This is a genomic window from Roseomonas genomospecies 6 (genome assembly GCF_008365375.1).
Classification (GTDB): Bacteria; Pseudomonadota; Alphaproteobacteria; order Azospirillales; family Azospirillaceae; genus Azospirillum.
Genome location: NZ_QOKW01000008.1, coordinates 115,344 through 227,062, shown reverse-complemented (window position 1 = coordinate 227,062; position 111,719 = coordinate 115,344). Strand labels below are relative to the sequence as shown.

General features: G+C 68.3%; 105 protein-coding genes and 1 pseudogene (2 of these 106 cut by a window edge). 46 read left to right on the top strand and 60 right to left on the bottom strand.

Features of this window, described 5'->3' with window-relative positions:
- The 3 genes in view from cheB to DS843_RS13120 are tightly spaced (at most 47 nt apart) and all read right to left on the bottom strand, a layout consistent with a single transcriptional unit that may run on beyond the window.
- Positions 1 to 1,049 carry the 5' portion of a chemotaxis-specific protein-glutamate methyltransferase CheB gene (gene cheB, locus DS843_RS13130; RefSeq protein WP_149469334.1) on the bottom strand. It extends 43 nt beyond the left edge of the window, so the window shows 1,049 of its 1,092 coding nt (coding positions 1-1,049); it begins with the start codon at positions 1,047 to 1,049; its stop codon lies off the left edge, out of view.
- Between the two features lie 47 nt (positions 1,050 to 1,096).
- Entirely contained in the window at positions 1,097 to 2,638 is a 1,542-nt protein-coding gene (locus DS843_RS13125) for a chemotaxis protein CheW (protein WP_149469333.1), read from the bottom strand.
- Between the two features lie 43 nt (positions 2,639 to 2,681).
- Entirely contained in the window at positions 2,682 to 4,610 is a 1,929-nt protein-coding gene (locus tag DS843_RS13120) for a methyl-accepting chemotaxis protein (protein ID WP_149469332.1), read from the bottom strand.
- Positions 4,611 to 4,877: 267 nt separating this feature from the next.
- Between DS843_RS13120 and DS843_RS13115 the strand changes: the two genes are divergently transcribed.
- Positions 4,878 to 5,309 carry a bacteriohemerythrin gene (locus DS843_RS13115; protein WP_167525296.1) on the top strand — a complete coding sequence of 144 codons (432 nt, stop codon included), beginning with the start codon at positions 4,878 to 4,880 and terminating at the stop codon, positions 5,307 to 5,309.
- 88 nt (positions 5,310 to 5,397) lie between these two features.
- Here DS843_RS13115 and DS843_RS13110 read toward each other — a convergent pair whose 3' ends face one another.
- From DS843_RS13110 to DS843_RS13035, 17 genes and pseudogenes are all read right to left on the bottom strand, one after another.
- The gene (locus DS843_RS13110) at positions 5,398 to 7,296 is read right to left on the bottom strand and encodes a hybrid sensor histidine kinase/response regulator (protein ID WP_167525295.1); all 1,899 of its coding nucleotides are present in this window, start codon (positions 7,294 to 7,296) and stop codon (positions 5,398 to 5,400) included.
- Between the two features lie 19 nt (positions 7,297 to 7,315).
- Positions 7,316 to 7,951, bottom strand: coding sequence for a chemotaxis protein CheX (locus DS843_RS31185; protein WP_167525294.1), 636 nt, complete (start codon positions 7,949 to 7,951; stop codon positions 7,316 to 7,318).
- Positions 7,951 to 8,346: a response regulator gene (locus tag DS843_RS13105; RefSeq protein ID WP_149469329.1), complete on the bottom strand. Its 396-nt coding sequence runs from the start codon at positions 8,344 to 8,346 to the stop codon at positions 7,951 to 7,953. The genes DS843_RS31185 and DS843_RS13105 overlap by 1 nt, the downstream gene beginning before the upstream one ends.
- A gap of 48 nt (positions 8,347 to 8,394) precedes the next feature.
- Positions 8,395 to 9,429, bottom strand: coding sequence for an ATP-binding protein (locus tag DS843_RS13100; RefSeq protein WP_149469328.1), 1,035 nt, complete (start codon positions 9,427 to 9,429; stop codon positions 8,395 to 8,397).
- Positions 9,429 to 9,845 (bottom strand): anti-sigma regulatory factor, encoded by a 417-nt coding sequence (locus DS843_RS13095; RefSeq protein ID WP_208852232.1) that lies wholly within the window; start codon positions 9,843 to 9,845, stop codon positions 9,429 to 9,431. The genes DS843_RS13100 and DS843_RS13095 overlap by 1 nt, the downstream gene beginning before the upstream one ends.
- Entirely contained in the window at positions 9,842 to 10,222 is a 381-nt protein-coding gene (locus tag DS843_RS13090; RefSeq protein WP_149469327.1) for an STAS domain-containing protein, read from the bottom strand. Before DS843_RS13090 ends, DS843_RS13095 begins: the two co-directional genes overlap by 4 nt.
- Positions 10,223 to 10,226: 4 nt before the next feature.
- On the bottom strand, positions 10,227 to 11,039 hold the full coding sequence (locus DS843_RS13085) for an STAS domain-containing protein (protein ID WP_167525293.1): 813 nt from the start codon (positions 11,037 to 11,039) through the stop codon (positions 10,227 to 10,229).
- A gap of 59 nt (positions 11,040 to 11,098) precedes the next feature.
- Positions 11,099 to 11,509 (bottom strand): response regulator transcription factor, encoded by a 411-nt coding sequence (locus tag DS843_RS13080; RefSeq protein WP_149469325.1) that lies wholly within the window; start codon positions 11,507 to 11,509, stop codon positions 11,099 to 11,101.
- 12 nt (positions 11,510 to 11,521) lie between these two features.
- Complete coding sequence (locus DS843_RS13075) at positions 11,522 to 13,012, bottom strand: ATP-binding protein (protein WP_167525292.1); 1,491 nt, start codon at positions 13,010 to 13,012, stop codon at positions 11,522 to 11,524.
- Complete coding sequence (locus DS843_RS13070) at positions 13,002 to 13,376, bottom strand: hypothetical protein (RefSeq protein ID WP_149469323.1); 375 nt, start codon at positions 13,374 to 13,376, stop codon at positions 13,002 to 13,004. Before DS843_RS13070 ends, DS843_RS13075 begins: the two co-directional genes overlap by 11 nt.
- Positions 13,377 to 13,393: 17 nt before the next feature.
- The gene (locus tag DS843_RS13065; protein ID WP_149469322.1) at positions 13,394 to 13,765 is read right to left on the bottom strand and encodes a response regulator; all 372 of its coding nucleotides are present in this window, start codon (positions 13,763 to 13,765) and stop codon (positions 13,394 to 13,396) included.
- Positions 13,765 to 14,928 carry a methyl-accepting chemotaxis protein gene (locus DS843_RS13060; protein WP_167525291.1) on the bottom strand — a complete coding sequence of 388 codons (1,164 nt, stop codon included), beginning with the start codon at positions 14,926 to 14,928 and terminating at the stop codon, positions 13,765 to 13,767. The genes DS843_RS13065 and DS843_RS13060 overlap by 1 nt, the downstream gene beginning before the upstream one ends.
- A 187-nt stretch (positions 14,929 to 15,115) precedes the next feature.
- On the bottom strand, positions 15,116 to 15,772 hold the full coding sequence (locus DS843_RS13055; protein WP_286192078.1) for a response regulator transcription factor: 657 nt from the start codon (positions 15,770 to 15,772) through the stop codon (positions 15,116 to 15,118).
- 279 nt (positions 15,773 to 16,051) lie between these two features.
- Positions 16,052 to 16,336 (bottom strand): annotated as a pseudogene (locus tag DS843_RS13050) (transposase); the annotation flags it as partial.
- Between the two features lie 182 nt (positions 16,337 to 16,518).
- A complete protein-coding gene (locus tag DS843_RS13045) occupies positions 16,519 to 17,307 on the bottom strand; it encodes a pseudouridine synthase (RefSeq protein WP_208852231.1) in 789 nt (262 codons plus the stop codon).
- Between the two features lie 149 nt (positions 17,308 to 17,456).
- Positions 17,457 to 17,894: a nucleoside diphosphate kinase regulator gene (gene rnk, locus DS843_RS13040; protein ID WP_149469318.1), complete on the bottom strand. Its 438-nt coding sequence runs from the start codon at positions 17,892 to 17,894 to the stop codon at positions 17,457 to 17,459.
- 33 nt (positions 17,895 to 17,927) lie between these two features.
- Positions 17,928 to 18,320 (bottom strand): GreA/GreB family elongation factor, encoded by a 393-nt coding sequence (locus DS843_RS13035; RefSeq protein WP_149469317.1) that lies wholly within the window; start codon positions 18,318 to 18,320, stop codon positions 17,928 to 17,930.
- Positions 18,321 to 18,616: 296 nt separating this feature from the next.
- On the opposite strand from DS843_RS13035, the gene DS843_RS13030 reads away from it, so the two are divergent.
- From DS843_RS13030 to DS843_RS13020, 3 genes are all read left to right on the top strand, one after another.
- Positions 18,617 to 19,876 (top strand): Glu/Leu/Phe/Val family dehydrogenase, encoded by a 1,260-nt coding sequence (locus DS843_RS13030; RefSeq protein WP_149469316.1) that lies wholly within the window; start codon positions 18,617 to 18,619, stop codon positions 19,874 to 19,876.
- A gap of 183 nt (positions 19,877 to 20,059) precedes the next feature.
- Positions 20,060 to 21,658: an ATP-binding protein gene (locus DS843_RS13025; protein ID WP_149469315.1), complete on the top strand. Its 1,599-nt coding sequence runs from the start codon at positions 20,060 to 20,062 to the stop codon at positions 21,656 to 21,658.
- Positions 21,642 to 22,268, top strand: coding sequence for a response regulator transcription factor (locus DS843_RS13020; protein WP_149469314.1), 627 nt, complete (start codon positions 21,642 to 21,644; stop codon positions 22,266 to 22,268). Before DS843_RS13025 ends, DS843_RS13020 begins: the two co-directional genes overlap by 17 nt.
- 84 nt (positions 22,269 to 22,352) lie before the next feature.
- Here the strand turns inward: DS843_RS13020 and DS843_RS13015 are convergent, their stop codons facing one another.
- The 4 genes from DS843_RS13015 to DS843_RS13000 form a co-directional block, all read right to left on the bottom strand.
- A complete protein-coding gene (locus DS843_RS13015) occupies positions 22,353 to 22,958 on the bottom strand; it encodes a K(+)-transporting ATPase subunit C (protein ID WP_149469313.1) in 606 nt (201 codons plus the stop codon).
- Between the two features lie 71 nt (positions 22,959 to 23,029).
- Positions 23,030 to 25,150 (bottom strand): potassium-transporting ATPase subunit KdpB, encoded by a 2,121-nt coding sequence (gene kdpB / locus DS843_RS13010; RefSeq protein ID WP_149469312.1) that lies wholly within the window; start codon positions 25,148 to 25,150, stop codon positions 23,030 to 23,032.
- A 14-nt stretch (positions 25,151 to 25,164) separates the two neighbouring features.
- A complete protein-coding gene (gene kdpA, locus DS843_RS13005; protein WP_149469311.1) occupies positions 25,165 to 26,874 on the bottom strand; it encodes a potassium-transporting ATPase subunit KdpA in 1,710 nt (569 codons plus the stop codon).
- A gap of 10 nt (positions 26,875 to 26,884) precedes the next feature.
- Positions 26,885 to 26,974 carry a K(+)-transporting ATPase subunit F gene (locus tag DS843_RS13000; protein ID WP_149469310.1) on the bottom strand — a complete coding sequence of 30 codons (90 nt, stop codon included), beginning with the start codon at positions 26,972 to 26,974 and terminating at the stop codon, positions 26,885 to 26,887.
- Positions 26,975 to 27,561: 587 nt separating this feature from the next.
- Between DS843_RS13000 and DS843_RS12995 the strand changes: the two genes are divergently transcribed.
- The 3 genes from DS843_RS12995 to DS843_RS12985 are packed head-to-tail and all read left to right on the top strand — an operon-like array spanning position 27,562 to position 30,771.
- A complete protein-coding gene (locus DS843_RS12995) occupies positions 27,562 to 28,842 on the top strand; it encodes an efflux RND transporter periplasmic adaptor subunit (RefSeq protein ID WP_149469309.1) in 1,281 nt (426 codons plus the stop codon).
- A gap of 10 nt (positions 28,843 to 28,852) precedes the next feature.
- Entirely contained in the window at positions 28,853 to 29,566 is a 714-nt protein-coding gene (locus tag DS843_RS12990; protein ID WP_149469308.1) for an ABC transporter ATP-binding protein, read from the top strand.
- A complete protein-coding gene (locus DS843_RS12985; RefSeq protein WP_149469307.1) occupies positions 29,566 to 30,771 on the top strand; it encodes an ABC transporter permease in 1,206 nt (401 codons plus the stop codon). The genes DS843_RS12990 and DS843_RS12985 overlap by 1 nt, the downstream gene beginning before the upstream one ends.
- Before the next feature lie 116 nt (positions 30,772 to 30,887).
- On the opposite strand, the gene DS843_RS12980 is transcribed toward DS843_RS12985, so the two are convergent.
- The 3 genes from DS843_RS12980 to DS843_RS12970 are packed head-to-tail and all read right to left on the bottom strand — an operon-like array spanning position 30,888 to position 33,556.
- Positions 30,888 to 31,910 (bottom strand): ABC transporter substrate-binding protein, encoded by a 1,023-nt coding sequence (locus DS843_RS12980; RefSeq protein WP_149469306.1) that lies wholly within the window; start codon positions 31,908 to 31,910, stop codon positions 30,888 to 30,890.
- Between the two features lie 26 nt (positions 31,911 to 31,936).
- The gene (locus DS843_RS12975) at positions 31,937 to 32,710 is read right to left on the bottom strand and encodes an ABC transporter permease (protein WP_149469305.1); all 774 of its coding nucleotides are present in this window, start codon (positions 32,708 to 32,710) and stop codon (positions 31,937 to 31,939) included.
- A gap of 3 nt (positions 32,711 to 32,713) precedes the next feature.
- Positions 32,714 to 33,556 carry an ABC transporter ATP-binding protein gene (locus tag DS843_RS12970; protein ID WP_149469304.1) on the bottom strand — a complete coding sequence of 281 codons (843 nt, stop codon included), beginning with the start codon at positions 33,554 to 33,556 and terminating at the stop codon, positions 32,714 to 32,716.
- A 233-nt stretch (positions 33,557 to 33,789) separates the two neighbouring features.
- On the opposite strand from DS843_RS12970, the gene DS843_RS12965 reads away from it, so the two are divergent.
- Positions 33,790 to 34,494 carry a GntR family transcriptional regulator gene (locus DS843_RS12965; RefSeq protein ID WP_149469303.1) on the top strand — a complete coding sequence of 235 codons (705 nt, stop codon included), beginning with the start codon at positions 33,790 to 33,792 and terminating at the stop codon, positions 34,492 to 34,494.
- An 18-nt stretch (positions 34,495 to 34,512) separates the two neighbouring features.
- Here the strand turns inward: DS843_RS12965 and DS843_RS12960 are convergent, their stop codons facing one another.
- Entirely contained in the window at positions 34,513 to 34,911 is a 399-nt protein-coding gene (locus DS843_RS12960; protein ID WP_149469302.1) for a nuclear transport factor 2-like protein, read from the bottom strand.
- Positions 34,912 to 34,990: 79 nt separating this feature from the next.
- Here DS843_RS12960 and DS843_RS12955 point away from each other — a divergent pair, with 79 nt between their 5' ends.
- Entirely contained in the window at positions 34,991 to 36,226 is a 1,236-nt protein-coding gene (locus tag DS843_RS12955) for an amidohydrolase family protein (protein ID WP_149469301.1), read from the top strand.
- An 84-nt stretch (positions 36,227 to 36,310) separates the two neighbouring features.
- On the opposite strand, the gene DS843_RS12950 is transcribed toward DS843_RS12955, so the two are convergent.
- Positions 36,311 to 38,293 (bottom strand): calcium-binding protein, encoded by a 1,983-nt coding sequence (locus DS843_RS12950; protein ID WP_149469300.1) that lies wholly within the window; start codon positions 38,291 to 38,293, stop codon positions 36,311 to 36,313.
- A 113-nt stretch (positions 38,294 to 38,406) separates the two neighbouring features.
- Here DS843_RS12950 and DS843_RS12945 point away from each other — a divergent pair, with 113 nt between their 5' ends.
- Positions 38,407 to 38,826 carry a hypothetical protein gene (locus DS843_RS12945; protein WP_149469299.1) on the top strand — a complete coding sequence of 140 codons (420 nt, stop codon included), beginning with the start codon at positions 38,407 to 38,409 and terminating at the stop codon, positions 38,824 to 38,826.
- Here DS843_RS12945 and DS843_RS12940 read toward each other — a convergent pair.
- The 6 genes from DS843_RS12940 to DS843_RS12915 form a co-directional block, all read right to left on the bottom strand.
- The gene (locus DS843_RS12940) at positions 38,815 to 39,894 is read right to left on the bottom strand and encodes a hemerythrin domain-containing protein (protein WP_149469298.1); all 1,080 of its coding nucleotides are present in this window, start codon (positions 39,892 to 39,894) and stop codon (positions 38,815 to 38,817) included. The genes DS843_RS12945 and DS843_RS12940 overlap by 12 nt on opposite strands.
- Positions 39,895 to 40,187: 293 nt before the next feature.
- Positions 40,188 to 42,566, bottom strand: a complete 2,379-nt coding sequence (locus DS843_RS12935; RefSeq protein ID WP_149469297.1) for a glycoside hydrolase family 31 protein — start codon at positions 42,564 to 42,566, stop codon at positions 40,188 to 40,190.
- Positions 42,567 to 42,618: 52 nt separating this feature from the next.
- Entirely contained in the window at positions 42,619 to 43,920 is a 1,302-nt protein-coding gene (locus tag DS843_RS12930; protein ID WP_149469296.1) for a TRAP transporter large permease, read from the bottom strand.
- A gap of 31 nt (positions 43,921 to 43,951) precedes the next feature.
- Positions 43,952 to 44,461, bottom strand: a complete 510-nt coding sequence (locus tag DS843_RS12925; protein ID WP_149469295.1) for a TRAP transporter small permease — start codon at positions 44,459 to 44,461, stop codon at positions 43,952 to 43,954.
- 54 nt (positions 44,462 to 44,515) lie between these two features.
- The gene (locus tag DS843_RS12920) at positions 44,516 to 45,508 is read right to left on the bottom strand and encodes a TRAP transporter substrate-binding protein (RefSeq protein WP_149469294.1); all 993 of its coding nucleotides are present in this window, start codon (positions 45,506 to 45,508) and stop codon (positions 44,516 to 44,518) included.
- A gap of 14 nt (positions 45,509 to 45,522) precedes the next feature.
- Entirely contained in the window at positions 45,523 to 47,385 is a 1,863-nt protein-coding gene (locus DS843_RS12915; RefSeq protein ID WP_149469293.1) for a glycoside hydrolase family 2 protein, read from the bottom strand.
- Between the two features lie 194 nt (positions 47,386 to 47,579).
- Here DS843_RS12915 and DS843_RS12910 point away from each other — a divergent pair, with 194 nt between their 5' ends.
- Positions 47,580 to 48,671 carry a LacI family DNA-binding transcriptional regulator gene (locus DS843_RS12910; protein WP_149469292.1) on the top strand — a complete coding sequence of 364 codons (1,092 nt, stop codon included), beginning with the start codon at positions 47,580 to 47,582 and terminating at the stop codon, positions 48,669 to 48,671.
- Positions 48,672 to 48,676: 5 nt separating this feature from the next.
- Here DS843_RS12910 and DS843_RS31180 read toward each other — a convergent pair whose 3' ends face one another.
- Together DS843_RS31180 and DS843_RS12905 are read right to left on the bottom strand one after the other, a co-directional pair.
- Positions 48,677 to 48,820, bottom strand: a complete 144-nt coding sequence (locus tag DS843_RS31180) for a hypothetical protein (protein WP_167525289.1) — start codon at positions 48,818 to 48,820, stop codon at positions 48,677 to 48,679.
- Positions 48,821 to 48,866: 46 nt separating this feature from the next.
- A complete protein-coding gene (locus DS843_RS12905; protein WP_149469291.1) occupies positions 48,867 to 49,379 on the bottom strand; it encodes a ferritin-like domain-containing protein in 513 nt (170 codons plus the stop codon).
- A gap of 189 nt (positions 49,380 to 49,568) precedes the next feature.
- Between DS843_RS12905 and DS843_RS31175 the strand changes: the two genes are divergently transcribed.
- Positions 49,569 to 49,739, top strand: coding sequence for a hypothetical protein (locus DS843_RS31175; protein ID WP_167525288.1), 171 nt, complete (start codon positions 49,569 to 49,571; stop codon positions 49,737 to 49,739).
- A gap of 61 nt (positions 49,740 to 49,800) precedes the next feature.
- Here the strand turns inward: DS843_RS31175 and nirK are convergent, their stop codons facing one another.
- Positions 49,801 to 50,877, bottom strand: a complete 1,077-nt coding sequence (gene nirK / locus DS843_RS12900; protein ID WP_149469290.1) for a copper-containing nitrite reductase — start codon at positions 50,875 to 50,877, stop codon at positions 49,801 to 49,803.
- Between the two features lie 264 nt (positions 50,878 to 51,141).
- On the opposite strand from nirK, the gene DS843_RS12895 reads away from it, so the two are divergent.
- From DS843_RS12895 to DS843_RS12870, 6 genes are all read left to right on the top strand, one after another.
- On the top strand, positions 51,142 to 51,750 hold the full coding sequence (locus DS843_RS12895) for a cytochrome c oxidase subunit 3 family protein (RefSeq protein ID WP_149469289.1): 609 nt from the start codon (positions 51,142 to 51,144) through the stop codon (positions 51,748 to 51,750).
- Between the two features lie 3 nt (positions 51,751 to 51,753).
- The gene (locus tag DS843_RS12890; protein WP_149469288.1) at positions 51,754 to 52,029 is read left to right on the top strand and encodes a cytochrome C oxidase subunit IV family protein; all 276 of its coding nucleotides are present in this window, start codon (positions 51,754 to 51,756) and stop codon (positions 52,027 to 52,029) included.
- Positions 52,030 to 52,157: 128 nt separating this feature from the next.
- Positions 52,158 to 52,610 (top strand): c-type cytochrome, encoded by a 453-nt coding sequence (locus DS843_RS12885; protein ID WP_149469287.1) that lies wholly within the window; start codon positions 52,158 to 52,160, stop codon positions 52,608 to 52,610.
- A 16-nt stretch (positions 52,611 to 52,626) separates the two neighbouring features.
- Complete coding sequence (locus DS843_RS12880; protein ID WP_149469286.1) at positions 52,627 to 53,985, top strand: cbb3-type cytochrome c oxidase subunit I; 1,359 nt, start codon at positions 52,627 to 52,629, stop codon at positions 53,983 to 53,985.
- A 76-nt stretch (positions 53,986 to 54,061) separates the two neighbouring features.
- Positions 54,062 to 54,874, top strand: coding sequence for a CbbQ/NirQ/NorQ/GpvN family protein (locus tag DS843_RS12875; RefSeq protein WP_149469285.1), 813 nt, complete (start codon positions 54,062 to 54,064; stop codon positions 54,872 to 54,874).
- An 11-nt stretch (positions 54,875 to 54,885) separates the two neighbouring features.
- Positions 54,886 to 56,796: a nitric oxide reductase activation protein NorD gene (locus DS843_RS12870; RefSeq protein WP_149469284.1), complete on the top strand. Its 1,911-nt coding sequence runs from the start codon at positions 54,886 to 54,888 to the stop codon at positions 56,794 to 56,796.
- Between the two features lie 4 nt (positions 56,797 to 56,800).
- On the opposite strand, the gene DS843_RS12865 is transcribed toward DS843_RS12870, so the two are convergent.
- On the bottom strand, positions 56,801 to 57,703 hold the full coding sequence (locus DS843_RS12865; RefSeq protein WP_149469283.1) for a ferritin family protein: 903 nt from the start codon (positions 57,701 to 57,703) through the stop codon (positions 56,801 to 56,803).
- Positions 57,704 to 57,915: 212 nt separating this feature from the next.
- Here DS843_RS12865 and DS843_RS12860 point away from each other — a divergent pair, with 212 nt between their 5' ends.
- The 10 genes from DS843_RS12860 to DS843_RS12815 all read left to right on the top strand — a co-directional run bounded on the left by DS843_RS12860 (position 57,916) and on the right by DS843_RS12815 (position 69,002).
- A complete protein-coding gene (locus tag DS843_RS12860) occupies positions 57,916 to 60,177 on the top strand; it encodes a NosR/NirI family protein (RefSeq protein WP_149469282.1) in 2,262 nt (753 codons plus the stop codon).
- Positions 60,178 to 60,229: 52 nt separating this feature from the next.
- A complete protein-coding gene (gene nosZ, locus DS843_RS12855) occupies positions 60,230 to 62,158 on the top strand; it encodes a TAT-dependent nitrous-oxide reductase (protein WP_149469281.1) in 1,929 nt (642 codons plus the stop codon).
- A 136-nt stretch (positions 62,159 to 62,294) separates the two neighbouring features.
- A complete protein-coding gene (locus tag DS843_RS12850; RefSeq protein ID WP_149469280.1) occupies positions 62,295 to 63,662 on the top strand; it encodes a nitrous oxide reductase family maturation protein NosD in 1,368 nt (455 codons plus the stop codon).
- A complete protein-coding gene (locus tag DS843_RS12845) occupies positions 63,659 to 64,528 on the top strand; it encodes an ABC transporter ATP-binding protein (protein ID WP_149469279.1) in 870 nt (289 codons plus the stop codon). The genes DS843_RS12850 and DS843_RS12845 overlap by 4 nt, the downstream gene beginning before the upstream one ends.
- The gene (locus DS843_RS12840; RefSeq protein WP_149469278.1) at positions 64,525 to 65,355 is read left to right on the top strand and encodes an ABC transporter permease; all 831 of its coding nucleotides are present in this window, start codon (positions 64,525 to 64,527) and stop codon (positions 65,353 to 65,355) included. The genes DS843_RS12845 and DS843_RS12840 overlap by 4 nt, the downstream gene beginning before the upstream one ends.
- Positions 65,355 to 65,966 (top strand): nitrous oxide reductase accessory protein NosL, encoded by a 612-nt coding sequence (locus DS843_RS12835; RefSeq protein ID WP_149469277.1) that lies wholly within the window; start codon positions 65,355 to 65,357, stop codon positions 65,964 to 65,966. Before DS843_RS12840 ends, DS843_RS12835 begins: the two co-directional genes overlap by 1 nt.
- On the top strand, positions 65,963 to 66,949 hold the full coding sequence (locus tag DS843_RS12830; RefSeq protein ID WP_149469276.1) for an FAD:protein FMN transferase: 987 nt from the start codon (positions 65,963 to 65,965) through the stop codon (positions 66,947 to 66,949). The genes DS843_RS12835 and DS843_RS12830 overlap by 4 nt, the downstream gene beginning before the upstream one ends.
- Positions 66,950 to 66,976: 27 nt before the next feature.
- Positions 66,977 to 67,174 (top strand): twin-arginine translocase TatA/TatE family subunit, encoded by a 198-nt coding sequence (locus DS843_RS12825; RefSeq protein ID WP_149469275.1) that lies wholly within the window; start codon positions 66,977 to 66,979, stop codon positions 67,172 to 67,174.
- A gap of 22 nt (positions 67,175 to 67,196) precedes the next feature.
- On the top strand, positions 67,197 to 67,907 hold the full coding sequence (locus tag DS843_RS12820) for a cyclic nucleotide-binding domain-containing protein (RefSeq protein ID WP_149469274.1): 711 nt from the start codon (positions 67,197 to 67,199) through the stop codon (positions 67,905 to 67,907).
- An 18-nt stretch (positions 67,908 to 67,925) separates the two neighbouring features.
- Positions 67,926 to 69,002 (top strand): NnrS family protein, encoded by a 1,077-nt coding sequence (locus DS843_RS12815; protein WP_149469273.1) that lies wholly within the window; start codon positions 67,926 to 67,928, stop codon positions 69,000 to 69,002.
- Between the two features lie 146 nt (positions 69,003 to 69,148).
- Here the strand turns inward: DS843_RS12815 and DS843_RS12810 are convergent, their stop codons facing one another.
- The 5 genes from DS843_RS12810 to DS843_RS12790 all read right to left on the bottom strand — a co-directional run bounded on the left by DS843_RS12810 (position 69,149) and on the right by DS843_RS12790 (position 72,817).
- A complete protein-coding gene (locus DS843_RS12810; protein WP_149469272.1) occupies positions 69,149 to 69,517 on the bottom strand; it encodes a c-type cytochrome in 369 nt (122 codons plus the stop codon).
- 84 nt (positions 69,518 to 69,601) lie between these two features.
- Positions 69,602 to 70,510, bottom strand: a complete 909-nt coding sequence (gene ubiV, locus DS843_RS12805; RefSeq protein ID WP_149469271.1) for a ubiquinone anaerobic biosynthesis protein UbiV — start codon at positions 70,508 to 70,510, stop codon at positions 69,602 to 69,604.
- Between the two features lie 12 nt (positions 70,511 to 70,522).
- Positions 70,523 to 71,521: a ubiquinone anaerobic biosynthesis protein UbiU gene (gene ubiU / locus DS843_RS12800; RefSeq protein WP_149469270.1), complete on the bottom strand. Its 999-nt coding sequence runs from the start codon at positions 71,519 to 71,521 to the stop codon at positions 70,523 to 70,525.
- 4 nt (positions 71,522 to 71,525) lie between these two features.
- Positions 71,526 to 72,173 carry a ubiquinone anaerobic biosynthesis accessory factor UbiT gene (gene ubiT / locus DS843_RS12795; protein ID WP_149469269.1) on the bottom strand — a complete coding sequence of 216 codons (648 nt, stop codon included), beginning with the start codon at positions 72,171 to 72,173 and terminating at the stop codon, positions 71,526 to 71,528.
- Between the two features lie 131 nt (positions 72,174 to 72,304).
- On the bottom strand, positions 72,305 to 72,817 hold the full coding sequence (locus tag DS843_RS12790; protein WP_149469268.1) for a DUF2249 domain-containing protein: 513 nt from the start codon (positions 72,815 to 72,817) through the stop codon (positions 72,305 to 72,307).
- A gap of 203 nt (positions 72,818 to 73,020) precedes the next feature.
- On the opposite strand from DS843_RS12790, the gene DS843_RS12785 reads away from it, so the two are divergent.
- The 9 genes from DS843_RS12785 (at position 73,021) to eutC (ending at position 82,657) form a co-directional block, all read left to right on the top strand.
- Complete coding sequence (locus DS843_RS12785; protein ID WP_149469267.1) at positions 73,021 to 73,746, top strand: Crp/Fnr family transcriptional regulator; 726 nt, start codon at positions 73,021 to 73,023, stop codon at positions 73,744 to 73,746.
- 74 nt (positions 73,747 to 73,820) lie between these two features.
- Positions 73,821 to 74,057, top strand: coding sequence for a DUF1858 domain-containing protein (locus DS843_RS12780; RefSeq protein WP_149469266.1), 237 nt, complete (start codon positions 73,821 to 73,823; stop codon positions 74,055 to 74,057).
- A 361-nt stretch (positions 74,058 to 74,418) separates the two neighbouring features.
- Positions 74,419 to 74,811: a hypothetical protein gene (locus DS843_RS12775; protein WP_149469265.1), complete on the top strand. Its 393-nt coding sequence runs from the start codon at positions 74,419 to 74,421 to the stop codon at positions 74,809 to 74,811.
- 579 nt (positions 74,812 to 75,390) lie between these two features.
- The gene (locus DS843_RS31755; protein ID WP_286192076.1) at positions 75,391 to 75,939 is read left to right on the top strand and encodes a DUF4212 domain-containing protein; all 549 of its coding nucleotides are present in this window, start codon (positions 75,391 to 75,393) and stop codon (positions 75,937 to 75,939) included.
- 17 nt (positions 75,940 to 75,956) lie between these two features.
- Positions 75,957 to 77,720, top strand: a complete 1,764-nt coding sequence (locus DS843_RS12765) for a sodium:solute symporter family protein (protein ID WP_149469263.1) — start codon at positions 75,957 to 75,959, stop codon at positions 77,718 to 77,720.
- Positions 77,721 to 77,933: 213 nt separating this feature from the next.
- A complete protein-coding gene (locus tag DS843_RS12760; protein ID WP_149469262.1) occupies positions 77,934 to 79,793 on the top strand; it encodes a DUF294 nucleotidyltransferase-like domain-containing protein in 1,860 nt (619 codons plus the stop codon).
- Positions 79,794 to 79,837: 44 nt separating this feature from the next.
- On the top strand, positions 79,838 to 80,365 hold the full coding sequence (locus DS843_RS12755) for a hypothetical protein (protein WP_149469261.1): 528 nt from the start codon (positions 79,838 to 79,840) through the stop codon (positions 80,363 to 80,365).
- A 76-nt stretch (positions 80,366 to 80,441) separates the two neighbouring features.
- Positions 80,442 to 81,863: an ethanolamine ammonia-lyase subunit EutB gene (locus DS843_RS12750; RefSeq protein ID WP_149469260.1), complete on the top strand. Its 1,422-nt coding sequence runs from the start codon at positions 80,442 to 80,444 to the stop codon at positions 81,861 to 81,863.
- Positions 81,860 to 82,657, top strand: a complete 798-nt coding sequence (eutC, locus tag DS843_RS12745) for an ethanolamine ammonia-lyase subunit EutC (RefSeq protein ID WP_149469259.1) — start codon at positions 81,860 to 81,862, stop codon at positions 82,655 to 82,657. Before DS843_RS12750 ends, eutC begins: the two co-directional genes overlap by 4 nt.
- Before the next feature lie 803 nt (positions 82,658 to 83,460).
- Here eutC and DS843_RS12740 read toward each other — a convergent pair.
- The 5 genes from DS843_RS12740 to DS843_RS12720 all read right to left on the bottom strand — a co-directional run bounded on the left by DS843_RS12740 (position 83,461) and on the right by DS843_RS12720 (position 88,418).
- Complete coding sequence (locus DS843_RS12740) at positions 83,461 to 84,474, bottom strand: proline racemase family protein (protein ID WP_149469258.1); 1,014 nt, start codon at positions 84,472 to 84,474, stop codon at positions 83,461 to 83,463.
- A 71-nt stretch (positions 84,475 to 84,545) separates the two neighbouring features.
- Positions 84,546 to 85,334, bottom strand: a complete 789-nt coding sequence (locus DS843_RS12735) for an ABC transporter permease (RefSeq protein ID WP_149469257.1) — start codon at positions 85,332 to 85,334, stop codon at positions 84,546 to 84,548.
- Positions 85,331 to 86,188, bottom strand: coding sequence for an ABC transporter permease (locus DS843_RS12730; protein ID WP_286192075.1), 858 nt, complete (start codon positions 86,186 to 86,188; stop codon positions 85,331 to 85,333). The genes DS843_RS12735 and DS843_RS12730 overlap by 4 nt, the downstream gene beginning before the upstream one ends.
- A 2-nt stretch (positions 86,189 to 86,190) precedes the next feature.
- Positions 86,191 to 87,273 (bottom strand): ABC transporter ATP-binding protein, encoded by a 1,083-nt coding sequence (locus tag DS843_RS12725; RefSeq protein WP_149469255.1) that lies wholly within the window; start codon positions 87,271 to 87,273, stop codon positions 86,191 to 86,193.
- Between the two features lie 50 nt (positions 87,274 to 87,323).
- Entirely contained in the window at positions 87,324 to 88,418 is a 1,095-nt protein-coding gene (locus DS843_RS12720) for an ABC transporter substrate-binding protein (protein ID WP_149469254.1), read from the bottom strand.
- A 119-nt stretch (positions 88,419 to 88,537) separates the two neighbouring features.
- Here DS843_RS12720 and DS843_RS12715 point away from each other — a divergent pair, with 119 nt between their 5' ends.
- Positions 88,538 to 89,569 (top strand): GlxA family transcriptional regulator, encoded by a 1,032-nt coding sequence (locus DS843_RS12715; RefSeq protein WP_149469253.1) that lies wholly within the window; start codon positions 88,538 to 88,540, stop codon positions 89,567 to 89,569.
- Positions 89,570 to 89,574: 5 nt separating this feature from the next.
- Here DS843_RS12715 and DS843_RS12710 read toward each other — a convergent pair whose 3' ends face one another.
- Genes DS843_RS12710 through DS843_RS12695 form a run of 4 tightly spaced genes read right to left on the bottom strand, consistent with a single transcriptional unit; the run spans position 89,575 to position 93,051 of the window.
- Entirely contained in the window at positions 89,575 to 90,504 is a 930-nt protein-coding gene (locus DS843_RS12710; RefSeq protein ID WP_149469252.1) for a beta-xylosidase, read from the bottom strand.
- A complete protein-coding gene (locus tag DS843_RS12705; protein WP_149469251.1) occupies positions 90,501 to 91,331 on the bottom strand; it encodes a TIGR04290 family methyltransferase in 831 nt (276 codons plus the stop codon). Before DS843_RS12705 ends, DS843_RS12710 begins: the two co-directional genes overlap by 4 nt.
- Positions 91,328 to 91,924 (bottom strand): histidine phosphatase family protein, encoded by a 597-nt coding sequence (locus DS843_RS12700; protein WP_286192074.1) that lies wholly within the window; start codon positions 91,922 to 91,924, stop codon positions 91,328 to 91,330. Before DS843_RS12700 ends, DS843_RS12705 begins: the two co-directional genes overlap by 4 nt.
- 8 nt (positions 91,925 to 91,932) lie before the next feature.
- The gene (locus DS843_RS12695) at positions 91,933 to 93,051 is read right to left on the bottom strand and encodes an inositol-3-phosphate synthase (RefSeq protein WP_149469249.1); all 1,119 of its coding nucleotides are present in this window, start codon (positions 93,049 to 93,051) and stop codon (positions 91,933 to 91,935) included.
- A 266-nt stretch (positions 93,052 to 93,317) separates the two neighbouring features.
- On the opposite strand from DS843_RS12695, the gene DS843_RS12690 reads away from it, so the two are divergent.
- The 6 genes from DS843_RS12690 to DS843_RS12665 are packed head-to-tail and all read left to right on the top strand — an operon-like array spanning position 93,318 to position 100,193.
- Complete coding sequence (locus DS843_RS12690; protein WP_149469248.1) at positions 93,318 to 94,430, top strand: NAD-dependent epimerase/dehydratase family protein; 1,113 nt, start codon at positions 93,318 to 93,320, stop codon at positions 94,428 to 94,430.
- Positions 94,381 to 95,775, top strand: a complete 1,395-nt coding sequence (locus tag DS843_RS12685; RefSeq protein WP_286192073.1) for a TIGR04295 family B12-binding domain-containing radical SAM protein — start codon at positions 94,381 to 94,383, stop codon at positions 95,773 to 95,775. The genes DS843_RS12690 and DS843_RS12685 overlap by 50 nt, the downstream gene beginning before the upstream one ends.
- The gene (locus DS843_RS12680; RefSeq protein ID WP_149469247.1) at positions 95,760 to 96,899 is read left to right on the top strand and encodes a glycosyltransferase family 4 protein; all 1,140 of its coding nucleotides are present in this window, start codon (positions 95,760 to 95,762) and stop codon (positions 96,897 to 96,899) included. The genes DS843_RS12685 and DS843_RS12680 overlap by 16 nt, the downstream gene beginning before the upstream one ends.
- Complete coding sequence (locus DS843_RS12675) at positions 96,896 to 98,020, top strand: CgeB family protein (RefSeq protein WP_149469246.1); 1,125 nt, start codon at positions 96,896 to 96,898, stop codon at positions 98,018 to 98,020. The genes DS843_RS12680 and DS843_RS12675 overlap by 4 nt, the downstream gene beginning before the upstream one ends.
- A complete protein-coding gene (locus DS843_RS12670) occupies positions 98,017 to 99,111 on the top strand; it encodes a CgeB family protein (RefSeq protein WP_149469245.1) in 1,095 nt (364 codons plus the stop codon). The genes DS843_RS12675 and DS843_RS12670 overlap by 4 nt, the downstream gene beginning before the upstream one ends.
- On the top strand, positions 99,108 to 100,193 hold the full coding sequence (locus DS843_RS12665) for a CgeB family protein (protein WP_149469244.1): 1,086 nt from the start codon (positions 99,108 to 99,110) through the stop codon (positions 100,191 to 100,193). Before DS843_RS12670 ends, DS843_RS12665 begins: the two co-directional genes overlap by 4 nt.
- Here DS843_RS12665 and DS843_RS12660 read toward each other — a convergent pair.
- From DS843_RS12660 to DS843_RS12640, 5 genes are all read right to left on the bottom strand, one after another.
- On the bottom strand, positions 100,127 to 100,702 hold the full coding sequence (locus tag DS843_RS12660; RefSeq protein WP_149469243.1) for a histidine phosphatase family protein: 576 nt from the start codon (positions 100,700 to 100,702) through the stop codon (positions 100,127 to 100,129). The genes DS843_RS12665 and DS843_RS12660 overlap by 67 nt on opposite strands.
- Positions 100,696 to 101,391: a phosphoglycolate phosphatase gene (gene gph, locus DS843_RS12655; protein ID WP_149469242.1), complete on the bottom strand. Its 696-nt coding sequence runs from the start codon at positions 101,389 to 101,391 to the stop codon at positions 100,696 to 100,698. Before gph ends, DS843_RS12660 begins: the two co-directional genes overlap by 7 nt.
- 13 nt (positions 101,392 to 101,404) lie before the next feature.
- Positions 101,405 to 102,523, bottom strand: coding sequence for an ABC transporter ATP-binding protein (locus tag DS843_RS12650; RefSeq protein ID WP_286192072.1), 1,119 nt, complete (start codon positions 102,521 to 102,523; stop codon positions 101,405 to 101,407).
- 14 nt (positions 102,524 to 102,537) lie between these two features.
- The gene (locus DS843_RS12645; protein ID WP_149469240.1) at positions 102,538 to 104,250 is read right to left on the bottom strand and encodes an ABC transporter permease; all 1,713 of its coding nucleotides are present in this window, start codon (positions 104,248 to 104,250) and stop codon (positions 102,538 to 102,540) included.
- Between the two features lie 75 nt (positions 104,251 to 104,325).
- On the bottom strand, positions 104,326 to 105,672 hold the full coding sequence (locus tag DS843_RS12640) for an ABC transporter substrate-binding protein (RefSeq protein WP_149469239.1): 1,347 nt from the start codon (positions 105,670 to 105,672) through the stop codon (positions 104,326 to 104,328).
- 481 nt (positions 105,673 to 106,153) lie between these two features.
- On the opposite strand from DS843_RS12640, the gene aspT reads away from it, so the two are divergent.
- Positions 106,154 to 107,842 carry an aspartate-alanine antiporter gene (gene aspT / locus DS843_RS12635; protein WP_149469238.1) on the top strand — a complete coding sequence of 563 codons (1,689 nt, stop codon included), beginning with the start codon at positions 106,154 to 106,156 and terminating at the stop codon, positions 107,840 to 107,842.
- Positions 107,843 to 107,879: 37 nt separating this feature from the next.
- Positions 107,880 to 109,511 (top strand): bifunctional aspartate transaminase/aspartate 4-decarboxylase, encoded by a 1,632-nt coding sequence (locus DS843_RS12630; RefSeq protein ID WP_149469237.1) that lies wholly within the window; start codon positions 107,880 to 107,882, stop codon positions 109,509 to 109,511.
- A gap of 12 nt (positions 109,512 to 109,523) precedes the next feature.
- On the opposite strand, the gene DS843_RS12625 is transcribed toward DS843_RS12630, so the two are convergent.
- Together DS843_RS12625 and DS843_RS12620 are read right to left on the bottom strand one after the other, a co-directional pair.
- Entirely contained in the window at positions 109,524 to 110,879 is a 1,356-nt protein-coding gene (locus DS843_RS12625; RefSeq protein WP_149469236.1) for a sigma-54-dependent transcriptional regulator, read from the bottom strand.
- A 10-nt stretch (positions 110,880 to 110,889) separates the two neighbouring features.
- Positions 110,890 to 111,719, bottom strand: partial view of an ATP-binding protein gene (locus tag DS843_RS12620; RefSeq protein ID WP_149469235.1) — the final stretch only. It continues 1,579 nt past the right edge of the window; the window shows 830 of its 2,409 coding nt (coding positions 1,580-2,409); its start codon lies beyond the right edge, outside the window; the stop codon is at positions 110,890 to 110,892.

Genomic DNA, 111,719 nt, shown 5'->3' with positions numbered 1-111,719 from the left:
GGCAGGACCACGTCGGCCCCGCCCCGGCGGATCAGATCCTGGGGCATCCCCCAGACGACGGCGGTTTCTTCCGATTCGGCGATGGTGCGGCCCCGCCGCTCGCGCAGGGTGGCCATCGCCGCCGCCCCGTCGTTGCCCATGCCGGTCAGCAGCACGCCGATCAGCCGGGCGGGCTCCACCACCTCCAGCGCGCTTTCGACCATGCGGTCGACGCTGGGGTGCCAGATGTGGGTGGGCGACGCCGGGGCCGGCAGTGCCGTCAGGCCGTTGGGCCGGCGGGCGATCAGCAGGTCGGCGTCGCCGCGCGCGATGTAGGCGGTGCCGGGGCGCAGCAGCGTGGGGCTGTCCACCTCCCGCACCTCGATCGCGCTGGCGTTGTCCAGACGGCGGGCGAGAACCCCGGTGAAGTTGGCCGGCATGTGCTGGCAGACGACCACCGGCCAGCGGAAATCGGCGGGCAGCAGCGGCAGGATGCAGTCCAGGGCTCCCGGTCCGCCGGTCGAAACCCCGATCAGCACCAGTCCGCGCCCCGCCATCGCGTCGGCGGCGCCGGCCGCGGTTCTCGCGGCGGGCTTTGGGGCGGCCGCGCGGGGCGGCGGAGCGGTCAGCCCGGCGTGCTGGCGGCGGATGCGCTGCGCCAGGTTGCGGGTGCGCAGCCGCGCCTTGGCCGCCGCCCGCACCTTCGCCACCAGCTCCCGCTCGATGGTGTCGATGGTCAGCGACACCGTGCCGTCGGGCTTGGGGATGAAGTCCACGGCCCCCAGCTCCAGCGCCTCCAGGGTCGCCATCGCCCCCTTCGAGGTCAGCGACGACACCATCACCACCGGCCGCGGACTCTCGGTCATGATGTGGCTGAGGCAGGTCAGCCCGTCCATCTCCGGCATGTTGACGTCGAGCGTCACCACATCGGGCTGCTGTTCGCGCACCGCAGCCAGGGCTTCCGCGCCGTTGCGGGCGAAGGTGATCTCGAAGTCCCCTTGCTCTCCGAAGATCCGCCCCATATGGCGCCGCATCAGGGCGGAATCGTCAACGATCAGCAGCTTTATCATGACCGGCAATCTGGCTGGTGGTTCAGGCGGCGTGTGATCGCCCCGGTTCAGGCGGCTTCCCCCGCATACTCCCCGACCGCCGCGACCTCGGCGGTGTCGAGAAGGTTGTCCACGTCGAGCAGCAGGATCATCCGCTTGCTTTTCTCCAGGTTGGCGACGCGCCCGATCAGGCGGGTCTGCTCCTCGGACATGGACGGGGTGGGGCCTATGGCGGAGCGGGGGATCTTCAGGACCTCCGACACGCTGTCGACGATGAAGCCGGTGCGCTTGCCGGCGATGGTGAAGACCATGATCCGCTGGCGGTCGTTGCGCTCCACATCCGGCAGGTCGAAGCGGCGGCGCTGGTCGATCACCGGCAGGACCGAGCCGCGCAGATTCACCACCCCTTCGATGAAGGCCGCGGTCTTCGGCACGCGGGTCAGCTCCTCCGGAACGCGGACGATCTCGTTCACGCTGGCGATCGGCGCGCCATACTCCTCGTTGCCCAGGCGGAAGACGACGAACTGCTCCTCCTCGTCCGCCAGGACGCTGCGGGTGAACGTGTCATCGGCCATCTCGGTGCCCTCCTGATCCCGAACGGCGGCGAGGGCCGAACGCACGGCGTCGTGGTGGAAAAGCTGCTCGGCGGACAGGATCGACACCAGCCGGCGCCCGTTGTTCAGGCGGCAGATCGATTGGATCTCGCCCCGTCCGTCGCCCAGCATGGCCGGCAGCGGGTCCACCACGTCCTTGCGCACGCGAAGGACCTCGCGCACCGTGTCCATCACCACGCCGACCGAGTTGCGTTCGTCCAGCGGAACGACGACGATCTTGCTGCGCTCGTCCAGCGGCGTTTCCGGCAACCGGAACATCGCCCGCAGGCTGACCAGCGGCAGCAGCCGGTTGCGCAGGGTCATCACCCCCAGCACATAGGCGTCGGTGCGGGGGATGCGGCTGATGAGGTCGGGCACCTGCACGATCTCCTGCACGCTTTCGATGCCCAGCGCGTATTCCTGCCGCGCCACCTCGAAGCTGACCAACTGGAGTTCGTCGCTGACCGCGCCGTCGGCCTGGGCGCGCCCCAGGTCGCCCGCCGCGGTCACCCGCGCCGCGCGGGAGCGGACGGCGTTCTCCCCGCCGTTCTCGCGCTGGATCAGCCGCTGCGGGTCGATGATCATGATCATGGCGTGGCCGTTGACGCCTTTGATCATGCCGCGCAGCAGGTCGGTCTCCACCGTCGCCTGGATCGTCTCGGCGGGTTCGATCTGGCCGGGGTCCACCGTCACCACGGCGGCCATGCGGTCCACCACGAAGCCCACCGGAACGCCCTGGTTCAGCACCACGACGCGGGTGGAGTCGTCGTGGGGGCGGTCCTCGAACTGGAAGATCCGGCGCAGGCTGGTCACCGACATGACCGTGCCGCGCAGGTTGGCGAGCCCTTCCAGGCTGGCCGGACTTTTCGGCACGCCGACCACGGGCGGCATGCGGATGATTTCCTGGACCTCGGCCAGCGGCACCGCGAACATCTCGTCCTTGACGTAGAAGGTCACGTATTGCCGCGTGTCACCGGCGGGGCCCGTATCGGCGGTTGCCGCAGTGTTGATGGTCATGGGTCAACCCTTCCTCGCGGATTTGGCGCTTGCGGGTCGCCCCTCAATCGGCGGAATTCTGGAGTTCGTCGGCGAGGCTGGCGATCTCCTCGACGGCGGCGGCCAGTTCCTCGGCCCCGCGGGCCTGCTGCTTGGCGGCGGCGGAGGCTTCCTGGGCGGCGCGGGAGGCTTCCTCGGCGGCGGCGGCGATCTGCTGCACGCCCTTCTTGGCCTCCTCCAGGGCGGCCAGGATTTCCTCGGCCCCGCTGCGGATGCTGCTGTTGCCGTTCAGCACGACTCCCATGTCCCGCGCGGCGTTGGTCAGGTTCAGGGTGATCGCCTTGTTCTTTTCCACTTCCGCCAGGGCGGAGGTCGCGATCTGCTCCAGATCGCTGCGGACGGCGACGATCTGGTCCTGGGTCGCCTTCACCACGTCCTTGATGCGGTCGGCGTTCTCGGCGCTGTCGCGGGCGAGGTTGCGGATGTCGGTGGACACCACGGCGAAGCCCTTGCCGAACTCGCCGGCCCGCGCCGCCTCGATGGAGCCGTTGACGGCCAGCATGTTGGTCTGCACCGCCACCGTGGAGATGGCGTCCACGATCTTGTCGATGCGGCGGCTGACCTGCTCCAGGTTGTTCATGAGCTGGTTGGATTTGCGGGTCTCGTCCAGTGCCTGGATCACGCCCTCGATCAGCCCTTCGATGGCCGTGTTGCTGTCGTTCAGCAGCTTGGTCAGGAGCTGGGCGCGCTCCAGCGAATCCCCGGCGTTGTCCTGGAACAGCTTGGCGCTGCGCTCGATCTGGTTGATCGCGGCGGAGGATTGCTGCGTGGCGGCGGAGGACTGCTGCGCGCCCTTGGAGATCTGCTCGATGGCGGCCATGATCTGGGTGGCGGCGCTGGAGATCTCCTGGACCGCGGCGGACAGCTCCTCGGCGGCGGAGGCGACCTCCTCGGCGCTCTTGGTGATGTCGGTGGAGTTGCGCAGATCCTCCGCAATCGTCTGAAGTTCTCCCGACGCGGTCTGCGACTGGCTCAGCGCGGCGGTCTGCTGATCGACGGTGCGCAGGGCCTCGTCGCAGGCGGCGGACTGTTCCTCGGCGGCGGCGGCGATGCTCTCCGACCCCTTCTGCGCCTCGCGGGCGGCGCGCTCGGCCTCGATGGCGGAGGCGGCGATGTCGCCGGCACCCTTCCCCAGGATCTGGATGTCGGTGCGCATCTGCTCAAGCTGCCCGGTGACGGTGCGGCCCTTTTCCACCTCGCCCTTGGCGGCTTCGGCGGCGGTGTTGATGCCCTGGGCGATGACCGTCACCTCGCTCTGGATCTGGCCGACCAGCTCCTGGATGTCGCGGGCGCTCTTCTCGGAGGTCTCGGCCAGCGTCCGCACCTCGTCGGCGACGACGGCGAAGCCCTTGCCGTGCTGGCCGGCGCGGGCGGCCTCGATGGCGGCGTTCAGGGCCAGGAGGTTGGTCTGGTCGGCGATGCGGGCCACGGCCTTGACGATCTCGCCGATGTTGGCGGCCTGCTTCTCCAGTTCCACCACCATGTCCACCGACGCAAGCTGGCGTTCGGCGTTGGCGCCGATGCTGGTCACCGACGCGGCGATCTGGGCGCTGACCTCGGCCAGCAGGAGCTGGAGCTGAGTGGACTTCTGCCGGCTGACCTCGGCCTGGTCCTTGGATTCCAGGATGGCCTTGGCGATGTTGGTGACGGCGGTCATCGATTCCTGGGCGGCGCCCGAAGCTTCCTGGGCACCGGCCGCGATCTGCTCCATCGATTTGCGGAGCTGTTCGGACGCGGACGCGGATTCGGAAATGCCGCTGGCCATCTGCGATGTGGCGGAAGCCACCCGTTCGGCCACCTTCTGCTGGCGGGCGAAGGTGCGCGCGCGCTTGCGCTGGGCGTCGGCGGTGGCGCTGCCCCGCCCGTTGCCGGAGATCGTGCCCGTCCCAGCGGTTCCCGGTTGGCCAACGTCCGCCTTCTTCACCAGTGCCATCGTTCCACTCCAAGTCGATCAATTCGCCCTGCCGAAGGGCGCGCGGCACTGTGGCACCGCCCCGGTGGCGGCGGCAGATGGGGGCGACCCTATTGGGGTGCGCCCTATCAGGGTTGACCCCAGGAGGGCCGGGCACCGAGCGTGACAGGGCCGGGATGGGTGGAAACAACGGGAGGAAAGCAATTGGGTGTAGACTCGACGAGAATGTTTTGACAGGATTTCCCGCAGGTGAATAAATACCGCGGAGAGGACGCATTCATGGGACTCATGGCGCTGTCCTGGACAACCGAGATGTCGGTCGGTGATGAACTCGTCGATCGGCAGCATCGCGAGATACTCGCTTTGACTGCAAAAATGGCGGACTGTGCCAAGCGTCCCGGCGGGCGGGAGGAGGCGTTTCCCGTCCTGACCTCTCTTCTGGCGTCACTGGATGAACATTTCGCCGATGAGGAGCGGCAGATGCTCGACACCCGCTACGCCGGGGCCGACGCGCACCGGAGGGAGCACGAAGCCATGGCGCGAACCCTGCGGACCTTGCGGGCGTCGGTGCGCTTCCCGGCGGAGCTGATCCGCTCCACCATCACCATCCTGCCCCGGTGGATTGCCGCTCATCAGGCCAACCAGGACAGCGGCCTGTCCCGCCACGCCGCGCTGCTCGTGGGCGTCACGTCCTGCCTTCCGGTGGCGAGCCGCTTCTGAAATCGCCACCGTCCGGTGTCATGGCCCTTTCAATCAATGCCAACGCATTGATTTGTCAGTCTTCACGGTTGGAAAATGACGGAAGCGATCATTTTCCAACCGTATCAGGGCGGTTGCGTGATTCCGAACCGGGCCGCTGCCGAAGGGCGGAAGCGATGGCCCGTTCCAGGTCGGCGCGGCCGAAGGGCTTGCGCAGGACCGCCGCGGGTCCGACGGCGTCCAGAAGAGCCGTGTCGAACCCGTGATACCCCGACATCAGCACCACGGCGAGCTGCGGAAACATCCGCCGCGCCTCGCAGGCCAGCGCGATCCCGTTCATGCCGCGGGGAAGCATGACGTCGGTCACCAGCATGTCGAAATCCTCCTCCGCCATACGGTCCAGGGCGTCCGGCCCGTTGGCGGCGGCGGCCACCCGGTGACCGCCCCGGGAGAGCATGGCGAGGACTCCGGCGCGCACCTGCGGGTCGTCCTCGGTCAACAGCAACCGCAGATGGGGCAGGGTGGGCGGCGGGCCTTCCTCCGCGTCCTCCGCGTCGCTCCCGGCGGTGGCGGACGCATCCTCAGGCGCAGCACAGCGCAGCCGGATGGTGGCGGTGGTCCCGGCCCCCGGGCGGCTGGACAGCAGAAGGTCGCCGCCCGACTGGCGGGCGAAGCCGGCGACCATGCTCAACCCCAGCCCGGTGCCCTTCCCCTGGTCCTTGGTGGTGAAGAAGGGCTCGCAGGCCTTTTCGAGAACCGCCGGAGTCATTCCCGTTCCGGTGTCCGCCACGGCGATGTGGCAATGACCGGGTTCCGGGCCGGGACCGGCGGAGATGGTGATCCGCCCGCCGTCGGGCATGGCGTCCCGCGCGTTGATGAGCAGGTTCAGAAGCGCGTTCTGAAGCTGGGTGCGGTCGGCCATCACCGCGGACCCGGCCAGGATGGGGGCGACGGCGATCTCCACCGACACGCCCAACAGCGGAGCGGCCAGCCGCAGGATGTCCTCCACCGCGGCGTCCAGCGTCACCCGGACGGGGTTCAGCGGCTGGCGTCGGGCGAAGGACAGCAATCCGTCGGTCAGGACGCGGCCCCGGTCGGCGGCCTGCACGATCTCTGCGGCGTGGGCCGCGGCCTCGCCGCCGGCGAGTGCCAGCACCAGCTCGGCGTTGGCCCGGATGACCATCAGCAGGTTGTTGAATTCGTGGGCGACGCCGCCGGTCAGCGCGCCAAGCGCCTGGATGTGCTCGGTCCGGCGCAGGTTTTCCGCCGTCAGATTGCGCTCGGTCACGTCGCGGATGAACAGGGTGAAATGGCGCACCCCGTTGTTCATCCAGGAGCCCATGGAGATCTCGGCGTCGAACGTCTTTCCCCCCGCCCCCACGGCGCGGACCGGCATCAGCGGGTCCCCCAGCAACGGAAGTTCCTGAAGCTGCGGCAGAAGGCGGGTGATCGGCTGGCCCCGCATCGCCGCGGCGGAACAGCCGAACCGCTCCTCCGTGGCAGGGTTCATGCCCCAGATGGCGCCGTCCTCATCCACGGTGATGAAACAGTCGCGGGCGGCGTCGACGATGGCATGGTAGCGCGCGTTGCGCTGGGCGCGCAGCTTGCGCTCGCGCTCCACTGCGGCGGTCTGGTCGTAGATCTGGATCAGGCCTCCCATGCCCCGGCCCGTGCGGGTGGGGCGCACGACGATGGACTGGGCCACCCGTTCGTCGGTCAGGCCGTCGCCGCGCAGCAGCGGGAACAGGTCGTGGTTGACGTGGTGCGAGATCACCGCCGGAAGCCCGGTGTCCAGAGCGTCCCGCACCGCGAGATCGACCCTCCCGCCGGCCATGGCGGGAATCAGGGTGAACAGTTCCGTCCCGATGGCCGCCCGGCGCGAGATGCCGGAATGGCGGACCATCCAGGTGTTCCAGACGACGATCCGCCGGGCGTCGTCGACGATGACCACCCCCATGTCCAGCTCGTCCAGAACGGAGGGAGTTGCGGAGGGGCAAGGGTCGGTCATCGCGGCGGATCGGTTCGGGTCATGAGGAAGTCGGGCCGCCCAGTGACCGGCACAACCCGTCCACGTAGCGGGCGATGGCGCTGCGCAGGTTCGACATGGCGTTGAGGTCCAGCAGGAGGATGATGAACCCGCCGATGTCCCGCTCCCGGATGGAGAAGTCGATGGACATGAACAGGACCACGCCGTCGTCGTCATCGCGGATGGTCCGCCGGAAGATCTGCTCCACCCCGCCTTGGAAGCAATGGGGCAGGGTGGCTTCGATCCGGCAGCCCAGCATGTTGGCGATGCTGGCCAAGCAACTGTTGAGGATGACGTTGCCGACCTCGGTCATGGCGTCCTCCTCCAGATCGGCGATCTCCTCCAGCGACATCTGCTCCCCGACGATGGCCTGTACGAGATGAAGACTGCGCGCCTCGGGGAAGACCAGCAGGGCGCGACCGGAGAAGGGGCCGCTGAACTGCTCGCCCACGGCGATCAGCGACGTGTCGCGGTTGCGGGAGATGGCGTCCAGCGCCTCCGCCCGCGACAAGGCGCGCACGTCGGGCACCGACATCGCTACGGGCTTGCCCACCATGCGGCTGAGCGCTGCCGCCGAGCGGCTGACCGCCACGTTCAGCAGTTCGGTGACGGCGTCCTGTTCCAGCGCGTCGAACATCACGGTCGGTCCATCGACTCCGCAGCGCCGGGGCCGGCATCGGCGACGAAGCGCAGGATGTCCTCCCGCCGCACCGGCTTGCCCAGGAAACCCAGCCGCAGCCGCTCCGCATTGGCCAGGATGTCGTCCTGCGCGTTGGCGGTGACGAGCGCGATGGCCATGTTGGGCTGGCGGGCGCGGATGACCGCGGCGGCGGACAGGCCGTCCAGGCCCGGCATGTTGTAGTCCATGAACACCATGTCAAAGGCGATGCGCTCGGTCAACTCCAGCGCCGCTTCGGCGTCCGCCGCCTCGATCACATCGGTCTCCATGCCCAGATCGTTCAGCAGGGCGCGCAGCGCCATGCGGGCCAGCTTGCTGTCGTCCACCAGGAGAATGCGTTTGCAGGGATGCATGGGTCGTCGCTTTCCGCCAGAGCCGTCGTCGTTCGAAGAGGCGTTCGTTCAAAGGGTCGCGGGATGGCGCAGCACCATCACCATCTGGTCGTCCACGCGCGGGCAGCCGTCGCGCATCAGCACGGCGGCGGCCAGGGCGGGGTGGGTGTGGAGAAGCCGCCGGTCCAGGAACAGGCTGGCCAGCCGGGAACAGCCGTCGCTGTGCAGGACCACATGGTCGCCGGCTTGCCAGGGAATCCAGACGGTGGGCGGCGGGGTGGCGTTGTAGCCCACCACGCCCCAGCGGCCGGAAAGGGCTGTGCCGGCGCCCTGCCGGATCAGGGTGGCCGCGATGTTGCCGACCCCGGCGTAGCCGATGCGCTCCCCCTCCAGCCGAAGCACCGTGGCGACCGCTCCACGGGTGTCGCGCAGCGCGTGGTGGAGCGCCGTCAGGACCGCGCCCGGATCGGCGTCCGGCGGTGCGGCCTTCGTCTCTGCCTCGGCCCGCCGGGCGGCGGCGGCGGCGGCCTCGCCATGCCCCAGCCCGTCCACCGCCAGCACCAGCCCGTCGCGTCGCATCAGCCACCCGTCGCCGCACCAGTCGCTGCCGGCCATTGCCAGCATCGTCGCGCCGCCGAAGGGCGCCGGGGCGCCGTCCTCCTCCTCCGGAACGCGGGCCAGGACGCGGGCCAGGACGGCGGTGCCCACCCCCGGCAGCGTGTGGATGTCGAAGCGGTCGGCCAACCGCCGCACCGCCCCCAGCCCGTAGCCGAGCCCCCCGGCGGGTGCGCTCCCCGGCGGGCGGGCCGGTCCGGCGATGGCCCGGCCCAGGTCGGCGATGCCCGGCCCATGGTCCAGCGCCAAGCACTCCACCCCCGCCCTGCCGCCGTCCCAGGCCGTCAGCGGGCGCAGCAGCAAGCTTCCCCCGTCCGGCGTGTGGTTCAGCAGGTTGCTGCCCAACTCGCTCACCACCAGCGCCAGCCGGGCGGCGGCGTCCTCTCCCAGCGCCTGGGCGGCGGCAAGATCGGCGGCCACCCCACGGGCGAGCGTCAGGGCGGATGGGGCGTCGATCCTCAGCCGGCGATGGCAATGCAGGGGCAGCATCAGCGCTTCCACAGGACGATGATGACGCGGGTGCCCATTCCGGCGGCGGAGTCGATGGAGAATTCATGGACCAGCCGCCGGGCTCCGGGCAGGCCCAGCCCCATGCCCTTTCCGGTGCTGTAGCCGTCCTGCATGGCGCGGCCCACGTCGGGGATTCCCGGCCCCTCGTCGGTGAAGGTCAGGCGCAGCCCGCTCTGGCCGCCGCGGACCATCTCTTCAACCTCCATCTGGCCGGTGCCGGCGTAGAGCACGATGTTGCGCACCAGTTCGCTGGCGGCGGTGATGAGCTTGGTCTGGTCTACCAGCCCATAGCCCAGGACCTGCCCCGCCTCGTCCACCGCCCGGTGGGCGGCGGCCAGCGATTCCTCGCCGTGGACGGTGACGGTCGCGCGGATCGGGCGCGCGGCGGGCTTCACTCCGACCTGCCCGCGCGGGCGCGGAGGTCCGCGAGGCCGTGCCTGACCGACAGGGCGGCGGGAATGCCGCCCAGATCCATACCCAGTTCCACCATCGTCATCGCGACCTCCGGACGGAGGCCGGCCACCATGGTCTCGGCGCCCAGCAGGCGGATCATGGTGGCCATCGCGTTCAACACCCGCCCCATGTGCGAATCGATCATGCGCATTTGCGCCATGTCGATCAGCGCGGCGTGCGCCTGCTCCGCCACCAGCCGTTCACCCACCTGCTCGGCCAGATGTTCGGCGTCGCTGTCGCCCAGCAGCGGCGGCAGCGTGACGACCAGGATACCGTCCAGCGGCGTGATGTGGGCTTGGGAGGGGGCGGAGGCGGGCATCCGGTCAGTCTCCCCGGACCACGGTGTAGTTCAGCTTGCCGAAGCAGTAGCGCAGCCCCTCGGCCAGCGAGAAGCGCGTCTCGATGGTCGCCAGGTCGATGCCCAGCGACACCATGACCTGGGCGATGGCCGGACGGATGCCGGTGATGACGCATTCCGCCCCCATCAGCCGCGCCGCCGCCACCGTCTTCGCCAGATGCTGGGCGGTCTGGGTATCGACCATCGGCACGCCGCTGATGTCGAGAATGGCGTAGCGCGACCCGCTGCGGGCAACTTCGAACAGCAGCTTTTCCGTGATCGCCTGAGCGCGGCTGGAATCCAGCGTGCCGATGATGGGCAAGGACAGAACCCCCTCCCACAGCGGCACCACGGGAACCGACAGGTCCACCAGCTCCTGGTTCTGGCGGCGGATGATCTGCTCGCGCCGGCCGATGAAGGCGTCCATGGAATAGAGGCCCATGGCGTCGATCAACTTGTGGATGTCCTCCATCGCTCCCGAGCCGCCGGAAAAGACCTCGTTCAGCACATGCTTCAGGCTGAAGACGAAGGTGGCCGTCTGCGACGGGGTCAGCCCCCGCTCGGCGAACTCCACCGACAGGGCCGACAGCAGCTCCCGCAATCCCTCGGTCATCACCGGCGGGGCCTTGCCCAGCGCCTCGGCGAAGGCGTCGAACAGGCCCTCGCACAGATCCTCCACGATGCGGCGGTCGATCTGCGGCATGGGCAGATAGTCCCCCAGATAGGTCCGCCAGACGGTCAGCAGGCGCTGCCGTTCGCTCTGCATGGACGCGGGCGAGAGATCGTGGAGGAAGGTCATGGCCGTGGCTTTCATGGGGGGCGCGTGGGTGGGGAGGTGGAGCGGAACGTGGACGGGCGTCAGGAACGGGCGGTCAGGGCGTCGATGGCACCGATCAGTTCCTGCCGCTCGAAGGGTTTGAACAGGATGCGGTCCGCCCCGAAATCTTCCTGCCGCAGATGGTCGATACCGACGGAGCCGCCTGGGGAGCCATCCGGGGACCCGCCGGGAGAGCTGTTGGGCGAGCCGCCGGTGATGGCGAGGAAGCGCGTCCCCGGAGCCGCCGCCCTCCCTTCGCGGATCACGGTGGCGCCGTCCTTGCCCGGCATCCAGATGTCCGTCACCACCACGTCGAACCCTTCGCGGCGCAGGCGGTCCAGCCCCTCGGCCCCGTCGACGGCGGTGGCGACCTTGTGGCCCTGTCCCTCCAGCACCATGCGCAGGGAAAACATCACCGACGGAACGTCTTCGATGACCAGAATGCGTGCCATGGCTGTTTCTCCTCAGGCGGCGGGGGGAACGAATTCGGGCAGGAACACGGTCGCCACCGTGCCCACCCCGGGGGTGCTGGCCAGCGTGATGTCGCCGCCCATATCCTTCACCAAGCCATAGACGACCGACAGGCCCAGCCCGGTGCCCTGGCCCACGGGCTTGGTGGTGAAGAAGGGTTCGAAGGCCCGTTCCAGAATCGCGGGTCCCATGCCGCAGCCGGCGTCGGCCACGGTGATGCGGGCGCGCCGCGGCTCCGTCCCGTCGGCGGGCTCCAGGTCGAGCGTCACGTCGATGGTGCCGGTCCCTCCCACGGCGGCGGCGGCGTTGCCCGCCAGATTCAGCAGCACCTGGGCGAAGGCTGTGCGGTCGGCCCGCAAGGTCAGCGCGGCCCCCGCGGTGGCGATGCGTTCGCTCAGCACCACCCCCGGACCGACGGCCTTGCACACCAGCGGCAGGGTGGCGGCCATCAGCTCGCCCGCCGTCACCGGGTCCGTGGCGCGTTTGGCGGGGCGCGAGAAGGCCAGAAGGTCGCCGATGATCCGCCGCGCCTTGCGCGCGCAATCCAGCACCATGTCCAGATAGGGGCCGTCGGCGTCGCCCGCGTGCCGGTCCGACAGTTCCTCGGTCAGAAGGGTGATGGGCTGGAGCAGGTTGTTGATCTCATGGGCGACGCCGCCCATCATGCGGCCCATCACCTCCATCCGCTGGCGCTGGCGTTCGGCCTCCTCCCGCCGGGCCTCCTCGGTCACGTCGCTCTGGAAGCCGATGTAGGCGGTGACCGTGCCGTCGCTGTCGCGGATGGGCGCCAGCATCAGGGCGTTGACGAAAGGCGTGCCGTCCTTGCGGTAGTTCAGGATTCGGGTGTCGATCCGGTCGCCCTGGGCGACCGCGCGGCGGATGGCGGCCACCGTGCCGGGATCGCTGCCCGGCCCTTGCAGGAAGCGGCAGTTCCGGCCCAGGATGTCCGCCGGCTCATAGCCCGTCAGGCTCTGGAACCGGCGGTTGACGTAGACCAGCGGGGCGTCCGGCAGCCGGGCGTCGGCGACCGAGATGCTGATGGGGGAGGCGTCGATGATGGCCAGCAGCGTCTGCTTGGAGCGCAGGGTGTCGTTCAGCGTCTCCTCGAACCGGCGCCGTTCGCTGATGTCCTGGACGGTGCCGGTGATCCGCAGCGGGCGTTCGCCGCCACCGGCCTCCACCATGGCGTCGCAGGACAGATGGATGTCGCGCCCCGCCCCCTTCAGGCGGAATTCGCCGCCCCGCACGGCGCCGCCGCCGGGGGCGAACAGGCCCAGCAGGCTGCCGCGGTCGCTGTCGGTCACCGCGTCGAGCAGGGCGGCCAACCCGCGGCCATCCATCCCGTCCACGCCGTAGCGGCAGCCGATCCATTGCAGGCTCCCGGCGATTCCGCTCGGATCGCCGGCCCAGTCGGGTTCGTGGCGGAAGACCGCAAGGCGGGCGCCGTCGAGCGCAACCTCCAGCGTGTCGGGGTCAGTCCGCATCACCCCGCTCCAGCGCCGCCCGATGCACGTTCCGCTGGGCATCGGAGATGTAGAGCCCGACGAGCCGGTCGGGGTCGATGTGGTCGGGCAGAAGGCTGAGGGCGTGGGCGATCACTCCCATCATCTGGCGGATGATGTCATGCTCCTGCGCCTGCGCGAAGAGAAGCCCGTCCAGCGCGTCCTGCATGGCGGCGGTCTCGCGGGCCTGGGCGGAATTCCGATCGGAGTCGGCGGTCAGCAGCCCATCAAGCCGGTCCAAGGTGGCAACCAGTTCCTGGCTGGAGGATTCCAGACGGGCCTGCACCTCCGCCACTTGGGCGGCCAGGACGCGGCAGACACGGGAGCAGTCTTCCTTCGAGCCCACGGGGATTCCCCTTCCGGTCAGGATGGCAGAAGCTGCTTGAGGGTGGCGAGCAGCTCGTCGGGCGGCGTCGGCTTGGTCAGCCAGCCGGACGCGCCGGCGGACCGCGCCTCGTCGCGCTTGCCGGGCATGGATTCGGTGGTCAGCACCACGATGGGCGTGAAGCGGGTGGAGGAATTCTTCCGCGCTTCCTTGATGAAGGTGATGCCGTCCATCACCGGCATGTTCAGGTCGGTCAGGATCAGGTTGGGCCGGGTGCCGGTCTTCAGCTTTTCCAGCCCGTCCTTGCCGTTGGCGGCGGTGACGACGGCATAGCCGGATTTTTGCAGAATCCGCGACAGGCTCATGACCATGGTGGGTGAATCGTCGAGGATGAGGATCGTGCTGCTCATCAAGTGCGGCTTTCATGAGTGGCGCGGCCGTCGCCGTCGCCATAGGAGGGGGGAGAGGAAGGAGTGGCGGCGTCCATCGGCTGGATCGCCATGCCGCTGCCCACCTGCGTCAGCCGGTCGCGCAACTGATGCATGTGGGTGTCCACCTCGTTCGCGGTGTCCAGCACCAGTTCCGACAGCATGCCGCTGTTGGCGGCGATCTGCGCGGCCTCGCGGATTTCCCGCGACAGGCTGAACACGGCGTCGTGCATCTGGCTCAAGCTGCCGTTCACCTCGCGCGCCAGCCCTTCCTGCTGGTGCACGGCGGAAGCGATGCGCTGGCTGGCGGCGTCCACCTGGGCGATGGTGTCCACCAGCTCGCGCAGTGCGTCCACCGACGCCGCGGTGGTGTCGCGCATGGAGGCGATGCGGGCGGTGATGGTGTCGGTCGCGGTCGCGGTCTGATGGGCGAGCGCCTTCACCTCGCCGGCGACCACGGCGAATCCCTTGCCGGCCTCGCCCGCGCGGGCCGCCTCGATGGTGGCGTTCAGCGCCAGCATGCGGGTCTGGCGGGCGATGTCGCCGATCAGCCCGACCGTGTCGCTGACGTCCTGGGCCAGTCCGGCCATGGTGTCCACGCATTGGCGGGTGGTGTCGGCCCGTTCGGTGGCGTTGCCGACCACCCGCATGGTCTCGTTCATTTCGCCGACGATGATGCCGATGGAGTCGGTCAGTCCCTCGCCCACGCTGCCCAGCCGCTCGATGCAATTCTCCGCGGCGCTGGCGCCGGCCATGGATTTGCCGAACTGCTCGTTGGCCTGCACCGCGGCGGTGGCCATCTCCTGGGCCATTTCGCGCATCTGGCTGTTTTCCTGCACCACCGCCGCGACCGAGGTTTCCACCTGATCGACGATGACGGAGCTGAACAGGCTCATGGCCGTCTTCAGGTCGCGCGGGGTGCCGGTTTCGGGTGTGGCCAGAACCGTCGCGCGGCTGGAGTTCGTTTCCGGGACCGCCACCGGCGACGGATCGGGGAGGGTGCCGGCGGCGGCCTCGCCGCTCCGGGTGCCGCGGACCAGCGCGAAGCCCGCGGCGGCGGTGGCCAGAAGCGTCAGGACGCGAGACGGCCAGGGAACGTCCGGCACCGCCGCGGCGCAGAGAGAGAGCGCGACGGCGATTCCCAAGGGCACCGCCAGGCCGGACGGCCGCCGGGAACGTCTGTGTGCCGGCATTGGGAGATCGGCGGCGAGCGCCATCAGTGGCCCCTTGTTTCATTGGTCGGCAAGCATGGTCCGCCCCGGTGCGGCGCACCAGTTAGGGCTAACCCTGATATATGACTTTCGGCCTATGGTCGAGCGTGAAAAGAGCGGCTCAGGCCCCGAGGGCGAGCGAAAGCGGCATGGCGGCGTCTTCATCCGCGGCACCCATGCCGGCGATTTCCCACATGCGGGCCAGATCGACGATGGTCGCGGCCCCGGTCTTTTCCATGATGTGGGCGCGGTGAACTTCGACCGTCTTGATGCTGATGCCCAGATCCCAGGCGATGCACTTGTTCTGCTTGCCGCCGATGACCAGACGCAGCACTTGCGATTCCCGGCCGGACAGGGAAGACAGGCGTTCGGCAGCGTTGCGGCGGCGGGTGTGGATACGGGCTCGCGCCCGTTCGATGGCCAAGCAGTTTCCAACCTTCTCAAGGAAGGTGTCATTGCTGAACGGCTTGGCCAGGAAATCGACGGCTCCGGCCTTCATTGCCCGGACAGCCAGATCAATGTCGGCGTATCCGGTCACGACCAGTATCGGAAGGTCGAAATTCTGTTTGCGCAACGTTTCGACGAGACAGATTCCATCCATGTCGGGCAGGCGCACATCCATGATGACGCAACCGCCGATATGCGGTCCCGATTCAAGAAACTCCGCCGCGGTCCCATACGCGTGGCTCTTTATTTTCACACTGGATAACGTGTTGGCGAGCACTCGGCGAATGCTTGAGTCGTCGTCAATTATGTGCACGTCTTCGCTAGCATTCATCGTGTCACCTAACAACGTGCGAACGGATTTCAGCACTGGTATTATGCAGATTGGGTGATTGCGTCTAACGATAGATAGAATCCGTTTCGCAAAAGTTAACACCTATTTTTTCATTTATTAAGTGATCGAACATTCTCTTCGATGTGAGATGCCTTAAATACGAACGATACCTACTCGGATTGCCGAACATTCTGCCAAAGAATGGAGAATTATGTTGCTGGTGCGTGGGCTTTTCCGAAGAATTCCGTCGGCCATGCCGCCTAGGGTCTGTTGGCGCATGAGCCAATCGAGAGCGGCCGCCAGGTTGAGAACTCCCATGAAGGGGACGGCGGTTTTCTCGCAGCGGGTGGCGATGGCGCGCCATTCCTTCTGTCGAGCCCACAGGCGCTCGGCGAGGTTGCGGTTGTTGCCGATCCAGGTCGGGCAGGCGGCCGGCGCCTCGTTGCTCCTGGCTGGGACAGCCGGGCGGGCGCCGAGGTCGCACACCTGACGGCGGAAGGCATCGGAGGCGTAGCCGCGGTCGATGACGATCCAGGCGGGGACGGCGGGCAGGGCCTCCAGCAGGTCCGGGGCGGTTCAATTCCAGGAAGCGGCTGTCTCACCCGACGTCGGCACAGAGGGTCCGGGCTGTCGGCGTTTCGGGTCCGCCTCGGCGCACGCCTTCAGGATCGCCACCGGATCGCCACCGGATCGCCATGAAGCTGTACCAACGTCCGGGTCTGTCCTTCCTGATGGGCGAACCAAGCCTATTCGACTGCCCTGGAAACTGAGACCGCCTCATTCACACATGCCGGAACAGTCCGGATTGGAACATCGAGCATCGCCTTTTCCGTCGGCGTGAGATGCCGGACCGCACCTTTTGCGAGATCGCCCAACCGCACTCCGCCCACATCGATGCGCACGAGGCGGAGCACGTCTGCCCCGACCGCACCGAGCAGGCGCCGGATCTGGCGGTTCTTGCCTTCACTGAGGACAACTTCGAGCCATGCATTGCGTGTGCCGGCACGGAGCAGGCTTGCCGACTTCGCGACAAGGCGTTCGCCATCGAGCACCATGCCCGCCTGCACGCGTTCCAGCATGCCCTCGTCCGGCAGGCGGTCGATCTGGACGTGATAGGTCTTTTCGACGTCCGATGCGGGATTCAACACGCGTTGCGCCCAGCGGGTGTCGTTGGTCAGGAGCAGAAGGCCCTCGCTCGCCTTGTCGAGGCGTCCCACCGGCGCGACGAAGGGGAGATCGAGCCCCTGGAGGCAATCGTAGACCGTCGCCCGCTCCTGCGGATCATCCCGGGTCGTGACGAGGCCCCGCGGCTTGTTGAGCGCCAGGTAGACCTTGCGCTCGGCCACGACCAGCGCGTCATCGACGGCGATGCGGGCGCGACCGGGATCGACGCGGGCCGTCGCGCTGCGGACAACCCGACCATCGACGCGCACGCGCCCCTCGGCTATCAGAGCCTCGGCTTGCGTGCGGGAACAGAATCCGAGCTTTGACAGGGCGCGCGGCAGGCTGACGATGGCGCCATCCGGACGCTTCACTCCACCCGCTCCCCGCGATGGGGGCCGCGATGGGGCCCGCGATGGGGGTGGCCTTTTCATGATGGTGTCGTCCTTGCCTCGATCATGACGAACAGCGCGATGCCGTAGGCTCCGGCAAGCCGGCGCCAAGCCGCGGATGATCGGCGGGATCAGAGAACCTGATTTCCGGCGGCCACTGCCTCGTCGAGCTGGGAAACCGCCTCGACCTTGAGGCGACGCCATGTCCCCATGCGGTTCTTCCAACCGATGCTTTGGCCGGCGCGAAGCCCGATCAGAGCCGCACCCACCGGCGTCATGACGGACAGCCGATGGTGCGAGGAATCCTCCCCCATAGGCCACACCAGCGTGACGCTGCGCCGTTGCTCGGTATCGCAATCCACGAACGTGACGTGCGAGCCGATGGTGACGGTCGACGGCGGCAGGGCATCGTCGGACACCACGCGGGCGCGATCCAATTCGCGTTCCAGATAGTCCGCCACCTCCGGCATCCGGTTCCCAGCGGCAAAGGCAAGCTCGGACAGCCGCTCGTGAACGCTGTTGGTCAAAGTGATGGTCGGCAGCCGGCTGGGCCGCGGCGGTGTGGTCATAATTCGATCCTGCAAGGGGAAGGAGGAAGCGGCTCAGGCCGGCAGAACGCGCTCGACCGACAGCCAGCGCATGGTTGCGTCCGCATCGCTGTAGGGCATGCGGGCTCCCTCCCGGAGGCCGAGCAAGGCCACTCCCAAACGTGATGCAAGGCTGATCTGGCCTTCCGTGGCCGACTGGTCCGGGTACACCAGTTTGCCCCATTCGCACGGCATGTCGTCGTCGCGGCGAAACAGCACCCGGCTGCCCATGCGCACGATCATCCGGGGCAGATCGCCTTCCCGACGGACGATCGCGCGATCCAGTTCCCGGGATAGGAACGCCGATACATCCGGGGCCTGTACGGACAGCCGATCCATTGCCCACAGCAGACGGCCATAGTCCGTACGTCCGATCCAGATCAGCGGTCGGTCAGCTCCCTCGGTCATCGGTGCGTCCTCGAATGAACGGCGACTGCGACGCAGTCCGGAACGAATTCTCTCCCACGCACATCGCCGGCCGCCATCCGTAACATTACGGAACGCATTCCGCGGTCAATTTTCCAAAAAATTTGTTGTGTAAAATCAAAGAGTTAATTGCTCTCCGTATTACTACGGATATTTCGATCCGAGTATTTCCTGAGTAGAAAAGGCCGGCATATGCGCAAGGAGCGGCAAGCGGAACCTTCCAGGAAGGGCATACGCCCGCCTTCGGCGCTCCTGACCGATACCATAGGGACAATACGATGGACGATTTGCTTTCGGGGGCGCTGAGCCGCTTGGATGAAGCCGCGAAGCACGTTGAGGTGGATTCCGAGGTTCTGGAGAAACTCAAATATGCCAAGGAGACGTTGAGCGTCCGCCTGTCGGTGCGCATGGACGATGGATCGCGCCGCTCCTTTCCGGCTTGGCGTTGCCGCTACGACGACACGCGCGGTCCGACCAAGGGAGGCATCCGCTTCCACCCGAGCTCCAACGTGGAGGAGGTGACCACGCTGGCATTCTGGATGACCTTCAAGTGCGCGGTGATGAACCTGCCCTATGGTGGTGGCAAGGGCGCGGTGAAAGTGGACCCGCATAGTCTGTCCAAATCCGAGTTGGAGCGTCTTTCGCGGGCATACGTGCAGGCCTTCGCCGGCATGATCGGACCCGACCGCGACATTCCGGCCCCGGACGTCTACACCAACTCGATGATCATGGGATGGATGGCCGACGAGTACAGCTCCATCGTCCGCCAGCCGAGCCCCGCCGTGATCACCGGCAAGCCCCTTCCGCTCGGAGGCTCCCTGGGACGCGACGATGCCACGGCCCGCGGAGGCTACTACCTGATCAAGCATCTGGAAGCGGATTTGGGCCTCACCGGCTCGGCCAAGCGGGTGGTGATCCAGGGCTATGGCAACGCCGGCTTCCACATCGCCCGTCTGCTGCACGCCGACGGCTACCGCATCGTCGGCCTGTCCGATTCCCGCGGAGCGATTGCCTGCGAGGACGGCCTGGACCCTCATGCGGTTCAAGCGGCGAAGGAGCGTGGCGGTTCCGTGACCTCCTACACCGACGGCGGCGCCCGTGTGGTCAGCGACACCGAGCTGCTGGGCTTGAACTGCGAGATTCTGGTCCCCGCGGCTCTGGAGGATCAGATCCACAAGGGCAACGCCGGCCACATCAAGGCTCGCATCGTTCTCGAACTCGCCAACGGCCCGATCACCCCGGACGCCGACCGCATTCTGGAAAAGGCCGGCGTCATCGTTCTGCCCGATATCCTGGCGAACGCCGGCGGCGTGACGGTGTCCTACTTCGAGTGGGTGCAGAACCGCCAGGGATACTACTGGAGCCTGGACGAGATCCATGAGCGCCTCCGCGCGATCATGGAAACCGAGGGCCGTCGGGTGTGGGACATGCGCACGGCCAAGAGCATCTCGATGCGCACGGCCGCCTATGCCCACGCGCTGGAAAGGCTGTCGAGAGCCATTGCCGCGCACGGCACGCAGCCATTCTTCATCGGCTGAATCGTGGAATGCCTCGAGGGGAGCCCGATGGGCTCCCTTCCTTGAAATAGGCGAATCCGCCGGAAGGGCGTATATTCCAGGCCACGTCCGCGCGTGTCGCCCGAAAGATGCTTCGAGATGCCTTTTCCATCCGCCAGCCGTGCAACGGGAGCGCCATTCCCCGCCGTCCCGACAGGCCGGGACATGCTGGTGTTGTCCCTTGCGTTCCTGGCGGCTTACCTGCCCATCGACTGGCTGACCTTCATCCATCCGCGCCCGAGCCTCAACATCACTCCGTGGAACCCGCCGGCCGGGCTCTACATGGCTCTGCTGCTGTGGACCGGGGCACGCGGCGTGCCGATGATCTATGCCACGCTGGTCCTGGCCGATCTCGTGGTGCGTGGGCATCCGGCCTCAATGCCCTCGCTGCTGCTCTCGAATCTTTTCATTGTCGCCGGGTATGGCGCCGCCGCCCATGTCCTGCGCCGCCGGGTGGCCATCAATCTGGCTCTGAACCGGGTGCGCGACGTCGGCTGGCTGGTCGGCATCACCTTCCTGAGCGCCGCCCTCGTGGCCCCGGCCTTCGTCGGCGTGTTCGTCCTGGACGGCGTTCTTGCCGCGGCCGACCTGCCGACGCTGGCCTTCCAATACTGGCTGGGGGACGCGATCGGCATCGCCGTGGTCACCCCGTTCCTGCTTATCCTGTACCGCCCCGGAAGGGCTCCCGCATGGAGCTTGCCGAGGATGCCCTCGGCGGCTCAGACGGCCGCCATCGCGGCCTCTCTGGTCATCGTCTTCCTGCCCATCGGCGACGGTCAGTTCAACCTGTTCTACGTCCTGTTCCTTCCCCTGGTATGGGTCGCCGTTTCGCATGGGCTGTCAGGGGCGGTGCTGGCCGCTCTGGCCATACAAAGTGGGCTGATCGCCGGGTTGCAGGCCATCGGGTTTCCCCTGCACGCGGTGATCTATCATCAGACATTGATGTTGGCGTTGGCCATCACGGCCCTGTTCCTTGGCGCTCTCGTCAGCGAGCGCAGCGCGATCGAGGTTCGGCTGCGCGAGCATGAGGCCGAACTGGCCCATATCGCCCGTCTGGCGGTCACCGGCGAAATGGCGTCCGCTCTGGCCCATGAACTGAACCAGCCGCTGTTGGCGTCGATCAGCTACGCGCGTGCCGCCCAGCGGATTCTGGAAAGCGACGACACGGCGCCGCGTGCCCAGGAACTCATCAACAAGGCGGTGATCCAGGCGGAGCGGGCCGGCGAGGTTATTCGAGGTCTCCGCACCTTCCTGCGCAAAGGGGCGCCTCGGCTGGCATTGGAACCGGCAGCCGATATCGTGCGCGAAACATTGGCGCTGGTGCGGGCCGACGCCTCCTACAACCGGGTCCAACTGCGTGTGGACATGGTGGAACCCCTCCCTCTCGTGTCGTGCGATCGCATCCAGATGGAGCAGGTCCTTCTCAACCTGATGCACAACAGCATCGAAGCCATCGCCGCTGCGGGCAGTCCCGCGCGCGAGGTGATCCTCCGGGTTCGAGCCACACCACCCGACGGGCTGATTTTCGAGGTTGAGGACACCGGGCCGGGCGTGGCGCCCGACATGATCGACCGCCTCTACTCGCCGTTCGCAACCACGAAACCGGCGGGAATGGGGCTTGGCCTGCCGATCTGCCGTTCGATCGTCGAGGGACATGGCGGCCGGCTGTGGCTGGCCCGCACCTCTGCGCGTGGCTCCATTTTCCAGGTGTTCGTCCCCGCAGCACATCCGGATGTCCATCCGTCCCATGAACAAGCCAACTGATCTTGCCGCCGCGGAGCCAACCGTCTTCATCATCGATGACGACGAGGCCGTGCGCGATGCGCTTTCCGCCCTGGTGGAAGTGGCCGGACTGTCCGTGCGGACGTTCGGCAACGCACTGGAGTTCCTGCATCGCTACAAGCCCGAGCAGCCGGGTTGCGTGGTGGTCGATCTCCGCATGCCGTTCATGGACGGTCTTGAGCTCCAGGAGGAGTTGTCCCGGCGCGGGTGCGGGCTTCCGGTCATCATCATCACCGCCCATGGCGAGGTAAGCACCGCTGTCACGGCCTTGCGGGCGGGGGCTGTCGATTTTTTGCAGAAGCCGTTCGATGATGGCGTTTTTCTGCGCCGCATCCATGAGGCCTTGCAACGCGACGCCCTCCAGCGCCGCGACCGCTCTGCCGCGGCATTCGCCTTGGCGAAGCTATCCCTTCTGAGTCCCCGTGAATGGGAGGTCGCGGAGCTGATGATCGAGGGCTGCGCCAACAAGACCATCGCCAACCGCCTCGGAATTGGTGTCCGCACGGTGGAGACGCATCGTGCGAACATCCTGAGCAAACTCGACATCCGCACGGTTCCGGAACTCATGCGCCTCTGGATGCACGTGCAGTAGGTTCCTTTCGGGGTGATGCGGAGCGGGCCGCCGGCGCCGGTGCAGCGTGGCGTGGCCCTTGATACACGCGGATCGCAATCCGCTTTAGTTGCCGGGGGCCTTGTCCAGGGCGAGGTTGAGCTTCAGGACGTTGACCGCCGGTTCGCCCAGGAATCCCAGGGCGCGCGGCGCGGTGTTGGCGGCGACCAGTTGGCGGACCGCCTCCTCCGTGATTCCGCGCGCCTTGGCGACGCGCGGCACCTGGAAGTCGGCGGCGGCCGGCGAGAGGTCGGGATCAAGGCCGCTGCCCGAGGCGGTCACCAGATCCACCGGGACCGGCACGCCGGGATTCTCCGCCTTCAGCCGTTCGGCCTCCGCCTGCACCCGTTCGAGCAGGACCCGGGACGTCGGGCCGAGGTTGGACCCGCTGGAACTCGCGGCGTTGTATGGCTGGGACGCCGTCTTGGACGGGTCAGCCGGGTCGGGGCCGCCGGTCGCCGAGGGGCGCGGCTGGAAATAGCGCCCGCCGGTGAAATTCTGGCCGATCAGTTCCGACCCGATCACCGTGCCGCCGCGCTCGATCCGGCTGCCGTTGGCCTGATGCGGGAAGACGGTTTGGGCGATGCCGGTGACGGCCAGGGGGTAGATGAGGCCGGTGATAACCGTCAAGGCGGCGGTCATGACCAGCGCAGGACGCAGTTCCTTCAACATGATGTCGGTTTTCCTCAGGCTCTTCAAACGAGGTTGCCTTCAAACAAGGTCGCCTTCAAACGAGGCCGCCTTCAAACGAGGCGGATGGCGGTGATGAGCATGTCGATCGCCTTGATGCCGGCGAAGGGCGCCGCCAGCCCGCCCAGCCCGTAGATCAGCAGGTTGCGGCGCAGCAGCGCGCCGGCCCCGACCGCACGGTAACGCACGCCCTTCAGCGCCAGCGGGATCAGCGCCACGATGATCAGCGCGTTGAAGATGATCGCCGACAGGATGGCGCTTTCCGGGCTGGTCAGCCCCATCACGTTCAGGGCGCCCAGTTGCGGGTAGAAGGCCAGGAACATGGCGGGGATGATGGCGAAGTACTTCGCCACGTCGTTGGCGATGGAGAAGGTGGTCAAGGCACCGCGGGTCATCAGGAGCTGCTTGCCGATCTCCACGATCTCGATCAGCTTGGTCGGGTCGCTGTCCAGGTCGACCATGTTGCCGGCCTCGCGGGCGGCGACGGTGCCGCTGTTCATCGCCACGCCGACGTCGGCCTGGGCCAGCGCCGGGGCGTCGTTGGTGCCGTCGCCGCACATGGCGACCAGCTTGCCCCGGGCCTGCTCGTCGCGGATGAGCTGGAGCTTGGCTTCCGGCGTCGCCTGGGCCAGGAAGTCGTCCACCCCGGCCTCCGCCGCGATGGCGGCGGCGGTCATCGGGTTGTCGCCGGTGATCATCACCGTCTTGATGCCCATCTGGCGCAGCGCCGCGAAGCGCTCCCGGATGCCGCCCTTGACGATGTCCTTCAGGTGGATGACGCCGAGCAGCCGCCCGTCGCGGACGACGGCCAGCGGCGTGCCGCCGGACTTGGCGACCCGCTCCGCGATGGCCTGCACCTCGCGCGCGGCGGCGTCCGCCGTGGGATCGGAGCGCAGCGCCGTGGCCGTGTTGCCCCGGGCGGCGGTGCCGTGGCCGAGGCTCCGGGCATGGGCCAGAACCGCGTCAACGGCGCCCTTGCGGATGGACATGCCGTCGCTGTCGATGCCGCTGAGCCGGGTCTGGGCGGCGAAGGGGACGAAGTGGGCGTGCAGCCCGGCCATGTCGCGGGCGCGGATGCCGTATTTCTCCTTCGCCAGAACGACGATGGAGCGGCCCTCCGGCGTCTCGTCGGCCAGCGAGGCGAGCTGGGCGGCGTCGGCCAGATCACGCTCGGAGACGCCCGGCACGGGGAGGAACTCCGCCGCCTGCCGGTTGCCGAGCGTGATGGTGCCGGTCTTGTCGAGCAGCAGCGTGTCCACGTCGCCCGCCGCCTCGACCGCGCGGCCCGACATGGCGAGCACGTTGAAGCGCACCAGACGGTCCATGCCGGCGATGCCGATGGCCGACAGCAGCGCTCCGATGGTGGTGGGGATCAACGTGACGAACAGCGCCACCAGGACCAGCACGCTCACCGAGCCGCCGGCGTAGGCCGCGAAGCTGGGAATGGTCGCCACGGCGATGACGAAGATGATCGTCATGCCGGCCAGCAGGATGTTCAGCGCGATCTCGTTGGGCGTTTTCTGCCGTTGCGCGCCTTCGACCAGCGCGATCATGCGGTCGAGGAAGGTCGAGCCGGGTGCCGCGGTGATCCGCAGCTTGATCCAGTCGGAGATCACCTGGGTGCCGCCGGTCACCGCCGAGCGGTCGCCGCCGGATTCCCGGATCACCGGCGCCGATTCACCGGTGATCGCCGCTTCGTTGACGCTGGCCACGCCCTCCACCACCTCGCCGTCGGAGGGGATGAGGTCGCCGGCCTGCACCAGCACGAGGTCGCCCGGCTTCAGGCGGCTGGCCGGGACGATCCGGACGACCGCGCCGTCGGGGCCGAGCAGCCGGGCGCTGGTTTCGGTCTTGGTCTTGCGCAGGCTAGCCGCCTGGGCCTTGCCGCGGCCCTCCGCCACCGCCTCGGCGAAGTTGGCGAACAGCAGCGTGAACCACAGCCACAGCACGATCTGCAGGGCGAAGCCGGTGCCTCCGGCCCCGGTGACGAGATCGCGCAGGAACAGCAGCGTGGTCAGCGCCGCCACCACCTCGACGCAGAACATCACCGGGTTGCGCACCATCAGGCGCGGGTCGAGCTTGCGGAAGGACTGGCCCACCGCCGGGCCGAGGATGGCCGGGTCGAGTAGCGTGCTCGCCTGCGACCGGCCGTATGTCTTGCTTTTGGCTTCCATGGGGAAGGTCCCGATCAGAAGAGCGTGCCGGCGTTCATCGCGAGATGCTCGACGATGGGTCCGAGGGCGAGGGCCGGGAAGAAGGTCAGGCCGCCGACGATCAGGATGACGCCGACCAGAAGCCCGACGAACAGCCCGTCGTGGGTCGGGAAGGTGCCGGCGGACGCCGGGGCGCGCGTCTTGGCGGCCAGCGAACCGGCGATGGCCAGCATCGGCACGATGACCAGGAAACGGCCCACCAGCATGGCGGCGGCCAGCGTCAGGTTGTACCAGAGCGTGTTGCCGCTCAGCCCGCCGAAGGCGCTGCCGTTGTTGGCCGCGGCGGAGACGTAGGCGTAGAGCGCCTCCGAGAAGCCATGCGGCCCGGCGTTGGCCAGGGAGGCGGTGCCGGTGTCCAGCACCACCGCGAAGGCGGTGCCGCCCAGCATCATCAGCGGCAGGCACAGCACGGCGAGCATGGTCATCTTGACCTCCTTCGCCTCCAGCTTCTTGCCGAGATATTCCGGCGTGCGCCCGACCATCAGCCCGGCGACGAAGAGCGTGACGATGGCGAACAGCAGCATGCCGTAGAGCCCGGCCCCGACGCCGCCGACGATGATCTCGCCCAGCATCATGTTGACCATCGGCACCATGCCGCCCAGCGGCAGGAAGCTGTCGTGCATGGCGTTGACCGCCCCGCAGGAGGCCGCCGTGGTGACCACCGCGAAGAGCGCGCTCATGGCGATGCCGAAGCGGGTTTCCTTGCCCTCCATGTTGCCGGCGGCGTTGTCGATACCGAAGGCGGCGAAAGCCGGGTTGCCCTGGGCCTCGGCCCAATAGGCCACCGCCACGCCGGCGACGAACAGCACGCCCATGGCGGCGAGGATCGCCCAGCCCTGCCGCTCGTCGCCGACCATGCGCCCGAACAGGTTGGTCAGCCCGGCGCCGATGGCGAAGATGGAGAGCATCTGGACAAGGTTGGTGACGGCGTTCGGATTTTCGAAGGGATGGGCGGAGTTGGCGTTGAAGAAGCCGCCGCCGTTGGTGCCCAGCATCTTGATCGCCTCCTGCGAGGCGACGGGGCCGAGGGCGATGGTCTGCTTCACCCCCTCCAGCGTGGTGGCGTCCACCGCTCCGGCCAGGGTCTGCGGCACACCCTGCCACACCAGGAACAGCGCGTGGACGACGCAGAGCGGCAGCAGGACGTAGAGCGTGGCGCGGGTCAGGTCGGTCCAGAAATTGCCGACGGTCCGCGACCCGGCGCGGGCGAAGCCGCGCACCAGCGCCACGGCGAGCGCGATGCCGGTCGCCGCGGAGACGAAGTTCTGCACGGTCAGCCCGGCCATCTGCACGAGATGGCTCATCGTGCTTTCGCCGCCGTAGTTCTGCCAGTTCGTGTTGGTGGTGAAGCTGGCGGCGGTGTTGAAGGCCAGATCGGCGGGCACCGCGGCCATGCCGTTGGGGTTGAGGGGCAGGAACCCCTGCGCGCGCTGCAGGACGTAGAGCAGAAGCATGCCGGCCACGCTGAACAGCAGCATGGACACGGCATAGGTCACCCAATGCTGCTCCGCCTTGGCATCCACACCGGCGATGCTGTAGAGGCCGCGCTCGATCGGCCCGAGCACCGGGGACAGGACATTGCGCTCGCCGTTGAAGACGCTGGTCATGAAACCGCCCAGCGGCCGCGCCACGGCAACCACGAGGGCGATGAAGACCAGGATTTGAATCCAGCCGTTGACGGTCATGGGAGTGTCCTCAGAACCGTTCGGGGCGGATCAGGGCGTACACGAGGTACGCCAGAAGGCCGGCGGTCACGAGGCCGGCCAGCGTGAAGTCGAGGATCATGGATGTCTCCTCACAGCCGTTCGCAGGTGTGAACGTAGGCGATCGCCCCGGCGAAGAAGCCGGCGGTGAGCGCCAGGGCAAGAATGTCGAGCATGATGGGTCTCCCAAGGGCGCGTTCCGGCGCCGTGGCGTGCGGAACCGCGGGGCCGGCACGGGCAGGCTCCTCCCCCCGCGATCGCGGAGCGGGAGACCTGTCCGTCCTGACGACGATGCGCCATAAGCGCATATAGATTCGAGGGGGGCGGGACGCTCCGGGCGTATAGATCCCATATACGCCGAAATCGCCTGTCGGCGGTCCGCACCGGTCAAGGGGGGATCATCGAGCGGAGATCACGAGTGGCTTGGGGCTTTCCCGCTCGGCATCACATGGGGAGGCCGTCGAGAAGCCTCCGATAATCGGTCGAAGCGGCAACATGCCGGACACGATCCGATGATCCTTGCCTTGATACTTACAAGATACTTCCAAAGAAAATTTTCAGGAGAAAGCGGCCGGAGCGCTTGCGCAACGAACCGGACAGCAGGACAATGGTGCGCAACTCTCCATCCTTGAACGACCTTTCTCGAACGCACTGGCGGAAGAGGTCGCGATGACTGGGCTCTTGCCGCGGGAAGCGGCGGCGGACATTGATGCTCTGCTGGGGCCGGACCGTCCGTCCCCGAACGCTTCGGGGGCGGTGCGCATCGGGCGAAAATGGCTGCTCGCCATCCTTCTGATCGCTCTGGCGGCTGCGGGTGTGTACGTCCTGCTTCGCTCCTCCGCCGACAACATCCGCTACGTCACCGAACCGACGGTCCGCGGCGACCTGCACGTGATCGTCACCGCGACCGGCAGCGTCCAGCCGACAAGCCAGGTCGAGGTTTCGAGCGAGCTGTCCGGCACCGTGCGCCGGGTTCTTGTCGATTACAACAGCGTGGTCGCCGCCGGTCAGATGCTGGCGGAACTGGACACCGACAAGTTCAAGGCCAGCGTCGACAGTTCCCGCGCCAGACTGGCCGCCGCCAAGGCGAAGGTCGTCCAGGCGGAGGTCACCGTCGTCGAGACCACGCGCGATCTCGACCGCAAGCAGGCGTTGGTCAGCACCCGCGCCGGCACGCTTCAGAACCTCGACGTGGCGAGAGCGCTCCATGACCGGGCCGTGGCCGCTCTGGCAAGCGCACGAGCCGATGTCGGTGTGGCCGAGGCCGAGCTGACGCTGAATGAATCGAACCTGCACAAGACGGGCATCGTTTCGCCAATCGACGGCATCGTCCTGAAGCGCAACATCGATCCCGGCCAAACCGTCGCCGCCACGCTTCAGGCGCCGGTCCTGTTCTCCATCGCCGAAGATCTGCGCCGGATGGAGGTGCAGGTCGACGTGGACGAGGCCGACGTCGGGAAGGTGAGGGAAGGACAGTCGGCCCGCTTCTCCGTCGATGCCCACCCCGATCACCATTTCCCCGCCGTCATCCGCGAACTGCGCTACGCCCCGGAGACGGTGCAGGGCGTCGTGACCTACAAGGCCATTCTCACCGTGGACAACAGCGCCATGCTGCTGCGTCCGGGCATGACCGCGACGGCGGAAATCGGTGTGCAGGACGTGGCGGGCGCGCTTCTCGTGCCCAACGCCGCCCTGCGCTTCACGCCGCCGGTGGAGGCGGCGGGCCAGGGCGACCTGCTGAAACGGATGATGCCCGGCATGCCGCAGTTCCGTTCCCCCAGTCCGCACGAGGCCAGCGGCCCGTCGCGCACCGTGTGGACGCTGCGGGACGGCGCTGCGGTGGAGGTGCCGGTCATCACCGGAGCGAGCGACGGCCGGAGAACCGAAATTCTCCAAGGAGACCTGATGGAGGGCGCGGTCGTGATCGTGGACACCGCCCCGCCCCCTTGAGGAGGGCGGCATGCCCAGAAACGGCGAGCCGCCCCTCATCGAGTTCGAGGGTGTGAGCAAGGTTTTCGGCAGCGGCCCAGCCGCCGTCCCGGCGCTGAACGCGGTCGATCTGAGCATCGACCGGGGGGAATTCGTGGCGATCATGGGGCCGTCCGGGTCCGGCAAGTCGACGGCGATGAACATCCTCGGCTGCCTCGACGCCCCGACCTCCGGCACCTATCGCTTCATGGGCGTCGATGTCGGCCGCCTGAACCGCCATCAGCGCGCTCTGCTCCGCCGCCGCTACCTGGGCTTCGTCTTCCAGGGCTTCAACCTGCTGGCCCGCACCAGCGCCGTGGAGAATGTGGAGCTTCCTCTGGTCTACCGAGGCATTCCCACGACCGTCCGCCGCCGGCTCGCGCGGGAGGTTCTGGCGCGTGTCGGGCTGGAAGGGCGCGAGGATCACACGCCGGGCGAGCTGTCCGGCGGCCAGCAACAGCGTGTCGCCATCGCCCGCGCCATCGTCACCGACCCCGCCGTTCTGCTGGCCGACGAGCCGACCGGCAATCTCGACAGCCGGATGAGCCTGGAGATCATGAACCTTCTGGTGCGGTTGAACCGCGAACAAGGCATCACCGTCATCATGGTCACGCATGAGCCGGACATGGCCGCCCACGCACGGCGCATCATCCGGTTCGTCGATGGCCGCATCGACAGCGACGCCTCCAGCGAAAGGGCCGCGTGATGCTCGTCGAAGCCGTCAAGCTCGCGCTCCAGGCGATCCGCCGCAACGCGCTGCGCTCCTTTCTCACCGTGCTCGGCATCATCATCGGCGTCGGCGCCGTCATCGGCATGGTGACCATCGGCAACGGCACCACCGCCCGGATCACCGCCGACCTCGCCAAGCTCGGCACCAACCTGCTGTTCGTGCTGCCCGGACAGGTCGGTCCCGGACGCGCCAGTTCCGACGCCAAGCCCTTCAACAGCCGCGACATCGAGGCGATGCGGGCGCAACTGGCCGGCGTTCAGGCGGTTGCGCCGGTGGCGCAAAAATCGGTGCCGGTGATCTACGGGACGGAAAACCGCAACACGGTGGTGACGGGCACCGACAGTGGCTATTTCGTCGTGCAGAATTGGGCGCTGGCACGGGGGCGCGGCTTCTTCGAGGGCGAGGAGCGCGCCGGGCGTGCCGCCTGCATCATCGGCCAGACCGTCCGGGAGAAGCTGTTCGGTCGTGCCGATCCCGTCGGCGAGACCATCCGCATCCACAACGTCTCGTGCGAGGTGATCGGCCTTCTCGAGGCGAAAGGGCAGTCGAGCTTCGGAACCGACCTGGACGACACGGTGCTGATGCCTCTGCGCGCCTTCCAGCGGCGGATCGCTGGAAACATGGACATCGCGCGCGTCTACGTCTCGGCCCGGAACGGGGTCGATACGGCCAAGGTGCAGACCGGCATCGAGCGCCTGTTGCGGGAGCGGCGCAACATCACCCCCGGCAAGGAGGATGATTTCTCCGTCCGCGACATGAAGCAGGTCGTGCAGGCCACCGCCGGAGCGACGGCGGTGCTCACCGGCCTTCTGGGCGCGGTGGCGGCGGTCAGCCTGCTGGTGGGCGGGATCGGCATCATGAACATCATGCTGGTGTCGGTGACCGAAAGGACGCGGGAAATCGGGATACGCCTCGCCATCGGCGCGTTGGAGGGACAGGTGCTGATGCAGTTCCTGGTGGAGGCGGTGGTGCTGTCCCTGTTCGGCGGCATCTTCGGAATCGCCTTGGGGCTCGGGCTGGCGGTCGTGGCGACGGCGGCGCTGAACGTTCCCTTCATCGTCGATCCCTTCATCACACTTGTGGCGTTCGGCTTCTCCGCCGTGGTTGGAATCGTCTTCGGCTACATCCCGGCCCACCGCGCGGCCCATCTCGATCCGATCCAGGCGCTGCGCCATGAATGACGATTCCGTCCGTTCAGGCCGGTCAGGCTATCGAAGTTCGGGGTTCAGGCTGGAGCGCGGCGCAGCGGCCGGGAGTGGCGGCCGGCTGTCCGCTTCCAGCATGCCGGTTCTCGCGGTCAGTTGGCCTTGTAGGTGAGCTTGCGGTCGGCCAGCGGCGGCAGGAACTGGCGGGTGAAGATCTGGTCCGGCTTCGGCGTGGCGGTCAACTGATAGCCTTCGACCATGATGCCGATCGAGCGGGCGAGGCGGGCGTCGTCCACATCGCCGAGGCCGAGCTTGTCGACTTCGGGCGACAGGATGAGCCGCTCGTAGGAGAACGTCATGCGGGCGCGTTCAAGGTCTTCCTTGGCCAGATTGTCATAGGCGAGGACCGCCTTCACCCCAGCCTCGGCATCCACGCCGATCTCCACCGCCGCCTTGTTGACCGCGCGGACGAGGCCGGCAACGGCGGCCGGGTTTTCCTTGATCAGCTTCTGGGAAACCATCATGCCGTTGGAATAGAGATCGAGGCCGAACTCGCCGAACAGCAGCCAGTTGTAGTCCTTGGCAGGGTCCTGACGGTTGTTGATCAGGTTGAACCAGCTTGTGATGTTGAAGACCAGGGCACCGTCGATGTCGCCCTTGATCAGCATCGGCTCCTGCAGGTTCGGTCCCATGTTCTCGATGGTGACCTTGGTCATATCGACCTTGTTGAGCGTGCCGAGCACGGCCACGAGGCGGGTGGTCGGGGTGCCCTGGGCGCCGCCCAGCTTCTTGCCGACGAGATCCGCGGGCTTCGTGATGTTGGTCGTCTTCTTCGAGACGATCGCGAAGGGCGGCTTGTTCCAGAGCTGATAGACCATGATCGGCACATCGCCGGGGCGGGTCGCCGCGTTCTGGATGATCGCGTTGATGTCGCCGAAGCCGGCGTCATAGGCACCCGACATGATGCGGGTCACGGTGGCCGCCGACCCTTCGCCCTGGTCGATGGTGACGTTCAGCCCTTCGGCCTTGAAGTAGCCCTTCTGCTGCGCCAGCAGGAAGGGAGCGTCGGAGCCCTGGGTCTTCCAGCCGAGCGTGAACTTGATGTTGGTTTCGGCCAACGCCGGCCCGCTCAGACAAAGACCCAGCGCAAGCGTCGAGAGAAGCTTTTTCAACATGGTAGGTTCCGTTCCGGGGTGAGGGTTCAGGCGGAAGCAAAGCCCTGCCGACGGGTGGCCCAGCCGGTGACGCGCGCCTCGACAAGCGAGAAGGCGACGTAGAGCAGGATGCCGAGGGCGGCGAGCAGGAAGAGGCCGGCAAAGACCAGCGGCACGTCGAAGTTCGAGGAGGCCGTCATCATCACGTTGCCGATGCCCTTGTTGGAGGCGACGGTTTCGGACAGCACGCTGCCGACGAAGGCGAAGGTGACGGCGATCTTCAGCGAGGCGAAGAAGAAGGGCATGGTGCGGGGCAGGCCGACGTTCCAGAGGATGTCGAGCTTGCTGGCCCCGAGCGACTTCAGGACGTCCTCCAGTTCCGGCTCGGTGGTGGCAAGGCCGGTCGCGATGTTGACGACGATCGGGAAGAAGCACATCGCCAGAGCGGTGAGGATGGCCGGCGTCGCCCCCGATCCGAACCACAGCACGAAGATCGGCACCACGGCGACCTTGGGGATCGAGGAAAAGCCGATCAGCAGGGGATAGACCGTGTCGTAGGCGGTGCGGGAGACGCCGATGGCCGCCCCGATGATCACCCCGACGGTGACGCCCAGGATGAACCCGACCATCGTGGTCCAAAGAGTCTGCAGCACATGGGGCCAGAGGACGCCGAGGCGGGCGAACAGCGTCGCGAAGACCTGGGTCGGGCGGGGGAGGACCAGATCGGAGACCTGAAGGGCGAGGCAGAGGAATTCCCAAGCCGCGAAGAAGCCGAGGATGAGCATGGCGGCCCAGAGGCGGCGGCGCAGTTCGTAGCTCATGGCTCAGGCTCCCCGGATGGCGGTGTCGGTGCGCGCATCGATGATGAGGTCGCGCAGGCGCTGATTGAGGGCGACGAAATCGGAGTCGAAGGTCATCTGGATCGTGCGCGGGCGGGGAAAATCGACGGCGCTGTCGTCGATGATGCGGCCGGGGCGGGCGCTCATTACGCAGATGCGCGAGGCGAGGAAGCCCGCTTCCTTCAGATCATGGGTGATGAGCAGGACGGTGGGCCTGCGCTTCAGCCACAGGGATTGCATCGTCCCCCACAGCTCCTCGCGCGTGAATTGATCGAGCGCGCCGAACGGCTCGTCGAGGAGCAGCAGGCTCGGTTCATGGATGAGGGCGCGGCAGAGGTTCGCGCGCTGCAGCATTCCGCCCGACAACTGCCAAGGGTAATGTCCGGCGAATTTATCAAGCCCGACATCGGCCAGCAGGGCATGCACCCGGTCGCGGTATTCCGTCCTGCGCTTGGCCCGATAGTCGGAGCGGAAGGGCCGCACGATCTTCAGCGGCAGCATGACGTTCCGCTCGATGGTCAGCCAGGGCAGCATGGTCGGATTCTGGAAGGCCATGCCGATGCGCAGGGCCTTGGCCCCCACCTCGCGCCCGCCGACAACGACGGCCCCCCGGGTCGGTTGCAGCAGGCCGGCCGTCAGCCGCAGGATCGTGGACTTCCCGCAGCCCGACGGGCCGACCAGAGCGACAAATTCGCCTTCGGCAATCCGAAGGTTCGTCTCCTGCAGGGCCGCAACCGCCTTGCCCGGCTTGCCGAACGAAACGGCGGCCTGCGAAAGCTCGACGGCGATGGGGGAGCGGCCTTGCTGGATGGCTTGGGATGGGGACATGCGACGCACCTCGTGACGGACTGATCGATTGTATGCAACAGGTGCGCCAGTTTCCGGGTCGGGCCGGGCTCCGCATCCGGGGTGACAAACTCTTGGCAGGAAAAAGTGTGTACAATCACTGCATGCATTTCATTTGTGCAGGGTGGTGAGGCTGTTGCATCCAAATGCGGCACTTGGCGCGTTGAATTCCCGCCCGACCTCGCTTATGCAAGGCGGGGCAGGAGAAGGCGGTGATGGCCGAGGAAAAGCGTTCGACGAAAACCGGAGGCGACCGTGTCGCGGTGATCTGCACAGCCCTGCGGCGTGCGATCATCGAACGGGCGCTTTCGCCAGGAGACCGGCTGCCGGAGGATTCGTTGGGCGAACGCTTCGGCGTCAGCCGGACCATCGCCCGCAGCGCGCTCGGGCAATTGGCGGCGGAAGGCCTTGTCGACCTGCGCCGGAACCGCATCGCCGTGGTTGCCGTGCCGTCTTTCGAAGATGCGCGGGACATCTTCGACATCCGGATCGATCTCGAACGTCAGGTCGTCCGGCATCTGGCCGGCAAGTTGACCGAAGCCCAGGTGAAGCAGTTGAAGGCCATCGTCGAAGCCGAACATCAGGCCCGGCATGGCGCCGAGGGGATTTCGATCCGCCTTGCGACGGAATTCCATGTCCGGCTGGCGGAAATGACCGGCAAGCCCGTTCTGATCCGCTATGTGACGGAGATCTGCTACCGCGCGGGATTGTCATTGGCGGTCTTCAGCCGGCCCCATTCGTCCGAATGCGCGGTGAATGAGCATCTGGATCTGATCGAGGCGATCCGCACCGGTCCTGCCGACAAGGCCTGCGCCCTCATGGATGAACATCTGGAGGCCGTGGCCTCCCGCGCGCTGCTGCAAAGTTCAGGGGCCAGGAGCCGCGATCTCATGGATATCCTGGCGCCCTATACCGAATAAAGGCGCCAGGAATTAGGGTCAGCGGGTGCAGGAGGGATCGAGTATCCATTCGGCGCTGTCGTTCCAGACATCGGTTTCGACGATCAGCCCGTCCCGCACCACGAAGCGGTCGACATAGCGGTTGTTGTCGAAGGGCGTGCCGTCCGGCCAGGCGCCGTACAGATAGCCGAGGCTGTAGACGATGGTTTCCGTCTCGCCCGGCACCACGTCATAGCGTTCGATCCGCTTCTTCACCCATTTGTATCGGGCGGCGTTGAAGCCGGTCGGCCCGCTCGGCGTATCGAAAACCCGATGCCCGGTGAATCGGCAGATGAAACCCGGGGCCACATGTTTCGCCGCGCGCACGGGATCGGGGGCCATGGAGGCATCCAGGTAATCCTTCACGGCCTGCAGATCGCGTTCGGTCCTCTCACTCATTGGAAGCTCCGCAAGTGTCGTCATGGTGGCATCGAAAGTGCATACGATTACCGAATGCAATTGTCACGCCGGATTTGAGATGCCTCAGAACCAGACTTTCGATCTTCTCGTGCGCAACGCCCGCCTGAGGGGAAGGCAAGGCCCGCAGGATATCGCGGTCAGGCAGGGAAGGATCGCCGCCATCGGCCCTGTCTTGGCGGGCACAGCCGCCCTCGAGGAGGACGCCGGCGGGCGTCTCGTCCTGCCGGGGCTGGTCGATACGCACATCCATCTTGATAAATCCTGCCTGCTCTGCCGGTGCCGCGATGCCGGCGGCGGGCTCAAGGGGGCAATCGCCGCGGTTTCCCGCCTGAAACGGGAGTTCACGATCGAGGATGTCTACGATCGCGGCGCCCGCACCCTGGAGCGCGCGATCACGCAGGGCACCATGCACATGCGGGCCCATGTGGAACTCGATCCGCTGGTTGGCCTGCGCAGTTTCGAGGCCATGAAGCGGCTCAAGCGGGATTATGCCTTCGCCATCGATCTGTCGATCTGCGTCTTCCCGCAGGAGGGGATGACCCACGATCCGGCGGTCGAGCGGCTGCTGACCCAAGCCCTGGCGGAGGGGGCCGATCTGTTGGGCGGCTGTCCCTACACCGATGCCGATCCTTCCCTGCAGATGGAACGGCTCTTCGCCCTGGCGGTGGCGCATGACGTCGATCTCGATTTCCATCTGGATTTCGATCTCGATCCCACTTGGTCCCATCTGGAGGAGATTTGCCGGCGGACGATGGCGGCGGGCTGGCAGGGGCGGGTCGCCGTCGGCCATGCCACCAAGCTTGCGGCCATCGATGAAGCCGCGTTGCAGCGCATGATCGCGCTCCTGGCCGATGCCGGCGTGGCGGTGACGGCCTTGCCCGCGACGGATCTCTATCTCAACGGGCGCGATCTCAACCATCGGGCACCGCGCGGGGTGGCGCCGGTTCATCGGCTGGCGGAAGGCGGCGTCGCCGTCTCGGTCGCGACCAACAACGTCCTGAACCCCTTCACGCCTTTTGGCGACGGCTCGCTGATCCGGATGGGCAATCTCTATGCGAACCTCATGCATTTGGGCCCCGAACGCTTCGGCGATTGCCTCGATATGATCTCGACGGGAGCCGCCCGGCTGATGCGGATCGCGGACTATGGCATCACGATCGGCGGACGGGCGGATATGATCGTGCTCGACGCCGATGACGAGACCGACGCCTTCGGCGGGATGGCCGCGCCCCTCATGGGGTTCAAGCGCGGCCGCAAGAGCTTCGTCAGACCTGCGGCGACGCTGGTGCGGTAGCGGGAGCCCCCGCGACCCGCCATGGGGGGGGAGCGAGCCATGCCCCCCCTTTGGATCTCCAGGTTCTGGATCTCCAGGGCGGCCCTACCCGACGAAGAAATAGTCGGTTCCCTCGGCCATGCCGCTCATCGCCTTGACCGTCACGCTGCCGGTGGCCCAGGTGAAGACGGTGTCGCTGGCGCTCATGGCGACGGTGACGTCGCCGGCGCTCGAACCCTTGAAGACGAGGCTGTCGCCGGTCTCGAACCCGGTCACCGTGTCCTTGCCGTCGCCCGGCCAGAACCCGAACACGTCCACCCCGGCCCCGCCGTTGAGCAGGTCGTCACCCTTCCCGCCGACGATGAGGTCGTCGTCGTCGCCACCGTTCAGCGTGTCGGCGCCGAGGCCGCCCCAGAGCTGGTCCGCGCCCCCGTCGCCCCAGACCTGATCGTTCCCGGAGTCCGCGTAGATGATGTCGGCTCCCGCGCCGCCGCGGATCATGTCCTGCCCCTGGCCGCCGCGGATCAGGTCGTATCCCGTGCCGCCCTGGATCACGTCGTTGCCGTCGCCGCCCAATAGGAAGTCGTCCCCGCCCTTGCCGTCAACGGTGTCGTTGCCGCCGCCCGCCAGGATGCCGTCGGCCTTGCCGGTGCCGTTCAGGCCGGGGTCGTTCCCCGCCGTGCCGTTGATCATGTTCGACCCCGGAGGCGCCTTGGTGGGCGGGTTCGGGTCGGGTACGAAGGGAGCGTTGGCGGAAGGGTCCTTCGGCGTCGCGATCGTCTGGTCGGCGAAGGACAGGAACTCGACCCCGGTCAGAACGTCCACGTTCCCGGCGTCGGATGTGTGGCTGACGGTCGTCTGGGTGCCGGTGGTCTTGATCTCGTATGCGGACAGGTTGTCCGAGAACACCGCGTAATCCGTGCCGAAGCCGCCGTCCAGGACGTCCTTGCCGGGATCGCCCTGCAGGCGGTCGTCGCCGTCGCCGCCCTTGAGGGTGTCGGCACCGGCGCCGCCCTTGAGGAAATTGTCCTTGGCGTCGCCGGTGAGCGCATCGTCGCCGAGCCCGCCCCAGACGTCCTCGATGTTGATCAGGATGTCCTCGTCGGCACCGCCCACTTTCGCCGTGACGAACCCGGCGGTCATCGGCCCCGACAGGTCGATGGCCACCGCCGCCTCCTCGCCCTCGTAGGAGGCGACGTCCTTGCCGGCTCCGCCGTCCAGCAGGTCCTTGCCCTTGCCGCCCACCAGCGTGTCCTCGTTGGCGCCGCCGAACAGCCAGTCGTTGCCGTCTTCGCCCTTCAGGAGGTCGAACCCGGCGCCGCCCGCCAGCACGTCGCGGCCGAGCCCGCCGAAGAGGCCGTCGTTGCCGCCATAGCCGAACAGCAGGTCGTTGCCGGCGTTGCCGGTGAGGCCGTTGTCGTTCCCGTCGCCCTCGGTGACCGATTGCAGGCTCGGCATGGCGTAGGTGAGGCTGGTGTGTATGGGCAGGTGGTTGGGCGTGTGGACGATGTAGAACTCGCCGCCCTGCGCCTGTCCCTGGTTCACCGATTGGGGGAACTGGTGGATGCCCAGGTTCTGGAACTGCGCGGTGCCGCCCGCGCCGAGCGTTCCGTAGGCGTACAGCTCGTCCGCACCGGTCAGCCCGTGCGGGCCGCCGGGAACGACGCCCTTGGTGCTGTTGCCGCCGCCGACGACGGTGAAGGGGCCGAGCGTCGGGGTGGTCCAGGTCGGCGTCGCGGGCTCCTTTTCATGGAAGTGGGCGAAGGGCGGATGGACGCCGTCGGCGGTGACGTGGTTGCTGGAGACCAGGCTGGTCTGCATGCCGGTCCATTCCTTGCCCGTCGCATTGACCACGGTGGGGTTGGCGTAGACGTACAGGTGCTGGGCGTTGGCGGCGAGTTGGGAGACCTTCACCGCGACGGGGGCCATATCGTCGAACGTCGCCGTGTAGGCGACCTGTTCCTTGTTGTCCTTCTGGGCGTTCAGCAGCGTCAGGCCGCTGACGTCCGGCGATGTGTCGACGAACTGCCAGGCACCGCCCTGGAGGTTGGCTGTTTCCGTGGCCTGCGGCGTTGCTCCGTGCGACATGGTGCATCCTCCGGATGAGGTTGTCCCGACCAAGGGGGCGCCGCGGCGGACATGAGCCCGTCACGGCGGAGTGCTCCGGTTGGCCGGGGATTCGCGAGCATGGCTGCAATGACGTGGCCGCCGATGTGGAGCGCGTCATTGCATCGCCAGGATTTCCGCAAATACCGAAAGGTGGTCGACTGCTTCTCGTCGCCGGCCAGGGGGGCGGCGCCGTGATCCAGTTCGCACGCTGCCTGCCTCCGGCCGAAGCCCTCAGCCCGGATCTGATTGTCGCTGCCGGCGCAGACATGGCTCCGATCCCGCGGCAACTCATCGACGAGCATCGCATCCCTGAGGATTGGGATAGCCTGCCGGACGTCCAGGTCCGGTGCGCCTTTTCGGGACTTCCACGGCTGTTCGGTACCAATCTGAAGAACATTCCAGCCGTGACGCCGTATCTCGGTTCGGGTCCGGTCCCGAACCAGATCATGCCCATGGTGGAGGTGCAGGGCTTGAGCGAAACGGGCCGCCGGCGTGCGTGCCTATCGTCGTGAGCGCGGGTCGTTTCCCTTTCCGGGCGCGGTCTCACCATCGTCAGCAGCGTTCCGTGCCATGCCGCCCATGGCCCGCATGGCGATCTGGCTCAGCCGCGTGCCCGCTTCCATCATGGCTTGCGTTGTGTCCTGGACGTATCGGCTCTGCGCCTCGGCGAACTGGGTCGGGGTAACGCTTTGCGCGAGGCGTTGAGACGCGCGGAGGTTCGCTTCAGCGGACTTGTTCATCCAGTCCATCCAGGCGTTGACCGCCTCACGGGTGGCATCGGCGGCCACCATCGGCAGGACGGCCATGGTCCGTACAGCGGCGCCTGGCGGCTGCGCCGCGTCGGTGTAGCTACGGGCCGTGCGAACCATAGCCGAGGTCGACCGTTGCGCCGCTTGGCCGAAGAGGCCCGCCGCCTGACGCGAAGCTTCCGTAGCGACATCGGCTCCGGCCCGCGCCATCGCCCCGCTGGTCGTCAACGCCTGCACGCCGCTCTCCGTCATCGCCGTGGCTGGGCGCGTCAGCGCAGCGCTCGCTTCATGGATGCGTTGCTTCTCGGCATCCGCTTCCGCCTGCAGGCGCTCCGCCTCCTCGCGTTCGCGGCGTGCGGCGGCTCGGCGTTCCTCGGCTTCTTCCCGCTTGGCCTCGTCGACCTTGGCACGGCCAGCCTCCAGCCTCTCGGCCACCGCCTGCGCTTCCTCCTCGCTCAGTGCTTTGCGCACGGCGGGCAACAGCTCCTTGCGTTCGTCGCGGACGTGCTGCTGAAAGACCTTCCTCAGCGCCACAACCTTCTGAGCGAACCCCTCGTCGTCCTTGGGTGTGCGCTCCAGGTCGGACAGCAGCGCGCGAACCTGCCTGTTGTCGTTGATCGCGTCTGCCACCAGGTCCTTGGTTTCTCTATGCTTCTTTAGAACCGGAAAAAGATGTTGCTCCTCCAGCCGTGCTTGAACCTCCAGCTCTTCCTTCAACTCGGCCAGCAGCTTCTCACGGGTTTTCACCGCACCGCTGGAGGTGTCTGAAAGCTTGGCGAACAGTTCGTTTGCCTTGGCGGGACTGTTTTGAAGCAATTGCGTGATGGTCATCGCATCCTCCCAGCCTGTCGGGGCATCGCGCTCGCAGCATGATGTTGCGGCGCAGCACAGAATTAACTTGGGAGCCTTCCAACAGTTCCCCTCGCCAACGGAGGTCGAGCCTCCCATCGATCGAGTGGGGGGTGAACTGGTTCCCGATTTCGGGTCCGCCCTTCACCCTGGGCGAACCAAGCTTATCCAACTGTTCAAAAAGCGGGGATCACCCCAGGCTCGGGCAGCCCACGCACGCGATCGCGGATCACGATGCATGGGCGCCCGGCGGCTTGACCTTTTCGCCCGCAGGCTCAGAGCGGCAGGGTGCCGACCGCCGTGCAGTCCGCCTCTTCGATGGACAGGGATGTCCAGCGCGGTGCCCGACCACCGCCGCGGCTCATCGACAGGGAAGCCGCGTCCGTTCCGGTGATCGTCAGCAGGCAGACGGATTCGTCGCGGCACACGCTCTCCCCGTCGTCGTCGAACAGGGTCAGCGGGGCGTAGCCCTCCGGACCGGGGAAGCAGCGGACGGTCAGCGGCCCTTCGGTCCAGGACGGGGCGGGGCCGAGCGGCAGCAACGTGCCCGCCCGGACGAAGGCCGGGGCGACGCCCAGCGGTGCCGCCACGGTGACGCGCCCGCCGCCGTCGTAGCGCCGTCCGTCGCGCAGGTCGTACCAACCGCCGGGAACCTCCGGCAGCCAGACCTCCTGCTCCGTCCGGCCGGGATCGAGGACCGGAGCGACCAGAATCCGGTCGCCGACCATGGTGCTGTCCTCCTCCTCATAGGCGCCGGGCTGGTCGGGGAAGTCGTAGAACAGGGGGCGCATCACCGGGGAATGGTCGCGGTGCGCCCGCCACAGAAGCGTGTAGAGCAGCGGCACCAGACGCTCGCGCCAGTCCAGCGCGGCCTTCACCTGGGGCAGCATCTCCGGATAGGTCCAGGGCTCGGTGACGCTGCCGTCGTCGTTCCAGGAATGGATGGTGAAGCGCGGCCACCACACCGCCTGCTCGATCCAGCGCATCAGCAGTTCCGGCTCCGGGCGGGGACCGGCGAAGCCGCCCACGTCGTGGCCGTAGTCGAACAGGCCCGACAGGCTGAAGCCATGGCCCATGCGCAGGTTCCAGCGCAGCGTCTTCCAGTTCGTCCGGTTGTCGCCCGACCATGTCTGCACATAGCGCTGGAGACCCGGCCCGCCGGAGCGGGAGATCAGATACGGACGCTTGTCCGGCGCGTGCGCCACCTGCGCCAGATGCGAAGCGCGGATCATCAGGTGCGTCTGCACCGGGCGCAGCGTCGCCATGGTGCCGCCATGGCCGGCGACGTCGCAGACCGCCGCATCGTCCCAGATCTCGAACTCGTTGTTGTCGTTCCAGGTGGAGCCGATGCCGCGCTCCAGAAGCTCCTTCGTGACGTTCGCCATCCACCAGCGCGTGGTCGCCGGGTTGGTGAAGTCCAGATAGGCGCCATCGCCGCCCCAGAATTGGGTGATCTGGGGAGTGTCCGGGGCGTCGCTGTCGCGCACGAAGCCGCCGAAGCCCTGGACCTCGGCGAATTTCGGGTGGTCGTTCAGCAGCGCCGGCTTGATGTTGGCGACGAGATGGACGCCGGCTTCGGCGAACTTGGCGGTCACCGCCTCCGGATCGGGGAACTTGTCGCGGTTCCAGTGGAAGACGTAGCGCTTGTCGCCGATCATCGTGTAGCCGGACGACATCTGAAACGAGCCGCAGGGCAGGCCGTGCCGCTTCACCGTGTCGAGGAAGCCCAGCAGCCGCTCCCCGGCGTCCGGCGCGTCCGTGTACTGCATGGTCGAGCCGGAATAGCTGAGCGCCCAGCGCGGCCGGAAGGAGGTGCGGCCCGTCAGGGCGGTGAAGCCGGCCACCACCTCCGGGACGCTCGGGCCGAACAGGACGTAGCAGTCCAGATCGCCGTCCGACGCCTCGAACCGGATGAAGTCGCCGTGATAGGCGTCGATGGTCTGGCCCAGGTCGAAGACGGCGCGCGACAGGTTGTCGTAGAAGACGCCCACCGCCGCCCCGCCGCGCTCCGGGCGCACGCTGAGGCAGAAGGGGATGTGCTTGTAGAGCGGATCGCTCGTCTCCGCGTCGTAGCCGAGCGCGTCGGTCGTCCCCATGGCGAGGCGCCGCCCGCGCTTGTCCGTACCGCCGCTCTTGTCGCCGAAGCCGTGGTAGCGCTCGCCCGCGTGGCTGACCAGATGATGGGCGAAGCGGGGGGAGCGGTGGTCGAACAGATAGGGCTGCGTCGGGCGGTCGGCCAGCACGAGGCGCCAGCCGTCGCCCTCCGCCGCCGGCTCGTACCAGCGCAGAGCCAGGGGCGACCGCTGGACCACCACGCGCCAGCCGGGGGTGGTGACGGTGACGCAGTCGGCGCTTTCCTCAACCGTCGCGGGCGTGCCGGGGAAGCCGGTCAGGTCGCGGCGGTCGCGCCCGTCGATGGGGTCGGCCAGCGCGGGATCGGTCTGGCCCGACAGCTCGGGCGCCAGCGACCAGGTGCGCGGCGCGCGCAGCCCGCCCGGCCGTTCGATGAGGACGCGCGCCAGCGCGGACCCCAGCGGGAACAGCGTCAGGCGGTAGCCGCGGTCGAGGTCGAAGGCGATTCCCCGGGGGGCGGTCTCCGCTCCGTCGCGGGACGGGGCGGGCGCGGCCAGGGTGGCGCCGGTCAGCGTACGCATGGCGCGTGGACTCCTGATGTCATGAGGCCGGTTCCTGAGGACAGGGCGCGGCTTACTTGATGAGGCCGAAGAGGCGGGGCAGCCAGAGCGAGAGGCCGGGGACGTAGGTGACCACCAGCAGCGCCGCGGTGCTCCAGGCAAAGAGGGGGATCAGGGGCCGGATCACCTGCTCGATCGACACGCGCGCCACGGCGCAGCCGATGAACAGGGCGCTGCCGGTCGGCGGCGAGACGATGCCCAGGCACAGGTTGAAGACCAGGATCACCCCGAAATGGACGGGGTCCACCCCCAGCTCCGCCAGCACCGGCAGGAAGATGGGCGTGAAGATCAGGATGCCCGGCGTGATGTCCAGGAAGGTGCCCATCAGCAGAAGCACGATGTTGACCAGCAGCAGCGCGATGATCCAGTTGCCCGCCGCCGACTGCACCCAGTCGCCGATGATCTGCGGGATCTCGGCCAGCGACATCACGTAGGCCATCGCCATGGAGGTGCCGACCATCAGCGCGACCACCGACGTCGCCACGATGGTGTCCACCAGGATCTGCCCGATGTCGTCCATCGACAGCTCCCGGTAGGCGAGCGCCAGGGCCAGCGCGTAGACGACCGCGATGGCCGATCCCTCGGTCGCGGTGAACACGCCGCCGACGATGCCGCCGATCACCACCAGGATCAGCCCCAGGCTGGGCAGGGCGGACAGCACGGCGCGCGAGGACTCCGACAGCGTGGGGGAGGGCAGGCGGGCATAGCCGCGCTTCTTCGCCATCATCCAGGCCGGGATCATCACGGCCAGGCCCAGCAGGAGGCCCGGCAGATAGCCGGCGACGAACAGCGCCGCGATGGAGGTGCCGCCCGACACCAGCGAATAGACGATGAAGGCGCCCGACGGCGGGATCAGCAGCCCGGTGATGCAGGAGGAGATGTTGACCGCCGCGGTGTAGCTGCGGTCGTAGCCCGCCTTGTCCATGGACGGCTGCATGGTGCCGCCGATGGCCGAGGCGGCGGCCACCGCCGATCCCGACACGCAGCCGAACATCATGTTGGCGAGGATGGTGATCTGCGCCAGCGGACCGGGCATCCAGCCGACGAAGACCTTGGCGCAGTCGATCAGCCGCCGGGCGATGCCGCCCCGGTTCATGATCGACCCGGCCATGAAGAAGAAGGGGATCGCCAGCAGCGCGAAGCTGTCCAGCCCCGTGGCGATGCGCTGGGCCGTCACCGTTATCGCCGGCAGCGGCGGCATGATGGTCAGCAGCGCCGTGATGGAGGCGAGCCCGGTCGCGTAGGAGATGGGAACGCCGAAGGCCAGAAGAGCGACGAAGGCGGCGCTGAGGACGAAGGCGGGGGAGAGATCCATGGCTGCGTTTCCGCGACGGAAGGAGTGGGCTTCAATCGAGCGAGACGGCGTGGCTGGTCACGCCCGGCCCTTCGCGCAGGCTCTCCAGCAGGGCGATGGCCGTGTAGACGAGCGTCAGCACGCCGGACAGCGGTATCACGGCGTAGACCATCCACATCGGCACCTGGAGCGCCGGCGTCACCTGACCGAGCGTGCGCGCCTTGTCCACCAGCAGCCAGCCGCCGCCGCACAGGATCGTCACCGTGAACAGCGCGACCAGCGCGGCGATGGCGATCTCCACGACCCCGCGGGGCCGGGCCGGCAGAAAATCCACCAGCCCGGTGATGGCGATGTGGCCGCGGTTGCCCAGCACGTAGGCCGCCCCCAGAAGGCTGACCCAGATGAAGGCGAACCGGGCGATCTCGTCCGTCGCCGACGTCGAAACGTTGAGCGCGTAGCGGGCGAGGACCTGCCACACCACGCAGCCCAGCATGAGGATCGTCAGCGGTATGGTTATACCGAGCACGAACCGGTCGAGCGTGCGGTGGACGGTTGCCAGCATGGGTGCGCTCCTTATTTTCGACGCGGCGGGCCTATCGACGCGGCGGGCGGGACCTTACTTGACCGCCTGGATGCGGTCGGCGAGCGTGGCGAGGGCGGGGGTGGACTTCAGGTCGTCGTACATGGGCTGCACCACCTGACGGTAGGCCGCCTTGTCCGCGTCCACGAAGGTGACGCCCATCTTCACGGCCTCGCCCTCGGCCTTCTCCAGCTCGGCCTTCCAGCGGGCGTTGTGGGCCTTGGCGCTGTCGCGGGCCGCCTGACGCACCAGCTCCTGCTGCTCCGGCTTCAGCCGGTCCAGCGTGGCGGTGGCGATCAGCACCACGTCGGGCACGCGGGTGTGCTCGTCGCGGGTGTAGACCTTCATCACCTCGCCGTGGCGGGCCAGCGTCAGGGCGGTCACGTTGTTCTCGGCCCCGTCCACGACGCCGGATTGCAGCGCGGTGTAGACCTCGCCCCAGGACAGCGGGGTGGCGGTGGCGCCCAGCAGGTTGACCATGCGCGCGGCGATCGGGCCGGGCTGGACGCGGAGCTTCAGACCCTTCATGTCCTCCGGCTTGGGCAGCGGCTTGTTGGCGTAGAAGCTGCGCGTGCCGTTGTCGTAGTAGGCGAGGCCGACGAACGCCTTGGCGCGGCTGGCGGCCAGGATCTCGTCGCCCACCGCACCGTCGACCACCTTGAAGAAATGGTCTTCGTCGCGGAACAGGAAGGGCATGTCGTAGACGCCGAAGCTCGGCTCGAAGGCGGCGAGCGGGGAGGCGTTGGCGTGCACGAGGTCGAGCGCGCCGTTCTGCATCTGCTCGATCAGTTCGCGCTGCTGGCCGAGCTGGCCGGCGGGAAACACCTTGATGTCCAGGTCGCCCTTGCTGCGCTCGCGCACCAGCTTGGCGAACTCGTCCAGGGAGACGTCCACCGGGTGGCCCTTGGCCAGCCCGTGGCCGAGGCGCAGCGTGGTCTTGGCGGCGGCCGGCCCGGCAAGGGTCAGGCCCATGACGGTTGCGACGGCGGCGGCGAGAAGGGCGGCGTGGCGGCGGTTCAACGCGAACATGACGGTTCCTCCGGTTATCGTGATTTGGCTGGCTCGGTGTGCGGCGTCGCCTCGGCGTCGGCCATCGCCCGGTAATGCGCCGCGAGGACGGCGAAGGCGCGCTTGCGGGTGGTCTTGTCCTCGGCGATCAGTCCCTTGCGGTTCCAGCCGCGCTGGAAGGCGGTCTGCCGCCGCTCGGTGCGGAAATCGTAGAGAATCCAGGGCGTCATCCCGCGCACGTAGGATGCGGTGGCGAGGATGGCGAGCTGTTCGCGGTAGACCGCCTCCTGGCAGTCCTCGGTGAAGAGTTCGCGCTCACCGCCGCGCAGGCCCGCCACGGCGTCGGCCCCGAATTCGGAGATGACCACCGGCTTTCCGGGGGCGGAGTTGGCGAGCAGCCGGCGCAGCCCGTCGAAGGACGGTTCGTACCAGCCGAAATACTCGTTGAGGCCGATCACGTCGAGATGCGCGGCCAGACGGTCGGCGATGGCGAAGCGTTCCCGGTCGATCAGGCAGGCGGCGGTCACCAGCCGCGTCGGGTCCAGACGGCGCGCCAGCGCGGCCAGCCGCGCCATGAAGGACAGGCGGGCGTCGGTGTCGGCGTTCTCGTTCCCCACGCCCCACAGGATCGTGCCGGCCCGGTTGCGGTCGCGGGCGATCAGCTCCGCAAGCTGGTTCGCGGCGTCCTCGTAGGTGTCGGGGTTGGCGAAGTCGATGGCCCAGTAGACGGGGATTTCCGACCACAGCATCAGCCCCACCTCGTCGGCGATGGCCGCCGCGCGCGGGTCGTGCGGGTAGTGGGCGAGGCGCAGGAAGTTGCAGCCCAGCGCCTTGGCGTCCGCGTAGCGGCGGCGGATGTCCGCCTCGCCGCTGGTCTTGCCGTGCAGAAGGTCGTCCTCGTGCACCGACACGCCGCGCAGGGTGATGTCGCGCCCGTTGAGGAGGATGCGTTCCCCCGCCACGGCGATCTCGCGGAAGCCGATGCGGTCCGCCACGGAATCGGTGCCGAAGCGCAGGGTGACGCCGTAGAGGCGGGGCGAGTCCGGCGACCACAGCTCCGGGGCGAGGTCCAGTTCCACCCGGCCGCGCCCGCCGGAGACGGGAATGGGGGTGGGGGGCAGCAGCCCGTCGATGGCGACGGTCGCCGTGCCGTCCACCGGGTCGGACAGGGCGACGTCCACGGCGACGCGGCGGAAGCCGCTGCCCGGCACCAGCGCCACGCCGAAGTCCCGGATGAACACCGGCGGCAGCCGCAGCAGAGCAACGGAGCGGTACAGGCCGCCGTAGTTGAACCAGTCCGTGTGGCGCATCGGCACCCGGTCGCCCCGGCGCCCGTTGTCCACCTGAATCTGGAGACGGTTCGGGCCGGGGCGCAGATGCCCGGTCAGCTCGATGCAAAAAGGCGTAGAGGCACCGCGATGCGCGCCGAGGAAGGTGCCGTTCAGGAAGACGCGCGCCTCATAGGCGGCAGCGCCGACATGCAGGACGATGCGCTCCCCGGCTTCGCCCGGCGTGTGGTCCAGCGTCCGCGTGTACCAGGCCCCGCCCTCGTAATACCGCCATTCCGGGCGCAGCATGTTCCAGCAGGAGGGAACCGGGGCGGTCTGCCAGGAGCCGTCGTCGTAATCGCGCGGGACGGTCCACTCCGACGCCGGGACCGGCTCGTCGGCGTACCATGTCTGGCGCAACCCCTCGTCGTGGGGGTCGATGGCGAAGCGCCACTCCCCGTCCAGCGGTTCGACGGTCCGCCCGGCGACGGTCACCAGGATTGCAGCGCCCACCCGCCCGCGTGCGAAGGCGTCGGCGTAGCTCTCATCATGCAGATGGTCATATGGGTCCACGACCAGATGGTCGTATGGGTCCACGACCGTGGCGCGGTCGGCGCCTTCGGCTGGCATGAGCGTCTTCTCCCTCGTCCTTTTCCTTGCCCGGTTGGTGCCCGGGCTTCGGTGGGCGATTCGCCTCTCCCCCTATATCATGCCAGAGGGAAATCGATTACCCTTGCCGAAACAATAGGCGGGCGTGCATCTCTACGCAACCGGTTTTCACGCCGCCGCCCGACGCCACCCCCCTTGCGCAGACCGAGGTGCCGATGCCCCCGCCTTCCGACCGCAACCGAGCCTCGCGCACGGAGCGTGTGTCGCTCGCCCCGTCGCTCGCCCAGGTGGCGGCCCGCGCGGGGGTGTCGGTCGCCACCGCCTCCCGCGTCATCAACGGCGTGGCGAACAAGGCGACGGAGGAAACGGCGGAGCGGGTGCGGGCGGCGATCCGTGAACTCGGCTACCGGCCCGGCAGCGTCGGGCGGGCGCTGCGCCGCCGGGAAAGCCGGATCGTCGGCGTCCTGGCCGCCAACCTCGCGAACCCCTCGATGGCGGCCATCGCGTCCTCCATCGAATGGTCGCTGCGCGGGGAGGGGCTGGTGATGTCGCTGTGCGACACGCACGAGCGCGCCGACGTGCAGGACGAGTACATCCGCGAGATGCGCGCCCAGCTCGTCCGGGCGATGATCCTGGTGGGCGCGGTGGACAGCCCGGCGCTGGACGAGGCGCGGGCGGGCGGCGACACGCTGGTGTTCGTGAACCGCCCGGACCCCGGCGACCCGTCCTCGCCCTATGTCGGGATCGACAACGCGGGCGCCGGGGCGGAGATCGCCGACCGCCTGCTGGAGCGCGGGGTGCGCCGCATCGGAGTGCTGCACGCCTCGCTGGACCGCACCGCCGGGCATTGGCGTCTGTCCGGGCTGTTCGACCGGCTGGCCGCGGCGGGGGTGGACACGGCGGCCATCCCCTGCGCCACCGGGCCGGGGCTGGATCACATCGTGGTCGGCTATCACGCCATGGGGGCGATGCTGGAGCGTCCGGACCGCCCACGGGTGATCGTGTGCCTGAGCGATCTGCTGGCCTACGGCGCCTACCGCCGCGCGCGGGAAGCCGGGCTGGAGGTGCCGGGCGACGTGGCCTTCTTCGGTTTCGACGACAACCCGATCAACCCCTGGATCGCCGACTGGCTGAACTCCGTCCGCGTGCCGGCGGACCATTTCGGCCCGGCCATCGTCGGGATGCTGCACCGGCTCTGGGATGGGGAGCGTCCGGACCCGCTGCTCCTGACGCACCGGTTGACCATCCGGAACCGGCGCCTGCCGGGCGAATCCCAGCCCGGCCCGCCGGCCTCCTCACGAGGCTGACCCGCTCAGAAGACGAGCATGTACACGACGATCATGGCGATGATCGCGAGCGGGAGCCCGATCCCGAGCACATAGCGGCCGACATGCTCTATGCTGCCCTGGCGGGCCTGCGTGGCGTTCCGGGTGGGGGATGTCTTTCGATCGGCCATGGCGGTTCACCCCTTGTCTGAAATGTCCTGAACCCGGAAGCCGGCATCAATGGCTGGCCGTGGTTTCGCGCTGTTCCAGACTGATGTATTTGCGGGTGATCGGCTCGATCAGGTCCTTCATCCTCTGGGCCATGGCCTCTTCCTCCCGGAGCGACTGCTGAAAGCCCGAGACGTTGCGGTAACCGGCGGCCTCGGCGATGACGATCAGGGATTTGTAGGCGGCGATCTCGTAATTCTCGAACGCGTGGTTCGCAAACATGTTCTTGAGGATCTCGTCCTTGGCCGTGGTGTGCGCGATGGCCGCCACATTGCCCATGAGGCCGAAGATCGCCTCCTTGATGGTCGAAGGGGTCGCCTGCAACTCGCTCATCGCCTCCTCGATGCGGCGGCGTTGCTCCTCGGTCTCGCGGATGTGCGCGCGCAGGGCCTGCTCCAGCTCCGGGTAATTCTGGAGCCGCTCGACTTGGCGGTTCATGATCTGCAAGGCCTCCATCTCCAACGCATGCGTGTTGTGGAGGCCGGCAACAAGGATATCGCGTGTGGCGCTGGACGACGTCATGGGCTTCGAACTCCGCTGGAGCGACGGTCACCCGACGTCAACTGCGGAATTCCGGGATCGTTCCTGACGATGTTTTCGGAGCGACCACCATGGGAGAACCGCCAGCAACGGTGAGAGGACCGTCGTCCGCGCGTGTTGGAGAACGGTGGACGGCCCGCACCGGCCCGACTGACGAACGAGGATGACCCGATGGGCGAGAACCGCGACACCGATTCCAAACCGCAAACCGAGAAGGACACGGCAACCGGCAAGCCCGATGCCCAGCCGTCGGGAACGCAGCCGTCGGGAACGCAGGACGAGCTGACGAAAGCCCAGGAAGACGCCGCCCGGGAGCGGGCGGAAAACGGCGGCTATCAGTGACCGCCCGAAGGGGGGTGCCGCGACACGATTTCCGCGTCGCGGCATCCCCATCAGCGCAGGCTCAATGCTTCATCTCGCCGAGCTGCTTGCGGGAGTCGCCGCTCTTGTCGAGGATGATGCTGTCGTCCGGCTTGCCTTCGACCTCCAGGATGCCGATCAGGCCCTTGGTGGCGCGGCTCAGCGCGTGATCCACCAGCGCGTACTTGCCGGGATAATCGACCTTGAACTCCACCATCGTCGCCCCGCCCGGCGCCACCGTGACCGTCTGCACGTTCTTCAGCGGCGGGGAATCCAGGTCACCGAGATTGTGGACGCGGTCGAAGATCTCGCCGATGACATGGAACGACGAGGTGAAGTTCGGCCCGCCGACGCCGAACCAGATGCGCACGGTTTCGCCCACGTTGGCCTTCAACGGCTTGTCCTTCACCAGACCACCCACGGCGCCGTTGAACACCAGATAGCCGGGCTTCTCGTTCACAAGGCCGTCGTAATCGTCCTCCGCGGTCGGCAGGTTCTTCGCCTTGGCGGCGTAGATCTCCTGCTGCATGACGTAGAATTCCTTGTCGACCTTCGGCAGGCCGCCCTCGGGCTCCACCACGATCAGGCCGAACATGCCCTTGGCGATGTGCTGGGCAACCATCGGCGTGGCGCAGTGATAGACATAGACACCCGGCGCCATCGCCTTGAACGAGAACTCCTTGGTCTGGCCCGGCTCCGCCTGGGTGATCTGCCCGCCGCCGAGGAAGCCGGTGGCCGCGTGGAAATCCACGGAATGGTTCATGATCGACCCCGGCGCGTTCGTCATGGCCACGTTCACCGTGTCGCCGACGCGGACACGGACCATCGGGCCGGGGACCTTGTTGTTGAAGGTCCAGTAGGTGTAGGTCGTGCCGTCATCCAGCCGGGCTTCGACCTCGGTCGTGGTCAGCACGACGTTGTGCGTCTTGGGGGCGCGTTTGCCCGCCGCCTCCGGGGCCGGAACGGCCGCGGGGTCCTGGACGATGTCGACCGTCGGTTCCTTGACCTTCGGCTCGGCGTACAGCGTGGTGGCCGATGCGGCGCCAACCCCGGTCAGGGCCCCCGACAGGGCGAAGAGGGCGGCGGCGCTGACGGTGGCGAGGAAGGTCTTGGTTTTCATGATGCGATCCGGGAAGTGTGTTGCTTCTGGAGCGAACATCCCCGGTTCCGTGTCTTCGTTACTTGACGGCCGTCAAGAAGTTGAAAAAAGTTTGGCCCGCTTCTCATTTTTTATTTGGCTTACTTTTGTCCCAATTATGAAGGTTCGTTCCGCGGCGCGCCGTCATCGATCGGCTGCGGGCCGCGGGTTTGCCCCCGGGCAAAGACGGAAGCCGCACCCCGCCGCATGATCCCCTCCGGTCGTTATTCAAAAAGCGAGGGAAGAGTGACGGAGACACAAGCACAGCCGATGGGGCTCGGCGTGTCGCATGACGGGGAGGAGGACACGGGGGGCGCCGATTGGGGACCGCTGTCCAGCCTGCCCGGCAACCCGATGATGTGGATTCTCATCCTGGGGGAGTTGGCGGCCTTCGGCGCCATGTTCATCGGCTTCACGGTGGCGCGCGCCCTCGACCCCGCGGGCTTCGACGCCTCGCAGGCTCATCTCGACCGGCTTCTCGGCGGTCTGAACACCATGGTGCTGGTGACGAGCGGCTGGCTGGTGGCGGTCGCGGTGCGGCGCCGGGCCGTGGACCGCCCCCACCGGGGCGCCATGCTCGGCGCGATGGCGCTCGGCGCGGTGTTCCTCGGCATCAAGGCCGTCGAGTACGGTGACAAGATCGCCCAGGGACTCACGGTGGAGACCGACACCTTCTTCCAGCTCTACTATCTGATGACCGGCTTCCACGCGATGCACGTCGCCGCGGGGATCGTGGTCCTGGCCGTCGTCACGCGGTGGGACAGCCTGGAGAACATGGAGACCGGAGCCGCCTTCTGGCACATGGTGGACCTGATCTGGGTCCTGCTTTACCCCATCATCTATCTGCTGAGGTGAGCGATGACAGCCCTGACACGCACCTGGGCGGTCCTGATGACGCTCACCGCCTTTTCCCTGTGGGCCGGACGCGCCGGAGGCGATGGAAGCCTCGGCCTGCTCGGGGCCGGTCTCGTCCTCGCCGCCGCGAATTTCAAGGCCGACCAGATCCTCACCCATTTCCTGGATCTCAGGCGCGCGGGTCCCGGCTGGCGGACGCTGTTCCGCGTGATGCTCACTCTGCTCGGCGCCGCGATCTTCGGAATCCACGCCATCGCACCGATGATTGCAGCCGCTTGACCGCCGTCAAGGATAGCCAGACCAAATCAGTCAACTTTCTCCGGCATGACACACGGGCAGTGGGCGCACGGCCAGCGCTGCTCAAGGCCATCCGTTCCACGAAGGCCTGACCCAGGAGAAACGGACGCATGACGGAACGCTTCACCAAAGCGGCCGCCCGAAACATCTTTTACGGCGGATCGCTCTTCTTCTTCGCCGCCTTCGTCTCGCTGACGGCGGCAAGCCACATCTACGTCGTCAACACCGGCACCGACAGCAAGGGGCTGACCGACGGCGTCGCCCGCGGCAAGCATGTGTGGGAGAAGCACTCCTGCATCAATTGTCACACGCTGCTGGGCGAGGGCGCCTATTTCGCGCCGGAACTGGGCAATGTCTGGATTCGCTACGGCGGCGACAAGGACCCGGAAGGCGCACGCGCCGCTCTGGCCGGCTGGATGGCCGCCCAGCCCAGCGGGGTCGAGGGCCGCCGCCAGATGCCGCAGTTCAATCTGACGGAGCAGGAGGTCAACGACCTCGCCGACTTCCTGGAGTGGACCAGCCGCATCAACACCCAGAACTGGCCGCCCAAGATTTCCGGCTGACGAAGGACGAAAGGCCATGAAATACGAATCCCAAAAGGTCGCGCTGCCCTATTTCTACGGCGCGCTGGCCCTGTTCGGTGTGCAGCTCCTGGTCGGCCTGCTGGCCGGCACGGTCTATGTGCTGCCCAACGTCCTGTCGGAACTGCTTCCCTTCAACGTCCTGCGCATGATCCACACGAACGCGCTGATCGTGTGGCTTCTGATGGGCTTCTTCGGCGCCGCCTACTACCTGATCCCGGAGGAGGCGGAGCGTGAACTGCACAGCCCGAAGCTGGCCTACATCCAGTTCGGCCTGTTCATGTTCGGCGCGCTGGCCGCCGTCGTCGGCTACGTCTTCCGCATCCACGAGGGGCGCGAATTCCTGGAACAGCCGACGTGGATCAAGGTCGCCATCGTCGTCGTGGCGCTGCTGTTCCTCTACAACATCTCCATGACGGTGCTGAAGGGCCGGCGCACGGTCATCACCAACATCCTGGTGATGGGGCTGTGGGGCATCGCGATCTTCTTCCTGTTCTCCTTCTACAACCCGACCAACCTCGCGCTGGACAAGATGTACTGGTGGTACGTCGTCCATCTGTGGGTCGAGGGCGTGTGGGAGCTGGTGATGGCCTCCATCCTCGCCTTCCTCATGATCAAGATGACCGGCGTCGACCGCGAGATCGTCGAAAAGTGGCTCTACGCCATCGTCGGGCTGGCCCTCTTCTCCGGCCTGCTGGGAACCGGGCACCACTATTACTGGATCGGCACGCCGGGCTACTGGCAGTGGATCGGCTCGCTGTTCTCGACGCTGGAGGTCGCCCCCTTCTTCTTCATGGTCGTCTTTGCGGTGAAGATGGTGCTGAAGGGCGGGCGCGATCACCCGAACAAGGCGGCCCTGCTGTGGTCGGTCGGCTGCGCGGTGACGGCCTTCCTGGGGGCGGGCGTCTGGGGCTTCCTGCACACGCTGTCCTGGGTCAACTACTACACCCACGGCACGCAGGTGACGGCGGCGCACGGGCATCTGGCCTTCTTCGGCGCCTACGCGATGATCAACCTCGCCATCTTCAGCTACGCCATGCCGCATCTGCGCGGCGTCGCGCCCTACCATCAGGCCCTCAACAAGGCCAGCTTCTGGCTGATGACCGGCGGCATGACGGTGATGACCTTCGCCCTGACCTTCGCCGGGGTCGTGCAGGTCCACCTCCAGCGCGTGATGGGCATGGACTACATGACCGTCCAGGCGGAGATCGCCCCCTTCTACTGGGTGCGTCTGGCCTCGGGTGCCGCGGTGTTCATCGGCGCCATCCTCTACCTCTACGCCCTGCTGGGTCCGGTGCCGGCGGCCCGGAAGGCCGGCAAGACCGGGGTCGGCGGCGCCGTCCAGCCCGCCGAGTGACCAGGGTCTTCCCCTCCTCCGCGCGCCGGGGGAGGGGACCTTCCTTTTCCGCCTTCCGTTCTTCGAGGAGACACCCATGACCCGCAGCGCCCTGAAGGCTGTCGCGGACGACCTCGACATCCCCTACTACAAGGCCGTCGGCGACGAGTGCGAGCTGTTCGAGCACGCCTTCCGTCACCGCCTGCCCCTGCTGCTGAAAGGCCCGACGGGCTGCGGGAAGACCCGCTTCGTGTCGCACATGGCGGCACGTCTGGGCCGCCCCCTCTACACCGTGTCCTGCCACGACGACCTGACCGCCGCCGACCTGACGGGCCGTTACCTGCTGAAGGGTGGCGACACGGTGTGGGCGGACGGCCCGCTGACCCGCGCCGTGCGCGAGGGCGCCGTCTGCTACCTCGACGAGGTGGTGGAGGCGCGCAAGGACGTGACCGTCGTGCTCCACCCGCTGACCGACGACCGCCGCCTGCTGCCGCTCGACCGCACGGGCGAACTGCTGGAGGCGCCGGACGACTTCATGCTGGTGGTGTCCTACAACCCCGGCTACCAGAACGTCCTGAAGACGCTGAAGCCCAGCACCCGCCAACGCTTCCTCGCCATCGAGTTCGATTTCCCGGCGCCCGAGGACGAAACCGCCATCGTGGCCCGCGAGAGCGGCCTGCCGGAGGGGCGCGTCGTCCCGCTGGTCCGGCTGGCCGGCGCGCTGCGCGCGCTGAAGGGCCAGGATCTGGAGGAGGGCGTCTCCACCCGCCTGCTGGTCTACTGCGCCACGCTGATCGGTTCCGGCGTCAAGCCCGAGCGGGCCATCCGCACCGCGCTGATCGAACCGCTGACCGACGACGCCGACGTGCGGCAGGCGCTGCTGCGCGTCGCCGACATCGCCCTGGGATAGGGAAACTGGCCATGCTGGAGCTGTTCGAGCCCGAGGAATTCATCGGCCGCCACTGGCACCGTCTGGTCGGCGGCCGGTCGAGCCTGCCGCGCCACCCGGACGCCGCCGTGACGCTGGAGTCGATCCGGCCCCGGCTGGGCGTGTTCTTCCGCGGGCTGGGCGGTGACCGGGGCGTGCGGCTGGCCGCCGCGGCGCGGGCGTCCTCCGGCCACCGCCTGTCGGTTCTGGAGCGCATCGGCCTGGGCACCGAACGTTTGGAGCGGCCCGCGCTGGATGGCGACGTGCTGCAACTGCCCGCTGCGCTCGACGTGTTCCCCGACGCCGCCTTGAACGAGCGGCTCTACGAGTGGCTGGCCGCGTACTTCGCCCACGCGGAAGCCGCCGGCGAGCCGCCCGCCGACCCCCTGCGGGCCGACGTGTGGGCGTTGCGGCAGGCCCAGGCGACCACGGCGCGGGTCCTCGCGCGCTGGCCGGGGCTGGCGCGGCTCCATGCGGAGCTGTGCGCGGCGCTGCTCGCCGCCCGTCCCAAGCGCTCCCTGCCGAAGGAGGAGGCCGCGGTGGAGGCCGCCGTGCTGGCCCTCCTCGGCGCGGGCGGCGGAGGGGCGGTGCTGGATGCGTCCGTCCCGCTCGACCGCTTCGCCGCGCCGGTGGGCTACAAGCCCTTCCTGCCGGTGCCGCTGTGGGGCGAGGTCGCGGGTCCGGCGGTCCCGCACGGCGTGGCGGCGGCCCCGGACGCCGCGGTGGAGGAGGGGTCCTCCGCACCCCCCGAAGGCGATGGCCAGCGCCGGAAGGCGAAGCGGCGCGACAGCGATCAGGTGCAGCGGGACGACCCGCTGATCCTCAACCGCTTCGAGAAGCTGTTCGGGCTGGCGGAGATGATGAACATCCCCCGCCCGGTCGATGACGACGACGAGGAGGGCGCCCGCCAAGCCGCCGACGATATGGAGGAGATCGCGCTCGCCCAGCACCAGCGCAAACCTTCGACCCGCCTGAAGCTGGACCTGGATCTGGCGCCCGCCGCCGTGGACGCGGCGCCGCTGACGGCGGTGCTGACCTACCCGGAATGGGACCATCGCCGCCGCGCCTACCACCCCGCCCATTGCCGCGTCGTCGCCGAGCCGGCGTCGGAGGAAGGGGAGGACTGGGCGCCCGACGAGGCCGCGCTGCGCCGCATCCGGCAGGTGCGCCGCCAGTTCGAGGCTCTGCGCCCCAAGCGCACCGTCTTCACCGGCCAGCCGGACGGGGACGACCTCGACCTGACCGCGCTGGTGCGCCGCTGCGCCGACCATCGCGCGGGCGGGGCCGGCAGCGACCGGGTCTATCAGGCCGCGCGCAACGCGGCGCGCGATCTGGCGGTGGCGGTTCTGGTGGACACCTCGCTCTCCACCGACGGCTGGGTGGACGGGCGCCGCGTGCTGGACGTGGAGAAGGAAGCCCTGCTGGCCCTGTCCAACGGGCTGAACGCCTGCGGCGATCCGCACGGGATCTTCGCCTTCACGTCAAAGAAGCGCGACTGGGTGCGGGTGCAGACGGTCAAGGAGTTCGACGAACCTTTGAGCGCCCGGGTGCAGCGCCGCGTACAAGCGCTGAAGCCCGGCCATTACACCCGCATGGGGGCGGCGCTGCGCCACACCGCGGCGCGTCTGGCGGAGCGGCCCAACCGCCACCGCCTTCTGATCCTGCTGTCCGACGGCAAGCCCAACGACGTGGACCATTACGAGGGGCGCTACGGCATCGAGGACACCCGCGTCGCGATCCAGGAAGCGCGCCGCCAGGGCATCGCCCTGTTCGGAATCACCGTGGACGCCGAGGCCCGCGACTATTTCCCCTACCTGTTCGGGCGGGGCGGCTACGCGATCTTCCCGCAGGTCACGCATCTGACGAAGGCGCTGCCGGCGCTGTACCGGCAGGTGGTGGGGTAGGTCCTCACCCCGCCGCGTCGAGCCGCTCCGCCAGCAGGGCGAGGTGGCCGACCACGGCCTCCTGAAGGCGCAGGGACTCGGTCAGGACCATCTCGTCCGTGGCCTGCGCCGCGACGTCGGCAAAGGCTTCGGCGAGGCGTTCGGAGGCGGCGACCGCCGCACTCAGGCAGGTGGGGGCGTCTTCAGGAGCGGACGCCCGCGACGGCGGTGCCCCGGAGTCGAACGGGATCAGCGCCCGCTCCTCCGCGGCGATGCGGGTCAGCAGCGCGGCGCCTTCGCCGTCGCCCAGGGCATGCAGGCGCACCGCCAGAGCCGTGTGCTCGGCGGCGGTGGCGGACAGCAGGGCGACGACCAGCCGTTCCAGTTCCGCAGGCGTGTCGGCGCGGGCGGGCTTGCGCTCCGCTTGGCCGCGCTCGCGTCGGAAGGCCTTGCGGCGTTCGCGGCGGAGCAGGGCGGCGTGGCGGAGTTCCTCGCGGGCCAGCGCCTCGGCGTGGGTGCGGACCGGCTCGTCCGGCGCGCTTGCGGAAATGTAACTGTAGAAGGCGAAGGCGCGCTGCTCGTTGAGCACCGCCAGCGACAACGCCTGGTAGGGCGTCAGGCGGGTCCGCTCGGTCAGCTCGTCCCAGGAGGCGGCAAGCTCCGGCGGCAGCCGCCAGAGGAAGGCCGGAGCGTCGGGGGAGGGACGGCCAAGGCTGCGCGCCCAGCCGTCCACGGCCCGGACATGGTCCTGCTCCTCCGCGATCAGGGCGCGGAAGGTGGCGGCGGTGTCGGTCTCGCCGCGCTGGTCCATCAGGGCCGCCAACTGCGTGTAGCGGCGCACCGCCTCCTGCTCCAGAGCCAGTGCGACGCCGAGAAGTTCGTCCAGCGAGCGGACCCCGCCCTGAGGCTCGTGGCGCAGCAGCGGCATGGCGTCACCTCAACTCCAAAAACAGTTTGCGTAAAATACAATCTTCTGTTCCGCACGGTCATGGAACGCGGAACGTCGGGAAGAGGGTAGTCGGAAATCATTTTCACCGAATTGACGCCGGTCAAGAGCAGGTCCCCGAGCCTGTGGTCTCATGACGGTGTCAACGGGGCCTGCGGCCTCTTGATCAAGATCAAGACTTCAGGGCAAGGGTGATGGTCGCGGACATCTTGCGGAGAACACGCGCGCTTGTGGTGGGGCTGCTGATTCTGCTGGCCGGGTTCGGCACGGCAGACGCCGCCGAAGCGCTGCTGACACGGTATCTCGGCACGGTGCAGCCGGGCGACCTCGCCGCCGGGGCGGACCGCTTCGGCACACCCCTGCCGAACGCGCCCGTGGTGCCCATCCACAAGGGCGGCGCGCTGGTCGGCCATGCCTATCTGACCTCCGACTTCGTGAACACGACCGGCTATTCGGGTCGTCCGATCCATGTGATGGTCGGGCTGGCGCCGGACGGCACGGTGACCGGGGCGAAGCTGGTGGACCACCACGAGCCCATCGTCCTGATCGGCATCCCGCCCGCAAAGGTCAACGCCTTCATCGACGGCTACGTCGGCAAGAACGTGCTGGCGCTGGCCTCGCAGAGCGCGTCCAGCCCGCCGGTGGACATCGTGTCCGGCGCCACCGTGACGGTGATGGTGATCGGCGATTCCATCATCCGCTCCGGCAAGAAGGTGTTGCAGGCGCTGGGCGCGCCGGGGGCGGCGGAAGCCGCGCCGACCGTGGCCCGCAGCCTCGACCTGTCCAAGACCGGAATTGAGGATTGGACGACGCTGGTCGGGGACGGCTCCGTCCGCCGCCTGTCCCTGACGGTGGGCGAGGTGAACGCCGCCTTCGAGCGCACCGGCAAGGCCGAGGCCATCGCCCGCCCCGAACCCGGCGAGCCCAACGATGGCTTCATCGACCTCTACGCGGCGCTCGCCACCATTCCCGCCGTCGGGCGCTCCCTGCTGGGCGACGCGGAGTACGAGACGCTGGTGCAGCGGCTGAAGCCGGGCCAGCACGCCATCGTCGTGGCCGGGCAGGGGCGCTATTCCTTCAAGGGCTCGGGCTATGTGCGCGGCGGCATCTTCGACCGCTTCGAGCTGGTGCAGCACGAGGGCGCGATCCGCTTCCGCGACCGCCTGCACAAGCGGCTGGGCTCCCTGGCTGCGGCGGGGGCGCCGGACTTCGCGGAAATCGGCCTGTTCATCATCCCCGAGAATGCCGGGTTCAACCCTGCCGACCCGTGGCGCCTGCAACTGCTGGTGCAGCGTGCGACCGCCGCGCTCGACAAGGCTTTCGTCACCTTCGACCTCGGCTACCAGCCGCCGGAGAAGTTCCTGAAGGCCGAGCCGGTGGCTGCTCCCCCCGCCGCCGCGACGGTGGCGCCCGTGTCGGTAGCGCCGGTGGAGCCGGAGGCCGCCGAGGAAACCCCGCTGTGGCGGCGCATCTGGGAAAGCCGGCTGTTCGACATCGCCGTGGTGGCGGTCGCCATCCTGCTGCTGACCGGCATCTTCTTCTTCCAAGACCAGCTCGTGAAGCGCCCGGCCCTCTACGAGCGGGTGCGCACCGGGTTCCTGGTCTTCACGCTGGTCTGGCTCGGCTGGTACGCGACGGCGCAGTTGTCGGTGGTCAACGTGCTGACCTTCGCCAACGCGCTGCGCACCGACTTCCGCTGGGACTATTTCCTGATGGACCCGCTGGTGTTCATCCTGTGGTTCTCGGTCGCCGCGTCGCTGCTGTTCTGGGGCCGGGGCGCCTTCTGCGGCTGGTTGTGCCCGTTCGGCGCGCTGCAGGAGCTGGCCTCCAAGGCGGCCAAGAAGCTCGGCGTGCGGCAGATCACGGTGCCCTTCGGGCTGCACCAGCGGCTGTGGCCGATCAAGTACATGATCTTCCTGCTGCTGTTCGGCCTGTCGCTGACCTCGCTGGCGACGGCGGAGAAGGCGGCGGAGATCGAGCCCTTCAAGACCGCGATCATCCTGCATTTCGTGCGCGAGTGGTGGTTCGTCCTGTTCGCCGTGGCTCTGATCGCCGCCGGCCTGTTCATCGAGCGCTTCTTCTGCCGCTACCTGTGCCCGCTGGGCGCGGCGCTCGCCATCCCCGGCCGGCTGCGGATGTTCGACTGGCTGCGCCGCTACAAGGAATGCGGCAACCCCTGCCGGCGCTGCGCCAACGAATGCCCGGTCCAGGCGATCCACCCCGACGGGTCGATCAACCCCAACGAATGCATCCAGTGCCTCCACTGCCAGGTGCTCTACCACCACGACCGCAAATGCCCGGTCATGATCCAGAAGCGCCTGAAGCGGGAGCGCCGCGACGCCACCCATTCCACCAGCACGGGGGCCGGCACGGCTGCCGAGGCCAAACCCCGCGCCGCCGTGCTGAACACCGATCCTGCGACCGGACACCTGTCCGTCCGGCCGGAAGGACTTTGACCCACCGGGTCGAATCTGAAGCCCCGTTGAGGGGACATCGAAGGAGCTGACCATGTCGAACGATAAGGCTGAGCGGACGGGAGTGAACCGCCGCGATCTTCTGGGGGGAACGGCCAAGGCGGCAGCGCTGGCGGGAATCGCCGGCGCGGTGGCCGGCGGCACGGCGGGCAGCGCGCTGTTCGGCGCGGCGCCGGCCCAGGCCGCCGGATCGGGCAACCAGAAGTACGAGGTGAAGCCCGGCGACCTCGATGAGTATTACGTCTTCCACTCCGGCGGCCAGTCGGGCGAGCTTCGCATCCTCGGCCTGCCCAGCATGCGCGAACTGCACCGCATCCCGGTGTTCAACCGCTGCAGCGCCTCCGGCTGGGGCCTGACCAACGAGAGCCGGAAGATCCTGAACGACGGGCTGTCGGAGGACACGCGCAAGTATCTGGCGAACCATGGCGGCACCTGGCTGAACGGCGACCTCCACCACCCGCACATGTCCTTCACGGACGGCACCTACGACGGCCGCTACATCTTCGTGAACGACAAGGCGAACACCCGCGTCGCCCGCATCCGCTGCGACATCATGAAGGTCGACAAGGTCATCGAGATCCCGAACGTCTCGGCGATCCACGGCCTGCGCCTGCAGAAGTACCCGCGCACCGGCTACGTCTTCGCGAACGCGGAGCAGCTCGTGCCGATGCCGAACGACGGCAAGAACATCGACCCGAAGAACTACCGCACGCACTTCTCCGCCATCGACGGCGACAGCATGAAGGTGTCGTGGCAGGTCCGCGTGGACGGCAACCTCGACAACACCGAGGCGGACTATCAGGGCAAATACGCCTTCTCGACCTGCTACAACTCCGAATCCGGCGTGACCACGGCGGAGATGACGGCGAACGAGCAGGATTGGATCGTCATCTTCAACATCAAGCGCATCGAAGAGGCGGTTAAGGCCGGCAAGGTCGAGGTGATGAACGGCGTTCCGGTCGTGGACGGCCGCCACGGCTCGCCCTTCACCCGCTACGTGCCGATCCCCAACAGCCCGCACGGCATCAACGCCGCACCCGATGGCATCCACGTCACGATCAACGGCAAGCTGTCGCCGACCGTCTCGGTGATGGACGTCCGCCTGCTGGACGACCTGTTCGCCGACAAGATCAAGCCGCGGGACGTCATCGTGGCCGAGCCGCAACTGGGCCTCGGGCCTCTGCACACCGCCTACGACGCGCGGGGCAACGGCTACACCACGCTGTTCCTCGACAGCCAGATCGTGAAGTGGAACATCGACAAGGCCAAGCGCGCCTACAAGGGCGAGAAGGTCGATCCGATCATCCAGAAGCTGGACGTGCATTACCAGCCGGGCCACACCCACTCCTCCATGGGGCAGACCAAGGAGGCCGACGGCAAGTGGCTGGTCGTGCTGAACAAGTTCTCCAAGGACCGGTTCCTCAACGTCGGTCCGAGCAAGCCGGAGAACGACCAGCTCATCGACATCTCGGGCGACGAGATGAAGCTGGTGCACGACGGCCCGACCTACGCCGAGCCGCACGACACGCTGATCGTCCACCGCTCCAAGCTGAACCCGAAGAGCGTCTACACCCGCGACGATCCGATGTGGGAAGAGGCCCGGCAGCAGGCCAAGAAGGACGGCGTGGTCCTGGAGGATGACGCCAAGGTCATCCGCGACGGCAACAAGGTCCGCGTCTACATGTGGCAGCGCGCCCCAGCCTTCGGGCTCGAGGAGTTCACGGTCAAGCAGGGCGACGAGGTGACCGTCTACCTCACCAACATGGACGATGTGGACGATCTGGCCCACGGCTTCACCCTGTCGAACCACGGCATCGCCATGGAGATCGGGCCGCAGCAGACCAGCTCGGTCACCTTCGTCGCCGAGCGTCCGGGCGTGCACTGGTACTATTGCCAGTGGTTCTGCCATGCCCTGCACATGGAGATGGGCGGCCGCATGATCGTCGAGCCGCGCGCGTCGTAAAGGCGCCACCGCTCGCCCCCACCCTAACCCTCCCCCGCTGGGCGGGGGAGGGAACAGGGACGCTCCATCTCCCTCCCCCGCTCAGCGGGGGAGGGTCGGGGTGGGGGGACACGCCGCACACAGACAAGGCAAGCCAATGCCCCACCACTCCCCACTCCCCCTCCTCGCCGCGGCCCTCGCCTTCGCCGCCGGAACGGCCTGCGCCGCCACGGTGACGGTGGCGCCGGGCGGGCTGGAGGGCGCGCTCGCCGCGGCGGCGGCGGGCGACACGCTCGTCCTTGCCCCCGGCACGCATCCCGGTCCCGTCGTGGTCCGGACGCCGGTCACGCTGCTCGGCCAGCCGGGCGCCGTGATCGACGGGGGAGGGCAGGGGAACGCGGTGACCATCTTCGCCCCCGACGTGACGGTCCGCGACGTCGAGGTGCGCAATTCCGGAATCAGCCTGTCGGAGCAGAACACCGGCATCTTCCTGGGCAAGGAGGCGCACCGGGGGGTGATCGAGGGCAACCGGCTGCGCGACAACCTGATCGGCATCTATGTCTGGGGCGCCCATGACGCGATGGTCCGGGGCAACGACGTGGCGGGCCGCACGGATTTGCGCGTCGCCGAGCGGGGCAACGGCATCCAGCTCTGGAACGCGCCGGGCACGCAGGTGGTGGACAACCGCGTCCGGGACGGGCGCGACGGCGTCTTCACCACGACGTCGAAGAAGAACCTGTTCGCCCGCAACCGGTTCGAGCGGGTGCGCTTCGCCGTCCACTACATGTACACGAACGACTCCGAGGTGTCGGACAACCTGTCGGTCGGCAATCATGTCGGCTACGCGATCATGTATTCGAACAACCTCGTGATCCGGAACAACCGCTCGAAGGGTGACCGGGAGCATGGGCTGCTGCTGAACTACGCCAACAGCGCGGTCATCGAGGGCAATGTGATCGACGGGCATCTGTCGCCCGAACAGGCCGCGCCGGTGGAGGTGGCCGCCGACAAGGACATGCCGGTGGCGACCGACGGACCCGTCGAGGGCCAGCGCACCGGCACCTGGAAGTGCGTCTTCATCTACAACGCCAACAAGAACCGCTTTTCCGGCAACCGCTTCGAGGGCTGCGAGATCGGCGTGCACTTCACCGCCGGGTCGGAGCGCAACACGTTGACCGGCAACGCCTTCATCGGCAACCGTACCCAGGTCAAGTATGTCGGGACACGCCACCTCGACTGGTCGGAGAAGGGGCGAGGCAACTACTGGTCCGACAACGCCGCCTTCGACCTGAACGGAGACGGCGTCGCCGACGAGGCGTACCGCCCCAACGACGTGATCGACCGCGTGATGTGGGCCTATCCGGCGGCGAAGCTGCTGATGAACAGCCCCGGCGTGCAGGTGATCCGCTGGGCGCAGAAGCAGTTCCCGGCGCTGCACCCCGGCGGCGTGATCGACAGCGCCCCGCTGATGAACCCGCCCCCGCCTCCGGCGCTGGCCCAGACGGCGGAAAGGAAAACACCATGAGCGACATGCCCACCATCCGCGTTCAGGGAATCTCCAAGCGCTACGGCGATGCCTTCGCCGTGCGGGAGGTGGACCTGGACCTCGCCCCCGGCGAATGCGTCGCCATGGTTGGCCACAATGGCGCGGGCAAAAGCTCGCTCATCAAGCTGATGCTGGGGCTGACCACGCCGACCGCGGGCAGCGTCCGCGTGCTGGGCGGCGATCCGGCGAGCGCCGCCGCCTCCCACATCCGGCGGCAGGTCGGATTTCTGCCGGAAAGCGTGGCCTTCCACCCCAGCATGACGGGGCGGGAGACGCTGGACTTCTACGCGCGGCTGAAGAGCGTTCCGCGCGGCGGCAACGACGCGCTGTTCGAGCGGGTGGGGCTGGAGCCCGCCGCCGTGAAGCGCCGCGTCGGCACCTATTCGAAGGGCATGCGGCAGCGGCTGGCGCTGGCCCAGGCGCTGCTCGGCGGGCCGAAGGTGCTGTTCCTGGACGAGCCGACGACCGGCCTCGACCCGGCGCTGCGCCAGAGCTTCTACGAGATCGTGCGGGACCTGCGCGACGCCGGCACCACCGTTCTGCTGTGCAGCCACGCCCTGACCGAACTGGAAGGGCAGGCCGACCGCGTGGTGGTGATGAACCGCGGGCGCAAGGTCGCCGACGGCTCGCTCGCCACGCTGCGCGGTCTGGCTCAGTTGCCGGTGCGCATCCGCCTGACCCTGCCGTCCGGGGAGGTCGTGGAGACGGCCTGCGCCAACGACGACAAGGTGGCGACGGTCCGCCGCATCGCCTGCGAAGGCCCGGAGATCGCCGACATCGAGGTCGTTCAGCCCAGCCTGGACGAGATGTACGCCCACTTCCTGCGCCGGGAGGCTGCGGAATGAACATTCTTCTGACGATCGCCGCCAAGGAGGTGCGCGACGGCCTGCGGAACCGCTGGGTCGTCGCCACCACGCTGCTGATGGCGGCGCTGGCCCTGACGCTGAGCTTCCTGGGAGCGGCCCCGACCGGCACGGTCGGCGTCGGTCCGGTGGAGGTGACCATCGTCAGCCTGTCCAGCCTGACCATCTTCCTGCTGCCGCTGATCGCGCTGCTGCTGTCCTTCGACGCGGTGGTGGGCGAGATCGACCGGGGCACCATGACGCTGCTGCTGTCCTACCCGGTGGCGCGCTGGCAGGTGCTGATCGGCAAGTTCCTGGGCCACGCCGCGATCATCGCCTTCGCCACCGTGTTGGGCTACGGCGCCGCCGGTGTGGCGCTGGCGATGGGTGGGACGGAGATCGGCCCGGAGAGCTGGCGCGCCTTCGCCGCCATGATCGGGTCGAGCGTCCTGCTGGGCGCCGCCTTCACGGCCATGGGCTACCTCGCCTCCACGCTGGTCCGCGACCGCGGCACGGCGGCGGGCATCGCCGTGGCGATCTGGCTGGTGATGGTCCTGCTCTACGACATGGCGCTGCTGGGGATGCTGGTGGCGGACGGCGGGAAGACGGTGAACGCCGGCCTGCTGAACGGGCTTCTGCTCGCCAACCCGGCGGACGCTTTCCGCCTGTTCAACCTGACCGGCTTCAAGAGCGTCAGCCAGTTCGCCGGCACCGCCGGGCTGGCCGCGCAGGTGCAGGTGTCGGCCTCCGTCCTGCTGGCCGTCCTGGCCGGCTGGGTCGCCGCACCGCTGGCGCTGGCCGCCGTCCTCTTTTCCAGAAGGCAGATCTGATGCGCACCTCCCTGAAAGCCACGCTGCTGGCCGTCGGCCTGCTGCTGCCGCTGTCCGCCTGCCAGCAGCAGAAGGCGGAGACCGCCCCGCCGCCGCCCGTCGCCATCACCGCGGACGCGATCGGCCACTATTGCGGCATGAATCTCGCCGACCATCCCGGCCCGAAGGGCCAGATTCTGGTGGGCGGGCGGGACCGTCCGGTCTGGCTGTCGTCGGTCCGCGACACCTTCGCCTTCACCATGCTGCCGGAAGAGGCGAAGGACCTCCGCGCCATCTACGTGACCGACGTCGGCACGTCCGCCGACCCGCGCAAGCCCGACCTGTCCGTCTGGATCGAGGCGCGCAAGGCCTGGTACGTGGTGGGCAGCCGCCAGCGCGGCGGTATGGGCGAGGCCGAGCCCTTCCCCTTCGCCGAGGAAGCCGCCGCCCGCCGTTTCGCCGCCGACAACGGCGGAACGGTCAAGCGCTTCGCCGACGTCAAGGAGGACGAGATCCTCTATCCCCAGACACCCCAGGAGCAGACCGCTTCTGACGAGTTCACTGAACACGGTGGCGGGCATGGGGCTGGGCATGGCGCCGGGCATGGCACCGGGCACGGGGCGAAGCCATGACGACCCGGCGCCGCTTCCTTGGGATCGCCGCGGCCTCCGCTGGGCTGGCCCTGCTGCCGGGTTGGCTGCGGGCGGAGGGCGTTCCGGTGCGGACGTGGCGCGGCGTCGCGCTGGGCGCGGACTCCCTGATCCAACTGGCCCATCCGGACCCCGCCGAGGCCGACCGCCTGATCGCCCTGTGCCTGGAGGAGGTCGCGCGGCTGGAGCGCGTCTTCAGCCTCCACCGGGCGGATTCCGCGCTGGTCCGCCTGAACCGCGACGGCGTTCTGGATGCGCCGCCCGCCGATCTGGTCCGGCTGCTGTCCGACGCGGTGGCTGTCAGCCGCCGCACCGACGGCGCCTTCGACCCGACCGTGCAGCCTCTGTGGCAGCTCTACGCCGGCCATTTCGCCCGCCCCGGCGCCGATCCCGCCGGTCCGCCGTCCGCCGCCGTCCGCGCGGCCAGGGAGCTGGTGGATCGCCGCAGGCTCCGCGTCGCGCCGGACCGCGTCGCCTTTTCCGGGCGGGGCATGGCGGTGACGCTGAACGGCATCGCCCAGGGCTACATCACCGACCGCGTGTCCGAACGGCTGCGGGCGGAGGGCATGACCGACGTGCTGGTGGACTTGGGCGAAATCCGGGCGCTGGGCCACCATCCCTCGGGCCGTCCCTGGACGGTCGGCCTCGCCGATCCGGTGGTGGAGGGCCGCAACGCCGACACGCTGGAGATCGCGGACCGGGCGGTGGCGACGTCGGGCGGCTACGGCACGCCCTTCGATCCCGCCGGGCGCTTCACGCACCTGTTCGATCCGGAGACGGGCCGCTGCGCGCAGGGCTGGCTGGCCGTGACGGTGCTCGCCCCCGACGCCACCACCGCCGACGCCCTGTCCACCGCCCTGTCGGTCGCGCCGGAAGCGCGGGCCGCCGGAATCCTCGACCGCTTTCCGGGCGTTGCCGCCCGTCTCACCCGCCGCGACGGGAGCGTCCTCGCGCTGCGGGCCTGACCACACTTTACTTGGGAGATCATCGTCATGGGCAGTTTCAGCCTGATGCACTGGGCCATCGTTCTGCTTCTCGTCCTGCTCCTGTTCGGGGCCGGCAAGCTGCCGAAGGTCATGGGCGACCTCGCCAAGGGCGTGAAGTCCTTCAAGGCCGGCCTGAAGGACGATGAGTCCGACGCCGCCCCGGTTCTTATGGAGGCGCCGCGCAAGCCCGCGTCCGAAGCCTGACCGCGACACCAGAGCCGCTGCGATGAGACAGGGCGCCCTGACGCTGATGCGCGGCCTCCCGCTGTTCGAGGGGGTCGGCGACGAGACACTGGAGGCGCTGACCTACGGCGCCCTTCACCAGTGGTTCCCGCGCGAGACACGGCTGTTCGCGGAGGGGGAGATCCCGGATTTCCTGCACGTCCTCGTCGAGGGCACGGCCATGCTGGCCGGCTGCGACGAGGCGGGGCAGGAGACGGTGATCGACATCGTACGCCCCGGCGATTGCTTCGTGCCGGCGGCGGTGCTGGCCGATCGGCCCTACCTGATGTCGGGGCGGACGCTGGAATCCTCGCGGATACTGATGCTGGCCGCCCCCGTCCTGCGGGCGCAGGTCGCGCGCGACCACGCATTGGCGCTGCGGATGATGAGCACGCTGGTCGGGCAGTGCCGCGGGCTGGTGCGCGAGGTGAAGAACCTCAAGCTGCGCTCGACGACCCAGAGGCTGGCGGCCTTCATCCTGTCCCAGGTCGATTCGTCCATGGACGATGCGGAAGACGGCGTGACGGTCGAATTGCCGGTGAGCAAGCGCGTTCTGGCCAGCCGCCTGGGCATGACGCCGGAGCAGTTGTCCCGCACCTTCACGAAGCTGTCCCCCGACCAGCTCCACGTCACGGGCAACACCGTCCGCGTCCGGTCGGTCGAGCGGCTGCGCCGGCATTGCAACGTCGGCCATCCCGACGGCAATTCCCTGTGAGCCGCGCCGGGGCCTGAGGTGCCGTTCCGTCCCTTCTTCCTGCTGGCGGCGCTGGACGGGCTGCTGGCGGTGGGCGTGTGGGTGCCGGTCCTGCTGGGGTGGGACGTTTCCGGCATCATTCCGGACGTGCCGGGATGGCACGGGCGGGCGCTGCTGTTCGGCACGCTGCCGGCGATGATGGCCGGATTCCTGCGTACGGCCCTGCCGCGATGGACCGGACGTCCCTTGGTCGGGGCGGGCGTCTGGCCACGCCTCGTGCCGCTTTGGCTGGCGGGGCGGGCGCTGTCGCCCTGGGTCGCGGCGGCGCACGCGCCGTTCCTTGTTGTGCTCGCCCTTCTGGTGACGGTTCAGGTCGCCGCCGCGCGGGATCGGCGCAACGCGGTCGTCGCGGTCTTGGCCGTAGCTCTGGCCGGGGCCGCGCTGTGCGCCTCGGTCCCCGTGGCTCTGGCGGTGCTGCTCGGGCTGGTCATGCTGCTGGGCGGGCGCATCGCGCCGAGCCTGACCGCAACCCATCTGGGCCTGCCCGGCAAGGAGATGCTGTTCGCCGACCGTCCCTGGTTCGAACGCGCCGCCGCCTTGGCCGCCGCCTTCGCCCTTACGGGCTGGCTGACCACGCCCACCTGGGGAGGCACCGCCGCCGTGAGCCTTCTCGCCGCGGCGATGCAGACGGCGCGTCTGCTCCAGTGGCGGGGATGGCGGACGCTCGACCGCCCTTCGGTCCTCGCCGTGCACGCCGCCTATGCCTGCGTGCCCCTGGGTTTCACCGCTCTGGCCACAGCGCCTGGCATGGCGGTCCATCTCTGGACGGTCGGAGCGCTCGGGCTGATGGGAGCCGCGGTGATGTCGAGCATGATCCGCAAGCATGCGGGCAACGCCTTCGCGCGGTCGGCGGGAGTGACGGCCTGCTACGCGGTCATCGGTCTGGCCGTCGTCCTGCGGGCCGGAGCCGGGGCCGAGGTGGCGGGGGAGGGCCGCGGCCTGTTGCTGCTGGGTGCCGCCTGCGCCTGGAGCGGAGCGGCGGTCCTGTTCCTGGCCGCCTTCGGGCGCATCCTTGTTCTTGGCAGCCCGGCAAAAGAGAAAACGCCCATCGGCTGAAGGCCGATGGGCGTGAGAGGATTGAAAAACGGGAGAGTACTCGTCCAGCGGGGACGCAATCGATCAACGATTGTGTGTCCACTTTGGCGAATGGACGCTCTCCCATCCTTGACGGTGGTCAAGCCGCCGGAAAATCCGGCCTCCGTTCAACTGTTTTTCTTCAGATAGGCGATCAGGTCCTTGCGGGACTGCTCGTTCTTCACGCCGGAGAAGGCCATCTTGTTACCAGGGATGGCGGTCTTGGGATCGGTCAGATAGCTGTCGAGCGTCGCCTCGTCCCAGGTGCCGGCGCTCTTCATCGCGTCGGAATATTTGAAGCTCTCGATGGCGCCGGCCTTTCGCCCGACGACGCCGTGCAGGTTGGGGCCGACGCGGTTCGGGCCGCCGGCCTCGATGGTGTGGCAAGCCTTGCACTGATTGAACACCTTCTCGCCGGCTGCGGCGTCCTGCGCGGCGGCGATGCCGGGGAACGACGCGGCCAGCCCGAAGGCGAGCAGGGCAAACATGCGCTTCATGGGGGTTTCCTCTTCAGACGGACTCAAAGGTCGGCCGGGCCGCGCAGGGAATGGCGGTCCGGCGGACATCGGATGGCGGGTGATTCAGAGGGCCGGCGCCTCGGCGTAGGCCGCACCCGCCATGTTGTGGAAGAAGCCGTTTTCCAGCGGAACGTCGGTCATCCGGCGCAGCTCCGCCATCACGTCCTGTCCGTCGCGCTCGCCGTCCAGAACGGCGCGGAAGGCCTTGGCGACGGCGACCATGTCGAGGTCCTGCGGCGACAGCCGGAAGCGGCGGATGCCCATCGCCCGCAGCCGGTCCATCTCCGCCGCCAGCGCCAGATAGCCGTGCGACAGGGTCTGCGTCCCGTTGACCGACAGGAAAGGCTGGCCATCGACGGTGCCGACCGGCATGCCGTCCGGATCGTTGGCGCAGACGAACTGGCAGCCGTCCTTGTGCAGCCCATGAGCCCGCGCGTGGTAGCAGCGGGCGGAGATGGCGAGCGGCGCGCGCCCGAACACCTGAACCTCCATGGACAGGCCGAGCGCGGTCCCCATCTTCGCCATCACGGCGACGGCGTCGGCGGGCAGCTCCGCCGGCAGGGACACGGCGACGGCCCCGCGCCCGGCCAGCCACGCCAGGGTCGCCTCGTTGTAGCTGTTGATGAAGGGGCCGACCGCATGGCGCCGCCCCTCCAGCAGGGCCAGAGCGCCCATGTCGTTGGCCTCCATGGGCAGCAGGTCGCACTCCAGAAGGTCGCGCATCGCCGCGCGCTCGCGGGCGCTGCCCACCAGGATCGGGCTGGCGAGCCAGACCTCCTTCCCGGCGGCGGCCAGGCGCCCGATCACCTCGTCCAGGACCGGGGCGAGGAAAGGGGCGCGCTTGGAACAGACAATCTCGCCGACGACGACGGCGTCGACCGGCGCCTCGTCGGCGATGCGGGCGTAGAAATCGCGCCAGCGCTCCGCCGGCCAGTTGAACAGCACGGGGCCTAGGGTCAGGGCAGGCTTCATCAACGCAACTCCTCAGCGCCACGCGCGGGTGTAGGCTCCGGTGGTCTGGGTCCCACCCTCGACCATCGCCTCCAGGTCGAGCGGCGGCACGGGCTGCCCCTGCGCGAAGGCGTCCAGCGCCCGGCGGTAGGCGCCGACCACGGCGGCGATGTAGGCCTTGCCCCGCTGGCGGCCTTCGATCTTCAGGGCGCACACCTTGGCGGCCTTCAACTCCGGCAGCAGTTCCAGCGCGTTGAGGCTGGTCGGCTCCTCAAACAGATAGGCCGGATCGGCGGACGTCCCGCCGCCGGGCACGAAGCGCCCCTTGCACAGGGTCGGGTAGCCCGCCGGCTCCCCGGCGCCGAAGACGTTGATGGTGAAGCCGCCGAGGCGGGAGGCCAGAGCGTCGCCGCGCGGCTCGTACCGCACATGGCTGGCGGGAGAGCAGACACCCTGCTTGTTGGGCGACAGTCCGGTCGCGTACGAGGAGAGCGAGCAGCGACCCTCAGCCATCGGGCAGAGGCCGCCGAAGACGAAGACCTCCGTCTCCACGTCCACCTCGGCGTTCAGCCGGGCGATCTCCGGCACCGTCAGCACGCGGGGCAGCACGACCCGCCGCACGCCGAAAGCATCGCGGTAGAGCCGGATCGCCTCGGCGTTGGCGGCGGAGGCCTGCACCGACAGATGCAGCCGCAGGTCCGGATGGCGCCGCGCCGCGTAGTCGAGCAGTCCGAGGTCCGCCAGGATGACCGCGTCCGCCTTCAGCCGCGCGGCGTCGTCCACCGCGCGCTGCCAGGGGGCGAGGTTGCCGGCCTGCGGATAGGTGTTGATGGCGACGAAGACCTGGACGGAGCGCGCGTGGGCGTAGGCCACGGCCTCCGCCAGTTCGGGCCGCGAGAAGTTCAGCCCGGGGAAATTGCGCGCGTTGGTCTCGTCGCGGAAGCCCAGATAAACGGCGTCGGCGCCCGCGTCCACGGCGGCGCGCAGCGCGGCGGGGTTGCCCGCCGGGCAGATCAGTTCGAAGGGATTCATGCCGTCAGGTTCCCTGCCGCGGCCCGGACAGCCGCCGTTCCAGAACGGCCATGCCCCAGCGCAGCGGCGGCGGGGCAAGGCGGCGCGCGGTGTCGAGCAGGCCGATCACCCGCGCGGCGTTGCGCCGTGCGACGGGCAGGGCGTGCCGCAGCGGACCGGCCGCGGCGGCGATGTCGGCGAACAGGTCCATCTCCTCGCCGTCCAGCGTGTTGCGGAGCGCCAGGATCAGGGCGGTGTCGCCCTCGATGGACAGTTCGCGGCGGAAGAACAGCGCGTCGCCGTCGATGCGCCCTTCCAGCAGGTCGAGAAGGCGCGCGCAGGGACCGCGCACCGTGGCCTCCGCCTCGGCGGTCCGGTCGCAGACCCGCAGGGCGAGGCTGGGGCCGACGCGGAGCAGCAGGGCGGCGGGGGCATCCACCGGGTCGATGAGCAGGCGGGCGTCGGGCAGTTCGCCGAGCGCGGCGAAGGCGCGCGGGTGGCGCGCCTCCAGAATCCGCAGGAGCCGGTCGAACAGCATCCCTCCGGCGCCCCCTCCGCCGCCGCCGCCGAGCCGGTGCGCCAGCCCCAGCCCGGCCCGCGTCAGGCGGACTTCGATGTCGCGGGCTTGGTCTTCGGGGGATCGGTCCTGAATCGCGGGGCCGGGATCGCGCATCGCGCCTGTCTCCTCCCATTGGGAATCGGTGTGCGGCGGGCGGTGCCCGCCGGGCTTCCGCAATAGGACCCGCGGGCCATCCCATCCTTGACGGCGGTCAAGCCCACGCTTCCGAAGGATCGGAAAGGCGATCAGCCGCACATGCCGCCGCAGCAGGAACCGGAGCGCCGGGCCACCAGCCGCTCGTAGGAAAGGCGCAATTGCCCGGCGGGCGGGATGACGCCGTGCATCAGGTCGAGCACCTGCTCCGCGGTCGTGCCCGGCGGGCAGTCGGTGATCTCGCAGACCAGCCCGCCGTCCGCCACGCCCAGCGGCGTTTCCGCCGCGACCGCGGTGGCCTGCCCGCCGCGCCCGATGCGAACCCGCAGGGAGGTGGCCGGCGCGGTGCCCGATTCCGGACGTTCGATGCGGACCCGCCAGAGTTCCGGCCCGCGTTCGAGATAGGTCCAGCTCACCGCGTCGCCGAACAGGGCCTGGATTTGAAGGTAGAGGGGGCGCGGGTCATGGTCGTTCACGAGCACGAAGCCGCGGCCCGGCGCCAGTTCCTGAGTGGCCTGGAGGATCAGGGGGTGGCGCTGGTAGGGCGGAATGGACTGGACGTCGATGACCGGCTCGGCCGCGGTGGCGTGTTCGGCGTTCTGCATGGGAGGGTCCGCAGGGTTGTGATGTGCGGGCAACCGTAGAGGGCCGGAGGAGTCGGCTCTTTGTTCCAGCACAAACTGCGGGCCGGGTTGCGGCGCCCCGCGCGGACGGGCATTTTGAAGGGCAACCTTTCCGTGACGGTTTCCCGCGAGGGTGGCCGACTGCCCATGGCCCTGCTCCATGGCCCTGCCCTGAGGATCATCCGATGACGCCGCTCGCCCCCGATCCCACCGTGCTGCGTGGCCTGCGGCTGTTCACCGGGCTGGACGCGGCGGCCCTGTCCGAGATCGTCCGGTCCGCCCACACCCGCCGGATCGAGAAGGGCACCACCATCTTTTCCCAGGGCGACCCGGCGGCGCTCTGCCATGCGCTGATCGACGGGCGGGTCAAGATCGTCCAGACCGGGGCCGACGGGCAGCAACTGGTGGTCCGCTACATCGGTGCCGGGGAGATGTTCGGCACGGCGGCGGTGTTCTCGGGCGGAATCTATCCCGCCGACGCTCTCGCCATGGTCGATTGCGTCGGCGTCCACTGGTCCGCCGCCACGATGGGCGATCTGATGGAGCGTTATCCCCGCATCGCGCTGAACGCCCTGGACATCGTCGGCCGCCGCCTGCAGGAGGTGCAGACGCGCCTGCGCGAGATGTCCACCGAACGGGTCGAACGGCGGGTCGCCCATGCGCTCCTCCGTCTGGTCCGTCAGGCAGGGCGCCGGGTCGGGAACGGGGTGGAAATCGACTTTCCGCTGTCCCGCCAAGACATTGCGGAGATGACCGGGACCACGTTGCACACCGTGAGCCGCATCCTCAGCGGGTGGGAGGGGCAGGGTATCGTCGAGGGCGGACGCCAGCAGGTGACGATCCGCCAGCCTCACGCCCTGGTCGCCATCGCCGAGGATTTGCCCAGGCCGGCGAAGCCGGAGGACACATAACGGGAGACCGAACCTCCGTTCCGTTTGCGCGGGCGCAAAGAGACGCGCGTGGGCTTGTGCTAAAGGGTGCCGTCATGATCGCTTCCTCATCCCATTCCGCCTGCGGAGACCTGCCGTCCTCCTCCGACCTTGTCGAGGACGTGCTGGAACGCTGGCCATCGACGCTATCGGTGTTCCTCAGGCACCGGATGGCTTGTCCCGGTTGCCCTATGGCCCGGTTCCAGACCGTTGCCGAGGTGGCGGATGATTACGGTCTCGACACCGCCGCGCTGCTGAACGAATTCGCGTTGGCCATTGCGGGAAAAGGCTGAGGTTCTTCTGGCCTGAAGGACGGCAGGCAAGGCCGCGTTCCGCGTTTCATGCTTTTTCGAGTTTCCATAACGTACCTTATGGAATTTACAGGCGCAGCCGGTCCGCTTCTCCCCCGGCAGTTCAACGCCTGCATCAGTACGAGAGCTAACCGGTGTTCGGGGGTCACACCCGCATTCCCGCCTCCTGTGCGCCAACATAGCGTCCCTTGCGGCGAGAAGATGGTGCGCTCATCGATCGTGTCGGTCCGTTCCGGCTGACGGCGGGATTCTGCCGCGTCGGCCCGCTCCGCACGCAAGCTTGGTCCGAAGATAAGACTTGATTTGTTTGTGCAGCTAACGCACAAATTGATGCATGATGTGTGTGGCGAATCACCTGCTGACCGGAGCCAGGGCCATTGCGATAGCCCTGCTTCTGTCGTTGGCGCCATTGCTGATGCCCACGCAGGGCGCACACGCCGAGATACTGCCCATACCCATGAATGTGCAGTACGACGTCACGTCCGTCACCTCAGCGAGTGCGGAGGAAACGGCGGTCTCCCCGGCCGATGACGCGTTGCAGGACAGCATCATCGCCGTTCTTGAGAACAGCAACGGCGACGCCGAACGCAGCAGCGACGAATCCGTTCCTCTCGTGGCATCGCCCCGCTCGACCCCCGTCGATTCCATCGCTCTGTTCTCCGAGCCCGACGGCCGCCCCCATTGGGGCGCGACGCCCTGCTGGCGTCCTCCCACGCATCTCCCGATCGGCGCGTAACCGCGGTCTCTCCGGCCCAGCCGAAGGCTCGGCCCGAATAGACTGACACAACAGGCGCGCCTGTCCGGCGGACGATTCCGCGCCCTTCCCTGCCGCGCCGTCGAGCCGCCACCAGCAATCCCTCCCCCATCGCGTCGGAGTCCGGCGCACAACGAAACGTCGTCACACGAAAAGCGGCACCTCAGCCGAAGCCAAGGTGCCGATAGAGTGTGACGCACTAGAAAGAAAAGTGCCATATCGCGTCTGCCTGCAGTATCAGCAAGCAAACGCTGGTCCGACTGGTCCGAGGAGCCTGCTATCCATGTATGCGGTAAGCATAGATAAATAGGAGCCTCTCTGGATGCTTGGCGTCTCGCGTTTCATAAAACGGCGTGACGCAAGCGCCATGTGGCACAACAGAAGGTATTCACTGCCGAATGGCGAGTCAACAACGATATTCGTTTTAATAAAATGCTGCTGTGCAACAAGGAAGTCGGAAATAGCGTGGCATCAAAACCGCCGTCGGCACGGTTTGGTGTTCGGGTTACTGGAGAGATGCGGCCTTTTTACCTATGACCTAGTGGATGTATATTTTTCCGTATGAGGTTTGGTACGGACGATCAGCCGGACGGCTGCGCACTGCGCAGCCGCGACACCACGAGTCTTGCCCGGAGTTCGTCTTCTCTTAATACCGAAAATCGTGGCTATTTATCTGGTGTTGTTTACGTTTCTCTAGACCACCCCGCGAAAAAGCGATATGACCATGGGGCAGCAGGTCACGCGAGCATCCGCCGTGGAACGCCGCTCCTTAGCCCCTCGCGGACGGCCATGCGCCATAAAATATTAAAATCTAGGGGGATCGTACTCATGACAGTGAACAGCGCAGATTCAGCACAGACCGCACAACGCAACAGTTATTGGCAGGCATCGCTGCGTCTCATCATGTTCTGCCTGGTGATATGGTTCGTTGTTTCCTATGGGTTCGGCATTCTTCTCGTCGACCAACTGAATGCCATCAATCTCGGAGGCTTCAAGCTCGGCTTCTGGTTCGCGCAGCAGGGCTCGATCTATATCTTCGTCGCCCTGATCTTCTTCTACGCGATGCGAATGAACGTCATCGACCGGCAACACGACGTTCACGAAGATTGAGCGAAGGGGCAACGGGAATGGAACTCAAGACGCTTACCTATCTCGTCGTCGGCGCCAGCTTCGCGCTGTACTTCGGGATCGCCCTCTACACCACGGCGCGCAGCACGGGTGATTTCTATGTGGCCGGCAAAGGCGTGCATCCGGTCGTCAACGGCATGGCCACCGCCGCCGACTGGATGAGCGCCGCCTCCTTCATTTCCATGGCCGGCCTGATCGCCTTCCTGGGCTATGGCGGCTCGGTCTACCTGATGGGCTGGACCGGCGGCTACGTGCTGCTCGCCATGCTGCTGGCCCCGTACCTGCGCAAGTACGGCAAGTTCACGGTGCCGGAATTCATCGGCGACCGGTACTATTCCAAGGCCGCCCGCCTGGTGGCGGTGGTCTGCCTGATCTTCATCTCCTTCACCTATGTCGCGGGCCAGATGCGCGGCGTCGGCATCGTGTTCTCGCGCTTCATGGAAGTGAGCGTCGAGACCGGCCTGATCGTCGGCATGGGCATCGTGTTCGTGTACGCGGTGCTGGGCGGCATGAAGGGCATCACCTACACCCAGGTGGCCCAGTACATCGTGCTGATCTCCGCCTACACGGTCCCGGCCGTCTTCATCGCCTTCAACCTGACCGGCAACCCGATTCCGCAGATCGCCATGGGCTCGGAGCTGACTTCGGGCGGCTACATGCTCGACCGGCTGAACACCGTGGTGACGGATCTCGGCTTCGCGGCCTACACCGCCGGCAACAAGACGACCATCGACATCTTCTGCATCACGCTGGTGCTGATGGCGGGCACCGCCGGCCTGCCGCACGTCATTGTGCGCTTCTTCACCGTGCCGAAGGTGCGTGACGCCCGCTCGTCCACCGGCTGGGCGCTGGTCTTCATCGCCCTGCTCTACACCGTGGCCCCGGCGGTCGGCGCCATGGCCCGCTACAACCTGACCACCACGATCCAGAACGGCGAGGTCGGCGTCGCCACCGCGAACCTGGAGTACGAGCAGCGCCCCGAGTGGTTCCAGCGCTGGGAGAAGACCGGCCTGCTGGCCTTCCAGGACAAGAACGGCGACGGCCGCATCCAGTACTACAACGACAAGAATCCGCAGTTCGCCGAGAAGGCCTCCGCCTGGGGCTGGAAGGGCAACGAGCTGACCGTCAACAACGACATCATGGTGCTCGCCAACCCGGAGATCGCGAACCTGCCGAACTGGGTGATCGCGCTCGTGGCCGCAGGCGGCATCGCCGCTGCGCTCTCCACGGCCGCGGGTCTGCTGCTCGTCATCTCGTCGTCGATCTCGCACGACCTGATGAAGGGCGCGCTCACCCCGAACATCACGGAGAAGCAGGAACTGACAGCGGGCCGATTGGCCGCGGCGGTGGCCATCCTGATCGCCGGCTATCTGGGGTGGAATCCGCCGGCCTTCGTGGCGCAGGTGGTGGCCTTCGCCTTCGGTCTGGCGGCGGCATCGCTGTTCCCGGCGATCCTCATGGGCATCTTCTCCCGGACGATCACCCGCGAGGGCGCGATCGCCGGCATGCTGACCGGCCTCATCTTCACGATGGGCTACATCCTGTACTTCAAGGGCATCTTCATCACCCCGTTCGCCGCCGACGTCCCGGCCAACTGGATGTTCGGCATCTCTCCGGAGGGCATCGGCTCGGTGGGCATGCTCCTGAACTTCCTCGTGGCCTTCGCCGTCAGCAAGATGACGGCGGCCCCGCCGCGCGACGTGCAGGAGCTGATCGAGACCATCCGCCTGCCGGCGGGTGCCGGAAGCGCCCACAGCCACTGATCCGTCGGATCGGATGACCGAATGATGCCAACGGCACCTGAAGGCGCCGTTGGCATCACCCTCTCAATCAACGCTAACGCATTGATCTGACGGGTTTCACGGTTGAAAAATGATGGAAGTGATCATTTTCCGACCGTATGAGGAGGGCGGACCCCGCGGCACGCGCGGGGGCCGCTTTCCCCTGTTCTACCGCCTGCGCTGCGGAGCCCTGCCATGAATGCCGGACCGACCGATTTCCACGCCTTCCTGGGGCGCCACCATCCCTTCGACCTGCTGCCGCCCGACGCTCTGGCCGAGGTCGGCGGCAACCTGACCGTCCGCGACGTCCCGCGCGGCACCGTCGTGATGACGCCGGGCGATCCGGCCAACACCCTGTACATCGTCTGCTTCGGCGCCGTCGAGACCCGCAGCCCGGATGGCGAGCTGCTCGCCCGGCTGGGCGAAGGCGAATGCTTCGGCGTGCGCGCCATCCTGCGCGGCGGCATCGCCGTCAACCGCACCGAGACCATCGAGGACACGCGGCTGCTGCTGATGCCGTCGGACATGTTCGACCGGCTGCGCCGCAATCACCTTCCCTTCGCCTATCACTTCGCCGCCTTCGACGGCGGCCGGCTCCAGGATTCCGCGAATCTGGTTCCGGGGGCGCGCAGCGCCGATCTGCTGAACAGGCGCGTCGGCGCCCTGCTGACCCGCGACCCGGTCACCGTCCCGGCGGGCACCGCGATCCGCGACGCGGCGCAGACCATGCGCGACGAGCGGGTGTCCTGCGTGATGGTCACGGATGCCGGTGCGCTGGTGGGCATCCTCACCGACCGCGACCTGCGGAACCGCGTCGTCGCCGAAGGGCTGTCCATCGACGCGACGGTGGAGCGGGTGATGACCCGCGATCCGCTGCGCATGCAGGTGACGGACTACGCGCTCGACGCGCTGATGCTGATGTCGCGCCACAACATCCACCATCTGCCGGTGATGCGGGACGGCGCCGTGGCCGGCTGCCTGACCGCGACGTCGGTGGTGGAGAGCCACACGGCCTCGCCCGTCTTCCTGGCCCGGAACATCCACAGCGCCGATTCGCCCCAGCGGGTGCAGGAGGCGATGCAGCGCCTGCCGGGTCTGGTCCATCAATTGACCGAGTCCGGCGCCACGGCGCACAGCATCGGGCACATCGTGTCGGCGCTGACCGACGCCGTCACCGTCCGCCTGCTCCGCCTCGCCGAGGAAAGCCTCGGCCCGCCCCCGGTCCCCTACGCCTGGCTGGCCGCCGGGTCGCAGGCCCGCCAGGAGCAGACGGCGCTGTCCGACCAGGACAATTGCCTGCTCCTGCACGACAGCTACGACGAGCAGGAGCACGGCGCCTATTTCAAGGCGCTGGCCGACGCCGTCTGCCATGGGCTGAACGCCTGCGGCTACGTCTATTGCCCGGGCGGAATGATGGCGATGAACCCGCAGTGGCGCAAACCGCTGTCGGCCTGGAAGAGCTGTTTCCGCCGCTGGATCGAGGAGCCGGAGCCCAAGGCGCTGATGCTGTCCTGCGTCTTCTTCGACCTGCGGCACGTCCACGGCGATCCGGGATTGCTGGGCGAGTTGCACGGCGTCGTCCTGGAGAAGACCAAGGCCAACCGGATCTTCCAGACCTACATGGCGGGCAACGCGGTCTCGCGGCACCCGCCCATCGGCTTCTTCCGCAACCTCGTGCTGATCCATGGCGGCGAGCACGACCGGACGCTCGACCTGAAGCACAACGGCGTGGTGCCGATCGTCGACATCGCGCGGCTCTACGCCCTGGCCGCCGGAAGCCCGGCCGTCAACACCGCCGACCGGTTGCAGGCCGCGGCGGCGGCGAAGGCGCTCAACCAGAAGACGGCGGTGGATCTGATGGACGCGCTGGAGTTCATCGGCATCACGCGCCTGCGCCATCAGGCGCGGATGGCCCGCGAGGGCAAGCCGACGGACAATTTCCTCTCTCCGGAGGAGCTGTCGGGATTCGAGAAAGGCCATTTGAAGAGCGCCTTCTCCGTGGTCAAGACGATGCAGACCGCGATAGCCTCGACCTATCAGCTCGGCCGCTTCTAGAGGCCGGCATTCCATGCAGATTTTTGGTTGTTTCAGGTGGATTCATGCTTTTTGAAATCATAATCGTCGTCTGCGCGGCCTTCGCCATGAGCGGCGTGGTGCTGATCCTGTCGCGGCTGCTTCGCGTCCGGTTGCCCAAGGCCGTGATCCCGATCGTGGCGGCCATCAGCATCGTGGCCGCCACCGCCTGGCTTCGCCACAGTTGGGCCGACCGCGCGGCCTCGTCCCTGCCCGAAGGGCTGACCGTCATCGCGACGGTTCCCTACAGCAGCGTGCTGGAACCCTGGACGCTCGTCCGGCCCCGCGCCGGCGGGCTGATGGTCCTGGACGGGCGGGAGACCATGCGTCATCCCGATCACCCCGATCTTGCGCTGGTGTCCATCCTGTTGGTGGAGCCGAATGCGGAAACGATCAGGAGCCGGCACATCGTCGACTGCGCCAAGCGCCGCCGGGCGCCGGTCACCGCCGACACGGCCTTCACCCAGGACGGGCTGCCGAAGCCGGAGGTCTGGGTGTCCGACGAGGAGCCCAGGGCGTTGTACGGCGAGGTTTGCAAAACACCTCGGGGGTGAGCGAACCTGTCCCTTCGCGAGACGGTGTTCGTCGGTGTCCTGCCGACGGCGGACGAGGAGAGGAGGAGGGGACGCCATGACATTCGCTCACACCCTGGCCGGGACGCGCTACGGCTTTCCCGATCTGAGGACGCTGCTCGCCCGCGCCTCGCCGCCACGGTCGGGCGACGCGCTGGCCGGGCTGATCGCCGCCAGCGCGGCGGAGCGGGTCGCCGCGCAGATGGCCCTGGCCGACCTGCCGCTGCGCCACTTCCTGACCGAGGCGGTGGTTCCCTACGAATCGGACGAGGTGACGCGGCTGATCGTCGATGGCCACGACGGAGCCGCCTTCGCCCCCATTGCCCACCTGACCGTCGGCGGCTTCCGCGACTGGCTACTGTCGGAAGAGGCGGATGCGGCGGCCCTGGCGGCGCTCGCCCCCGGCCTGACGCCGGAAATGGCCGCGGCGGTGTCCAAGATCATGCGCTTGCAGGACCTGATCGCGGTCGCCGCCAGGACCCGCGTCGTCACCCGCTTCCGCAACACCATCGGGCTGCCGGGCCGCTTGTCCACCCGCCTGCAGCCCAACCACCCGGTGGACGATCCGCGCGGCATCGCGGCCAGCGTGCTGGATGGTCTGATGTACGGCAGCGGCGACGCGGTGATCGGAATCAACCCGGCCACCGACAGCGTGGAGGCGATGACCGCGCTTCTGGAGATGCTGGAGGAGCTTCGCCTGCGCACCGGCGCGCCGATCCAGTCCTGCGTTCTGGCCCATGTGACCACGGCGCTGAAGGCCATGGAGCGGGGGGCGCCGGTGGATCTGGTCTTCCAATCGATCGCCGGGACGGAGGCCGCCAACCGCGCGTTCGGCGTCTCGCTGGCCCTGCTGGACGAGGCGTGGGAGGCAGGAAAGGCGCTGAACCGCGGCACCATCGGCGACAACCTGATGTATTTCGAGACCGGACAGGGCAGCGAGCTGTCCTCCGGCGCACATGAAGGGGTGGACCAGCAAACCGTCGAGGCGCGCTGCTACGCCGTCGCCCGCCGCTACCGCCCGCTTCTGGTCAACACGGTGGTCGGCTTCATCGGGCCGGAATATCTCTATGACGGGAAGCAGATCACGCGGGCCGGGCTGGAGGACCATTTCTGCGCCAAGCTGCTGGGCCTGCCGATGGGTTGCGACGTCTGCTACACCAACCACGCGGAGGCCGACCAGGACGACATGGACGCCCTGCTGACCCTGCTGGGCGTGGCTGGCTGCACCTTCATCATGGGGGTGCCGGGCGCCGACGACATCATGCTGAATTACCAGAGCACCTCCTTCCACGACGCCCTGTACGTGCGGCAGGTGCTGGGCCGCCGCCCCGCGCCGGAGTTCGAGGCATGGCTGGAGGCCGCCGGCATCGCCGATTCCGCCGGGCGGCTGCGCTTCGACCCCGCCGCCTCTCCCCTGCCCGCCGCCCTGCCCTTGCCACCGGAATCCTTCCGGAAGCCTTCCCGTGGGGTGTTGCCATGACGGACGCCGGACGCCTTCCCTCCACCATTCCCGCTGAATCCGCGCGCCCCGACGGCTGGGGGCATCTGCGCCGCTACACCGACGCGCGGATCGCCTTGGGCCACGCCGGCTCCGGCCTGCCGACCGCCGCCCACCTCGCCTTCCAGGCCGCGCACGCCCAGGCGCGCGATGCGGTGCACAAGCCGCTGGACGCGGGTGCGCTTCTGCGGGCGCTGGAGGATCGCGGCTGGCCGGCGGTGCCGGTGACCAGCGCCGCGCCAGACCGCGCCACTTATCTGAAGCGCCCGGACCTTGGCCGGCAGTTGTCGGGGGAGTCGCAGCGCCGCCTGTCGGAACCGGTCCGCGCTCCCGACGTGGTGCTGCTGGTCGGCGACGGGCTGAGCGGCACCGCCGTGCAGGCCAACGCCCTGCCGGTGCTGGAGGCGCTGATCCCGAAGCTGCGGACCGCCGGGTTGCATGTCGGGCCGGTGGTGGTGGCGACCCAGGCGCGCGTGGCTCTCGGCGATCCGGTCGGCGCGTTGCTGCAGGCGCGGTCCAGCGTCGTGCTGATCGGCGAGCGTCCGGGGTTGAGCGCCGCCGACTCGCTGGGTCTCTACCTGACGTGGGACCCGCGCCCGGGCCGGGTGGACAGCGAGCGGAACTGCATCTCCAACGTCCGCGCCGGGGGCCTCGCTCCCGCCGCCGCCGCGGAACAGGCGGCGGCCCTCCTCACGGCGATGGTCGCCCAACGCCGGTCGGGTGTCCTGCTGGATGCAACGCCCCACCCGGCGTCCACGGCGTTGCCGGACCGGTGAACCGATGCCGCGGTCCCATGCGGCCCAACGTTCCGGGCAGCCATGGCCGGGAGGAGCTGTGCCCCCGGCCCGGCGGATGCGGCGGCCCCGCGCATTGAAAGGCGCATGTAAAGCCTGGGCCACCGCTTCGAGAGCTTGGAGCGCGAAGAGATGGTGGCGTGATGCCCGCCTGACGTGTAGGCTGCGAACTGCCGGATGCCGCGCGAGCGGTCCGGCACACGCGGAATCCCGGGACCCGCTCGCACTCCGTCGGGTCTTTGATTTTGCAGGGTTTTTGGACGACGTGAAGAACGAAACGAAACCGCAATCGGCGGCTCCCGACGGGCCAATCCCGGACCGCTCGAATCCGAGCCGATTCTCGGCAACGAATCAGCACGCTACAGGGTACCGCTCTTCCCGGGCCGAAACGCCCGGGCCTCATTGAAGCGCGAGGTCGCCGCCGTTGTCCGCCGCGGCGTCGCCGCTCTTCCCGGGCCGAAACGCCCGGGCCTCATTGAAGCTACAAGAACGCCTACGAGGCGCTGCGTCGGGTGTTCGTTCTTCCCGGGCCGAAACGCCCGGGCCTCATTGAAGCACGGGGGGAGCGGTAACGACTGGCTAGACGGGGGAGTCTTCCCGGGCCGAAACGCCCGGGCCTCATTGAAGCTCTCATTGTCTCCAGAGGCTCGTGAATTGATGGGGCTCCTCTTCCCGGGCCGAAACGCCCGGGAAGAGAGGCAACGACGACGACGCCCGCGCCGTTGCCAGAGGCTCCCCTGGGCCGATCCCGCACGGAAGAACCGGCCCAAGGCGGTGCGGACCGGTCAGGCGACCAGGAAGCCGGCGCCGACCGGATCGTTGCGGTCGATGACCCAGCGGGCGGTGCCGAGGATGCTAGCCGTGCCCTTGACGGTCGGGCGCACGGCGCGCACGCCATTCAGGCGGGTCTCGCCGAGCAGGCTGCCCTCGAAGGTGCCGGTGCCGAGCAGCCCTTCGGAGCGGATGGTGTCGCCGATCGCCATCTTCCCGCGCGCCTCGAACATCGCCATCATCGCGCTGGTGCCGGTGCCGCCCGGCGAGCGGTCGAGCTGGCCGGCGCTGAAGACGTGGACGTTCTTGTAGAAGGCGCCCTCGATGGTCGGCTCGTGCCAGAAGGTCACGAAGTTGAAGTTGTTGATGTGGGCCGACGCCGGGTGCTGGATCGCCACCTTCTGGCGGAGCTGCTCGCGCGCCAGGATGCCGTAATGCGACAGGGCGGTGCCGTTCTCCGGCCCGATGCGCAGCGACGTGCCGGTCAGGTCGATGATGCCGAAGTAGTTGCCGCCCCACACGATGTCGGCCTTCAGCGGGCCGATCTCCGGCAGCTCGAATTCCACGTTCTGCGCGGCGACATAGGCCGGGACATTCTCGAACTTCGTCCACAGCACGCGGTCGCCGTCATGCGCCACCTCGGCGACGACGAGGCCGGCGGTGGTCTCGAAGCGGATGGTGGTGCGCCCGTTCTCGCCACGGCGGACGAGGCCGTTGGCGACCATCGCCATGGCGACGGCGATGGTGCCGTGGCCGCACATGTGGGAATACTGGGTGCCGTCGATGTAGATCAGGCCGGCGTCGTAATCCGGGCCGGACGGCGGGGTCAGGAAGACGCCGAACATGTCCTTGTGGCCGCGCGGCTCGCGCATCAGGGCTTCGCGCAGCCAGTCGTAATGGGTCTCCAGGAACTGGCGCTTCTCCAGGATGCTGGAACCGGCGGGATAGGGGATGCCGCTGTGGACGATGCAGAGCGGCTCGCCCTCGGTGTGGGTGTACAGGACATCGAATGCGTCTTGCATGCGCATGGAAGGACCCTTTCGTGGATCGGATTCGGTGTTGGATCGGGGGATGAAGCGGGGGGTGCCGGGACCGGCGGTCAGCGCCGGTCCGACAGAAGATGCAGCCCGACGGTGAGGTCGAGGATGATGATCGCCAGAGCCGCCACGCCGATGGTGATGGAGGACACCGCGGCGATGACCGGGTCGATCGTATACTGGACGTAGTTGAACAGCTTGACCGGGATGGTCGTCATCTCCGCCGTGGTGTTGAAGATGCTCAGCTCGACGTTGATCCAGGAGGAGATGAAGGCGAAGATCGCGCCGCTCGCCAGACCGCTGCGGATCTGCGGCAGCGTGACGAGGAAGAAGGTCTCCATCGGGCGGGCGCCCAGGTCCGCCGACGCCTCCTCCAGCGCCCGCTGCTCCGGCGTCAGTTGCGGCAGGACGGAGCGCAGGACGAAGGGCATGATGATGACGATGTGCCCGACCAGCAGCGCCGTGAAGCTGCGCATCAGCCCCAGCGCCGCGCAGTATTGCAACAGGGCGGCGCCCAGCACGACGTGCGGCAGGACCAGCGGCGACATCAGCAGCGACAGCAGGAACTTCTTGCCCGGAAACTCGCAGCGGGCGATGGCCAGCGCCGCCGGAACGCCCAGCAGCAGGGCCGCCGCCGTGGCGACCAGGGCCAACAGGGTGCTGGTGCCGAAGGCCGCCAGATAGGAGGTGTCGGCGAGCATCCGCCCGTACCAGTCCAGCGTCAGCCCCTGCGGCGGGAAGGCGAGGTAGCTGGTGGCGGTGAAGGAGGAACCCACGATGACCAGGAGCGGCAGGATCAGGTAGGCCATGACCGACCAGGACACCACGCGCAGGAGAAGCCGTGCGATCATCGGGCGTTCCTCCCCGTTGCGCCGGCCCCGGCGCTGCCGATCCAGCCGGCCAGACCGACCAGGACCAGCGTCATGACCAGCAGCGTCATGCTGAGCGCGCCGCCGTAGTTCACGTCGAAGACGGTGCTGTATTGCTGGAAGATCAGCATGGGGAAGACCGTGATCTTGCCGCCGCTCAGCAGGGCCGGCGTGACGTAGGCGCTGACGGCCAGGGTGAAGACCATGACGATCCCCGACATCAGCCCCGGCAGGCAGAGCGGAAAGGTGACCGTCCGGAAGGTGTCGAAGGGCGTGGCGCCGAGGTCGGAGGACGCGTCCTCCAGCGCCGGGTCCACCGCCGCCAGCGCGTTGCCGACCGCCAGCACGATGAAGGGCAGAAGGATGTAGACCAGCCCGATCACGATGCCCAGCTCGGTGCCGAGGAAGCGCATCGGGCGGTCCAGGATGCCGACCCCGACCAGCGCGTCGTTGACGAGGCCGTTGCGCCCCAGCAGGACCATCCAGCCGAAGGACCGGACGATGTTGCTGGTGAACAGCGGCAGCACCAGAAGGATGACGCAGGTCCGCCGCAGCGCCCGCGACTTCACCACCCGCACCAGATAATAGGCCAGCGGATAACCCAGAAGCGCGCAGGCGACCGTGGTCAGCCCGGCGATGCGGAAGGTCGCCGCCAGCACGTCCCAATGATACTGGTCGAGCAGAACCCGCGCGTAGTTGCCGAGCGACGGCACGCCGCCCGCCATCAGGCTGGACGACACGACCACGATCATGGGAACGGCGAAGAAGGCCACGAAGAAGGCGACCGGGGCCGCCAGCAGGGGCAAGGCTCGGTTCATGGCGGCGCTCGCGGTCATGCTCATGGTCCGGACCGGTGCGAGGCCGGCTCGGCGATCATGTGGACATGCTCCGGACGGAAGCCGACGAAGACCGGCGCCCCCGGATTCAGCCCCTCCCCCGCCATGCCCAGCCGGCGGCTGGCCAACAGATGCTCGCCCACGCGCACCGTCACGACGGTCTGCCCGCCGGTGTCGATGACGTCCTCGACGAAGCCCTGGTCGGTGATCAGGCCCGGCGCCTCCGGCTGGTTCAGAAGCTCGACATGCTCGGGCCGCAGAACCGCGGTGTAGCGTTGCCGTGCGTCGGCGCCGCCATGGGGCAGCAGCGCCGATCCGACGGCCAGCCGCACCCCGCCCTCCCCTTCCGCCATTCCCGGCAGCAGGTTCGCCTCGCCGATGAAGTCGGCGACGAAGCGGCTGGCGGGGCGGGTGTAGATGGCCCGCCCGTCGCCCACCTGCTCGATCACGCCGCGGTTCATGACGACGATGCGGTTCGCCATGCTCATCGCCTCCTCCTGGTCGTGGGTCACGAACACGAAGGCGATGCCGAGCTTTTCCTGGAGATGCTTCAGCTCGATCTGCATTCGCTTGCGCAGCTTCAGGTCGAGCGCGCTCAAGGGCTCGTCGAGCAGGAGGAGCTTCGGGCGGTTGACGAAGGCCCGCGCCAGGGCGACGCGCTGCTGCTGACCGCCCGACAATTCGCGTGGGAAGCGGCCCGCAGCGGAGTCCAGCCCGACCAGTTCCAGCGCCTCGCGGGCGCGCTCCAGCGCCTCGCCCCGCGCCACCCCGTGACGGCGCGGCCCGTAGGCCACGTTGTCGAGGATGCTCATGTGCGGGAACAGGGCGTAGTGCTGGAACACCGTGTTCAGCGGGCGCCGGTGGGGCGGCAGCCGCGTCACGTCCTCCCCGCCGATCCGGATGGTGCCGGAATCGGGGGAGAGGAAGCCGGCGATGCAGCGCAGCAGGGTCGTCTTGCCGCAGCCGCTCGGCCCCAGCAGGGCGACGAACTCACCGTGGGCGACGTCCAGCGACACGTCCTTCAGCGCGTGGTAGGCGCCGAAATGCTTGTCGATGGCGCGGATGGAGAGCAAGGCGTCAGGCATGGAAAGCCCCCGGCTGGCTGCGTTCACTGGCTGCGGTTCGCGGCTGCGGTTCACTGGCGCGCGAGTTCGCGGTTCCAGGCGTCGGTGATCGCCGCGCGGTCCCGGTTGATGTCCGCCCAGTCGAAGAGCTGGAGATTCTTGACCGATCCGCCGACGCCCCAGGGCAGCTTGCGTTCGACCTCCGGCGACACGGACACGCCCTGCACCGCCGGGCCGAGATAGAGCTTCTCCGCCAGGCAGGCGGACGCCTGCGGGGTCAGGGCGGTGTCGATGAAGCGCTGGGCGTCGGCCTTGTGCGGGGCGTTCTTCACCAGATGCAGGCGGGCGTCGGTGGCCCACACGCCTTCCTTCGGGACGGCAAAGCCGATGGGCAGGCCCTTGTCCGCCAGATCCCAGGCGCCGACGTTGAAATGGGCGCCGATGACCGCCTCGCCGCTCTGGTAGGCGTTGCTGGCCGCCCCCGAGCTGTCGAAGTAGAGCGCGGTCTTCAGCGTCTTCAGCTTCGCGAAGGTCTTGGACAGGTCGCCCGCCGGGTTGCCCCAGATGCGGTTCAGGAACATGATGAAGGGCACGCCGGAGGAGTTGGCCGGCGACGGGATCGTCACCGCCTCCTCGAACTCCGGCTTCCACAGGTCGTTCCACGAGGTCGGCGGGGTCTTGACCTCCTTGGTGTTGTAGGTCAGGCCCAGCGAGTAGTAGCCGGACCCCACGGCGAAGACCGACCCGTCCGCCTTGTAGACCGCCTCCGGCGTCGCCTTGGACAGGTTCGGCACGCCCGCCGGGTCGATGGCGTCCAGCACGCCCGCCGCCTGCGCCATTTCGCTGATGCCGCCGTCCATGTAGGCGACGTCGAGCGTCGGCGCGTCCTTCTGCTGCTGAAGCTTGGCGAGGGTCACGGTCGAGGTGCCGATCTCCGGCACGACGCGGACGCCGGTCGCCTTGGTGAAGGGTTCCGCGACGCAGGTGCGGAAGGCCTCGCCCCAATTGCCGCCGTACCAGGCGACGCGGATCTCGCCCTGCGCCGCGGCGGGCAGGGCGAAGGCGGAAACGCCCGCCGCCAGGACGGCGGACAGGACGGCTTTCCGGGCGGCCTTATGTGCGGAGGTGCGGGCGGCGGGACGACTGGCGGTGCGCAGATGGGTCATGACCGGTTCCTTCATGGTGTCGGTCCAACGGGCGTCAGAGCCATGGTTCATTCGAAAGCTAATGGTCCGGGCCCATTTTCCGATAGAAGAATGCTGCCGAATCCTTGAATATTTCCGACATGCCGGACGCCCCCGACCGTAAGAGCGACACCACTCCCGATCCCGTCACCGATCCCCGGTTGCGCATCGGCTTCGTCCTTCTCGACCAGTTCACGCTGACGGCCTTTTCCGGCCTGATCGACGCGCTCCGGCTCGCCGCCGACCTCGGCGGGCGCAGCCGGCAGATCGACGCAAGCTGGACGGTGATGAGCGTCGGCGGGCAGCCCCGACGGTCGAGCTGCGGCGTGCTGGTGTCCCCCAACAGCGACCTGCTGCTTCCGGCCCCCTTCGACTATGTCGCGGTGTGCGGCGGCAACGATTACCGGAACGAGGTGCCGGCACCGGTCACCGCCTATCTGCGCGCGGTGGCGGCGCAGCGGGTCCGGCTGCTGGGAGTCTGCACGGGAACCTTCGCCATCGCCCGCGCCGGTCTGGTCGGCACCCGCCGCGTCTGCGTCCACTGGAACGTGCTGGACACCTTCCGGGAGCGCTTCCCGACCGTCAACGCCTCGGTCGACCACCTGTTCATCGACGAGGGCGACCTGATCACCTGCGCCGGCTCGACGGCGGCCATCGATCTCGGCCTCTACCTCGTCGGGCGGCACTGCGGCGGGCAGAAGGCGCGGCAGGCCGTGCGCCACATGATGCTCCAGGACATCCGCTCCGGCGCCCTGCCGCAGGCGCATTTCTACGCGAATCTGGACGGCGTGACCGACGCCCGCGTCCGTCAGGCGTCCCATTTCATCGAGCAGAGGCTGGACTCCCCGCCCTCCGTCGAGGCCATCGCCCGCTACGTCGGCGTCAGCGCGCGGCAACTCGAACGCTCCTTCCAGGCGGCGCTGGGCGTGTCGCCGTCGGCCTTCCAGCGCCGGCTGCGCCTGGATTACGGGCGGTGGCTGCTGGAGAACACGCGCCGGACGATCACCGAGATCGCCTTCGACAGCGGCTTCGCCGACGCCGCCCATTTCTCCCGCGAGTTCAAGGCGCAGTTCGGCGAGATGCCCAGCCGGGCGCGCAAGGGCAAGAGCGAGGAGACCCCACAGGCGCCGTGACGTCCCTACCCCAGCGCCAGCAGGGAGGGCGGAGCAGACACCGGTGCGGCGCCGGCGTAGCGCCGGACCATGGCGGCGCAGAAGTCCGCGAACTCCTCGGCGACCTGGGGCGGACTGGTGTGGTGGGGTTCGATCCCGCGATGCTCCGGCGTGAAGCAGAAGGTCACGGTGACGTCGAAATCGGCCAGCGCTTCCATCTGGCGGTCGAACCAGGCGAGCGCGTTCGGCCGGAAGCTGTCGGCCCAGGACAGGCCGGTGCGCAGGTGCCGCACGCCCAGCCGCCTCATCCAGGCGACCGCCTCGTCCAGCCGGTGGTCCTCGAAATGGAACCACTGGCAGAGCCCCATCTCCGCCGCGTAGGGCGCGTAGGCGTCGAGCGCCGGCTTCGGCGTGCCGTCCGCCCGCAGCAGCCCCATGTGGAAATGGCGGTAGTAGGAGGAGCCCTCCGCCTCCTTGTGGCGCGTCGTCGCCTCCCAATTGCTGGGCAGGTCGTAGAGGCTGTACCAGTGGATGCGCGGCACCCGGCCGATCAGCAGCTCGGCGGTGCGGGTGACGCCCCAGGCCTGCACCTCCTCCGCGCCGAAGGAGGAGACGCCGGCCTCCGTCACCCAGATGGGCTTGCCGGTGACGGCGCGGATCTCCTCGATCTTCTCCGGCCATTCCCGGATCTGCCAGAGATTCCAGTCGAGCGGGAAGCCGTGCACCGCCACCACATCCACATGGTCCAGCGCGCCGCGCTCCTCCAGGCGGCGGATGAAGGACGGGTCGATGGGCGAGATGCCGCCCAGCACGCGCGTGAGCGCGCCGTTCTCCGCCCGGATCGCCTGCCCGGCCAGGATGGTCATGCGGGCGAACAGGTCCCATTCCGGATCGAGAGCGGGGTCCCAGTGGGACTTGTTGTTGGGTTCGTTCCAGATTTTGGCGGCTTCGATCATCCCCGACTTCCCGTCCTGGCGTTGTTCTCCGGTGCCTGCCCGGCTAATATCTGTCCAACTGGCGGCGTGGTGGCGGGGGACCGGGCGGGATAGACGGCCCCCGCCTCCGTCGGCCGCGCGGCTCGGCGGCAGACATAGACCTCCTGTTCCGGATGGCCGACGATCCGGAAGCCGGCGCCGCGCAGCATGGCCTCGGCGCAGGCGGCGTTCGGGACCCACCAGTTCGTCCAGTCTGCGGAATACTGGTGTTCGATGAAATGCAGCTTCGGATAACCGGGCGCGTCGAAATGATTCCGCTCGTCGAAGGCGTAATCGGCCCGCACCGGCTCGACCGCCTCGGAACCGCGCTGCATGGATTGGAAGATCATCAGGTCGCGCGCGGCGTGCTCGTGGATCAGGTCCAGCGCCAGCAGCGGGTGGCGCAGATGGTAGAGGACCCCCATGAACAGGACGACGTCGAACCGCTCGCCCAGCCGCGCCACGTCGTAGACCGACAGCTTGTGGAATTCGATGTCCTGGCCGGTCACCTCGGCGGCGAAGCGCGCCTGCGCCAGATAGCGGTCGTCGCTGTCGATCCCCACCACCCGCGCCGCGCCGCGCCGCTTCATCTCGATGGAGTAGAAGCCGCCGTTGCAGCCGATGTCGAGCACGGTCAGGCCGCTCAGGTCCTCCGGCACCGCATGGGCGAACCGCCGCCATTTCACGTTCGGGTAATCGTGCAGGAAATGGTCGGGGGCCGTGCTCACGCCGTTCAGGTCGATGTTGTGGAACCAGTCGCCCAGCGCGGCGATCCGCGCGCGGATCTGGTCGGCCGTCAGACGGGTCATGCCGGCGCCTCGTTGATGCTGTGGACCTTCAGCCCCCATTCCCCGGCGATCAGCACGCTGCGGGACGCCGGAGCGATCTCGAACCGGGCGTGGAAATCCGCGGAAAGCCCCAGGGCATGGGCCAGCGCCGCCTTGATGACGTCGGCGTGGCTGACCAGCGCGACGGTCCGGCCAGCGAAGCGGCGGTGCAGCCGCCCGATGCAGCGCGCCATCCGGGCCTGCGCCTCCAACATCGTCTCGCCCCCGGGCGGACGGGCGTGCGACCGCGCGCGGTTCCACAACTCCCAAGCCGGATCGCCGCGCAGAGCCTCGAAGCGCATGCCGGACCAGGCGCCGAGGTCCAGTTCGTTGAGATCCTCATCCACCTCCACGGAGAGCGCCTGCGACGTGGCGACGGAGACCGCCGTTTCCACCGCGCGCTCCATCGGGCTGGACAGCACGGCGGCGAGCCGGTGCCGCGCCAATGCAAAGGCAAGCGCGTCGGCCTCGCGCCGGCCCGCCTCGCTCAGCGTCACGCCGGGCATGCGCCCGCACAGCACGGAGCCCAACCGGTCGTGCGACGCGTGGCGGAGCAGGAGCAGGATCGTTTCCACGAGGCCGCTCACGCCCGAAAGCGCGGGCCGTCCGCCGCGTCCCCCGCGATGAAGCGCAGGGTGCGCTCGCGCGCCTCCTGGTCGGTGAACTGTTCGGGCGGCGACTTCATGAAGTAGCTCGACGGCCCGACCAGCGGCCCGGCCATCTTGCGGTCCAGCGCCAGCTTGGCGCAGCGCACCGCGTCGATCACGATGCCGGCGGAGTTCGGGCTGTCCCAGACCTCCAGCTTCAGCTCCACGCTCAGGGGCACGCCCCCGAAGGCGGTGCCTTCCAGCCGGATGTGCGCCCATTTCCGGTCGGCCAGCCAGGGAACATGGTCGCTGGGACCGATGTGGACGTCGTCCGGGTCGAGCGGCACGTCCAACTGGCTGGTGACGGCGCGGGTCTTGGAAATCTTCTTCGATTCCAGCCGCTCGCGCTCCAGCATGTTCTTGAAGTCGGTGTTGCCGCCGAAGTTCAGTTGGTAAGTGTGGTCGAGCCGGACGCCGCGCTCGCGGAACAGGTTCGCCAGCGTGCGGTGGATGATGGTGGCGCCCACCTGACTCTTGATGTCGTCGCCGATGATGGGCAGGCCGCGCCGCTCGAACCGCCTGGCCCAGCCCGGGTCGGAGGCGATGAAGACGGGGATGCAGTTGACGAAGGCGCAGCCGGCCTCCAGCGCCTGCTCGGCATAGAATTCGGTCGCCCGCTGCGAACCGACCGGCAGATAGGACACCAGTATATCCGTTCCCGACCGGCGCAGGGACTCGGCGACGGCGACCGGCGCCTCCTCCGACTCCTCGATGTCGCCGACCAGATAGCGGCCGATGCCGTCCAGTGTTGGGCCGCGCTCCACGCGGACGCCCGACGCGCGCGGCGTCGCGAAGCGGCAGGTGTTGTTCGGAGGGGCGAAGATGGCGTCGGACACATCCCGCCCGACCTTGGCGGCGCTCACGTCGAAGGCGGCGGAAATGTCGATGTCACCGACCCGGTAGCCGCCGAGATCGAGGGTCATCAGCCCGGGGGGCGCCTGATTGGCCTGAGCGTCGGCGGCCTGCGCATCGGCATAGTGGCAGATGCCCTGCACGAAGGATGAAGCGCAGTTCCCGACGCCGGCAATCGCCACCCGCAGCTTGTTTCCCGTCACGAAATTCTCCTTTTGAAGAGCGCATTTCAGGTGGGATGACAGGATATTTGTAGCCGCGAAAAAGAATCGCTGGAAGATCGTCCGATGTGACCACGTCTTTTGGATGAGGTGTCGAAACTTAAATAACGCTGTTATTCTTGTTGCTGTCCAGCCGCTCTTGCCTCAGGGCGCGTTGTGACTTTCTGCATACACAAAACGTGAAGTCGTATTCTTTAAGGAAAACGGCCTCAACGGCTGGCAGCATCGTTTATCGGCTGGAGGGACATGTGGGAGAAACCGTTCTCGTCACCGGTGGCGCCGGCTTCATCGGTCGGCACGTCACCGGCGCACTGCTCGCCCGCGGCGACCGGGTTCGGGTTCTCGACAGTCTGATCGCGCAGGTTCATCCCAATCGGACACGGCCCGCCGAACTGGCCCCGGACGCCGAGTTGTTGACCGGGGACATCCGCGACGAGGCCATGGTCGGGCAGGCGCTGGAGGGGGTGGATTCGGTGATCCACCTCGCCGCCGAGGTCGGAGTCGGCCAGAGCATGTATGCGGTGGACCGCTACACCTCGGTGAACGATCATGGGACGGCGGTGCTGTTCCAGCGGCTGATCGACCGCCCGGTCCGCCGGGTGGTGGTCGCCTCCTCGATGAGCGTCTACGGCGAGGGGCTCTACCGGACCGCCGGGGGCGCGCTGATGGAGGATGTGGTGCGCGGCGCCCGCAACCCGGACGGCTCCTGGGACCCGCTCGATTCCGACGGCAAACCCCTGATCCCCGTCCCGACGCCGGAGAGCAAGCGCCCGGCGCTGCGGTCCGTCTACGCCATCGGCAAATATGTTCAGGAGCGGCTGACCCTCACGCTCACCGCGCAATACGGGATGGAAGGGACGGCGCTGCGGCTGTGGAACGCCTACGGCCCCGGGCAGGCGCTGTCGAATCCCTACACCGGGGTGCTGGCGATCTTCGCCGCGCGCATCGCCAACGGACAGCGCCCGATGATCTTCGAGGACGGCCGGCAACGGCGCGACTTCGTGCATGTCCGCGACGTGGCGCGCGCCTTTCTGCTGGCGCTGGACCATCCGGCGGCCAACGGCGAGGTCTTCAACATCGGGTCCGGCGAGGACCGCAGCGTGGAGGAGGTGGCGCGGCTCCAGGCCGCCGCGATGGGCCGGCCCGACCTGACGCCGGAGATCACCGGCCAGACGCGCGCCGGGGACATCCGCCACAACATCCCCGACCTGACCAAGGCGCGGGCCGTCCTCGGTTACGAACGGCGGCAGGACTTCGCCGGGGGGCTGGCCGAACTCGCCGGTTGGGTCGCCCGGCAGGAGGCGCAGGACCGTGTCGCCGAAGCCCGCCGCGAACTCGAAGCGCGGGGGCTGGTGGCATGAGCCGCCGGTCCGGAGCGGCCCCGGTGGAGGCGGCGTGATGCGGGTGGCGCTGGTCAATCCGGCCTGGAGCTTCGCGCACAGCGTCTATTTCGGCTGCCGCGAGGCGCATCTTCCCCTCGAACTGGGCTACGGCAAGGCGCTGCTGGAGCGGGCCGGGCATGAGGTCCTGCTGCTCGACGGCCTGTTGGGGGGACTGTCGAACGCCGAACTGGCGGATCGGGTGGCCGGTTTCGCGCCGGGCATGACCGTGGTGACGACCGCGCCGACCTATCTGTTCTGGCGCTGCGCACCGCCGGAGTTGCGGGTCCCCCGCGATTTCCTGCTGGCGCTGGACGGACGCGGCGGACGGACCGTCGCGGTCGGGCCGCATGGATCGACCACGCCCGGCGCGGCGCTGGGCAAACTGGGCGTGGATGTGGTCGTGCGGGGGGAGTGCGAGGAAATCCTGCTCCGGCTCGCCGACCGACTTCACCTCCAAAAGGCGGAATTGGACGGCGTTCCGGCTCTGGCCTTCCGCCGCGACGGCCAAACCGTCGTCACCGGGAGTCCACACGCCAGCCGCTTCGTCGATCTCCCCGCTCTGTCCTGGCCCGCCGAATGGCTGGATCGCCACCGCCACCATCACCACCGCTACGGCACCGAAGCGGTCGGCGCGGGGGCCGAGGTGGAGGCGTCGCGCGGCTGCCCCTACCGCTGCTCCTTCTGCGCCAAGATCGACTTCCGCGATCAATACCGCCGCCGCGACACCGCCATCGTGCTGGAGGAGATCGACCGGCTGGTCGCCACCGGGGTGCGCTACGTCTATTTCATCGACGAGATCTTCCTGCCCCGCCGCGACCTGTTGGAAGCTCTGGTGGAACGCCCGGTCGCGTTCGGCATCCAGACCCGCATCGACCTGTGGAAACCCGACCTGCTGGACCTGCTGGGGGCCGCCGGCTGCGTGTCGATCGAGGCCGGGGTGGAAAGCCTGACCGAGGAGGGGCGCGCCGCGCTCGACAAGAATTGCCGCATGAGCACGGACGAGCTGGCCGACCGCCTGATCCACGCCCGGCGCAGCGTGCCCTTCGTCCAGGCCAACCTGATCGCCATGGCCGGCGACGACGGCGGGCTGGTCGCGCGATGGCGCGAAAGGCTGCGCGGCGCCGGGGTCTGGGCCAACGATCCGGTGCCGCTCTACCCCTACCCCGCCTCCCCCGATTACCGCCGCCTGTGGGGCGAGCCGGACGAGCGGGCGTGGGAGCGGGCGCACGAGCACTATCTCCGCCAATTCGCGCGGTTGAGCGACATCCAGGAGGAGGAACCCCTGCCCTTGCGTGAATTGGAGGCCGCATGCGGTTGCCGGTAACGCCCCCGGCGGCCCCTGCGCATCTGATGATGACGGCGGACAGCGTGGGCGGCGTGTGGACCTACGCCCTCGACCTTGCGCAGGAGCTATCGGCGGACGGCCTGCGGGTCACGCTCGCGGTGCTCGGGCCGTCCCCGCAGCCGGACCAGACCGCGGCGGCGGGCGTCATCCCCGGCCTGGAGCTGATCGACACCGGACTGCCGCTGGATTGGATGGCGGAAGACCCCGCCGCGATCCGGCGCGGCGCCGAGGCGCTGGGCGCGCTCGCCCGGCGGCTGGGCGTCGATCTCGTCCACATCAACAGCCCGGCCCTGGCGGCGGACGCCGGTTTCATGGTTCCGGTCGTCGGGGTCTGCCACTCCTGTCTGGCGACCTGGTGGGCCGCCGTGGACGGCGGTGCCATGCCCGGCGATTTCCGCTGGCGGACCGAGGTTCTGGCGCGCGGCTACCGGGCTTGCGATGCGCTGGCGGCGCCGACCGCCGCCCTCGCTCAGGCCACCGCCGCCGCCTATGGCCTGCCGCCGCCGGTCGTGGTGCGCAATGGCCGCCGCCCCCCCGTGGACGGCGCGCCGGACGGGCGGGAACGTTTCGTCTTCACCGCCGGGCGTCTGTGGGACGACGGCAAGAACATCGCGGCGCTGGACGCGGCGGCAGCGCTGCTAAACGCGCCGGTGATCGCCGCCGGGCCGCTGGACGGGCCGGGCGGGAACCGCCGGAGCCTGCGCCACGCCAGAGCGCTGGGGCGGATCGACGCGGCGTCGGTCGCGGCGTGGCTGGCACGGGCGCCGGTCTTCGCCTCCGCGGCGCTCTACGAGCCGTTCGGCCTGACGGTTCTGGAGGCGGCCCAGGCCGGCTGCGCGCTGGTGCTGTCCGACATCGCGACCTTCCGCGAGCTGTGGGACGGCGCCGCCCTCTTCGTGGAGCCGAGGGACAGCGCGGCGCTCGCCGCCACGCTCCGCCGCCTGCTGGACGATCCGGCGGAAGCCGGCAGCCTCGGCGCGGCGGCGCGGCTCAGGGCCGGGCGATACGGCCTGGAGCCGATGGCCACCGGCATGCGAGGCCTCTACCGCAGTGTCCTGGCGCGCCGCGCCCCAACCGCCGCCCGCAGGGAGGCCGTCGCGTGAGGATCGTCTACTTCACCCATTCGCTGGCGTCCTGCTGGAACCACGGCAACGCCCATTTCCTGCGCGGCGTCCTGCGGGAGCTGATCCGGCTCGGCCACGAGGTCCGCGTCTTCGAACCGGAGGGCGCGTGGAGCCTGCGGAACCTGCTGGCCGATCATGGGGACGCGGGGCTTGCGGCCTACCGGGCCGCCTATCCGGACCTCGCCTCCCGGACCTGCGCGCCCGGCGCCGACGCGGCGGCGTTGTGCGACGGGGCCGATCTGGTCCTCGTCCATGAATGGAACGACCCGGCGCTCGTCGCGGCGGTCGGGCGGGCGCGGACTCAGGGTGGGCGCTTCCGCCTGCTGTTCCACGACACGCACCACCGCGCGGTCAGCGATCCGGGGGCCATCACGGCCTTCGATCTCTCCGGGTACGACGGCGTCCTGGCCTTCGGCGAGACATTGGCCGCCGTGTACCGGCGCTGGGGCTGGAAGGACCGTGTCTTCGTCTGGCACGAAGCCGCCGACACACGGCTGTTCCACCCGCCACCGGAGGAGGAACCGCGGCGCGGCGCGGTGTGGATCGGCAATTGGGGCGACGGCGAGCGGACGGAGGAACTGGAGCGCTTCCTGTTCGCCCCCGCCCGTGCCGCCGGCCTGCCCCTGGACGTCCACGGCGTGCGCTATCCCGCCGCCGCCCTGGCGACGCTGGAGCGACGCGGCATCGCCTACGGGGGCTGGTTGCCCAACGCCCGCGTCCCCGCGGTCTTCGCCCACCATCGCGTCACCGTCCATGTGCCGCGCCGCTTCTACGTCGAAGCCCTGCCGGGCATCCCGACCATCCGCGTCTTCGAGGCGCTGGCCTGCGGCATCCCGCTGGTCAGCGCGCCGTGGAGCGATTGCGAAGGGCTGTTCCGGCCGGGAACGGACTTCCTGATCGCGCGCGACGGCGCCGAGATGACGGCGCACCTGCGCGCCGTGGACGGCGACCCCGGCCTCCGCGCGGCGCTGGTCCGCAACGGCCTGGAGACGATCCGCGCCGGCCACACCTGCGCCCACCGCGCCGCCGAACTGCTCGCCATCGCCGCGGCCCTGACCGGCGCGCCTGCCCCATCCTCCAGCCTGGAGCCCGTCCGATGAAGATGGCCTTCTACGGTTCAAGCCTGCTGTCCTCCTACTGGAACGGCGCCGCCACCTATTACCGCGGCATGCTGAGCGAACTCGCCAAGAGGGGCTGGGACGTCACCTTCTACGAACCCGACGCCTTCGACCGCCAGAAGCACCGCGACATCGAGCCGCCCGGCTGGGCCAGGGTCGTGGTGTACGAGGCCACGCCCGACGCCTGCCGCGCCGTCATCGCCCGCGCCGCCGAGGCCGACGTGGTGGTGAAGGCGAACGGTGTCGGCGTCTTCGACGACGAACTGCTCGACGGCGTGATGGACGCCGCCGGTCCCCGCGCCCTGCGCATCTACTGGGACGTCGATGCCCCCGCCACCCTGGCGGAGCTTCGCCAGACGCCGGACCATCCCCTGCGCCGCCGGCTGCCGCGGATCGACGCCGTGCTGACCTACGGCGGCGGACAGCCGGTGGTGTCCGCCTACGAGGCGATGGGCGCCCGCCTCTGCCGGCCCATCTACAACGCGCTGGACCCGGCGACGCATCACCCCGCCCCGGCCCAGCCGCGCTTCGCCGCCGATCTCGGCTTCCTCGGCAACCGGCTGCCCGACCGCGAGGCGCGGGTGGAGCGTTTCTTCCTGGAGCCCGCCGCGGGCAACCCGCAGGGGCGCTACATCATCGGCGGCAGCGGCTGGGAGACGAAGGGGATGCCGGGCAACGTCACCCACATCGGCCATGTCGGCACCGCGGACCACAACGCCTTCAACGGCTCGGCTCTGGCGGTCCTGAACATCGCCCGCGACAGCATGGCCGAGGTCGGCTTCTCCCCCGCCACGCGGGTGTTCGAGGCCGCCGGGGCCGCCGCCTGCCTGATCAGCGACGCCTGGGAGGGGGTGGAGCTGTTCCTCACCCCGGGCGAGGAGATCCTCGTCGCCCGCGACGGCCAGGACGTCACCGACCATTTGCGCGCCCTCACCCCGGCCCGCGCCCGCGCCATCGGCGCCGCCGCGCGGCGGCGCACCCTCGCCGAACACACCTACGCCCGGCGCGGCGCGGAGGTGGACCTGCTGCTGCGCGAATCCCTGGCGGCCCTGCGGGAAAGGAGCGCGGCGTGAAGCTCGTCGTCCTGGGGCTGAGCCTGTCCTCCTCCTGGGGCAACGGCCACGCCACCACTTTCCGCGCCCTTCTGAAGGCGTTCGCCGCGCGCGGCCACGACATCCTGTTCCTGGAGCGCGACGTTCCCTGGTACGCGCAGAACCGCGATCTCGCCGATCCCGCCTATTGCCGGCTGGTCTTCTACAGGGATTTCCCCGACCTGCGGCGCTGGGCCGGAGCGGTCGCGGAGGCCGACGCCGTGCTCGTCGGCTCCTACGTCCCCGAGGGGGTCGCCGTCGGCCGTTGGGCGCAGGAGACAGCGCAGGGAGTCGTTGCCTTCTACGACATCGACACGCCGGTGACCCTGGCGAAGCTGGAGCGCGGCGACGAGGAGTATCTCTCCCCCGCCCTCATCCCCGGCTACGACGTGTATTTCTCCTTCACCGGCGGGCCGACGCTGGAGCGGCTGGAGTCCCGCTACGGCTCACCGGCGGCGCGCGCGCTTCATTGCTCCGTGGATGCCGACGCCTACGCGCCGCTTGCCACGCCAAAGCGCTGGGATCTGAGCTATCTCGGCACCCACAGCCCCGACCGGCAGCCGGCCCTGGAACGGCTGTTGCTGGAACCGGCCCGACGGGCGCCGTCGCGGCGCTTCGTCGTCGCCGGTCCGCAATACCCCGACGGCATCGCCTGGCCCGAAAACGTCGAGCGGCTGAATCACGTTCCTCCCGCCGGGCATCCCGCCTTCTACGCGGCCAGCCGCTTCACCCTGAACATCACACGCGCGGACATGATCCGCGCCGGCCACAGCCCCAGCGTCCGGCTGTTCGAGGCCGCCGCCTGCGCCACCCCGATCATCTCCGACGTTTGGGACGGCCTCGACGCGCTGCTGGAGCCGGGCCGCGAGATCATCCTCGCCCGCAACTCCGACGACGTCCTGGACGCCCTCCACGGGATGGACGAGACGGCGCGCCGGGCAATGGGGGAACGGGCGCGGCGGCGGATTCTGAAAGGCCACACCGCCGCGCATCGCGCTCAGACGCTGGAGCGGGAGTTGGACCGCGCGATGCGCGTCAACGCCGCTCTTGCCGCGTCAGGGTGACGCCGCGTCAGGGTTACGGGGGCCGCGTTGGGCGGCCAGAGCGTGTCCGGGTCGATGCCCATCCAGCGGCACAGAGCGTGCCATGTGCCGGCGTGCGCCACGACCAGCGGGGGCCGCCCGTCCGCCGGAACGGGCAATCCGTCCAGCGCCGCGGTCACCCGCGCCTGGAAGGCGACGAGGCTTTCGCCTCCCGGAACCTCCGGACGCAGCAGATCCGCCGGCACCGCTTCGCCTTCCAGCGCGCCCCAGCGCCGTTCCTCCAGGCCGGGGACGGTGGTCACCGGGAGGTCCAGCGCCTCGCCGATGATGCTTGCGGTTTCCAGCGCGCGCCGTTGCGGGCTGGAATGAATGGCCGCGACCGGAGCCCCCTGGGCGGCCAGGGCCGCCGCCGCCGCGTGGGCCTGCGCCCGCCCGCGGTCGGTCAGCGCCACGTCGCGCGATCCGGCCAGCCAGCCGCCGACGTTGCTTTCCGTCTCCCCATGCCGGCAGAAGACGAGACGGTTCAACATGCCGATGCCGCGGACAGCGCCCCGGTCAGGTCGCCGAAGCGTTCCAGGATGCCGTCATGGGGAAGGCTGTCGAGCGGCACCCGCGCGTAGCCATAGCGCAGCACCAGAACCCGCGCCACCCCGGCGGCGCGGGCGGCGGCCACGTCATGCTCGTTGTCGCCGACGAAGGCGGTCTCCTCGGGCCGGACATCCATGAGGGCGAGCAGGCCGAGCACCGGTTCCGGCGAGGGCTTGCGGGTGGCGAAGCTGTCCCCGCCGACCACCGCCGCGAACCGGTCGGCGATGCCCAGGTCGGCCAGCAGCCGCCGGGTCGCCACCATCGGCTTGTTGGTGCAGACCCCCAGCGTCAGCCCGGCCCCCGCCAGGGCCGTCAGCGTGTCCGCCACGCCGGGATAGAGCGCGCTGTGGGCGCTGGGGTCGGCCTCGTAGATGGCGAGGAAACGGCGGAGATGCGCCGCCGTCTCCTCCGGCCCGGGCAGGCCGCCGGTGGCGGCCAGGATGCGCTCCACCAGCTTGGCCGCCCCGTCGCCGATGAAGGAGCGCACCGCCGGCAGATCGACCGGCGGGCGGCCCAGTTCGGCCAGCAAAGCGTTGGAGGCGTGCATCAGGTCGGCGGCGCTGTCCACCAGCGTGCCGTCCAGGTCGAAGGCGACGGCACGAAATGGTATGCGGTTGGGAAGGCTGGTCACCGGAATGCGGCTCCTATCGGCGCAGGAAGCGGGCCTTGTCGGCCGCGAGGTCGAGGGTGATGGACCGGTCCGTCGGCAGCAGCGCGTCCCCGGCCTGGTGCGGGGCGTCAACCTGCACCTGCTGTCCCCCGATGTCCACCGCGTAGCGGATCGAGGCGCCCAGGAACTCCCGATGCCGCACCACGCCCGTCAGCCGGACATGGCCCGGGCGCACCGGCTCATCCCCTTGACGGATGGAGAGATTCTGCGGACGGAACATCAGCTTGCCTTCGGCGCCCGGCTCCACGCCCTGCGGCAGCGGGATCGGCGCGATCCCGTCCACCACGAAGGCTGCGCCGCCGCCGTCCAGAGCACGCACCTGCCCTTCCAGCACGTTGGCGGTGCCGAGGAAGTTCGCGACGAACAGGTTGGCCGGGTGGTCGTACAGTTCCTGCGGGGTGCCCACCTGCTGCACGATGCCGTCCTCCATCACGGCGATGCGGTCGCAGATGGTGTTGGCCTCCTCCTGGTCGTGGGTGACGAAGATGGTGGTCAGCCCCAGCTTGCGCTGAAGGCTCAGCAACTCCTGGCGCATCTGCACGCGCAGCTTGGCGTCCAGGTTCGACAGCGGCTCGTCCAGAAGCAGCACCTTCGGCTCGATCACGATGGTGCGGGCGAGCGCGACGCGCTGCTGCTGGCCGCCGGAAAGCTGCGACGGGCGGCGGTCGGCCAGATGCCTCAACCCGACGAGGTCGAGCGCCGCGTCCACCCGCCGCTCGATCTCCGCGCGGGGCACGCGCCGCTCCTCCAGCCCGAAGGCGACGTTGCGGCGCACCGTCATGTGCGGCCACAGCGCATAGCTCTGGAACACCATGCCGACGTCGCGCTTGTGCGCCGGCAGGCCCGAGATGTCGCGCCCGCCGATGGTGACCTGCCCGCGCTGCGCGATGTTGAAGCCGGCGATCAGACGCAGCAGCGTGGTCTTGCCGCAGCCCGACGGGCCGAGGAAGGCGAAGAACTCGCCCGGCTTGATGTCCAGATGGATGTCCTTCAGCACGCGGTGGCTGCCGTAGGACAGGTCCACCCCGTCGATGCGGACGCCGACGCTCTCCATTCCGGCGGCCAGGGAGGCGGGGGAGAATTGATGGTTCATGGTGGCGGTTCCCCTCAATGGTCCTGGCCGCGTTCGCGCCGGCCCCGCTCGATGATGACGTGCGACAGGTAGGTGCCCAGCCCGACGATGACGACGGCGAAGACGCCCAGCGCCGCCCCCGGACCGCGCCCGGCCGCCGACTGCATGTAGACGTAGAGGCCGTAGGCCAGCGGCGCGTCGCTCTGCGAATGGACGAGCATGATGGTCGCCGACAGCTCGACCGCCGCGGTGGCGAAGCTGGTGACGAAGCCGGCCAGGATGCCGCCGGACATCAGCGGCACGACCACCCGGCTGATGGTGCGCAGCTTGGTGGCGCCCAGATTCTCGGCAGCCTCCTCCAGCGAGTTGCTGACCTGCTGCAACGCCGCCGTGCAGGCGCGCAGCGCGTAGGGCAGGCGGCGGATCGCCAGCGCGAAGACCAGGATCAGCCAGAAACCGGACAGCGGCTGCCCGGTGAAGGGCATGGGCACGTCGTAGAAGCTGCGCAGATAGCCGATGCCCAGCACCACGCCCGGCACCGCCAGCGCCGCCATGGCGATGTAGTCCAGCCATTGCCGGCCCGGCAGCTTGCTGCGCAGGACCAGATAGGCGATGGCCGTGCCGATCACCACGTCCAGCAGTGCGGCCAGCGAGGCGTAGAGCAGCGTGTTGGTGATGTACTGGCCGCTCTCCAGGAAGACGGTCCCGTAATGCTTCATCGTGAAGGCGTCGGGGAACGGGCTGAAGGACCAGATCGTCGCGAAGGACAGCAGCGTCAGGCCGATGTGCGGCGCCAGCACCAGCACCAGGATCAGCAGCACGACCCCATAGGCCACAACCTTCTCCAGCGGCTTCAAGCGCCGCCGCGCCAGCCCGCCGCCGCCGCGCTGGACGGTCGCGTAGTCCTTGCCCTTCATCGCCAGCGCCGACACCCACAGGGCCAGCAGCGAGCAGACGATCAGCACCACCGAGATCACGTAGCCCATCGGGTCCGAAATGCCGATGGACGAGATGCGCAGGTACGCCTGCGGCGCCAGCATGTCGTTGACGTTCAACAGCAGCGGCGTGCCGAGGTCGTCGAACACCTTGATGAAGACCAGCGACGCGCCGGCGACGTAGCCGGGCATCGCCAGCGGGAAGACGATGCGGCGGAACAGCCGGAAGCCGTGGCAGCCGAGATTCTGCGCGGACTCCTCCATCGCCCGGTCGATGTTCTTCAGGCTGGCCGACAGGTTGATGAGGATGAACGGGAAATAGTGGATGCTCTGCACGAAGATGACGCCGTTCAGCCCCTCCATGAACGGGATGGAGACGCCGAAATGGTCGCGCAGCAGCAGATTGACCGTGCCGTTGCGCCCGAACAGAAGCTGCATCGCCACCGCACCGATGAAGGGCGGCATGATCAGCGGGATGATGCCCAGGCTCTGGATCAGCACGGCGCCGCGGAACTCGAACCGCGTCGTCAGATAGGCCAGCGGCAGGGCCAGCGCGCTCGCCACCACCACCGACATGGCGGAGACGTAGAAGGAGTTCCAGAACGACCGCATGAACAGGTCGTTGCGGAAGAAGTCGGCGAAGTTGACCAGCGTGAAGGCCCCGGTCGTCTTGTCCTGGAAGGCGACGAAGATGACCTGGACCACCGGCACGACGAGGAACAGCAGCAGGAACAGCGCGATCAGCACCGCCGCCACCGCCGGCCCCGGCCGCACGCGCGCGAAGCTTTCGCGCGTGAGCGCAAGAGACGTCATGGTTCAGCCCAATGTATCGGGGGATTGGGCGGGGCGCCCGCGTGGAGCGCCCCGCCGGTCATGCTCGGGTTCGGATCAGCGGGCCAGCGCCAGGGCTTCTTCGGCCTTCTTGCGGGCGGCGGCGTAGTTCTGTTTCGCGAAGGCGGCCCATTTCTGCTCCACCTGCGCCTGACGCTCCGGCACGGCGTCGGTGGCGCTCTTGCGCTCCACCGTGAAGGCGCCGGCAAGCTGCGGGTCGGCGGCCTCCTGGGCGGTCACCGGCATGGCGGCGACGAGGTCGCGCGCCTCGGCCAGCAGCGCCTTGCCCTTGTCGTTGGGCTTCTTGGCGAGCGCGGCGTCGGCCTGATGGATGGCGCGGGTCGCCGCCTTCAGGTCGTCGAGCTGGAAGGTGATGAGCTGATCGAACAGCGCGTCAACCACGTTGTAGCGGGCCTGCGACACCTCGACGTCGAAGTTCACCTGCGAGCCCAGCGAGGTATCCTTGAACGGGTTCGGGTAGTCGGCGGGGGCCTTCGCGTAGGTGGCCGGGTTGACCGGCAGGCGGCGGATCGCCGGCTGCAACAGGACTTCCTGGCCTTCCGGCGACAGGATGAAGTCCACGAAGCTCTCGGCGGCGGCCTTGTTGGGGGCGTTCTTCACGATGCCGATGTTGGCCGGCACGATGGTGGTGACCGTGGGATAGACGAACTCCACCGGGAAGCCCGACGCCTGGGACGACAGCGCGAAGAAGTCGATCACGATGCCGATGCCGAAGCTGCCGGAATTCACGCCGTCCGGCACGCCGAAGCTGCGCTCGGTGATGGTGCGGTAGTTGCCGGCGATCTCCTTGTTGGTCCGCCAGCCCTTCTCCCAGCCCTCGCCCTGGAGGATGGTCTCGATGGTCAGGTGCGTGGTGCCGGAGCGCGACGGAGCGGAGATGGCGACATGGTCGTAATAGACGGGCTTGGCGAGGTCCGACCATTCCTTGGGGGCCGGCAGATCGTTGGCCTTCATGTAGCGGCTGTTCCACATGATGCCGTAGCCCGAGGCGGCGAAGCCGGCGTACATGCCCTCCGGATCGTTGATCGGATAGGCGCCGACCTTCTCCGGAATGCCTTCGACCTTCGGCTTGTAGGCTTGCAGCAGGTTGGCGCCCTTCAGAACCTCGAAGGCGTCGGGGGCGGAGGCCCAGAACAGGTCGGTGCCGTTGTTCGACGCCGTCTCCTGGAGATACTTCACACCCGCGTTCGTGTTGCGGTTCAGGATTTCCACCGTGACCTTCGGGTGGGCCTTCTGGAACGCCTGCTGGAAGGCGCTGGTCAGGTCCTTCGGAAAGGAGGTGACGACGACCAGCTTGCCCGACAGGTCCTGGGCGAAGGCGGCGGTGCCGGAAGCGAGAAGGACGGCCAGAGCGGCCGCGACGCCGTGCAGCGTGCGAGACATAGGATGGTTCCTCCCAGTGTTTTTCTGCGCGCTGCTAGAGCAATCCGCGTGCCAGACCGTTCGGACGCGAATTTTCTGGGAATGCGCCGTTGGGATGGGTCATTCCGGTAACGTGGGCCGGGCGCGATGGGTAACGGCGGGAACGGGGCGGCCCCGCCCGGCCACGAAGACGGTGATGGCGTTGCCGGAAGTGCTACCGCCATGCGTTGCGTCCAACCTCTCCTGGAATGGTTCGCGCAGCGCCAAATTGGACGAGGCACCCCACCAATGAAATCAAATATTCATCCACGCTCACTCGCAAAGCACTGTAAACAAACAAAACGAAAATACCCATCGCCCGAAATCGTGTCGCATTACCGGTAATGTTGTCTCTTATCGGCAAACGCCTCGCGCCTTGACCTCGCGATCGCATTGCCATCTCACTTGAACAATTCCTGGTCTTGCGATGCACGCAGGAGAGGAATCTTTCGAGGGAGTTCCCATGTCATGGCTTCATTCCATCGTCAATCAGGCTCCGGAGATCGCGTTGTTTCTCTCCCTGGCGGGGGGCTATTGGATCGGCAAGTTTCAGTTCGGTAAGTTCCAGCTCGGTGGCGTCGCCGGATCGTTGCTGGTCGCCGTGGTGATCAGCCAGATCGGCGTATCGATCGACAACGGCGTCAAGTCCATTCTGTTCGCTTTGTTCATTTATGCGGTCGGGTTCGAAAGCGGTCCGAAATTCTTTCAATCGCTCGGCCGGCAGTCGATCCGGGAAATCGTCCTGGCGGTGGTCCTGGCGGTCAGCGGCCTGCTCACCGTCGTGATCATGGCCCGCCTGACCGGCCTCGACAAAGGTCTGGCCGCGGGCATCGCGTCCGGCGGGCTGACCCAATCGGCCATCATCGGCACGGCCAGTTCGGCCATCGGCAAGCTTGGGCTGCCGGCGGAGGAGGTGCAGCGCCTCCAGGGCAACGTCGCGGTCGGCTATGCCGTCACCTACATTTTCGGATCGTTCGGCGCCATTCTGGTCTGCGTAAACCTGCTGCCCTGGATCATGAAGCGCGGCATCCGCGACGACGCCATCAAGGCGGAAACCGCGATGCTGGCCGGCGCCCATTTCCTGGCGCGGGGCGAGGAACACGCCATGCCGGCCCTGGTCGGGCGTCTTTACCGCATCGAACGTGCGGCAGGGCGGACGGTGGCGGAGATCGAGGCGGAGTCCGCCGATGGTCCCGTCAGCGTCGAGCGGGTGAAGCGCAACAACGCGCTGATCGGGTCGCAGCGGGATCTGCGGCTGGAGGCCGGGGATGTCGTTCTGTTGGTCGGGAGACGGGCCGGGGTGGTCGGCCTTGCCGACCGGCTCGGCCCGGAGCTTCAGTCCTCACAGGGCATGGACCTCATCATGCTGGTGCGGGACGTGGCCATCACCAACCCCGCCTTCGCCCACCGCACCGTCGCCGAGATCCGCAAGGCATCCTCGACCAACCTGTACCACGGCGTCTATGTGACCGGCATCAAGCGGAGCGACCAGCCGCTGCCGCTCGCTCCCGACACGGTGATCGAGGCCGGCGACGTCGCCACGCTCTACGGCACCGCGGAGGACGTTCAGCGCGTCGCCAAGTCGGTGGGAACGGAAGTCATCCCAAGCGACAAGACGGACTTCATCTACCACGGCCTGGGTCTGGCGCTGGGCCTGCTCGTCGGCTTGGCCGTGGTGCGCATCGGCGACATTCCGCTGACGCTGGGCAGCGGCGGAGGCGCCCTGTTGGCCGGACTGCTGTTCGGCTGGTACCGCACCCGCAACCTCGCCATCGGCAACATGCCGACACCGGCGTCCACGCTTCTGCGCGACTTGGGCCTGGCCGGCTTCGTCGCCGTGGTCGGCCTGCAATCCGGCCGGCAGGCCGTGAGCACCGTGGTCGAGAGCGGGTTGAGCATCTTCCTGGTCGGCGTGGTCGTGACGCTCCTGCCGATGATCATCACCCTGCTCGTCGGGCGCTACCTGCTGCGCTACGACAACACGGCCATCTTCGCCGGCGCGCTTGCCGGATCGCGAAGCGCCAACCCCGCCTTCGGCGAGGTGCTCGACAAGGCCGGCAACTCCATCCCGACCGTCCCCTTCGCCATCACCTACGCGCTGGCGAACGTCTTCCTGACCCTGCTGGGGCCGCTGGTGGTGGCCTTCGTGTAATCCAGACGACTTGTAATTCAGACGAGGAGATCCCGTGATGGACTCGATCGATTACAGCCGATACGAGAAGCTCAGCCCCTTCGAACTGAAGGACGAACTGATCAAGCTCGCCTCCAGCCGCGAGAACCGGCTGATGCTGAACGCGGGGCGCGGCAACCCGAACTTCCTGGCGACCCTGCCGCGCCGGGCCTTCTTCCGGCTGGGACTGTTCGCCGTGGCGGAGGCCGAACTGTCCTTCTCCTACATGCCGAACGGGGTCGGCGGCCTGCCGCGGATCGAGGGCATCGAGGGCCGGTTCGAACGCTACATTTCGGAACACCGCGACCAGGAGGGGGTCGTGTTCCTCGGCCGCGCGCTGAGCTACGTGCGCGACCAGCTCGGCCTGTCGGGCTCCGGCTTCCTGCATGAGATGGTGGAAGGGGTGCTGGGGGCGAACTACCCCGTTCCGCCGCGCATGCTGTCGATCAGCGAGGATATCGTACGGCATTACGTGGTGAAGGAGATGGTCGGCGGTTTTCTGCCGCCCGGCAGCGTGGATCTGTTCGCGGTCGAGGGCGGCACCGCGGCGATGACCTACATCTTCAATTCGATGAAACAGAACGGGCTCATCGAGCGGGGGGACAAGGTCGCCATCGGCCTGCCCGTCTTCACCCCCTACATCGAAATCCCGGAACTCGACGAATACGGATTGACGGAGGTCGCCATCAACGCTAACCCGGCCCAGGGCTGGCAGTACCCGGATTCCGAACTGGACAAGCTGAAGGACCCGGCGATCAAGGTGTTCTTCTGCGTCAATCCCAGCAACCCGCCCTCGGTCAGGATGGACGACCGCAGCCTCGAACGCATCGCCGGCATCGTGGGGAACGACCGGAAGGACCTGATCATCCTGACGGACGATGTGTACGGGACCTTCGCGGACGATTTCCGGTCGCTGTTCGCCGTCTGCCCCTACAACACCATGCTGGTCTATTCCTTCTCCAAGTATTTCGGAGCAACCGGCTGGCGGCTGGGCGTCATCGCCACCCACAAGCAGAATGTCTGCGATCGGCAGATCGCCGGCCTGCCGGAGGACCGGAAGGTGGCGCTCGACCGCCGGTACGGATCGCTGGTGCCGGACGTGCGCGGCCTGCGCTTCATCGACCGGCTGGTCGCCGACAGCCGCACCGTGGCGCTGAACCACACCGCCGGGCTGTCCACCCCGCAACAGGTGCAGATGGTCATGTTCTCCCTGTTCGCCCTGATGGACGAGCAGGACGGCTACAAGGCCGAGCTGAAGAAGGTCATCCGCCGGCGTGAAGCCGCGTTGTATCGCGAGTTGGGCCTGCCGACGCAATCCGACCCGAACGAGGTGGCCTATTACACGCTTCTCGACATGGAGACCATCGCGCTGAAGCTGTACGGCCCGGAATACGCGGCCTGGGTGAAGGCGAAGCTCAACCCGGGCGATCTCCTGTTCCGCATCGCTGCGGAAACCGGCATCGTCCTGCTGCCGGGCAAGGGCTTCGGCACCCAGCAGCCCGCCGCCCGCGCCTCGCTGGCCAATCTGAACGAGTACGAGTACGCAGCCATCGGGCGCTCGCTGCGCGGATTGGCCGACCAATCCTACGAGGAGTTCAAAAGGCAACAGCAGAACGGGAACGCTCAGACCGACAAGACCAAGCCCAACTGACCGTCCCCGCCCTCACTCCTCGATGAAGTCGCCGCGGTGGAGGCCGTGGTGGCGCATCTTCAGGTAGAGGGTCTTGCGGGTGATGCCCAGCTTGTCCGCGGTCTCGCCGACCCGCCCGCCGCAGCGGGCCAGCGCGTCCTCGATGAGCTGCTTCTCGATGCGGTCCATCTGCCCGGCGAGCGTTTCGATCCCGCCGTCGCCCGACCTGCTTGCCGGTCCGCCCGCCAAGCCGTCGCCCAGACCGTCGCCCAGACCCAGGGCCATGCGCTCCGCGACGTTGCGCAGTTCGCGGACGTTGCCGGGCCAGCCATGGGCGGCCAGACGGGCGAGCGCCGCGGCATCGACCGGCGGGGCCGGGCGGCGGGCGCGGGCCGAGGCGGCGTCGAGGAAATGGCGCAGCAGGAGCGGCACATCCTCCCGCCGCTCGCGCAAGGGGGGGAGCGGCACGGTCACCACGTTCAGACGGTAATACAGATCCTCGCGGAACCTGCCCTCGCTTGCCAGCCGCAGCAGATCCACCTTGGTGGCCGCGACCACGCGCAGGTCGAGCGGAATGGGCCGGTTGCCGCCGATCCGCTCGATCACCCGCTCCTGAAGCACGCGCAGCAGCTTCACCTGGAGATGCATCGGCATGCTCTCGATCTCGTCGAGGAACAGCGTGCCGCCGTCCGCGTGCTCCAGCTTGCCGATGCGCCGGCCCTGCGCGCCGGTGAAGGCGCCGGGCTCGTGGCCGAACAGCTCGCTCTCGATGATGCTGTCGGGCAGGGCGCCGCAGTTCAGGGCGACGAAGTTGCCGGCCCGGCGCCGCCCGGCGTCGTGCAGGCTGCGCGCGACCAGCTCCTTGCCCGTTCCGGTCTCGCCGAACAGCAGGACGTCCACCTCGGCGTCGGCTAGCCCCGCCACGGCGGCGCGCAGCCGCTCGATGGCGGAGGACCGTCCGATGATGCGCGCCTCCAGCGAGCCGCCGCCGGCCAGTTGCGCCCGCAGGCTGCGGTTTTCCAGCACCAGCCGCCGATGCTCCAGCGCGCGGCGCACCACTTCCACCAGATGGGCGGGCTCCGCCGGCTTCTCGATGAAGTCGTAGGCGCCCGCGCGCACCGCCCGCATCGCCATGGCGATGTCGCCGTGCCCGGTGACCAGCACGACCGGCACCTCCGGATCGGCGGCGCGCACCCGCTCCAGCAGGGCGAAGCCGTCCAGGCCGGGCATCCGCACGTCGGTCACCACCACGCCCGGCCAGGACGGGGACAGGCTTCCCAGCGCGCTTTCCGGCCGGGCCGTGGCATCCACCGTGAAGCCTTCCAGCTCCAGAGTCTGGCGGCTGGCGTCCAGCACCTCGTGGTCGTCGTCGATCAGAAGAACGGTCATGGGATGTCGCTCAGGCGCGGTTCAGGGTCAGCAGGAAGGCGGTTCCGCCGGGACCGGTGTCGGCCACCGACAGGACGCCGCCGAAGTCCCGCACGATGTTGTAGGAGATCGACAGGCCGAGGCCGAGCCCCGTGCCCACCGGCTTCGTGGTGACGAAGGGGTCGAACACCTGTCCGGCCACCGCCGCCGGAATTCCGGGACCGGTGTCGCGCACCGTGATGCGCACCGTTCCGTCCGCCTCCTCCGCACCGATGGCGATGCGGCGTTGCGGTTCGCCGGCCACGGCGTCCAGCGCGTTGCTCAGCAGGTTGACCAGCACCTGTTCCAGCCGCACCTCCTCCGCGCGGACGCGCAGCGGTTCGGCGGGAAGGGTAACGGCCAGCTCCACCGCCTCCTCCCGCAGCCGGTTGCCGAACAGGGACAGCGCGCCCTGCACCACCGGCGCCAGCTCGACCGCGTCCAGCCGGGCGGCGGGGCGGCGGGCGAAGCGCTTCAGATGGTTGGTGATGTTCGCCATGCGGGCGGTCAGGTCGGCGATCTTGCCGAGGTTTCCGTCGGCCTCCGCGATGCGCCCCAGCTCGATCAGCCTGCGCCCGTTGTGGGCGTAGGAGCGGATCGCCGCCAGGGGCTGGTTCAGCTCGTGCCCCACCCCGGCGGCGAGCTGCCCCAGGGCCGCCAGCTTTCCGGCCTGCACAAGCTCCGTCTGCGCTTCGCGCAGGTCGTGTTCGGCGCGCTGATGCTCGGCGATGGCGCGCTCCAGCCGCGCGTTGGTGGTGCGCAGATCGGCGGTCCGCTCCGCCACCGTTCGCTCCAGGATCTGTTGCGCCTCCACCCGCTCCG

What these genes read in the sequence shown, in the direction of transcription:
- DS843_RS13100 (WP_149469328.1), bottom strand. Translation starts at nt 9,429, where the DNA reads ATGCTGCCCCTGCATTGCCATCGCCGGCTGAGGATCGACGCCCCATCC.
- ubiV (WP_149469271.1), bottom strand. Translation starts at nt 70,510, where the DNA reads ATGAAGCCTGCCCTGACCCTAGGCCCCGTGCTGTTCAACTGGCCGGCG.
- DS843_RS12980 (WP_149469306.1), bottom strand. Translation starts at nt 31,910, where the DNA reads ATGTTGAAAAAGCTTCTCTCGACGCTTGCGCTGGGTCTTTGTCTGAGC.
- DS843_RS12880 (WP_149469286.1), top strand. Translation starts at nt 52,627, where the DNA reads ATGAAATACGAATCCCAAAAGGTCGCGCTGCCCTATTTCTACGGCGCG.
- DS843_RS12885 (WP_149469287.1), top strand. Translation starts at nt 52,158, where the DNA reads ATGACGGAACGCTTCACCAAAGCGGCCGCCCGAAACATCTTTTACGGC.
- DS843_RS12990 (WP_149469308.1), top strand. Translation starts at nt 28,853, where the DNA reads ATGCCCAGAAACGGCGAGCCGCCCCTCATCGAGTTCGAGGGTGTGAGC.
- kdpA (WP_149469311.1), bottom strand. Translation starts at nt 26,874, where the DNA reads ATGACCGTCAACGGCTGGATTCAAATCCTGGTCTTCATCGCCCTCGTG.
- DS843_RS12715 (WP_149469253.1), top strand. Translation starts at nt 88,538, where the DNA reads ATGCCGGACGCCCCCGACCGTAAGAGCGACACCACTCCCGATCCCGTC.
- DS843_RS12920 (WP_149469294.1), bottom strand. Translation starts at nt 45,508, where the DNA reads ATGTTCGCGTTGAACCGCCGCCACGCCGCCCTTCTCGCCGCCGCCGTC.
- DS843_RS12965 (WP_149469303.1), top strand. Translation starts at nt 33,790, where the DNA reads ATGGCCGAGGAAAAGCGTTCGACGAAAACCGGAGGCGACCGTGTCGCG.
- kdpB (WP_149469312.1), bottom strand. Translation starts at nt 25,150, where the DNA reads ATGGAAGCCAAAAGCAAGACATACGGCCGGTCGCAGGCGAGCACGCTA.
- DS843_RS13120 (WP_149469332.1), bottom strand. Translation starts at nt 4,610, where the DNA reads ATGGCACTGGTGAAGAAGGCGGACGTTGGCCAACCGGGAACCGCTGGG.
- DS843_RS13025 (WP_149469315.1), top strand. Translation starts at nt 20,060, where the DNA reads ATGCTGGTGTTGTCCCTTGCGTTCCTGGCGGCTTACCTGCCCATCGAC.
- DS843_RS12845 (WP_149469279.1), top strand. Translation starts at nt 63,659, where the DNA reads ATGAGCGACATGCCCACCATCCGCGTTCAGGGAATCTCCAAGCGCTAC.
- ubiU (WP_149469270.1), bottom strand. Translation starts at nt 71,521, where the DNA reads ATGAATCCCTTCGAACTGATCTGCCCGGCGGGCAACCCCGCCGCGCTG.
- DS843_RS12960 (WP_149469302.1), bottom strand. Translation starts at nt 34,911, where the DNA reads ATGAGTGAGAGGACCGAACGCGATCTGCAGGCCGTGAAGGATTACCTG.
- DS843_RS31175 (WP_167525288.1), top strand. Translation starts at nt 49,569, where the DNA reads ATGGGCGAGAACCGCGACACCGATTCCAAACCGCAAACCGAGAAGGAC.
- DS843_RS12740 (WP_149469258.1), bottom strand. Translation starts at nt 84,474, where the DNA reads ATGCGCATGCAAGACGCATTCGATGTCCTGTACACCCACACCGAGGGC.
- DS843_RS12625 (WP_149469236.1), bottom strand. Translation starts at nt 110,879, where the DNA reads ATGACCGTTCTTCTGATCGACGACGACCACGAGGTGCTGGACGCCAGC.
- DS843_RS13125 (WP_149469333.1), bottom strand. Translation starts at nt 2,638, where the DNA reads ATGACCATCAACACTGCGGCAACCGCCGATACGGGCCCCGCCGGTGAC.
- DS843_RS12710 (WP_149469252.1), bottom strand. Translation starts at nt 90,504, where the DNA reads ATGATCGAAGCCGCCAAAATCTGGAACGAACCCAACAACAAGTCCCAC.
- DS843_RS12940 (WP_149469298.1), bottom strand. Translation starts at nt 39,894, where the DNA reads ATGACCATCACGCAATTGCTTCAAAACAGTCCCGCCAAGGCAAACGAA.
- DS843_RS13055 (WP_286192078.1), bottom strand. Translation starts at nt 15,772, where the DNA reads ATGAATGCTAGCGAAGACGTGCACATAATTGACGACGACTCAAGCATT.
- DS843_RS12810 (WP_149469272.1), bottom strand. Translation starts at nt 69,517, where the DNA reads ATGAAGCGCATGTTTGCCCTGCTCGCCTTCGGGCTGGCCGCGTCGTTC.
- DS843_RS12760 (WP_149469262.1), top strand. Translation starts at nt 77,934, where the DNA reads ATGAATGCCGGACCGACCGATTTCCACGCCTTCCTGGGGCGCCACCAT.
- DS843_RS13035 (WP_149469317.1), bottom strand. Translation starts at nt 18,320, where the DNA reads ATGACCGAGGGAGCTGACCGACCGCTGATCTGGATCGGACGTACGGAC.
- DS843_RS12680 (WP_149469247.1), top strand. Translation starts at nt 95,760, where the DNA reads ATGCGGTTGCCGGTAACGCCCCCGGCGGCCCCTGCGCATCTGATGATG.
- DS843_RS12785 (WP_149469267.1), top strand. Translation starts at nt 73,021, where the DNA reads ATGACGCCGCTCGCCCCCGATCCCACCGTGCTGCGTGGCCTGCGGCTG.
- DS843_RS12780 (WP_149469266.1), top strand. Translation starts at nt 73,821, where the DNA reads ATGATCGCTTCCTCATCCCATTCCGCCTGCGGAGACCTGCCGTCCTCC.
- DS843_RS12765 (WP_149469263.1), top strand. Translation starts at nt 75,957, where the DNA reads ATGGAACTCAAGACGCTTACCTATCTCGTCGTCGGCGCCAGCTTCGCG.
- DS843_RS12875 (WP_149469285.1), top strand. Translation starts at nt 54,062, where the DNA reads ATGACCCGCAGCGCCCTGAAGGCTGTCGCGGACGACCTCGACATCCCC.
- DS843_RS12995 (WP_149469309.1), top strand. Translation starts at nt 27,562, where the DNA reads ATGACTGGGCTCTTGCCGCGGGAAGCGGCGGCGGACATTGATGCTCTG.
- DS843_RS12735 (WP_149469257.1), bottom strand. Translation starts at nt 85,334, where the DNA reads ATGATCGCACGGCTTCTCCTGCGCGTGGTGTCCTGGTCGGTCATGGCC.
- DS843_RS12860 (WP_149469282.1), top strand. Translation starts at nt 57,916, where the DNA reads ATGGTCGCGGACATCTTGCGGAGAACACGCGCGCTTGTGGTGGGGCTG.
- DS843_RS13110 (WP_167525295.1), bottom strand. Translation starts at nt 7,296, where the DNA reads ATGACCGACCCTTGCCCCTCCGCAACTCCCTCCGTTCTGGACGAGCTG.
- DS843_RS13000 (WP_149469310.1), bottom strand. Translation starts at nt 26,974, where the DNA reads ATGATCCTCGACTTCACGCTGGCCGGCCTCGTGACCGCCGGCCTTCTG.
- DS843_RS12890 (WP_149469288.1), top strand. Translation starts at nt 51,754, where the DNA reads ATGACAGCCCTGACACGCACCTGGGCGGTCCTGATGACGCTCACCGCC.
- rnk (WP_149469318.1), bottom strand. Translation starts at nt 17,894, where the DNA reads ATGACCACACCGCCGCGGCCCAGCCGGCTGCCGACCATCACTTTGACC.
- DS843_RS12755 (WP_149469261.1), top strand. Translation starts at nt 79,838, where the DNA reads ATGCTTTTTGAAATCATAATCGTCGTCTGCGCGGCCTTCGCCATGAGC.
- DS843_RS12955 (WP_149469301.1), top strand. Translation starts at nt 34,991, where the DNA reads ATGCCTCAGAACCAGACTTTCGATCTTCTCGTGCGCAACGCCCGCCTG.
- DS843_RS13015 (WP_149469313.1), bottom strand. Translation starts at nt 22,958, where the DNA reads ATGTTGAAGGAACTGCGTCCTGCGCTGGTCATGACCGCCGCCTTGACG.
- DS843_RS13065 (WP_149469322.1), bottom strand. Translation starts at nt 13,765, where the DNA reads ATGAGCAGCACGATCCTCATCCTCGACGATTCACCCACCATGGTCATG.
- DS843_RS12910 (WP_149469292.1), top strand. Translation starts at nt 47,580, where the DNA reads ATGCCCCCGCCTTCCGACCGCAACCGAGCCTCGCGCACGGAGCGTGTG.
- DS843_RS12850 (WP_149469280.1), top strand. Translation starts at nt 62,295, where the DNA reads ATGCCCCACCACTCCCCACTCCCCCTCCTCGCCGCGGCCCTCGCCTTC.
- DS843_RS12720 (WP_149469254.1), bottom strand. Translation starts at nt 88,418, where the DNA reads ATGACCCATCTGCGCACCGCCAGTCGTCCCGCCGCCCGCACCTCCGCA.
- DS843_RS12975 (WP_149469305.1), bottom strand. Translation starts at nt 32,710, where the DNA reads ATGAGCTACGAACTGCGCCGCCGCCTCTGGGCCGCCATGCTCATCCTC.
- DS843_RS13075 (WP_167525292.1), bottom strand. Translation starts at nt 13,012, where the DNA reads ATGCGGACTGACCCCGACACGCTGGAGGTTGCGCTCGACGGCGCCCGC.
- DS843_RS13115 (WP_167525296.1), top strand. Translation starts at nt 4,878, where the DNA reads ATGGCGCTGTCCTGGACAACCGAGATGTCGGTCGGTGATGAACTCGTC.
- nirK (WP_149469290.1), bottom strand. Translation starts at nt 50,877, where the DNA reads ATGAAAACCAAGACCTTCCTCGCCACCGTCAGCGCCGCCGCCCTCTTC.
- eutC (WP_149469259.1), top strand. Translation starts at nt 81,860, where the DNA reads ATGACGGACGCCGGACGCCTTCCCTCCACCATTCCCGCTGAATCCGCG.
- DS843_RS12750 (WP_149469260.1), top strand. Translation starts at nt 80,442, where the DNA reads ATGACATTCGCTCACACCCTGGCCGGGACGCGCTACGGCTTTCCCGAT.
- DS843_RS13080 (WP_149469325.1), bottom strand. Translation starts at nt 11,509, where the DNA reads ATGGCACGCATTCTGGTCATCGAAGACGTTCCGTCGGTGATGTTTTCC.
- DS843_RS13030 (WP_149469316.1), top strand. Translation starts at nt 18,617, where the DNA reads ATGGACGATTTGCTTTCGGGGGCGCTGAGCCGCTTGGATGAAGCCGCG.
- DS843_RS13105 (WP_149469329.1), bottom strand. Translation starts at nt 8,346, where the DNA reads ATGCATCCCTGCAAACGCATTCTCCTGGTGGACGACAGCAAGCTGGCC.
- DS843_RS12730 (WP_286192075.1), bottom strand. Translation starts at nt 86,188, where the DNA reads ATGACCGCGAGCGCCGCCATGAACCGAGCCTTGCCCCTGCTGGCGGCC.
- DS843_RS13090 (WP_149469327.1), bottom strand. Translation starts at nt 10,222, where the DNA reads ATGCCCGCCTCCGCCCCCTCCCAAGCCCACATCACGCCGCTGGACGGT.
- DS843_RS12650 (WP_286192072.1), bottom strand. Translation starts at nt 102,523, where the DNA reads ATGAACCATCAATTCTCCCCCGCCTCCCTGGCCGCCGGAATGGAGAGC.
- DS843_RS12840 (WP_149469278.1), top strand. Translation starts at nt 64,525, where the DNA reads ATGAACATTCTTCTGACGATCGCCGCCAAGGAGGTGCGCGACGGCCTG.
- DS843_RS12820 (WP_149469274.1), top strand. Translation starts at nt 67,197, where the DNA reads ATGAGACAGGGCGCCCTGACGCTGATGCGCGGCCTCCCGCTGTTCGAG.
- DS843_RS12645 (WP_149469240.1), bottom strand. Translation starts at nt 104,250, where the DNA reads ATGACGTCTCTTGCGCTCACGCGCGAAAGCTTCGCGCGCGTGCGGCCG.
- DS843_RS12950 (WP_149469300.1), bottom strand. Translation starts at nt 38,293, where the DNA reads ATGTCGCACGGAGCAACGCCGCAGGCCACGGAAACAGCCAACCTCCAG.
- DS843_RS12865 (WP_149469283.1), bottom strand. Translation starts at nt 57,703, where the DNA reads ATGCCGCTGCTGCGCCACGAGCCTCAGGGCGGGGTCCGCTCGCTGGAC.
- DS843_RS12790 (WP_149469268.1), bottom strand. Translation starts at nt 72,817, where the DNA reads ATGCAGAACGCCGAACACGCCACCGCGGCCGAGCCGGTCATCGACGTC.
- DS843_RS12835 (WP_149469277.1), top strand. Translation starts at nt 65,355, where the DNA reads ATGCGCACCTCCCTGAAAGCCACGCTGCTGGCCGTCGGCCTGCTGCTG.
- DS843_RS12925 (WP_149469295.1), bottom strand. Translation starts at nt 44,461, where the DNA reads ATGCTGGCAACCGTCCACCGCACGCTCGACCGGTTCGTGCTCGGTATA.
- DS843_RS31180 (WP_167525289.1), bottom strand. Translation starts at nt 48,820, where the DNA reads ATGGCCGATCGAAAGACATCCCCCACCCGGAACGCCACGCAGGCCCGC.
- DS843_RS12705 (WP_149469251.1), bottom strand. Translation starts at nt 91,331, where the DNA reads ATGACCCGTCTGACGGCCGACCAGATCCGCGCGCGGATCGCCGCGCTG.
- DS843_RS13085 (WP_167525293.1), bottom strand. Translation starts at nt 11,039, where the DNA reads ATGACCTTCCTCCACGATCTCTCGCCCGCGTCCATGCAGAGCGAACGG.
- DS843_RS13020 (WP_149469314.1), top strand. Translation starts at nt 21,642, where the DNA reads ATGAACAAGCCAACTGATCTTGCCGCCGCGGAGCCAACCGTCTTCATC.
- DS843_RS12930 (WP_149469296.1), bottom strand. Translation starts at nt 43,920, where the DNA reads ATGGATCTCTCCCCCGCCTTCGTCCTCAGCGCCGCCTTCGTCGCTCTT.
- DS843_RS12870 (WP_149469284.1), top strand. Translation starts at nt 54,886, where the DNA reads ATGCTGGAGCTGTTCGAGCCCGAGGAATTCATCGGCCGCCACTGGCAC.
- DS843_RS12905 (WP_149469291.1), bottom strand. Translation starts at nt 49,379, where the DNA reads ATGACGTCGTCCAGCGCCACACGCGATATCCTTGTTGCCGGCCTCCAC.
- DS843_RS12985 (WP_149469307.1), top strand. Translation starts at nt 29,566, where the DNA reads ATGCTCGTCGAAGCCGTCAAGCTCGCGCTCCAGGCGATCCGCCGCAAC.
- DS843_RS12915 (WP_149469293.1), bottom strand. Translation starts at nt 47,385, where the DNA reads ATGCCAGCCGAAGGCGCCGACCGCGCCACGGTCGTGGACCCATACGAC.
- DS843_RS12660 (WP_149469243.1), bottom strand. Translation starts at nt 100,702, where the DNA reads ATGTTGAACCGTCTCGTCTTCTGCCGGCATGGGGAGACGGAAAGCAAC.
- DS843_RS12725 (WP_149469255.1), bottom strand. Translation starts at nt 87,273, where the DNA reads ATGCCTGACGCCTTGCTCTCCATCCGCGCCATCGACAAGCATTTCGGC.
- ubiT (WP_149469269.1), bottom strand. Translation starts at nt 72,173, where the DNA reads ATGCGCGATCCCGGCCCCGCGATTCAGGACCGATCCCCCGAAGACCAA.
- aspT (WP_149469238.1), top strand. Translation starts at nt 106,154, where the DNA reads ATGTCATGGCTTCATTCCATCGTCAATCAGGCTCCGGAGATCGCGTTG.
- DS843_RS12670 (WP_149469245.1), top strand. Translation starts at nt 98,017, where the DNA reads ATGAAGATGGCCTTCTACGGTTCAAGCCTGCTGTCCTCCTACTGGAAC.
- nosZ (WP_149469281.1), top strand. Translation starts at nt 60,230, where the DNA reads ATGTCGAACGATAAGGCTGAGCGGACGGGAGTGAACCGCCGCGATCTT.
- DS843_RS31185 (WP_167525294.1), bottom strand. Translation starts at nt 7,951, where the DNA reads ATGTTCGACGCGCTGGAACAGGACGCCGTCACCGAACTGCTGAACGTG.
- DS843_RS12630 (WP_149469237.1), top strand. Translation starts at nt 107,880, where the DNA reads ATGGACTCGATCGATTACAGCCGATACGAGAAGCTCAGCCCCTTCGAA.
- DS843_RS12935 (WP_149469297.1), bottom strand. Translation starts at nt 42,566, where the DNA reads ATGCGTACGCTGACCGGCGCCACCCTGGCCGCGCCCGCCCCGTCCCGC.
- DS843_RS12830 (WP_149469276.1), top strand. Translation starts at nt 65,963, where the DNA reads ATGACGACCCGGCGCCGCTTCCTTGGGATCGCCGCGGCCTCCGCTGGG.
- DS843_RS12640 (WP_149469239.1), bottom strand. Translation starts at nt 105,672, where the DNA reads ATGTCTCGCACGCTGCACGGCGTCGCGGCCGCTCTGGCCGTCCTTCTC.
- DS843_RS31755 (WP_286192076.1), top strand. Translation starts at nt 75,391, where the DNA reads ATGAGGTTTGGTACGGACGATCAGCCGGACGGCTGCGCACTGCGCAGC.
- DS843_RS12970 (WP_149469304.1), bottom strand. Translation starts at nt 33,556, where the DNA reads ATGTCCCCATCCCAAGCCATCCAGCAAGGCCGCTCCCCCATCGCCGTC.
- DS843_RS12825 (WP_149469275.1), top strand. Translation starts at nt 66,977, where the DNA reads ATGGGCAGTTTCAGCCTGATGCACTGGGCCATCGTTCTGCTTCTCGTC.